101 protein-coding genes and 1 other RNA gene (2 of these 102 cut by a window edge) are annotated in these 114395 nt (G+C 62.8%); 61 read left to right on the forward strand and 41 right to left on the reverse strand.

Translation table 11 applies throughout. From position 1 onward, the window contains the following. A protein-coding gene (locus OHL12_RS16185; RefSeq protein ID WP_263414853.1) for a serine/threonine-protein kinase crosses the window boundary here: on the forward strand, window positions 1-1815 show its 3' portion. Its footprint begins 660 nt before the window's first position; 1815 of the gene's 2475 nt are visible here — the last part of the coding sequence; the start codon falls outside the window, past its left edge; the stop codon is at window positions 1813-1815. A gap of 67 nt (window positions 1816-1882) precedes the next feature. Then, window positions 1883-5794, forward strand: a complete 3912-nt coding sequence (locus tag OHL12_RS16190) for an Ig-like domain-containing protein (protein ID WP_263414854.1) — start codon at window positions 1883-1885, stop codon at window positions 5792-5794. A 348-nt stretch (window positions 5795-6142) separates the two neighbouring features. On the opposite strand, the gene OHL12_RS16195 is transcribed toward OHL12_RS16190, so the two are convergent. The 3 genes from OHL12_RS16195 to OHL12_RS16205 form a co-directional block, all read right to left on the reverse strand. After that, on the reverse strand, window positions 6143-6475 hold the full coding sequence (locus OHL12_RS16195) for a helix-turn-helix domain-containing protein (RefSeq protein WP_263414855.1): 333 nt from the start codon (window positions 6473-6475) through the stop codon (window positions 6143-6145). A gap of 609 nt (window positions 6476-7084) precedes the next feature. Further along, window positions 7085-9679, reverse strand: coding sequence for a transglycosylase domain-containing protein (locus tag OHL12_RS16200; RefSeq protein WP_263414856.1), 2595 nt, complete (start codon window positions 9677-9679; stop codon window positions 7085-7087). A gap of 48 nt (window positions 9680-9727) precedes the next feature. Beyond that, entirely contained in the window at window positions 9728-11620 is a 1893-nt protein-coding gene (locus tag OHL12_RS16205; protein WP_263414857.1) for a proline--tRNA ligase, read from the reverse strand. Between the two features lie 166 nt (window positions 11621-11786). Between OHL12_RS16205 and OHL12_RS16210 the strand changes: the two genes are divergently transcribed. The 3 genes from OHL12_RS16210 (at window position 11787) to OHL12_RS16220 (ending at window position 13374) form a co-directional block, all read left to right on the forward strand. Then, window positions 11787-12413, forward strand: coding sequence for a TlpA family protein disulfide reductase (locus OHL12_RS16210; protein WP_263414858.1), 627 nt, complete (start codon window positions 11787-11789; stop codon window positions 12411-12413). Between the two features lie 8 nt (window positions 12414-12421). Continuing rightward, the gene (locus OHL12_RS16215; protein ID WP_263414859.1) at window positions 12422-12961 is read left to right on the forward strand and encodes a protein-disulfide reductase DsbD N-terminal domain-containing protein; all 540 of its coding nucleotides are present in this window, start codon (window positions 12422-12424) and stop codon (window positions 12959-12961) included. 128 nt (window positions 12962-13089) lie between these two features. Then, complete coding sequence (locus OHL12_RS16220) at window positions 13090-13374, forward strand: hypothetical protein (protein ID WP_263414860.1); 285 nt, start codon at window positions 13090-13092, stop codon at window positions 13372-13374. 48 nt (window positions 13375-13422) lie between these two features. On the opposite strand, the gene gltX is transcribed toward OHL12_RS16220, so the two are convergent. After that, window positions 13423-14982, reverse strand: a complete 1560-nt coding sequence (gltX, locus tag OHL12_RS16225) for a glutamate--tRNA ligase (protein ID WP_263414861.1) — start codon at window positions 14980-14982, stop codon at window positions 13423-13425. 244 nt (window positions 14983-15226) lie between these two features. Here gltX and OHL12_RS16230 point away from each other — a divergent pair, with 244 nt between their 5' ends. Both OHL12_RS16230 and OHL12_RS16235 read left to right on the forward strand, forming a co-directional pair. After that, window positions 15227-17404, forward strand: a complete 2178-nt coding sequence (locus OHL12_RS16230; RefSeq protein ID WP_263414862.1) for a peptidylprolyl isomerase — start codon at window positions 15227-15229, stop codon at window positions 17402-17404. A gap of 56 nt (window positions 17405-17460) precedes the next feature. Further along, window positions 17461-18675, forward strand: coding sequence for a 3'-5' exoribonuclease YhaM family protein (locus OHL12_RS16235; protein ID WP_263414863.1), 1215 nt, complete (start codon window positions 17461-17463; stop codon window positions 18673-18675). Window positions 18676-18684: 9 nt separating this feature from the next. On the opposite strand, the gene holA is transcribed toward OHL12_RS16235, so the two are convergent. Beyond that, window positions 18685-19848 carry a DNA polymerase III subunit delta gene (holA, locus tag OHL12_RS16240; RefSeq protein WP_263414864.1) on the reverse strand — a complete coding sequence of 388 codons (1164 nt, stop codon included), beginning with the start codon at window positions 19846-19848 and terminating at the stop codon, window positions 18685-18687. Between the two features lie 23 nt (window positions 19849-19871). Next, complete coding sequence (gene lptE / locus OHL12_RS16245) at window positions 19872-20399, reverse strand: LPS assembly lipoprotein LptE (protein WP_263414865.1); 528 nt, start codon at window positions 20397-20399, stop codon at window positions 19872-19874. A gap of 82 nt (window positions 20400-20481) precedes the next feature. Between lptE and OHL12_RS16250 the strand changes: the two genes are divergently transcribed. Then, window positions 20482-21207: an ABC transporter ATP-binding protein gene (locus OHL12_RS16250; protein WP_263414866.1), complete on the forward strand. Its 726-nt coding sequence runs from the start codon at window positions 20482-20484 to the stop codon at window positions 21205-21207. 22 nt (window positions 21208-21229) lie between these two features. Here the strand turns inward: OHL12_RS16250 and OHL12_RS16255 are convergent, their stop codons facing one another. Both OHL12_RS16255 and OHL12_RS16260 read right to left on the reverse strand, forming a co-directional pair. Next, the gene (locus tag OHL12_RS16255; protein ID WP_263414867.1) at window positions 21230-22144 is read right to left on the reverse strand and encodes a bestrophin family protein; all 915 of its coding nucleotides are present in this window, start codon (window positions 22142-22144) and stop codon (window positions 21230-21232) included. Next, window positions 22141-22776, reverse strand: a complete 636-nt coding sequence (locus OHL12_RS16260; RefSeq protein WP_263414868.1) for a carbonic anhydrase — start codon at window positions 22774-22776, stop codon at window positions 22141-22143. The genes OHL12_RS16255 and OHL12_RS16260 overlap by 4 nt, the downstream gene beginning before the upstream one ends. Before the next feature lie 243 nt (window positions 22777-23019). Between OHL12_RS16260 and OHL12_RS16265 the strand changes: the two genes are divergently transcribed. The 3 genes from OHL12_RS16265 to OHL12_RS16275 all read left to right on the forward strand — a co-directional run bounded on the left by OHL12_RS16265 (window position 23020) and on the right by OHL12_RS16275 (window position 25607). Further along, window positions 23020-23928 carry a ferritin-like domain-containing protein gene (locus OHL12_RS16265; protein ID WP_263414869.1) on the forward strand — a complete coding sequence of 303 codons (909 nt, stop codon included), beginning with the start codon at window positions 23020-23022 and terminating at the stop codon, window positions 23926-23928. 44 nt (window positions 23929-23972) lie between these two features. After that, window positions 23973-24593: a thioredoxin family protein gene (locus tag OHL12_RS16270; RefSeq protein WP_263414870.1), complete on the forward strand. Its 621-nt coding sequence runs from the start codon at window positions 23973-23975 to the stop codon at window positions 24591-24593. Between the two features lie 201 nt (window positions 24594-24794). Then, complete coding sequence (locus OHL12_RS16275; RefSeq protein WP_263414871.1) at window positions 24795-25607, forward strand: class I SAM-dependent methyltransferase; 813 nt, start codon at window positions 24795-24797, stop codon at window positions 25605-25607. 46 nt (window positions 25608-25653) lie between these two features. Here the strand turns inward: OHL12_RS16275 and OHL12_RS16280 are convergent, their stop codons facing one another. The 4 genes from OHL12_RS16280 to OHL12_RS16295 are packed head-to-tail and all read right to left on the reverse strand — an operon-like array spanning window position 25654 to window position 28581. Continuing rightward, window positions 25654-26511 carry a hypothetical protein gene (locus OHL12_RS16280; RefSeq protein WP_263414872.1) on the reverse strand — a complete coding sequence of 286 codons (858 nt, stop codon included), beginning with the start codon at window positions 26509-26511 and terminating at the stop codon, window positions 25654-25656. Between the two features lie 14 nt (window positions 26512-26525). After that, a complete protein-coding gene (locus OHL12_RS16285) occupies window positions 26526-27350 on the reverse strand; it encodes an SDR family NAD(P)-dependent oxidoreductase (RefSeq protein ID WP_263414873.1) in 825 nt (274 codons plus the stop codon). 56 nt (window positions 27351-27406) lie between these two features. Continuing rightward, on the reverse strand, window positions 27407-27856 hold the full coding sequence (locus tag OHL12_RS16290; protein ID WP_263414874.1) for an MmcQ/YjbR family DNA-binding protein: 450 nt from the start codon (window positions 27854-27856) through the stop codon (window positions 27407-27409). Window positions 27857-27906: 50 nt separating this feature from the next. Then, on the reverse strand, window positions 27907-28581 hold the full coding sequence (locus OHL12_RS16295; protein WP_263414875.1) for a YciE/YciF ferroxidase family protein: 675 nt from the start codon (window positions 28579-28581) through the stop codon (window positions 27907-27909). Between the two features lie 176 nt (window positions 28582-28757). Between OHL12_RS16295 and OHL12_RS16300 the strand changes: the two genes are divergently transcribed. Together OHL12_RS16300 and OHL12_RS16305 are read left to right on the forward strand one after the other, a co-directional pair. Then, window positions 28758-29156: a DoxX family protein gene (locus OHL12_RS16300; RefSeq protein ID WP_263414876.1), complete on the forward strand. Its 399-nt coding sequence runs from the start codon at window positions 28758-28760 to the stop codon at window positions 29154-29156. Window positions 29157-29175: 19 nt separating this feature from the next. Continuing rightward, window positions 29176-29553 carry a hypothetical protein gene (locus tag OHL12_RS16305; RefSeq protein WP_263414877.1) on the forward strand — a complete coding sequence of 126 codons (378 nt, stop codon included), beginning with the start codon at window positions 29176-29178 and terminating at the stop codon, window positions 29551-29553. Window positions 29554-29630: 77 nt separating this feature from the next. Here the strand turns inward: OHL12_RS16305 and rplT are convergent, their stop codons facing one another. The 3 genes from rplT to OHL12_RS16320 form a co-directional block, all read right to left on the reverse strand. Continuing rightward, window positions 29631-30008, reverse strand: coding sequence for a 50S ribosomal protein L20 (gene rplT / locus OHL12_RS16310; RefSeq protein ID WP_263414878.1), 378 nt, complete (start codon window positions 30006-30008; stop codon window positions 29631-29633). Window positions 30009-30236: 228 nt separating this feature from the next. Next, complete coding sequence (rpmI, locus tag OHL12_RS16315; protein WP_263414879.1) at window positions 30237-30434, reverse strand: 50S ribosomal protein L35; 198 nt, start codon at window positions 30432-30434, stop codon at window positions 30237-30239. Window positions 30435-30576: 142 nt separating this feature from the next. Then, window positions 30577-31704 (reverse strand): glycosyltransferase family 87 protein, encoded by a 1128-nt coding sequence (locus OHL12_RS16320; protein WP_263415153.1) that lies wholly within the window; start codon window positions 31702-31704, stop codon window positions 30577-30579. A gap of 394 nt (window positions 31705-32098) precedes the next feature. On the opposite strand from OHL12_RS16320, the gene OHL12_RS16325 reads away from it, so the two are divergent. Beyond that, window positions 32099-33355, forward strand: coding sequence for a glycosyltransferase 87 family protein (locus tag OHL12_RS16325; protein ID WP_263414880.1), 1257 nt, complete (start codon window positions 32099-32101; stop codon window positions 33353-33355). 70 nt (window positions 33356-33425) lie between these two features. Here OHL12_RS16325 and OHL12_RS16330 read toward each other — a convergent pair whose 3' ends face one another. Next, window positions 33426-35327 carry a hypothetical protein gene (locus tag OHL12_RS16330; protein WP_263414881.1) on the reverse strand — a complete coding sequence of 634 codons (1902 nt, stop codon included), beginning with the start codon at window positions 35325-35327 and terminating at the stop codon, window positions 33426-33428. 74 nt (window positions 35328-35401) lie between these two features. On the opposite strand from OHL12_RS16330, the gene OHL12_RS16335 reads away from it, so the two are divergent. After that, entirely contained in the window at window positions 35402-37171 is a 1770-nt protein-coding gene (locus tag OHL12_RS16335; RefSeq protein ID WP_263414882.1) for a hypothetical protein, read from the forward strand. Window positions 37172-37213: 42 nt separating this feature from the next. Here OHL12_RS16335 and OHL12_RS16340 read toward each other — a convergent pair whose 3' ends face one another. The 3 genes from OHL12_RS16340 to ispD all read right to left on the reverse strand — a co-directional run bounded on the left by OHL12_RS16340 (window position 37214) and on the right by ispD (window position 40910). Next, entirely contained in the window at window positions 37214-38746 is a 1533-nt protein-coding gene (locus tag OHL12_RS16340; RefSeq protein ID WP_263414883.1) for a M20/M25/M40 family metallo-hydrolase, read from the reverse strand. 91 nt (window positions 38747-38837) lie between these two features. Next, on the reverse strand, window positions 38838-40190 hold the full coding sequence (locus OHL12_RS16345) for a TCR/Tet family MFS transporter (protein WP_263414884.1): 1353 nt from the start codon (window positions 40188-40190) through the stop codon (window positions 38838-38840). A gap of 6 nt (window positions 40191-40196) precedes the next feature. Then, window positions 40197-40910, reverse strand: coding sequence for a 2-C-methyl-D-erythritol 4-phosphate cytidylyltransferase (ispD, locus tag OHL12_RS16350; protein WP_263414885.1), 714 nt, complete (start codon window positions 40908-40910; stop codon window positions 40197-40199). A gap of 169 nt (window positions 40911-41079) precedes the next feature. On the opposite strand from ispD, the gene ispF reads away from it, so the two are divergent. From ispF to OHL12_RS16385, 7 genes are all read left to right on the forward strand, one after another. After that, on the forward strand, window positions 41080-41688 hold the full coding sequence (gene ispF / locus OHL12_RS16355; protein WP_263415154.1) for a 2-C-methyl-D-erythritol 2,4-cyclodiphosphate synthase: 609 nt from the start codon (window positions 41080-41082) through the stop codon (window positions 41686-41688). A gap of 97 nt (window positions 41689-41785) precedes the next feature. Continuing rightward, window positions 41786-42205 carry a hypothetical protein gene (locus tag OHL12_RS16360; RefSeq protein ID WP_263414886.1) on the forward strand — a complete coding sequence of 140 codons (420 nt, stop codon included), beginning with the start codon at window positions 41786-41788 and terminating at the stop codon, window positions 42203-42205. A 189-nt stretch (window positions 42206-42394) separates the two neighbouring features. After that, window positions 42395-44017, forward strand: coding sequence for a S41 family peptidase (locus tag OHL12_RS16365; RefSeq protein ID WP_263414887.1), 1623 nt, complete (start codon window positions 42395-42397; stop codon window positions 44015-44017). A gap of 99 nt (window positions 44018-44116) precedes the next feature. Beyond that, window positions 44117-45295: a M24 family metallopeptidase gene (locus OHL12_RS16370; protein WP_263414888.1), complete on the forward strand. Its 1179-nt coding sequence runs from the start codon at window positions 44117-44119 to the stop codon at window positions 45293-45295. A gap of 50 nt (window positions 45296-45345) precedes the next feature. Further along, window positions 45346-45756, forward strand: a complete 411-nt coding sequence (locus OHL12_RS16375) for a DUF6677 family protein (protein WP_263414889.1) — start codon at window positions 45346-45348, stop codon at window positions 45754-45756. 2 nt (window positions 45757-45758) lie between these two features. After that, window positions 45759-45929, forward strand: a complete 171-nt coding sequence (locus OHL12_RS16380) for a hypothetical protein (protein WP_263414890.1) — start codon at window positions 45759-45761, stop codon at window positions 45927-45929. A 40-nt stretch (window positions 45930-45969) separates the two neighbouring features. Then, window positions 45970-46692, forward strand: a complete 723-nt coding sequence (locus OHL12_RS16385; RefSeq protein WP_263414891.1) for a DUF899 family protein — start codon at window positions 45970-45972, stop codon at window positions 46690-46692. A gap of 10 nt (window positions 46693-46702) precedes the next feature. Here OHL12_RS16385 and OHL12_RS16390 read toward each other — a convergent pair whose 3' ends face one another. Together OHL12_RS16390 and OHL12_RS16395 are read right to left on the reverse strand one after the other, a co-directional pair. Beyond that, window positions 46703-47686, reverse strand: coding sequence for a GNAT family N-acetyltransferase (locus tag OHL12_RS16390; RefSeq protein WP_263414892.1), 984 nt, complete (start codon window positions 47684-47686; stop codon window positions 46703-46705). An 84-nt stretch (window positions 47687-47770) separates the two neighbouring features. Then, window positions 47771-49561 carry an ArnT family glycosyltransferase gene (locus OHL12_RS16395; RefSeq protein ID WP_263414893.1) on the reverse strand — a complete coding sequence of 597 codons (1791 nt, stop codon included), beginning with the start codon at window positions 49559-49561 and terminating at the stop codon, window positions 47771-47773. 252 nt (window positions 49562-49813) lie between these two features. Between OHL12_RS16395 and OHL12_RS16400 the strand changes: the two genes are divergently transcribed. After that, the gene (locus tag OHL12_RS16400) at window positions 49814-50755 is read left to right on the forward strand and encodes an MBL fold metallo-hydrolase (RefSeq protein WP_263414894.1); all 942 of its coding nucleotides are present in this window, start codon (window positions 49814-49816) and stop codon (window positions 50753-50755) included. 17 nt (window positions 50756-50772) lie between these two features. Here the strand turns inward: OHL12_RS16400 and OHL12_RS16405 are convergent, their stop codons facing one another. From OHL12_RS16405 to OHL12_RS16420, 4 genes are all read right to left on the reverse strand, one after another. Beyond that, window positions 50773-51894, reverse strand: coding sequence for a SurA N-terminal domain-containing protein (locus OHL12_RS16405; protein ID WP_263414895.1), 1122 nt, complete (start codon window positions 51892-51894; stop codon window positions 50773-50775). Between the two features lie 40 nt (window positions 51895-51934). After that, complete coding sequence (locus tag OHL12_RS16410; protein WP_263414896.1) at window positions 51935-52900, reverse strand: DsbA family protein; 966 nt, start codon at window positions 52898-52900, stop codon at window positions 51935-51937. A 105-nt stretch (window positions 52901-53005) separates the two neighbouring features. Beyond that, a complete protein-coding gene (locus OHL12_RS16415) occupies window positions 53006-53848 on the reverse strand; it encodes a polysaccharide deacetylase family protein (protein ID WP_263414897.1) in 843 nt (280 codons plus the stop codon). An 88-nt stretch (window positions 53849-53936) separates the two neighbouring features. Further along, window positions 53937-54404, reverse strand: coding sequence for a YybH family protein (locus tag OHL12_RS16420; protein WP_263414898.1), 468 nt, complete (start codon window positions 54402-54404; stop codon window positions 53937-53939). A gap of 56 nt (window positions 54405-54460) precedes the next feature. Here OHL12_RS16420 and OHL12_RS16425 point away from each other — a divergent pair, with 56 nt between their 5' ends. The 3 genes from OHL12_RS16425 (at window position 54461) to OHL12_RS16435 (ending at window position 58745) form a co-directional block, all read left to right on the forward strand. Beyond that, entirely contained in the window at window positions 54461-56785 is a 2325-nt protein-coding gene (locus tag OHL12_RS16425) for a molybdopterin-containing oxidoreductase family protein (RefSeq protein WP_263414899.1), read from the forward strand. 102 nt (window positions 56786-56887) lie between these two features. Further along, a complete protein-coding gene (gene dps / locus OHL12_RS16430; RefSeq protein ID WP_263414900.1) occupies window positions 56888-57415 on the forward strand; it encodes a DNA starvation/stationary phase protection protein Dps in 528 nt (175 codons plus the stop codon). 124 nt (window positions 57416-57539) lie between these two features. Then, on the forward strand, window positions 57540-58745 hold the full coding sequence (locus tag OHL12_RS16435) for an alpha/beta hydrolase (RefSeq protein ID WP_263414901.1): 1206 nt from the start codon (window positions 57540-57542) through the stop codon (window positions 58743-58745). Between the two features lie 58 nt (window positions 58746-58803). On the opposite strand, the gene OHL12_RS16440 is transcribed toward OHL12_RS16435, so the two are convergent. Then, complete coding sequence (locus tag OHL12_RS16440; RefSeq protein WP_263414902.1) at window positions 58804-59382, reverse strand: PEP-CTERM sorting domain-containing protein; 579 nt, start codon at window positions 59380-59382, stop codon at window positions 58804-58806. 277 nt (window positions 59383-59659) lie between these two features. On the opposite strand from OHL12_RS16440, the gene OHL12_RS16445 reads away from it, so the two are divergent. The 4 genes from OHL12_RS16445 (at window position 59660) to OHL12_RS16460 (ending at window position 64489) form a co-directional block, all read left to right on the forward strand. Then, entirely contained in the window at window positions 59660-60964 is a 1305-nt protein-coding gene (locus OHL12_RS16445; RefSeq protein ID WP_263414903.1) for a serine hydroxymethyltransferase, read from the forward strand. A 112-nt stretch (window positions 60965-61076) separates the two neighbouring features. Then, window positions 61077-62492 carry a mercuric reductase gene (locus OHL12_RS16450; RefSeq protein WP_263414904.1) on the forward strand — a complete coding sequence of 472 codons (1416 nt, stop codon included), beginning with the start codon at window positions 61077-61079 and terminating at the stop codon, window positions 62490-62492. A gap of 408 nt (window positions 62493-62900) precedes the next feature. Beyond that, a complete protein-coding gene (locus OHL12_RS16455) occupies window positions 62901-63884 on the forward strand; it encodes an SPFH domain-containing protein (RefSeq protein ID WP_263414905.1) in 984 nt (327 codons plus the stop codon). 104 nt (window positions 63885-63988) lie between these two features. Beyond that, window positions 63989-64489, forward strand: coding sequence for a DUF4126 domain-containing protein (locus OHL12_RS16460; RefSeq protein ID WP_263414906.1), 501 nt, complete (start codon window positions 63989-63991; stop codon window positions 64487-64489). 4 nt (window positions 64490-64493) lie between these two features. Here the strand turns inward: OHL12_RS16460 and rnpB are convergent. The 4 genes from rnpB to OHL12_RS16480 form a co-directional block, all read right to left on the reverse strand. Next, an RNA gene (gene rnpB, locus OHL12_RS16465) (RNase P RNA component class A) lies at window positions 64494-64904 on the reverse strand. A 26-nt stretch (window positions 64905-64930) separates the two neighbouring features. After that, window positions 64931-65353, reverse strand: a complete 423-nt coding sequence (locus OHL12_RS16470) for an EamA family transporter (RefSeq protein ID WP_263414907.1) — start codon at window positions 65351-65353, stop codon at window positions 64931-64933. A 16-nt stretch (window positions 65354-65369) separates the two neighbouring features. Beyond that, entirely contained in the window at window positions 65370-65627 is a 258-nt protein-coding gene (locus OHL12_RS16475) for a hypothetical protein (protein WP_263414908.1), read from the reverse strand. Between the two features lie 3 nt (window positions 65628-65630). Then, window positions 65631-66668 (reverse strand): MBL fold metallo-hydrolase, encoded by a 1038-nt coding sequence (locus OHL12_RS16480; protein WP_263414909.1) that lies wholly within the window; start codon window positions 66666-66668, stop codon window positions 65631-65633. A gap of 152 nt (window positions 66669-66820) precedes the next feature. Between OHL12_RS16480 and OHL12_RS16485 the strand changes: the two genes are divergently transcribed. The 7 genes from OHL12_RS16485 to OHL12_RS16515 all read left to right on the forward strand — a co-directional run bounded on the left by OHL12_RS16485 (window position 66821) and on the right by OHL12_RS16515 (window position 74795). Then, window positions 66821-68044 carry an ABC transporter permease gene (locus OHL12_RS16485; RefSeq protein WP_263414910.1) on the forward strand — a complete coding sequence of 408 codons (1224 nt, stop codon included), beginning with the start codon at window positions 66821-66823 and terminating at the stop codon, window positions 68042-68044. A 14-nt stretch (window positions 68045-68058) separates the two neighbouring features. After that, window positions 68059-69321, forward strand: coding sequence for an ABC transporter permease (locus tag OHL12_RS16490; RefSeq protein WP_263414911.1), 1263 nt, complete (start codon window positions 68059-68061; stop codon window positions 69319-69321). 84 nt (window positions 69322-69405) lie between these two features. Further along, the gene (locus OHL12_RS16495; protein ID WP_263414912.1) at window positions 69406-70005 is read left to right on the forward strand and encodes a hypothetical protein; all 600 of its coding nucleotides are present in this window, start codon (window positions 69406-69408) and stop codon (window positions 70003-70005) included. A gap of 20 nt (window positions 70006-70025) precedes the next feature. Further along, window positions 70026-70583, forward strand: a complete 558-nt coding sequence (locus OHL12_RS16500) for a thiamine phosphate synthase (protein WP_263414913.1) — start codon at window positions 70026-70028, stop codon at window positions 70581-70583. Between the two features lie 107 nt (window positions 70584-70690). Further along, on the forward strand, window positions 70691-72409 hold the full coding sequence (locus OHL12_RS16505; RefSeq protein WP_263414914.1) for a DUF885 domain-containing protein: 1719 nt from the start codon (window positions 70691-70693) through the stop codon (window positions 72407-72409). A 221-nt stretch (window positions 72410-72630) separates the two neighbouring features. Continuing rightward, window positions 72631-73311 carry an OmpH family outer membrane protein gene (locus OHL12_RS16510; RefSeq protein ID WP_263414915.1) on the forward strand — a complete coding sequence of 227 codons (681 nt, stop codon included), beginning with the start codon at window positions 72631-72633 and terminating at the stop codon, window positions 73309-73311. 362 nt (window positions 73312-73673) lie between these two features. After that, window positions 73674-74795, forward strand: coding sequence for a serine hydrolase domain-containing protein (locus tag OHL12_RS16515; protein ID WP_263414916.1), 1122 nt, complete (start codon window positions 73674-73676; stop codon window positions 74793-74795). 558 nt (window positions 74796-75353) lie between these two features. Here OHL12_RS16515 and OHL12_RS16520 read toward each other — a convergent pair. The 3 genes from OHL12_RS16520 to OHL12_RS16530 all read right to left on the reverse strand — a co-directional run bounded on the left by OHL12_RS16520 (window position 75354) and on the right by OHL12_RS16530 (window position 78112). Then, a complete protein-coding gene (locus OHL12_RS16520; RefSeq protein ID WP_263414917.1) occupies window positions 75354-75764 on the reverse strand; it encodes a hypothetical protein in 411 nt (136 codons plus the stop codon). 407 nt (window positions 75765-76171) lie between these two features. Then, entirely contained in the window at window positions 76172-76834 is a 663-nt protein-coding gene (locus OHL12_RS16525; protein ID WP_263414918.1) for a restriction endonuclease subunit S domain-containing protein, read from the reverse strand. After that, on the reverse strand, window positions 76835-78112 hold the full coding sequence (locus OHL12_RS16530; protein WP_263414919.1) for an HsdM family class I SAM-dependent methyltransferase: 1278 nt from the start codon (window positions 78110-78112) through the stop codon (window positions 76835-76837). It abuts the gene before it with no gap. Window positions 78113-78216: 104 nt separating this feature from the next. Between OHL12_RS16530 and OHL12_RS17440 the strand changes: the two genes are divergently transcribed. Continuing rightward, on the forward strand, window positions 78217-78450 hold the full coding sequence (locus OHL12_RS17440) for a helix-turn-helix domain-containing protein (protein WP_344686811.1): 234 nt from the start codon (window positions 78217-78219) through the stop codon (window positions 78448-78450). A 3-nt stretch (window positions 78451-78453) separates the two neighbouring features. Then, window positions 78454-79320 (forward strand): hypothetical protein, encoded by an 867-nt coding sequence (locus OHL12_RS16535; RefSeq protein ID WP_263414920.1) that lies wholly within the window; start codon window positions 78454-78456, stop codon window positions 79318-79320. A 13-nt stretch (window positions 79321-79333) separates the two neighbouring features. Here the strand turns inward: OHL12_RS16535 and lepA are convergent, their stop codons facing one another. Next, entirely contained in the window at window positions 79334-81145 is a 1812-nt protein-coding gene (gene lepA / locus OHL12_RS16540; protein WP_263414921.1) for a translation elongation factor 4, read from the reverse strand. 160 nt (window positions 81146-81305) lie between these two features. On the opposite strand from lepA, the gene OHL12_RS16545 reads away from it, so the two are divergent. The 3 genes from OHL12_RS16545 (at window position 81306) to OHL12_RS16555 (ending at window position 84526) form a co-directional block, all read left to right on the forward strand. Beyond that, a complete protein-coding gene (locus OHL12_RS16545; protein WP_263414922.1) occupies window positions 81306-82073 on the forward strand; it encodes a hypothetical protein in 768 nt (255 codons plus the stop codon). A gap of 236 nt (window positions 82074-82309) precedes the next feature. Then, window positions 82310-83743, forward strand: a complete 1434-nt coding sequence (locus OHL12_RS16550; RefSeq protein WP_263414923.1) for a hypothetical protein — start codon at window positions 82310-82312, stop codon at window positions 83741-83743. A 51-nt stretch (window positions 83744-83794) separates the two neighbouring features. Further along, window positions 83795-84526 carry a hypothetical protein gene (locus OHL12_RS16555; RefSeq protein WP_263414924.1) on the forward strand — a complete coding sequence of 244 codons (732 nt, stop codon included), beginning with the start codon at window positions 83795-83797 and terminating at the stop codon, window positions 84524-84526. 116 nt (window positions 84527-84642) lie between these two features. On the opposite strand, the gene OHL12_RS16560 is transcribed toward OHL12_RS16555, so the two are convergent. Further along, window positions 84643-85911 (reverse strand): M48 family metalloprotease, encoded by a 1269-nt coding sequence (locus tag OHL12_RS16560; RefSeq protein ID WP_263414925.1) that lies wholly within the window; start codon window positions 85909-85911, stop codon window positions 84643-84645. Window positions 85912-86155: 244 nt separating this feature from the next. Here OHL12_RS16560 and OHL12_RS16565 point away from each other — a divergent pair, with 244 nt between their 5' ends. The 9 genes from OHL12_RS16565 to OHL12_RS16605 all read left to right on the forward strand — a co-directional run bounded on the left by OHL12_RS16565 (window position 86156) and on the right by OHL12_RS16605 (window position 98237). Then, window positions 86156-87100 (forward strand): hypothetical protein, encoded by a 945-nt coding sequence (locus tag OHL12_RS16565; protein ID WP_263414926.1) that lies wholly within the window; start codon window positions 86156-86158, stop codon window positions 87098-87100. After that, window positions 87097-87435 carry a hypothetical protein gene (locus OHL12_RS16570; RefSeq protein ID WP_263414927.1) on the forward strand — a complete coding sequence of 113 codons (339 nt, stop codon included), beginning with the start codon at window positions 87097-87099 and terminating at the stop codon, window positions 87433-87435. Before OHL12_RS16565 ends, OHL12_RS16570 begins: the two co-directional genes overlap by 4 nt. Window positions 87436-87553: 118 nt before the next feature. Then, window positions 87554-87961, forward strand: a complete 408-nt coding sequence (locus OHL12_RS16575) for a hypothetical protein (protein WP_263414928.1) — start codon at window positions 87554-87556, stop codon at window positions 87959-87961. Window positions 87962-88199: 238 nt separating this feature from the next. Continuing rightward, window positions 88200-91061 carry a TonB-dependent receptor gene (locus OHL12_RS16580; RefSeq protein WP_263414929.1) on the forward strand — a complete coding sequence of 954 codons (2862 nt, stop codon included), beginning with the start codon at window positions 88200-88202 and terminating at the stop codon, window positions 91059-91061. 164 nt (window positions 91062-91225) lie between these two features. Beyond that, window positions 91226-91864, forward strand: coding sequence for a hypothetical protein (locus OHL12_RS16585; RefSeq protein WP_263414930.1), 639 nt, complete (start codon window positions 91226-91228; stop codon window positions 91862-91864). Then, window positions 91842-92231 carry a transcriptional regulator gene (locus OHL12_RS16590; protein WP_263414931.1) on the forward strand — a complete coding sequence of 130 codons (390 nt, stop codon included), beginning with the start codon at window positions 91842-91844 and terminating at the stop codon, window positions 92229-92231. Before OHL12_RS16585 ends, OHL12_RS16590 begins: the two co-directional genes overlap by 23 nt. A gap of 91 nt (window positions 92232-92322) precedes the next feature. Then, window positions 92323-93801 (forward strand): cell envelope integrity protein CreD, encoded by a 1479-nt coding sequence (gene creD, locus OHL12_RS16595; RefSeq protein ID WP_263414932.1) that lies wholly within the window; start codon window positions 92323-92325, stop codon window positions 93799-93801. A gap of 659 nt (window positions 93802-94460) precedes the next feature. Next, window positions 94461-96476, forward strand: coding sequence for a lytic transglycosylase domain-containing protein (locus OHL12_RS16600; RefSeq protein WP_263414933.1), 2016 nt, complete (start codon window positions 94461-94463; stop codon window positions 96474-96476). A 384-nt stretch (window positions 96477-96860) separates the two neighbouring features. After that, entirely contained in the window at window positions 96861-98237 is a 1377-nt protein-coding gene (locus OHL12_RS16605; protein WP_263414934.1) for a hypothetical protein, read from the forward strand. Between the two features lie 129 nt (window positions 98238-98366). Here OHL12_RS16605 and OHL12_RS16610 read toward each other — a convergent pair whose 3' ends face one another. Next, window positions 98367-98921 (reverse strand): peroxiredoxin, encoded by a 555-nt coding sequence (locus OHL12_RS16610; protein ID WP_263414935.1) that lies wholly within the window; start codon window positions 98919-98921, stop codon window positions 98367-98369. Between the two features lie 282 nt (window positions 98922-99203). Continuing rightward, complete coding sequence (locus tag OHL12_RS16615; protein ID WP_263415155.1) at window positions 99204-100115, reverse strand: LpxI family protein; 912 nt, start codon at window positions 100113-100115, stop codon at window positions 99204-99206. Window positions 100116-100315: 200 nt separating this feature from the next. On the opposite strand from OHL12_RS16615, the gene OHL12_RS16620 reads away from it, so the two are divergent. From OHL12_RS16620 to OHL12_RS16630, 3 genes are all read left to right on the forward strand, one after another. Beyond that, window positions 100316-100996 carry a hypothetical protein gene (locus OHL12_RS16620; RefSeq protein WP_263414936.1) on the forward strand — a complete coding sequence of 227 codons (681 nt, stop codon included), beginning with the start codon at window positions 100316-100318 and terminating at the stop codon, window positions 100994-100996. Window positions 100997-101092: 96 nt separating this feature from the next. Further along, window positions 101093-101752 (forward strand): hypothetical protein, encoded by a 660-nt coding sequence (locus OHL12_RS16625; RefSeq protein ID WP_263414937.1) that lies wholly within the window; start codon window positions 101093-101095, stop codon window positions 101750-101752. 159 nt (window positions 101753-101911) lie between these two features. Further along, a complete protein-coding gene (locus tag OHL12_RS16630; protein WP_263414938.1) occupies window positions 101912-102454 on the forward strand; it encodes a PEP-CTERM sorting domain-containing protein in 543 nt (180 codons plus the stop codon). A 39-nt stretch (window positions 102455-102493) separates the two neighbouring features. On the opposite strand, the gene lpxA is transcribed toward OHL12_RS16630, so the two are convergent. Together lpxA and fabZ are read right to left on the reverse strand one after the other, a co-directional pair. Beyond that, a complete protein-coding gene (gene lpxA / locus OHL12_RS16635; RefSeq protein WP_263414939.1) occupies window positions 102494-103279 on the reverse strand; it encodes an acyl-ACP--UDP-N-acetylglucosamine O-acyltransferase in 786 nt (261 codons plus the stop codon). 2 nt (window positions 103280-103281) lie between these two features. Beyond that, window positions 103282-103899, reverse strand: coding sequence for a 3-hydroxyacyl-ACP dehydratase FabZ (gene fabZ / locus OHL12_RS16640; RefSeq protein ID WP_344686801.1), 618 nt, complete (start codon window positions 103897-103899; stop codon window positions 103282-103284). A 183-nt stretch (window positions 103900-104082) separates the two neighbouring features. On the opposite strand from fabZ, the gene OHL12_RS16645 reads away from it, so the two are divergent. Continuing rightward, window positions 104083-105147: a hypothetical protein gene (locus OHL12_RS16645; RefSeq protein ID WP_263414940.1), complete on the forward strand. Its 1065-nt coding sequence runs from the start codon at window positions 104083-104085 to the stop codon at window positions 105145-105147. A gap of 55 nt (window positions 105148-105202) precedes the next feature. Here the strand turns inward: OHL12_RS16645 and OHL12_RS16650 are convergent, their stop codons facing one another. Then, complete coding sequence (locus tag OHL12_RS16650) at window positions 105203-106060, reverse strand: rhamnogalacturonan acetylesterase (protein WP_263414941.1); 858 nt, start codon at window positions 106058-106060, stop codon at window positions 105203-105205. A gap of 124 nt (window positions 106061-106184) precedes the next feature. On the opposite strand from OHL12_RS16650, the gene OHL12_RS16655 reads away from it, so the two are divergent. Further along, the gene (locus tag OHL12_RS16655) at window positions 106185-107987 is read left to right on the forward strand and encodes an amidase (RefSeq protein ID WP_263414942.1); all 1803 of its coding nucleotides are present in this window, start codon (window positions 106185-106187) and stop codon (window positions 107985-107987) included. A gap of 151 nt (window positions 107988-108138) precedes the next feature. Continuing rightward, entirely contained in the window at window positions 108139-108870 is a 732-nt protein-coding gene (locus tag OHL12_RS16660) for a hypothetical protein (protein WP_263414943.1), read from the forward strand. 21 nt (window positions 108871-108891) lie between these two features. Here OHL12_RS16660 and OHL12_RS16665 read toward each other — a convergent pair whose 3' ends face one another. Beyond that, window positions 108892-110331, reverse strand: coding sequence for a porin (locus OHL12_RS16665; RefSeq protein WP_263414944.1), 1440 nt, complete (start codon window positions 110329-110331; stop codon window positions 108892-108894). Window positions 110332-110478: 147 nt separating this feature from the next. Between OHL12_RS16665 and OHL12_RS16670 the strand changes: the two genes are divergently transcribed. The 4 genes from OHL12_RS16670 to OHL12_RS17345 all read left to right on the forward strand — a co-directional run. After that, window positions 110479-111612: a glycoside hydrolase family 18 protein gene (locus OHL12_RS16670; RefSeq protein ID WP_263414945.1), complete on the forward strand. Its 1134-nt coding sequence runs from the start codon at window positions 110479-110481 to the stop codon at window positions 111610-111612. 39 nt (window positions 111613-111651) lie between these two features. Continuing rightward, a complete protein-coding gene (gene xth / locus OHL12_RS16675; protein ID WP_263414946.1) occupies window positions 111652-112440 on the forward strand; it encodes an exodeoxyribonuclease III in 789 nt (262 codons plus the stop codon). 62 nt (window positions 112441-112502) lie between these two features. After that, on the forward strand, window positions 112503-113030 hold the full coding sequence (locus tag OHL12_RS16680; protein ID WP_263414947.1) for a DinB family protein: 528 nt from the start codon (window positions 112503-112505) through the stop codon (window positions 113028-113030). Between the two features lie 83 nt (window positions 113031-113113). Further along, window positions 113114-114395, forward strand: the 5' portion of a protein-coding gene (locus tag OHL12_RS17345) for a peptidylprolyl isomerase (RefSeq protein WP_317889831.1). It continues 11 nt past the right edge of the window; 1282 of the gene's 1293 nt are visible here — the first part of the coding sequence; its start codon is at window positions 113114-113116; the stop codon falls past the right edge of the window.

The following is a 114395-nucleotide window of genomic DNA, read 5'->3' on the forward strand; positions in this document are numbered from 1 at the left end:
CTCGTCTCGCGTAGCGGCGAAGCGAAGTTGCTGGACTTTGGCACGAGCAAGCTGGTTGACCCGGACTCCGCGCTCACCACCACCGTGCTTGCTACCCCGGCGTACGCCAGCCCGGAGCAGATGCGCGGCCAGCCGGTCAGCACCGCGTGTGACGTGTATGGCCTCGGTGCCGTGCTCTATGAGTTGTTGTCCGGAGAACGTCCTTGGGGCGCGGCGTCCGGAGTTCTGGTCATGGAGCATGCACTGCGCGAGCAGGAGCCGCCAGCCATCACTGAAACGGTGAGTGAGGACGCGGCGAGCTTGCGGGCCGAAGGCTCGGCGGCAGCACTGCGGCAACGTTTGCGCGGCGATCTGGCAAGTATCGTGGCCAGATGCCTGCGCAGCCGCCCCGGTGACCGGTACGTCTCAGTAGACCGGCTCGCGGACGACTTGCGGCGGTACCTGCAAGGGCGACCGGTTGCGGCCAGGAAACGGACGCTTCGCTACCGTTCCGGAAAGTTTCTGCGCCGCAACTGGAAGCCGGTCGTTTCCGTCGCAGCCGTGCTGCTGGCGTTGGTTACAGCGGCTACGTTTGGGTATGTTCGCCAGCAGCAGGCTCTGCGACAGGGCGAGCGCGCGGAACGCATGCAGAACTTCCTCTACAGCGTCTTGCGCCTGGCGAACACGAACTATACGGGCCGCCCCGCAACTACGATTTCTGAGTTTCTCCAGCTTGGGGTGACGGCTCTGCCGGAGTTCATCCACGATGCCGCCGATCAACGGTCGGCCCGGCTCAGCCTCGGTGAGTCCATGTTCGACAACTCGGATTTCGATCACGCGCTGCCGGTGCTGATAGCCGTTCGAAGCGAAGCAACACAGGCCGGCGACATACCAATGGCTGCAGAAGCCACCGGTTTCGCGGGCATGGTGCAGTCGGAGCTGGGCCACTATGACGAGGCAGCGCGGCTGCTGGACGAAGCCATGCATCTGCAGGATCGCAAGGGCGTAACTGCGGCGCAACGGCTATGGATTGTCAACTTCTATGTCTCCAATCGCTACAACAGCGGCGTACGGCTGGCGTCTGACGCCGCGCTGCTGCAACGAACTCTAGACGAAAGCCGTAAGTCTGCGATCCCGGACCGGGAGCTTTCCTGGGCTCTCGGCAACCTGGCGACCTTGTACTCGCGAACAAACGAGTTGGACCGCGCCAGGCGTGCCATTGAGGAGTCGCTTGCCATCCAACGCCGCCAGCCGTACACCTCGTGCGATCAGTCATTTGGTTTGGATCTGCTGGGTGATCTGGACATGAACCAGGGGAAGGACGAGTCCGCCCTGCGCAACTACCAGGCTGGCTACTCGAGCATCGTGGCCTGCAAAGGGCCGAGCGACCTCGGCAGCCTGGAATTACAGGTTCCGCTGGCGCGCCTCCTGGTCAAAGAGCACCGTGCTGGCGAAGCGATTCAGTTGCTGGAACCGGCGATCCCGGTCTGGCGTAAGTCACTGCCCGGCAACCCTGAAGTTGGCTACACTTTGACCACTCTGGCGCAGGCTCGCATGCAGCAGGGCGATGCGGGGCAGGCGGTCTCGCTGGCGCGCGAGGCACTCGCCGCGCAGTCGGGGAAGATGAAACACAATAGTGCCGCCATGGCACTCACCTACAGCGTGCTGGCGAAAGGTCTGGCCGGGCAAGGTAAGTCGCGCGAAGCTCTGGAGGCCTCGCGCGAGGCGGATACGATTTTCGCGAGCCTCTCGTCGCTGTCCATCATGAGCCGGCAGATCCAGACGGACAATCACGCCTTGCTCGCTCGGCTGTCCGCCCAAACGCCGCATGCGTAGATTTTGCGGTTAGGGGATGACACAACCCGCCGCGATCTGACGCCGTAGGGGACAGAGGTTTCCTCCGATGTCTATTCGATCCACCTTGCGTGGCTTCGCCACCGCATTGCTGCCGCTGTTGGCTGGTAGCTGCGCGCTTGCGCAGATTCGACCGGTCTCTGTCACGCCTTCTTCCAACCCAACGCAGCAGCGCAACGCGGTCAGCGCGTTCGGGCACCTGCCGCTCGGCTTTCAACCCAACCGCGGCCAGTCCGACCCTGCGGTTCAGTTCGTCGCGCGCACGCCCGAGTCCACGGTTTACCTGACCGGTGCCGATGCTGTGCTCGAAACCGCAACCTTCGGCAAGGACGCCCACGGCCAGGCACGGTTGAAAACCGACATGGCTGTGCGCATGCACCTGGTGGGCGGAAATGCGACTCCGTCAGCGAGTACCGGCGATGTGCTGCCCGGCACGGTCAACTACCTGCGCGGCAATGACCACAGCCAATGGCACACCGGCCTGCCGCAGTACAACAGTGTCAGCCTGGCTGAGGTATACCCGGGCGTCGACCTGAAGTACTACGGCCACGGATCGACACTCGAATACGACTTCGTGGTGGCAGCAAATGCAGATCCCACGCAGATTCAACTGCAGTTCCAAGGCACCAAGGCGCATGCAAACCAGGACGGTGGACTTGTGCTGCCCACCGCAAACGGAAGCGAGCTTCGCTTCGACAAGCCAGTCGCCTATCAGCAGATAGACGGTAAGCGCGTGCCCGTTGCCGCGGAGTTCCAGATTGCCGACGGACGTGTCGGCTTCAAGCTCGGCAGCTATGATCACAGCCGCGATCTGGTCATCGATCCCACGCTTGTCTACACCGGAACTCTCGGTACCGGCGTGCAACAGACCAACTTGAGCCAGATCGCTGTGGCCAGCTCGGGCGAGCTTTACATGCTCGGCACCACCAACGACTCCACGTTTCCTGTCACGGCCAACGCCTACCAGGGCACCTGCGGGCCGGCCGCGCCGAACTATGGTCAGTACTGCAGCGGCAGCGGGCAGACGGCGGCATTCGTCGCCAAGTTGAGCGCGGATGGCACCAGTCTGGTCTACGCCACCTACCTCTCCGGCACACAGTCCTACGAGTACGGCGACGCCCTCACGGTGGACTCCGCCGGCGTGGCCTACCTGTTCGGCCGCACCGGGTCAGATACATTCCCGGTGACGCCGGACGCGTTTCAAGCTCATTGCATTGCAGGTGTCCCAAACTTTCCCGGCGGGGTCCAGGCCCAGTGCGACGGCTACTACGCCCGTGGCGGCGGTGCCGGCTACCAGTCGCTGAATACGCCCGCTTACTTCGCCAAGCTCAGCGCCGATGGCAGCCGGCTGCTTTACTCCAGCTATCTTGGCGGCACCACCCCCGTGTATCCGAACTCGATTCAGCTGGATGCAACGGGCAACATTTACCTGTCCGGTCAGGTCAACGTCTTCAGCACCGCCGACCTCACCCCAGGACAACTGCCGACCAGCAACTCCCAGTTTCCCGGCATTACATCCAGCGGATACTTGACCGTAGCCAGCGCGGCAAATGGCCACGGCAACGATCAGGGTATCGGCATCGCGGCGTTCCTCAGTAAATTCTCCAACGACGGTCACACGCTGCTGTACGGCACCTTTTTCGGTGACAACACCACCGGTGCAGACACCTACCCAACGACCATGACGGTCGGCGCCAACGGGGTGGCCTTCCTCGGCGGCTACACCGACGCGACGAATCTGCCAGTCACCGCCGGAGCGATCAAGGCTGCCTGCACCTCGCCCGGCACAAACTATGGCGGCATGTACTGCAACACGATCGACGGCTATGTTGCCGCGATCGACACCACCAAGTCCGGTTCAGCCTCACTGGTTTACTCCACGCGTCTGGGGGGCACCGCCACCTCGCAGGGCAGCAATATTCCCGACCAGCAGGTACTAGGCCTGGTGGCCGACAGCAGCAACAACGTCTACGTGACCGGCTACACGTTCGAGTCCACCTTTCCCGTCGGCACTGGCGGGTTCCAGGCGACCTGCCCCAACAACACTGGAAACATCGATCCCACTGCATCCGGCTACATCGATCGCTGTGATTCGACGTTTGTTGTCAAGCTCAACACCAAAGGAACCCAGATCCTCGCAGGCACATTCCTAGGCGGTCCGCACCTGCGATCGGCAGAGTCCAAGGGCTACCAGGTTCGACTGGACAGCAAGGGCCAGGTTTACGTCTACGGCTACTCCTCGGACGGCGGCGGCGACTTCCCACAGGTCAATCCGCTGCAGGCGTATCACAGCGGCAACAATCTCGCGATCAGCACCTTCACCGCAGACCTGAGCAAGCTGCTCTTCTCTACTCGTTTCACGAATCCGAGTTACCAGGACCACAGCGTCTCGGTCGCGGGCGGCCTCGCTCTCGACGGCGCGGACAACATCTACTTCACCGGCGCTACGACGGACACGATGTTTGCCGCAACAACAGGCACCTATCAGACCGCGGCAACCACCGGAGCAGGGAATCACCCCTTCTTCGTGAAGCTGAGCAAGGTGCTGCAGCCCACCCAAGTGACTGCAAGCGCCACCCCGAACCCGGCAAGCCAAGGTGCGAATGTTACTTATAAGGCGGTGGTCGCCGGACTTTATCAGACCACGCCGGCGCTGACGGGTACCGTGACCTTCCAGTTCACTAACACCACACCCGCGACCAAGATCGGCACCGGAACTGTGGACAGCACGGGCACCGCAACCTTCACGGGCACGGCACCCGCGGCCGGCACCTACACGCTCACCGCAAGCTACGGTGGCGACACCAACTACGACGTCAGCACCTCGTCCGCTGTTACGTTCACCGCAAACAGCACGGCGACCACCAGCACCACCGTGCTCAGTTCAACACCGACCGCGCCGGTAGGGAGCAGCGTTAGCTTCACAGCGGCGGTTACCTCCACGGCCAGCGGGACACCGACGGGAACGGTGACGTTCTACGATGGCAATCCAACTGCGGGCGGAACCCAGCTTGGCACGGGATCGGTAACTGGCGCTCATGCGACGTTCGCGACGAACTCACTTGCGGTCGGTACCCACACCATCTACGCGGTGTATGGAGGCGATACCAACTTCGCCGCATCCACCGGGTCGGTAACACAGGTGATCGTTCAGAAGGTGGCGACGACCACTCAACTTACCTCGTCGGCTGCAACCGCGGCCACTGGCGCGGCGGTTACGTTGACCGCGACTGTCACCGCAGCTACCACGGGCGTCCCCACGGGAACGGTCACCTTCCTGCAGGGCACCACCACGCTCGGAACGGGAACGCTGAACAGCAGCGGCGTCGCGACACTGCAGATCTCCACGCTACCCGTGGGTTCGAACAGCATCGTGGCGAGTTACGGGGGCGATAGCAACTTCCTCGCGTCGAACTCTGCCGCCTACACGCAAACCATCACCGCTGCCACGATCGCCATCTCGGTCAGCCCGACCACGCTGACGGTGACGCACGGCTCCAGCGGCACCGCCACCATCACCGCCACGCCTACGGGCGCGTACTCGGGAGCGCTCTCGTTCAGTTGCGGCACGCTTCCCAGTAACGCTTCCTGCTCTTTCCAACCCGCCACGCTCACGTTCAGCAGTTCGAGCACGGCGCAAACCACCACGCTCACCTTCAGCACGCAGGCGGCAACGCAAGCGCTGCTGCGGCGCGATTCGCTCGGTATGCGACTGACCCAGGTTGTGGCAGCTACGTTGTTCCTGCCACTTGGGCTCGCCGGCTTCGCCTTCCGCCGCCATCGCCTGGGTCTGCTGCTCATGCTGGTAGTGCTTACCACTGCGGTGGCGGGCATCTCCGGCTGTGGTGGCAGCAGTACACCCAGCACTCCAACGACGCCGGTGGGCACCTACACGGTCCCGCTGGTAGTTACGGTGAACGGAACCACCAGTACCACCCCGCTTACGGTGGTGGTGCAGTAACAAGACTGCGGCCGGGAACCCGGCGGCTTGGACGGCGGGCACACCCTCTGGGTGTGCCCGCTTTTCTTGACCCCTGCAAAGGTTGCCGCGCATAGCGACGCCGACCGGAGAGCATGCCTTGGGGGGGGTGGCTACATTTCCCGCATTGTGGCGGCTGAACGGACGCCAGAAAGGCGAAGAGCCCTCAGATCCGAGGGCTCTTCCAAACTCAGTTAGGCGCAAGAAAACCGTGGCAAGCAACAACGTACGGCTAAGGTGAGGAAAGCAACTGTTCGCGAAGTCCGCTCAACACTGTGCAGGAGTTGCTGCGGTTGCGGGCGTCTTTCGGTTTTCGAACAGTTCTATGGTTTACAGGTCGCGCAGCAGGTCGGACAGCGAAACACGCATGCCCAAGGCGATGACTTCCAGCATGGGCAGGGAGATCGACTTGCGGCCGCGCTCCACGTCGCTGATGAAGCTGCGATCGATTCCGAAATCGGTTGCCATGCGCAACTGGGTCATGTTGCGTTCACGGCGCAGTTCACGGAGGCGGTTCCCGAAGCGAGTGCTCACATCCTTCGGCAACGTTCTCTCGGTTGGGGCCGGCCGCATGGCTCCGTAGCTGCCCGAAAGGGTCGCTGGAGGCATATTCGCGGGACGGCTGGTGGGAGCGTAAGACAGTCTGGGAATGGAATACGACATGAAATCTCCTGTGTTCACTCAGCGCGACGGTGTTTTGATTTGTCTAAGTAATTTCCGTCGTTCGCCGATATAGCGTTCAGGTAAAGCTTGTTCCTTCACGGGATGCCGTCTCAATGCTCCGGCTTTCCATGACTAGGAAGATGCTACCTGAAATCAATAGATGCGCGACGGCTATTGACAACAACTGCGTCAAAAAACGCCACATGGTGGCGTTGCTGCACCAAAATTGAGGCGCTGCGGCAGCTAGTGTCCGTTCCGGCCTATTTCGGCACTTGGCAGGAGAACCTGGTCCGAAGAGGCTGCGGCGTTTCCGTGCAGCATCTCCCGGTAGGAGCCAGGAACGCCGCACCCTTTGAACTATGCCGCAGTCGGCGCGAAGCTTTGTCGGAGATAAGCGGCAACATCGGATGCTGCCGACAATTGGGGACCATTCCCGACAGCTTTTCGGTAAAACGAGCTCGGACCTACAGCTCAAAAACATGAGTTGCGTTCACTGATCGCGTGAAACTCCCCTGGGAAGAACAGAGCTACAGCTGCATCCATAACGGACGCAGTTCCGGACCGAACCGGAGCGATCTCCGCACCAGAGGACATGCGATCGAAGGTCGCCTACTGAGGGTCAGGAGGTGCGCTCTGCCGATCCCTGCGATCGTCGCCGCCCCCGCCAAAGAGCTTTTGAAAGAAGTTGCGATGCTTGCGATCCTGCGGCTCGCCGGGAGTGCCATCCGGGAGCGAGTTGGGCGGGTTGGGAGACGGCGCCCCGTCCGGCGCCCGGGTGCCGCCGCCCGCGCCGTCGAAGCTCCCCAGCAAGTCTCCGAGATTGTTTGTATTTCCGCCCATGCGGCTGCAAGTGCTTTGCGGCTGCGTTCCCTCTAAAAAGGCGGCGACGTAGTCGTTGGGGCAGGTTTCGTCTGCTAGCAGGTTGGTGACCTTGTCCAGCTTCACGCTGGTGATGCCGTCTGGTGCCGTGAACGACTGCATATCGCTGTACTGCGGCAGCCGGGCGGCGCGGTTCATGAACTCCGCCCAGATCGGCGCGGCGGCAACTGCACCGGTCAGCTTGATGTCTGTGTAATCGTCGTTGCCCACCCAGACTACGCAAAGCAGGTTGCTGGAGTAGGCGGCGAACCAGGCGTCGTGGCTGGTGCCGGTTTTGCCTGCGGCTGGCGCCTTGAAACCTCTCTGCCGAACGGCTACGCCGTAGCCGAAATCCATGACGCCCTGCAGTAGTGACTGCGTCAGGTAGGCCGCCTTGGGGTCCATCACCTGCGACGCTTCCGGCGTGAAGTCGGCCACAATGTCGGCCTTATCGTTGCGTACGGCCTTGAGCATCCACGGGGTGATGTGGACTCCGCCGTTGGCGAAGACGGTGTACGCGCCCGCCATGTCCAGCGGCGTGGCATCGTACGCGCCCAAGGCAACGGCTGGTGTGCCTTTGGCAGTCACCACACCGCTGGCCCTGCCCAGTGCCGCCACGTTTTCGAAGCCCACCTGCTGGCCCAGCGACACTGTCGCATTGTTCAGCGAGTGCGCCAGCGCATAGATTGCCGTCACCGTGCCGTGGAAGGCGCCCTTGAAATTACGCGGGGTATAGGTCGAGCGGCCGTTGTCGTAAGTGAAGGTGGTGGGCACATCGCTGAGCGGGGTGACGGCGGTAAACATGCCGCCGCCGGTCTGGTTGCCCTCGTCGTCCACGGTAGAGCCGATCTGCTGGCCGCGCACCGTGTCCATCTCGGCGGTGGCATACACAAACGGCTTGAAGATGGAGCCTGTAGGCCGCTTGCTGGTGGCGTGGTTCAACTGGGACTGGCCGTAGTTGCGGCCGCCCACCAGCGCCAGCACCTGGCCGGTGTGCGGGTTCAGCGCAACCAGCGCCACCTGTGGCATGGGGAAGTTCGCCTCGCCATGGTGCAGGCGCCGGACTTCCTCGTCTACCTGCCGCATGCCCACATCGACGGCTTCACTGGCCGCACGCTGCAGGTCGGGATCGAGGGAGGTGTAGATCCGCAGAGTTCCGCTCTGGGTGGTGTCGCCCAGCCGCGAGTTGAGCTGATCGTGCACCAGGTCGACGAAGTAGGGCGCTTCGTTTGCGTCAATGTTCTGTGGCACCAGGTGCAGCGGTTCGGCCTGCGCCGCTTCGGACTGCGCCTCCGTAAGCGCGCCGGTCTCGATCATCGACTTCAGCACCACGTTGCGCCGCTCCAGCATGCGCTCCGGGTGGCGGAAGGGGTTGAAGTAGTTTGGGCGCTGGATGAGCCCGGCCAGCATCGCCGCCTCTGCCACGTTCAGCCGGGTTACGTCTTTGCCGAAATACGCCTGCGCCGCCTCGCCGAAGCCGTTGATCGCAAACGATCCGCGCTGCCCCAGGTTGATCTGGTTGGCGTACATCTCAAAGATCTGCTCTTTGCTGAAGCGCGATTCAAGCTGCAACGTGATCATGATCTCGCGCAGCTTGCGGGTGATGTCCTTCTTGGGAGACAGGAAGAACCCGCGCGCCAACTGCATGGTCAGCGTCGATCCGCCACATTCCTTCTTGCCGCTGACCGCGTCTTCCACGGCGCAGCCGGCCAGCCGGTAGAAGTTAACGCCGCCATGCTCAAAGAAGCGACGGTCCTCGATCGCCGTCACGGCCTGCACCAGCACCTTGGGTATTTGCGAGTAGGTGATGAGGCGGCGCTTGGTGCGGTTTTTGTCTTCGCTCAGGCCTGTGATCAGTTGCGGCTCCAGCTCATAGCTGCGCAACTCTACACCGTTGTCGGCGGTGATCTTGGCGATGCTGGTTCCATCGTCGGTGATGGTGGCGCCGTCAGGCGAGTGAAACGACGCCGGGCCCGGCTTGATGCTGATGCTGCCCGCCAGCAACTGGTAGGTACCCATGCGCTGGTTCACGTTGTAGCCAGCCTTGCGGAGGTCCTGCGCGATCTGTTCTACGGTGAAGTGCTGACCGGGGCGGATCTCGCGCGGCGCGGCGTAGATCTGCGATGTGGACACAAACAGCGGGCCCGCCGCCAGGCGCTCGTCCACAATCTGTTCGTACTGGTGGTAGTAGTAGGCGTAGATCACGCCGCCGATCACGGCGAAGACGAGCGCAACCGCGCCCAGAAAGAGCATGGCCCGCTGCCACAACGGACGGCCCCGCCGCACGCCGCGCATCGATCCCTGGTCGTACCGGCCGCTGTTCCCGAGCCTTACCTTCACTGCCATCCGTTGGGTCCTTGTCTCCGTCGTGCCCGGCGGCGGTACGCGCGGGAGCTAAAGGTTCGACGCAGCCGCCAGCCGCTTGCGCACGGCCGGAACCACATCGTCCACTGCGACATCCAGCGTCTCGCCGCGCAGACGGTCCACCAGCTCCACTTGCCCGTCGGCCAGCTTTTTGCCGATGTTCACGCGGTAGGGCGCCCCGATGAGGTCGGCATCTTTGAACTTCACACCGGCAGAGCCGTCGCGGTCGTCCAGCAGAACGTCGACGCCCGCGGCGTGGAGAGCTGTGGCGATCTTCTCGCCGGCCTCGGCCAGCGCGGTATCGCTTTGCTTGGTGACGGTGACAACAACCGGATACGGTGCGATGGCGGCGGGCAGGGCATAGCTCCATTCGCCGCGATCGTTCTTGCCGAACCTGGCCGCGCTCTGCTCGATCGCGGCGGTCAGGATGCGCTCAATGCCGATGCCGTACGATCCCATGATCGGCGTGGTTTCCTTGCCGTTCCTGTCCAGAACGCGCGCGCCCATGGACTCCGAATATTTGTAGCCCAGCTTGAAGATGTGACCGATCTCGACCGCCTTGCCCAGCCGTAGCGGCAGGCCGGCGACGGGGTCGGGCTCGCCCGCGCTTACGTTGCGAATGTCCGCAGCGACGGTCCACTTGAAGTCGCGCCCGGGCGTCACGTTGCGGAAGTGATAGTCCTGCTTGTTGGCACCGGCGACCAGGTTCTTGCGGCCCTCCAGGGCGGAGTCGAGCACCACGGTTGCTGCGCGCTCGTTCTTGAAGATGCTGGCAACCTCCGCGCTCAACGACTTCGCTTTGCCCAGCGCTGCGGCGTCGTAAAAGCCGCGGTTGACTGCGAAGGCGTCGGCCGGCAGCACGGTAAGGCCGATGGGGCCTAGATAGCCGGCAGGGCCGTCAAAGTAGCGCTGAAGTTCGTCCGCCTGCATCGGGCGCAGATCATCGCAGCGAGCGGCACCGGCCAGTTTCGTCTCGTTCACCTGGTGATCGCCACGCAGGAACGCAATCACCGGTTTTTCCAGCGTGGTGCCGTCCGGGCCGGGTGCCTGGCCCATGTAGGCGACGCACTTGATGTCCTGTGCGGCGGAGATGCCGAAGAACTCCGCCACATCCGCGATGGCTGCTTTGCCGGGCGTGTGGACGAGTTCGGGCAGGCCATCGCCAGTGGGCTCCAGGTCCTGAATGTCGTCGAGCTTGGACGTGGCTTTCTCGATGTTGGCGGCATAGACCACGGTGCCGTTCTCGTCGCGCGCGCTCGCGATCCAGTCCTCACCGGCCTCGGTGTACACCATGAACTCCTGCGACTGCGATCCGCCCATCGCGCCCGAGTCGGCGTCCACTCCCACAAACTCCAGGCCGCAGCGCGTGAAGATGCGGCGGTACGCAGCGTCGTGCAGGTCGTAGCTCTTGTCCAGACCGGCCTGGTCGATGTCGAACGAATACGAATCCTTCATCGTGAACTGGCGCACACGCAACAGACCGCTCTTGGGCCGTGGCTCGTCGCGGAACTTGGTCTGGATCTGGTACCAGATCTGCGGCAGTTGCTTGTAGCTGCGCAGTTCGTTGCGAGCGATGCTGGTCATCACCTCTTCGTGGGTCATGCCCAGGGCCAGGTCCGCGCCCTTGCGATCTTTCAGGCGAAACATGTTGTCGCCCATGCCGGTCCATCGGCCGCTCTCTTCCCACACCTCGCGCGGGTTCAGTGCGGGCAAGTAGAACTCCTGCGCGATCTTGTCCATCTCTTCGCGGACGATGCCGACGATCTTGTTCACCGCGCGCCAGCCAAGCGGCAGATAGCTGTAAATGCCCGCGCCCAACTGTCGGATGTAGCCCGCGCGCAACAGCAGTTGATGGCTGGCGACCTCGGCATCGGCAGGAGCTTCGCGCAGGGTGGGGATGAACAGGGTGGACCAGCGTTGCATAAGTTGGGCGTTCCTCGGCGTTTGTTCTGCTCATTTTACGGGTCCGCACACGTCGAACCGCCAGCGAAGTCATCCCAGAGGCTGATCCGCCCGAGGAGACGGCATCGTAATCTGTCGATGCAGCATCTGCTCACGCAGGGCTGGTTGGAAGAGGTACAGGACAGAGATGCGGAACGCGCTGGTAGGTGGATTGATCGTGGTCGTGGTTGCGCTGCTGGTAGTGTCTGGCATTCGCAGCAACCAGAGGCGCAAAGCCGAAGAGGCCAAGCAGCCGCAGATTCAGGCGATGCAGGTGGACAAGCCGGGAGCGACCGCCTCCATCAGCGAGGCCGCATCGCAGTTCGGTTCCGCACCCGATCTTCGCGGCAAGCCCGCACCTGTATTCACCTTGACCAGCATGGACGGCAAGCGGGTGAGCCTGAACGACCTGAAGGGCAAGCCCGTGCTTCTGAACTTCTGGGCGACATGGTGCGCCCCATGCAAGGTGGAAATGCCCTGGTTCGAGGAGTTTAATAAAAAATATGCCGGGCAGGGTCTGCAGGTGGTCGGCGTCGATGAAGACGACGAGGTGAAACCCGACAAGCTGAAGAGCGAAGTGGCCGACACGGTGAAGCGCCTGAACGTGTCGTACTCGATCCTGCTGAGCGATCACAAGATCGGCGATGCATACGGCGGCTTAGACATGCTGCCGGCGACGTTCTACATCGACAAGAATGGCGTGGTTCGTGCGGAAGCGATCGGCTTGGCCAGCAAGGACGAAGCCGAAGCCAACGTCCAGAAGATCCTGCAGTAGGAGTGACGATGCAAGCTGTTTCCACACGGACCCGCATCACCTACGCTGTTTGCTTTGCACTCGTGCTGGTCGTGGCGTTTGCCGCGCTTTTCTTTGTGGCCCGGCGAGTAGGCGCGCAGGCGATCGACCTCGGTCAATCCACCAGGCCCGCCGCGAAAGGCCACGTGCAGTTCGCCGCGGAGCCGCAGACGATTGCAGCAAACAAGCCGGCGACCGTCCTGCTGCACTTCCACGTGGATCCCGGTTTCCACATCAACTCGCACACGCCGAAGAGCGAAATGCTAATCCCGACCAAGATCGCCATCGGCGAAGGCGACGGGATCAAGGTGCAGACGGTTGATTTTCCGGCAGGCCAGCCGTACAGCTTCAGCTTCGAACCGCAGACCAAGCTGGATGTTTACACCAACGAGGTGGTGCTCACTGCTCACGTCGTCGCGCAACCGGGCCAGCGTAGCCTCATCGGCGTTCTGCGTTACCAGGCCTGCGACCAGGCCGCGTGCTACCCGCCCAAGACGCTGCCAGTGGAGCAGCCATTCACCGCGCGCTAGCCGTGCGATCCGGCGCAAGGCGTGCTCGCCGCTGGCCCGCCCTCGTCGCCCTGCTTGCCTCGGGTGCAGCTTTGTTTGGTAGCTTTCTGCCGATCAGCAAGCGTTCGCTTCTCCACTCTTCCGGGCCCTTGCATCCGCTGGTTCACCTGATCGTGTTCGGGGGCATCGCCCTGCTGGCGGCTTGGGGGACCGACTCACCCAATGTGCGCGCCGGCCTGTGTGCGGCGATCGCCGCGCTGGGATGCGTGACGGAGCTGGTGGAATGGCGGCTCTATGCCAATCCGCTGGAATACACGGACATGGTGGTGGATGCAATTGGCGCAGTCGTGGGTACGAGCGTGGGAGCTGTGACTGCGCCGCTGCTGGATGCCGCACGGCATCGCAGAGGTCTGCGGGAGACGGGTCAAGACTGAAGGGCTCACGCTGACGTGAGCCCTTGTTCACCTCGCGTGATTGCTGCGTTACTTGCCGCGGCCGGCTAGAGCCAGCGCTTTCTTCTGGGCGTCGAGGAAGCGGCGCATGCGGTCGAGTGAGCGTGCCTTGCCCAGTACGATCAGCGACTCCAACAGCGGCGGCGACGCGGTCTTGCCGGTGATGATCGCGCGCAAGAGCATGAAGGCTTCCTTGACGCTCCACTGCTTGTCCGTCAGCAGCGTGCGCATGGCTGCGTCAATTGCAGTGGTCTCCCACGCAGCGGCTTCGAGCACCGTCAACAGGTCGCCAGCGAAAGCAAGCGTTTCTTCCAACGTGCGCTTCTTCGGAACGAAGACGTCGGGCGAGGGCTGCACGTCGTCCTTGAAAAAGAAGTCGGCCATGTCGCCGAACTGAGCTAGCGTCTCCATGCGCGTCTGCACCAGCGGTGCGATCTCGCGCAGGTAGCTGTCGCTGAAGATCGTCTGGCGCAGCGCATCGAAGAACGCGTCCGGGTTCATAGCGCGCAGGTACTCGCCGTTCATCCACTTCAGCTTGGTCAGGTCAAATACTGGTCCGCCGAGCGAAATGCGATGGAAGTCGTAGCGCTCCAGCATGTCCTCGAGCGAGAAGACGTCGGCCAGCTTGGTATCAAGGCCCTTGCTGACGATCTCCTGCTCGGTCGGCTGCGCCATGCCGCCGCCCATCAGGCCCAGGAAGTTCAGCAGCGCCTGCGGCAGGTACCCAGCCTGGCGGTAGTAGATGAGCGAGACGGGATTTTTGCGTTTCGAGATTTTCGACTTGTCGACGTTGCGAAGCAGCGGCATATGCCAGAAACGCGGCAGGTCCCATCCAAACGCCTGGTACAGCAGCACGTGCTTCGGCGTGGAACTGATCCACTCTTCGGCGCGGATCACGTCGGTGATGCCCATCAGGTGGTCGTCGACAACGTTCGCCAGGTGGTAAGTCGGGTAGCCGTCGGACTTCAGCAGCACCTGGTCGTCCACGTTCACGTGATCGAAGGTGATGTCGCCACGCAGTTCGTCGCGGAAGGTGGTGCTGGCGGTTCCTGCCGGCTTGTCGCCGTCGGGCACGCGCAGGCGAACCGTGTAGGGCTTGCCCTCGGCCACGGCGGCCTCGGCCTGCTGGGGCGTGTAGTTGCGCGACGGCCCGTTGTACTTGGGCGGTAGCTTGGCCGCCATTTGCTGCTTGCGTTCGGCTTCCAGTTCTTCCGGCGTTTCAAACGCGCGATAGGCGTGGCCGCTGGCGATGAGCTTGTCGCAGTACTCGCGGTAGATTTCGGTGCGCTCGCTCTGGCGGTAAGGGCCGTAGGGGCCGCCGACATCCGGGCCCTCGTCCCAGGTGAGGCCGACCCAGCGCAGCGCGTCAAAGATCATCTGCTCGCTGGTGGCGACGAAGCGGGTACGGTCGGTGTCCTCGATGCGCAGAACGAACGCGCCGCCGCGCTGCTTGGCGAAGAGGTAGTTCAGCAGCCCGATGTAGGCAGTGCCCACGTGCGGGTCGCCGGTGGGTGACGGTGCGATGCGCACGCGCACCGTGCCGGCCTGTTTTGGGTTGCGGGAGGGAAGTGCAAACTGCTCGGAAATCATTCAGGTTCAAGGGTAGCAGCGGCTCCGCGGGAGGTGAACAGCGGCCGTACCGGTCTGAAGAGTCGGAAGCTGGCGCAAACCGGACCTTGAACGTGTCAAGCCGGCCGGCAGGGATGAAAGCGGAGCGTCGCCTGACCGCCGCACCCGCGAACGCATAGAATATGCACAGCGCCTACCGCCTTGCCGCCGGGTTCGTCCAACCGGGGAAGCGCCGCTGCGCTGCAGCTTCTGAATGCAGGTACGCATGACCCGTTTTTCCTTTTTCTCGCGTGCATTGGTCCTGGCCGGTGTAGGTTCGGGGCTGGCGCTCGCGGCCGTAACCGTTTCCGCCCAGCAGGCGCCGCAAACCATGCCCACGCCGCGGTATCAGACGCCGGGCATCGCCGCTCCGGCCGGTCCGGTTCCCGCGCCCGTATTCCCGACCACCCCTGCCATCACGCCCAACGGCGAAGTGGCCGAAGAGGTGATCGCACGCGTAAACGACCAGATCATCTCCCGTTCGGACTTGATGCGTGGCGAAGACCTGCTGCAGCAGGAGATTGCGCAGGGCGGCGCGCAGGCCGGGGATGCCGCCGATCGGCAGCGCAACCTGTTGCGCGACCTGATCGACCAGCAGCTGCTGATCAGCAAGGCCAAGGAACTGAACATCAATCCAGATGCCGAACTGACGCGCCGGCTGGATGAGATCCGCAAGCAGAACAATCTGCCCACGATGGAAGCCCTGGAACAGGCGGCACGTCGCCAGGGCGTCAGCTATGAGGACTTCAAGTCCAACATTCGCAACCAGATCATGACGCAGAGCGTGGTCCGGGATGAGGTGGGCCGCAACATCCACATGACCCATGCGGATGAGGAACGGTTCTACGAGGCGCACAAGGCCGAATTCGCGATGCCCGAGCAGGTGAAGCTCTCGGAGATCCTGGTTCCGGTAAGCGCCACGGCGACCGACGCGGAGATCGAGCAGGCGAAGACCAAGGCCGATGCGATCTATAACAAGTTGAAGGGTGGAGCGGACTTCGCCGCGACCGCGAAGGCTGAATCCGGAGGCCCCACGGCAGCGCAGGGCGGCGACCTGGGCGTGTTCAAGCGCGGCCAGCTTGCCAAGGTGCTGGAGGATCGCACCTTTGCGCAGCAGACGGGCGAGTTCACGGACCCGATCCGCACCCGCCAGGGCTTTGTGATCCTGAAGACGGTGGACCACGTGCAGGCGGGAACACCTTCGCTGGACAAGATCGAATCGGACGTACAGAACGCGATGTACCAGGACCAGATCCAGCCAGCGCTGCGCGCCTACCTGACCAAGCTGCGCGAGGACAGCTATGTGGACGTGCGGCCCGGGTTTGTCGACTCCGGCGCAAGCCCGAAGCAGACCAAGCCTGTGTTCACGGCGTACACCGCTCCCGTTCCGAAGAAGAAGACGGAAAACAAGCGTCGTCTGATCGCCGCTCGCGATCGTGCCCGGCTGCAGGACGCGGGCCTGACCGCCAAGGGGAACACCGTGCAGCCGCTGGCCAACGTCCAGCTAGACAAGCACGGCAAGCCCAAGAAGGTGAAGCGCGAAAAGGTGCGTTTCGGCCAGGCTCCGCGTGAGGCTTTGCCGGACGAGATTAGTGATGCCGCCACCACGACGACGACTGGAACGCGCGAGCCGAGCGCGTCCGGCCAGGATGCGCTGGGAATGCCCGGCACCAACCCGGCCGTAGCCGCAACCGGCGTGAACGCAGGCGCCTTCGGCAGCGGCAGCGGCGCCGGTACGGCCGCAGCATCCGGCAGCGGCAACGGTGCTCCGGGCACTGCGCTCGCTCCCGTTTCGACCAACAACACGGTCAACGTGGCAAGCGAGAGCGATCCGCTGACCCCGCTTGCGCCCGCGCGCAAGAAGACGCGCTTTTCCGACCGCGAACCCGAGGTCAAGGAAAAGAAAAAGGAAGTCAAGGTCGATAAGACCATCGCCCGTGTCACCGCGAAGCCGGACCCTGCAACGACGGCTGAGAAGCAGGACGCCGCCCAGCAGCAAACTGCGCTCGGTTTAGCTGGTGACACGAGCAAGAAGAAAAAGAAGCGGCAGAAGGGCGAGGACAAGCAGCGGCTGCAGCAGACTACTCCGGAGAAGAAGCCTGATCTGGTCGATAACGGCTTGCCGGATCGGCTGCACCAGCAGAATGGACCGCAGCAGACTACGGGAACGCCATCGGCTTCGTCCGCGACGGGGAACCTGCCGGCCGAGAACAGCAAGGAAGAGGACAAGCAGCGTCGCGGGCGTCAGCCTGTGACGGACCCTGCGAAGGATGCTTCGCCGCTGCCCACCGACGCACAGCCGCCCGCCGGGACCACGCTGCCGGCCGGTACGCCCACGCAGAACGGGACGACCACTCCTGGTCCAGGCACGCTGACTCCTAACCCGACCGCGCCTCCGCAGTAGGCATCACTTACCGCAGCAAAGCATAGCCGCTCCCATGGAGCGGCTATGCTTTTGCTATGAAGGACTTCTTCATTCACGACGCCGCGCGGCATGAGAACGCGGTCATCACCTCATACTTCCTGCTCGCTTCGCTCTCTGCCCGGGAGAAGAAAGGTGGCGGCCAGTACCTGGCGCTGACGCTAGCGGATCGCACCGGCAGCTTCGACGCGCGCATGTGGGAAGACTTCGCAGAGGTGCTGGATAACTGCAGCGCGGGCTGCTATGTGAAGGTGCAGGGCAGGGTGGAGCGGTACAACGGACGCTTCCAACTGAGCCTGCAACGGATGCGGAACGCGGCCGAAAGCGAAGTGGATGCGGGCGACTTCCAGCCCACCTCGCAGTATGACGTGGATGTGCTGTGGGAGGAGTTGACCGGCTATGTGGACGCTTTCGCGAACCCGTATTTGCAAGCCCTCGTCCGAGCATTCCTGAATGACCCAGAACTTGGCCCCGCATTTCGCGAGGCACCTGCAGCCAAGATGCTGCATCATGCATGGCTCGGCGGCCTCCTGGAGCACGTGGTGTTCCTGGTGCGGCTGTGTCTGCGTGTTGCGCCGCAGTACCCCGACGAGGTTGATCCCGACCTGCTGGTGACCGCGGCCATTCTGCACGACATGGGCAAGGTGCGGGAGCTGGCGTGGAAGCGCTCGTTCACCTACACCACGGAAGGTCAATTACTGGGGCACATCACCATCGGCATCGGCCTGGTTCGGGATAAGGCTGCCGCGATCCCGGGCTTCCCCGACCGGCTTCGTGTGCTGGTGGAGCACCTGATCCTGTCGCATCACGGCCGTTTCGAGTTCGGATCGCCCAAGCTGCCCATGACTCCCGAGGCTGTCGTCTTCAGCGCGCTAGATGACCTCGAAGCGAAGATGCAAAATATGCGAGCGGAGTTCGCGAAGGCGGTGGAGGCCGGGCGCGCCGCTGACGAGGTCACCGACTACTCGCGGTCTATGGAGCGCGCCCTGCTGAACTCGCGCGCCTACCTGGCGGGCGATCCAGCCGCGCGTACCGCGCCGGCTGTGGAGCCGGAGCTCGAAGCTGCGCAGGAGGGCCAGGTTCAGCCGATCGAGGAAGAGCCTGCGCCCTGTGCTGAGGAAGGTGCTGCGCCGCCGCTGGACGAGTTGCCGACACCGGTGCACGAGGGCACAGCCGTTGCGGACAGTACAACGGAGGACCCGCTGCAGGCCGCGACCTCCGAGGAACTGATTACGTTGTTCGGAGCTCGCTAGCGGGGTAGGTCAGGCGTGCGCCGCCAGCTCCTGCTGAACCGCTTTGCCTGGCGACGCCAGATCGAGCACCAGCCGTTCCAGCACGAGCGACTTGTCCACGGGGCTGGACCGAATCTCCTGGTCGGCCCGGGCGATCAGGCGAAGCGCTCCGGACAGATCTCCCCGTGACTTGTAGCGGCGAGCCTGTGCAATCAGGTCGTCGGCCGCAAAGGGCGGCATGCGGAATCCGGGCCAGAGCACGCTCCACATCGAGCGGCTGTCGCGCACATTGTTCTCCTGTAGCACGAGCATCTGGCGGAACGTGCGGGCCAGCATGTACAGGTGGCCGATGGCGGAATCCTCGCCGCCGTCGCTGGCGTTCAGCAGACCGCGCAGCAGCAGAAGAGCCTGCGGCCGGTCGCGGCGGCTGATCGCATCCGTCAGCTCATAGAGCGAGCGCTGCTTGGCCGCGAGGACCATCGTCTCGACGTCAGACAAGGTGATCGTGTTCGGCTTCGCGGTGACGCTTGTTTCGGCGCGGGCAGGCTGGCTTACATAGAGGATCAGCTTCTCCAGCTCCTGCGCTACGGTCATCATCTGACCCGCGAGTGCGTCCACCAGTTCGCGTGCGGCGTCCGGCTCGATGGCAACGCTTCGTTCCTGCGCGGTCTGCTGGACCCACTCCATGGCGTCGGGCTCAGCTACGGCCTGCAGCTCGACAATGCCGCAATGGTCCCCAAGCGTCTCGCGGATGCGGTCGTATCGGTCTTTGTCTTCGCGGTCTAACCGGCGCAGGTCAGCGGGCAGGCTCAGGTGGTCCGCGACGAAGATCAGCAGGGCCTGAGGGTTGGGTGCGCGGAAGTAGCGATCGAGCGCGGCAAACTCGTCCTTCTTGACGCCGCGGCCGTACAGCGTCTTCAGGCCGCGAACGAACAGGACCTGGAAAGGAGCCATGAGCGATGGTGTCTGCGCCAGGTCCAGCGCGTCGAAGATCGTCGTCTCGCTGCCCAGCTCAAGGTCATGCAGGCAGAAGTCCCGCAGATCGGGCGGCACGAGCTTTTCCAAAACACCCGCGCGAGCGCGCTGATACAGAAACGGCTCCTGACCGAGCAGAACGTAGCCGGGCCGCATTGCGGGCGTGCCCAGCTCCGCCAGGAAACGATCGACAGCGGCGAAGGAGCGAAGCGGAGGCATACGGCGAGTTTACTTGGCTCAGGTTAGAAGGAATTCAGCAGATCACTCACCGCAGCCTGCGCAAAATCCCGTGCCAACCGGCGCACTGCCGGGCTATCTTCCTGAATGAAGGCGCTCAGGTCCTGCGTGGACTGGAACTGCTCCCGGAACAGGAACTTGTCGTTGCTATAGAGAACGTGGCCGTCGCCGCCGACCAGGGTCATCTGCGCCTGCACCGTGACCAGGTAGGACGAGGTGGCGCCGCTCGCTGCGTCATAGGTCAGCGGAGCGATGTTTTCGCTCAGGATCGTGCCTTTCAGCACTGCGTCGCTCTTGTCCGCGTCCGATGTGTTCACGATGCGGTAGCGCGTGCGCGTGTTCAGCTCGTGGATCACGGCCTCCGTGAACACGACTTCCGTCCGGTACTGCTGGGCACGTGTCGCAAAGACCGGCACGGCCAGTGTTCGCACGTTTCCAGGAATGTGATTCGCGTTGCCAGCAGCGTGGTACCCGCACCCGGCCAGTAGCAGCAGAAAGACACCGGGAACCGCAGCGAACGCACGCAACCTCATGCAAGTATCATCGCAGACCGGTCGCCACCGCCCCTTTCGGCCGCGCCGGCCCCAGCACAGCCGCGATACACTAGGCAGGCCCATGCCGCCCATCATCGTCGCCGAAAACCTGAGCAAAACCTACCGCACCGGCAAGGTGGAAACGCAAGCCCTGCGCAGCGCCACGTTCCAGGTGGACCGCGGTGAGTTCATCGCGATCGTGGGCCCGTCCGGCTCAGGCAAGAGCACGTTGTTTTATCTCCTGGGTGGCCTCACCAGCGCCAGCAGCGGCAAGGTGTTGATCGATGGTGTCGACTTCGCCAGCCTGACGGATGCGGAGCGCACTCGCCAGAGAGGCGAGAAGATCGGCTTTGTCTTTCAGCGCTTCAATCTGCTACCCACGCTCACCGCGCGCGGCAACATCGAATTGGCGCACGAGATTGCGGGCACGCGAAAGCCGCTGGACGAATCGCTGCTGCAGCACTTGAGCGAGTTGCTGCGGATTGACGGCCGGCTGAACAAGCGCCCGAACGAGTTGAGCGGTGGCGAGCAGCAGCGCGTTGCGATCGCGCGAGCGCTGATCAGTCAGCCGGCGATCATCCTTGCGGACGAGCCGACCGGCAACCTGGACACGGACAACAGCGATGCTGTGTTGGAGATGCTGCGCCGCGCGTCCAAAGAAACCGGCCAGACGGTCTTGATGATCACGCACAACCCGGAAGCAGCCGCTATCGCCGACCGCATCCTCTACGTGCGCGATGGTCAGCTAAGCACCACACCGCCGCCGCCGCGGGTTTCGCGGCTGGCAGCGATGAAGCAGACCGTCTAGCGAACGCGCCTTTCCGGCGCGCTTACCAGAGCACTCCCGCAACCGGTTGGATCGGCTCAGGCAGGTGCCGTTCGCCGATCGCCTGGCGCAGGTTGATCTCCATCCCCCGTGACATGTTCGACAGCGGGATGTCGTAGATGGTGTTGTCGAACGGGCTCTCCAGATCGCGCCCGATTTTATCGAGTGCGAGAAAGATGAAGCCCACCAGCGTGGATCCAAGCGGTGTGAACCAGCCCATGTTTTGCACCAGTGCCAAAGGCAGCAGCAGGCAAAAGATCTGCACAAACAGTTGCGGATAGAACGTGTACTGCTTGGGCATGGGCGTGTTCTTGATGCGCTCTGATGCGCCCTGCGCGTCTGCGAAGTCGTTCAGCGTTGCGTCCAGTGCCGACCATTGCAAGCTGTCCACCCAGTCGCGCTCCAGTGCAATCCGCAGCAGATCGCCCTGCCGAATCTGGATGGCAAACGGGATATTTTTCTGCTTCGCCAGATCCACCAGCACATCTTCCGGCAACAGACCGTGCAACTCGTCCAATGGGGGCAAGCCACGCAGGTGCTGACGCAGGGCGTTTGTAAACGCAATCTGGTGATAGATCAGGTCGCGCTGCATCATGCGAGCAGCTTCCTCTTCGCCGTCCTTTTGCCACCGGATATTGGTCACCACCTGGCGCCCATACGACCGCGTGTTGTTGACGATGGCGCCCCAGATGGTGCGTGCTTCCCACCAGCGGGCGTAAGCACTGTTGTTGCGGAAGCTGACGATGATGCCGATCGCCGAGCCAAGCAGGGCGACAGGAATGTGCGGCAGGGCAATCCATTCCTTGTGCGCGACCTTGTAGATCAGCACAACGGCGACGTCGTACAAGAACAACAACAACAGTGGCTGGCCGACATACGCGATGAGTCGCCGGATATCCGGCCCCTTGGGAACGATCACGCGGCCGTCGCTCCCTTGCCTTGCAGAGTGGCTTCGAACTTGCCGGACTGCGAGGTGTGCACGCGCACGTCGCCGGTGGCGATGTCGTATACCCAACCCGAAAGCTCCAGCGTGCCTTCCGCCAATCCTTTCTTGACCGCGGGATGCGTCTGCAGGTGCTCCAGCTGCAGCAGCACATTCTTTTCAGTCAACGCTGGCAATTCCGGGTTGCTGTCTCCAGCAGAGGCACCATTTGCAAGCCAGTTCGTCACTGCGGGCAGGCCGTCCGGCTTGCCACCAGCTTTTAGCGCCTTCATGGCTCCGCAGTCACTGTGACCGCAAACCACCACATGCTTCACCTTGAGTGCAGTAATTGCGTACTCCACCACCGCTGCAATCCCATCGCCGCTGGTGCCATACTCCGGCACAATATTGCCTACGTTGCGCGCGACGAAGATCTCACCTGGCTTGCTCCCCGTGACCGTTTCGATGTCGATGCGGGAATCCGAGCAGGTGATCACCAGCGAGTGGGGTGTCTGCGGGTGTGTCGCAGCGTATTCATACTCGGAGCTGTGCTGCGGGTACACCTCTGTTTGAAAGCGACGGATTCCATCTTTCAAGCGATCAAGGCTGTTTTGTTCCGTGTTGCTCATCTTTCGATCCTCACTTCCCAAGGTAGACGGGCGAGATCGAAAATGGCACTAGGACACTGAAACTTTTCTGCGCCGGTTTCCGTCTGTGCGCCGCGGGTTGCCCAGAGCGTGTGCCGGAGGCGACCAAACAACATCTGCCACAACTTTGTTCTCTAAAGAAGAACGCGTTGTTGTGTTTGGAAGCACGAGGGCCCGCTGTCGTCCGCGGCGTCGCCTCTCTTCCGCAGCGGCGGAGGAGTGTGCATGCCGGAAGATGTATCTGTGAACGAGACCGCGATGAAACAACCGCGCTGGAGCCGCCGGAGTTTTCTGGCCGGCACGGGTGTAGGCGTCGCCAGTGCCCTCGCCTCCGGGGCTGCGGTCATGGGCTGCGGGTCTACGGCACCATACGTCGACGCCGCTGGGCAAAGCGATGCAAACATCCTGAATTTTGCGCTCAATCTGGAGTACCTGGAAGCCACCTTCTACAGCTATCTGGTCACCGGGAAAGACATCGATGGCGGCCAAACCGGAGGCGGCCCGACTCCGCAGAATCCTCCGCCACAGATCACGTTTCCGAATCAGCAAACGGCGGACCTGTTTGCGGAGATCGCGTTTGACGAATTCTCGCATGTGCAGGCGTTACGCAGCGTGTTGAACTCGCTCGCCATTCAGCGGCCTTTGATCAACTTTGCTGCGCTGGCCGCCGTCTCGCAGAGCAACTACCTGCAGATCGCGCGTCTGTTTGAAGATGTGGGCGTCACAGCCTACGCCGGGGCCGCGGGCGCGCTGACTTCCGTCAACGTTACTGCCGCGTCGCAGATCCTGGCGGTGGAAGGCTTCCATGCGGGAGCGCTGCGCCTGCTCGCCATTCAACAGAACCTGCCGTATCCGTCCACGCTCGCCGGTTATGTGCCTGCGGACGGCTACGACATCATCCCTGCAGACCCGGGCACAGTTGCTCTCGCCTCCGCGGGACCGACGGCGGCCAAAGGTGGCTTCTTCGCCACGCAGGCGCAGGGCACGCAGGGCCAGACCAACACCTACAACGGCTTCGCCTTCCAGCGCAGCACGTCGCAGGTGCTTGCGATCCTGTACGGCTCCGCGACCACCGGCACTGCCAAAGGTGGGTTCTTCCCCAACGGGGTCAACGGCGCCATTACCACCGTGTAGCGAATGCGCGGTTAGAGTCGGCAACAGGAGCACGCAGGAACTCGATGGCACGCACAGAATCGAATCAGGAACTGCCGCTGGGGGCGGATTGCCCGGCATTTGAACTGGTCAACGTGATCGACGAGCGCGCTGTCGGCCGTGATGACGTGTTCGGCGGCGTCGATGACGCAGACGGTCGCAAAGGTCTGCTGGTGGCATTCGTGTGCGTTCATTGCCCGTTCGTGAAGCACATGGAGCAGGCCTTTGCCGCGCTTGCCGCGGAGTACGCGGATCGCATCGCGTTCGTAGCGATCTCCTCCAACGATGTTGACGAGTACCCAGAGGACGCTCCCGAGCACATGCGAGAACAGGCCGCGCGGCTTGGCTGGAAGTTCCCCTATCTAGTCGACGAGTCACAGGAAACGGCAAAGGTCTTTCACGCCGCCTGCACACCGGATCTTTACCTGTTCGACCGCGAGTTCAATCTGGTCTACCACGGCCAGTTCGACGAAACGCGGCCGTACCGCCAGAGCGACGCAGCCGCCGGCGTGGTGAAGGACGAACGCATCCACCAGGCCGCACACGGCGGCGACTTGCGCCGCGCTCTCGGAGCCCTGCTTGCCGGCGAACCTCCACTCCAGGACCAGCGCCCCGGGCTCGGCTGCAACATCAAGTGGCGCGACTAGAACACCTCTGATCTGCGATATGCGGCCCTATCGCTAAGTCCCGTTTCCTTTCGCGGACACCCGTTCTGAGTTGGTGACCGCAGGTCCTGGCGACGTGGCCCACAGGCGAACGCCACTCGACATTGCGGCGTTGGACGACGAGCCTCCTTTGAGCGGAGTGATATACAGGCCCGGTCTGGCGATCCAGCAGAAAGGGACTCCGTGAATCCGAACAAGGCATTGTGGGAGAAAGGCGACTTCACCGCCATTGCCGCGACCATGCGCGAGGCGGGTGAGAGCTTCGTAGGTACATTGGGCGTTGTGCCCGGCATGAAAGTCCTTGACCTGGGATGCGGAGATGGCACGACAGCCGTCCCGCTTGCGCACTTGGGTGCGGACGTCACGGGCATAGACATCGCCAGCAATCTGGTGGCCGCAGGCAATCGGCGGGCTGCCGACCTCGGCCTCCGAAACCTGAGTTTTCAGGAGGGCGATGCCTGCCACCTGGACGGTGTCGCGGACCACACGTTTGATCTATCGTTGTCTGTCTTTGGCGCCATGTTTGCGCCGAAGCCGGTGGATGTAGCCAAAGAGCTGGTGCGCGTCACCAAGCCGGGCGGACGCATCGTGATGGGAAACTGGATACCAAATGACCCGACCTTTGTCGCGCAAGTGCTCAAGATCAGTTCGGCATTCACACCGCCGCCGCCCGAAGGCTTCATCAGCCCGATGACCTGGGGCGTCGAGGCGAACGTTGTCGATCGCTTTGAGCAGGCCGGAGTAGCGAGGGCGGCGATCTCGATGCAGAAGAACACCTTCGTCTTTCGCTCCTGGCAGATGAGCCCTGCAGAACTGGTCCAGGTGTTCCGGAAGTTCTACGGTCCTACGATGAACGCTTTTGAAGCAGCGGAAAAGAATGGCAGGACGGAGGAGTTGAACGATCAGCTAGTCGCCCTGGCCGAAGCGCAGAACGTGAAAGCAGGGGGCGGAACGGAGATTCAAGCGACCTTCTTGCAGGTCACAGTGCAGGTCTAGGCTTGCCGTACCGGGCTCGGGATGCACTTGGATCCCCCGAAGCTGACTACTTGTGCTTGCCAATCCGGGTGTTGTCGAACAGCGCCGGGTCGACCGGTTCGAACTGAATCTTGGTCACAAAACGCTGACTGACCATGTCGCCGTTCATGTAGCGCGTAGTCGCGTAGGGCACAGGCGTTCCGCTTTCCGAGTGCCAGTCACTGTACTCTTCGCTGTCCTCGTCGAAGTCTTTGTACTTGGGATTGCGGACCTTGAAGGTGCGGCGGATCGGCAAGTGCGTTTCTGCCTCGATGTCAATCGTGACGCTCTCGTTCTGCGCGTTGATGATCGTGACCGTGTCGGCTTCGCGACGGGAGACGAGGTTGCGGCCGCTGTACACAACCAGCGCGTTGGGATCATTGACCCACGTGGTAACCAGGGCATCCAGGTTGTACTGTTGGCGCCGGAAGTATGCGTCGCGGTCCTCTTTCGGCAGGTCCTTGCGGCCCTTGTAGGTCAGCTCGTAGCCCTCGGTCGGTGTCCAGATCTGCACGATGTCGCGCTTCTTGGTCAGCTCGACGCGGTCCTCAAATCCGGAGCCGGCAAGAGGGTGGTGGTACAGCACAAACTCGGTGGAGCCTGTGGGATTGTTCTTGAAGAACGTGGAAGTGCGGCCTTCCATGCGGTAGTCCTGCCGCTGCATGCGCTTCTGGTCGCCCAGCGCGGCTTTCATCTGCTGCAGCACGCGTCGGCCTGCCTCATCGCCCGCGGTCGGGTTTGAGGACGGCTGCGTCACCACGATGCGCTCTTCCGGCTTTTGCGACGGTGCGGGCGCGTCACGCACCTGGCTTATAGCCGCAGTGCAGGCAGAGGCACCAAGCAGAATTATCGCGCCCAGGCGCGCAAGCACAACCAGTCTCATCATCCGATTCCTATGGCCTAGCCGACCAGAACGGCGCCGCCATTCACGTTGAAGATCTCGCCCTGCACAAAGCCGGCCCAAGGCGTGCACAGGAACAGAATGGGACCGGCGATCTCATCGGGCGTGCCCACCCTGCCCAGCGGGATGGTGCTGCCTATCTTCTTGGACGCAAGCGGGTCGGCCAGGGTCTCGGCACTCATGTCGGTGTGGACCCAGCCTGGCGCGACGCAGTTGACCGCGATGCCCTGCGCCGCCAACTCGGTCGACAGACCTTTGGTCATGCTGATTAGCGCGCCCTTGCTTGCTGCATAGTCGGTGTGAAATGCTTCTCCGCGCTGGCCAGCGGTGGAGCTGACCAGCACTATCTTTCCCCGGGTGCCCTCAGCGTGCACGGGCTGCCGCTGCATCTGGGCCACACCGGCGCGCAACAGGCCAAACACACTATCCAGGTTGGTGCCCAGCGTCTCGCGCCACTGCTCGTCGGCCATGCTGCCGATGGGCGCATCGTGCGAGGGCCAGATGCCGTGATTAATCACCAGGCAGTCCAGCCGGCCCAGCGCCGCAACGCTCGCGGCGATCAGCGCCTCGCCGTCCGCGGGCGTAAGCAGATCCTGCTGAATCGCGTGGCAAACGCCGGCGCCCCCGCACTCGGTGGCCAGCGTTTCTGCCTGCTGTGCCGCTGCGCGATAGCTGAACGCCACGCGAGCGCCTGCGCGTCGAAACAACCGCAATGTGGCGGCACCAATGCCGCGCGAGCCGCCTGTGATCAGCGCACACTTGTCTTGAAGCGAAAGCTCTACGCCAGCTCCGATATTTCCTGTCCCGGGCTCAATCTGTGCCATGCCTTCATGGTACGGTGCGGCTGCACACGGCTTGCAAGATCGGTCGCAGGAAGGGCCTACCGCTTCCGGCCGGTCGGAAGCGCGGCTCGGCTTTCGCGCACCAGGGCTCTATATTCTTTCGTCGGAAGTTCGTACACGCGCTGCACCCGGGCGGGCATGCGGCTACCCACGTATTCGTAGGCGGCGCGCAGTTCCAGCAGCAATTGTGAAAGCGGCAAAGCCTGCCAGGAGTCGCAGGCCACCCAGTGCGCGCGGGCCAGGTAGGGTGCTGGGCGTATGCCGTCGATCTCAAGCAGGTGTGATGCGCGTTGCGGGCCCGCGGCGAAGGCCAGCACCGGACGCTCCACGGCATCCAGATCGATGAGTGCGAACATCTTGCCGCCGACCGCCTTGTCCATCGTCCAGAAGACGAGATTGCTGCCCCACTGCATGGTCTCGGCCACGCGTGGCAGCTCCAGCAGAGCAGCACGCACCGTGTCCAGCAGGTGAGCGGAAGCGTTGGCCATGGTGGGCCAGTATAGCTTCCGCTCACCTCGCGGTCACAGCCGCTCGGGCGTTACTTCTTGCTGCTCTTGGCTGCAGACTTCTTCGCGGGCGTCTTGCGACCGCTGGACTTGGCGGGCTTCTCTTCCTCTTCTTCGTCCTCTTCGTCTTCCTCGTCTTCGGAATCGTCCTCATCCTCCGAGTCGTCCTCAGCTTCGGAGTCGTCCTCTTCCTCGTCGTCCTCCTCTTCTTCGGCATCTCCAGAGATGGCTTCGTGGTTCACGTCACGCGCTACGCCGGTCAGCCTTTCGTCGGTTTGCTTCTCTTCGTCCAGGGTCTGCTGCAATAGCTGTTGGATTTCGTCCTGCTCCATCGCTTCCGCAAAGGCGATTGCGGTGCCGTACGAGGCGATCTCGTAATGCTCCATCTTCTGCAGAGCACCAATGATGGCGGCGTCGAGCACAGGTCCCTGCTCGATCTCGTCCAGAAGTTCTCCCGCCTCTTCGATCAGGCCCTTCATGGCCTCGCAGGTCTTGCTGCCGGACTTCTTGCCCAGCGTTTCGAAGACCTGATCCAACCGCTCGACCTGCGCCTTGGTCTGCTCCAGGTGCTGCTCCACAGCTTCGCGCAGATCGTCGGACGTAATCTTCTTCGTGACCCGCGGGTATGCGCGGATCGACTGCTTCTCGGCGGAATAGATGTCTTTCAACTCATTCAGAAAAAGTTCTTCGGCGGTTTGAATCGGCATGGTGATTTGCTCTCCATGCCGTTAGAAGCCGCCTTGCTGCGCAGTTGGGAGCTTTGTCTTGATCTGTCGGTAGGGGAGCGCACAATGTCGCACCGGATAGATCACCCCGCCCTCGAACGAATTGACCGCTGCCCACGCTACACTTGGCACACCGCTGCGGCGGAAGAGGTGCTTCCATGAAGTACGCCGTCCTGATTGCCCGAATCCTGCTTGGTCTCGCCTTTGTCGCGGCGGGCGTCATGAACATCCTGCACCTGAAACAGAAACCAATGCCGGGCGACGGCGGTCTGTTTCTGAGCATCCTGAGCACCCACGGCTACATGACGGTTGTGGCACTGGTGATGCTGGTCGGCGGCCTGCTGCTACTGGTGGGGCGCTTCGTGCCGCTGGGCCTCACCCTGCTCGGCCCGGTTATCGTGAACATCCTGCTGTTCCATATCTTCTTTGCGCCTTCCGGGCTGGTGGAAGCGGCTGTGATTCTTGCACTCGATATCTTTCTAGTCGTTGTTTACCGGCGCGCGTTCCTCGGCATCTTTGCCGCCGGACCTGAAGTGCTGGGTAGCCCGAAGCTGTAACGAGGGACTGACTGCGGCTATGGATGAGGCGCTGATTCCGACCGAGGCAAAGGCGCGCAAGGCTGTGATGGGCGGCATCCTGCTGCTGGGCCTGGGCGCAGTTATGACGTACTTCTTCGCGGTGCGGCCGCTGCAGGAACTGGTGGCCACCAATCACGCGACGTACTACTTGAAAGGTGTCTTGATCGGGCCACTGTGCTTGTACATGGGCGCGCTCGCCCTTACGGGTAAATTCGGCGATGGCGAGATCCGCAAGCTGAATGCGAAAGGTAAGCCGACGTTTACGCGGAAGGGCTGGTTCGCGGTGGGCGGAGCCATCGTGGTCATCGCGCTGACGCTGGTGGCCTGGTATGGCTACCTGCACGCGTTGGGGTTCCGCGAAACGAACGGCATCTAACCCCGCCTAGCCCTGGTGCGCAGTGGAAACAGAAAGCCCGGCCGGAGCCGGGCTTTCTTGCAACAGAGGAGTCGCGCTTAGGCGGCAGCAGTCTTTGCCGCGCCGTTGGCCGACTTTGCCTGGGTCGCCAGAGCAGCGAAGCCGGCGGCGTCATGAACGGCAATGTCTGCAAGGATCTTGCGATCCAGGCCGACGCCAGCCTTCTTCAGGCCGCTGATGAAGGTCGAGTAGCTCATGCCGTTCAGGCGAGCAGCGGCGCCGATGCGGACGATCCACAGCGAGCGGAACTGGCGCTTCTTCTGCTTGCGGCCGATGTAGGCAAACTTCAGGCCGCGCTCAACGGCTTCCTGCGCTGCCTGGTAGAGCTTGGATTTTGTGAGGAAGTATCCAGAAGCGCGCTTCAGGATCTTTTTGCGGCGGTCATTCCGCTTTGTGCCACGTTTTACGCGAGGCATAGTGTTCTCCTTTATCCCGGCCGGTTTGGCGCGGGCTGCGTAGTTCATACCGCGGCTGGAGGCAGGAGGACCGGCTCAGGAGCCGTTCCAGGACCTCTTCACACGCGTTCACTCTTCCAATCTCATGTCGGTCGGTATGACCGAGGGTCCAACTACGCGTTTCCGGACCGTTGCAGCGGGCTTGCGCTCAACTGCGGCTGGATGGAAGTTCGTTCAAACGCCTGAAAATCAGGCGTACGGGATCATCCGGCTGACCTTGGCGTGATCGCCGTCAGAGACGTAGGCGTTGGCGGTCAACTTCCGCTTCACCTTGGTGCTCTTGGAGGTCAGGATGTGACGCTTCTTCGTCTGGCCGCGCTTGATCTTGCCGGTCGCGGTCTTCGTGAAGCGCTTGGACGCACCCGAGTGGGTCTTCAGCTTCGGCATTGTCTTTTCCTGTGTGGTGCTTGCTCGCGCCGTCTCCGCAGACACGGCGCAGCATCGCCCCGTTTGGGGCAACCTGATGAGTATACCGTACCTGCTCCGGATTGTGTCCCTCTTTGCTCGCGAGCCGCTCACGGCAGAGCTTTCAGGCTCCAAGCCCCTCTGAAGCAGCTCGGAAGTGCGCCGCAGACGTGCTTTCCTCGCGAAAAGGGATAAGGAACAACAGCAGCAGCAGCGCCAAGAGGCTGACGCATTTGACCTGCCCTTCGATCGTCGACCCGAACGCGAAAAAGCAGTTCACCACGCCGAGGGGGACTCCAAGGCAGACGCCAAGCGCAACGGTCCTTCCACGGGACAGTGCTGACAGCCCGTGCTCCTGCAGGTGACAAGCGAGCAGGGCAAGCACGGTGTACACGTGCAGCAGGGTGTATTCGAACGAGATCGGCGGTACGAGGATGGTAAGAAGAACCAATATCCCGATCTGATTGATCTGGGGCATCCGGATGATCTTGCCGAAGTAGAGCGCCAGGCATCCCAGCGCAGCGCTCAGCATGTAGGCGCGGTACAGCCGCGGCCCAGGCCCCCTGTGCAGCAGCGCCCTGTTTACAAGTTTGATCGTTCCGAAAATGGAGTGGTCCCATCCCCACGCCGGTTGGAAGCCGCGGATGTAGTCATTCCCAAGACTGCTGAAGCTGTTCGCCGTTCCATGCCACGAGAGTATCAGCGAACCAGTCTCTCCCCAGAGTCCTGCGAGCGTTGCCAGCCCCGCGACCCCAAGCGCGAGGGCGATGTGGGCCCACTTCTTTCGGGAAAACAACAGGGCTAACAACATCACGGGGTAAAGCTTGAGCGCGATTGCCAAACCCAAGAGCACGCTGCACGCGATCAGCCAGTTCTTGCGCAAGCAGTAGATCGCAGACGCCACGATCGCGAAGATCACAATCTCGGTATTCAGCCGGTTGTACTCAAACGCAAGTGGCGCCGAAAACAAGGCCAGGACTGCTGCAGAGATGAGCGCGGTACGGAGTTTCAGCCCACGGGCACGCATGGCAAAGGCGAAGCCCACAGTTGCAACCAGGGCCACGATGGTGATGAAGGCCTGGAACAGCCAGTCGGGATGTTGTCCGGGCAGAAAGCACCGTAGCAGCAGGGCATTGGCTGGCGGGTAAGCGAAGCCGCCAGCTTCTGTGAAGAAACCCGGCCGATGCCAATGCTGAAAGTTCAGCCAGAAATACCAAAGATCAAGATGGCGGTCGGAGTGGCCGTCGGCCATCAGCACGAAGTAGTAGGGGCGTACTGACGGCCCACGCAACCCTGCGAGACGCGATCCCAGCGCGACCAGCCAGGAGAGCAGCGTTTCGCCCACGTTGACGAGCAGAGCAATCCAAAGAACCTGGGTGAGTCGACCATCGTAGGGCAAGGTGCGATCTCTCGACCCCACGCCTGGCTGCACTGATTGCATGCCGAGAGTTTACCAAGCACCTCTCCATGAAATTGCCAGCTTGGCCATCTCTCTATGCGAGCATGGAGGCTATGGTCGGTTCACGCTTCGCGAGCAGACGATTTCTCATATGTCGCGCCTTGGCCAGCACCCGCGCAACGAGCCCCGTTGAGGGTGAGCGTTATGGATACAACGACGTCGCATCCGCAATGGCGTGGAACCCGGCATGGTGACTGGGTCGCGCAAGTTGTCGCTGAGCCGGCTTCTCGTCTTCTATATGGCCGCACTCGGGGTCCTAGCCGTCATTGGCTGGATGCCCAAGGTTCTTCCCTACAGCGTGGCCAGCCCCATGCTGCCCCCGAACGTCCGCCTCACCGATCTGCTGTATTACAAGGCAAAGATCGATCACATGAGCGGGCCCGTGATGGGCGGCCCTGGCCCAACGTTCAACTATCCCGCGCCTGCTGCTTACGTGTTTGCGTTCTTCCTTCGAAGCGCAACTCCGGTGAAGAAGTTCTATGCCTGTGCAGGCCTTGCGATGCTTCTGTTTGTCGCAGCGGCGTGGCACATTTTGCAGAGTAGTCGGGACCGCAGCAAATGGATCGCAGCCGCTTTCTTCGGGACGATCGCTGTCAGCACGCCGTTCTACTTTGCTCTGGATCGCGGAAATCTCGAGTGGGTGAGCTGGATCTTTGTCGTGCTTGCGCTCTCTTGTTTTCTGTCGCGGCGGTATCTCGCCACGGCACTGCTGCTGGGGCTGGCAGTATGTATGAAACCGTTTCCGATTCTTTTCTTTCTGCTGTTACTGCACCGCAAACGCTATCGAGAGACGCTGGTCGGGCTGGCTGTAGCGGGTGGGATCACGGCATTCTGTATCGACCGCCTCGGGCCGTCTTTCCTCGCTTCGTACCGAGGGCTGAGCAAGGGATTCGCCACTTACTTCAGCAGCTACGTGACCGCGCTGCATCCCCGGTTGGAGTCTCGCTTCGATCATGCTTTGATGGGGCTGCTCCGGAAGGCGATGAGCATCCACTTTATTGTGGGCGACGACCCTATGTCCCTGAGCGGTCCGGCTGTCCCACTCTGGGCTCGGCTTGATCTCTGGTATTACTTCTTCGTCTTGGTCGCGCTCGCCACCGTGCTTTTCATCGCGGTCTGGTACCGCAGACGGCCCGTCACGAACACGATTCTTGCGATCAGCGTGGCCTGTTCTGTTCTGCCGTTTGCGTCAGCGGAATACACGTTGCTGAATCTGTTCTTCCCGCTGCTGCTGGTGCTCATCGCGTTGCAGCAACAAGGTTCCAGGGTAGACCTGTGGCAGGCAGCGACGCTGGGTCTGCTCGGGCTCGCTCTGCTTCCGCTGGGGCCGGAGCTGAGAAGCTATGTCGGAGCAGCGAAATGCTGCATCCTGATTGCGCTGTTCATCTGTTCCATCAAGTCACGCTTCGTAATCAGCGAATTCGATCGCTATGCACAGGCGTAAGTCTGTGGGTATCCAGATGGGCGAGAGTCACCGGATAGCTGCCTTCCGCTGACTAACTGACCTCTCGACTCTAAAGGTCGGGGCGGCATACGCCGCCTTTCGGGTCGAACCTGGAACGCAAACCGTTCTCTGCGTCTGGAACGCGCAAGGTTTCGATGAGTACCCACTCGGACATGCGGGAACATGTGTGCTGCCGCAATGTCCATTCCCCGGATTCGATCTTGTGGACGACCAGGTCCTTCAACTCGCGGTGCGCCATGGGTTTGCCCTGGTGGTAGGTGATCTCGTGGCCGGTAACGGCGACAGGATCGTATTCGTACGCGATCCAGTGTGGAGGCGCGGTCTGCAACTGGCCGATGAGGGTGTGAATCGTGGCAGCGCTGGAGGTGTCGTACCAGGTCTGCACATACCCTCGCCACGGCGCAATGCCGCAGAAATAGTTGGCGTAGGGAAACGGCATGGAGAGCAGATCGTGCGGCGCGGGCCCGGTGTTGACGCGGGCACAGAGCTCCGACATCAGGGCGAGCTGCTGCGACTCGATGTACATGGGGCCAAGCTGCGGATGGTGGTACCAGACCCGGTCGCGGTAGACCGGCCCGTCATCGTACGTCCACCAGAAATAGGGATTCCGTAGTTTCCCGGCCGCGATGATGGAGCCCACCAGCACAAGGTTCGCCAGCACTGGGATCACGAGCGCCTGTGCCTGTGTCACCGTGACCAGCAGCGGCAGCAGGAACACCAGCATGGAAAGTGAAAGATAGGGGTCCGGCAAAGCGTTGGACGCCGTGAGCGCGCCGCCCAGCAAATGCCATAGTGGCAGCAGCAACAGGGCAAAGGTAGGCCGTGGCAGAGCCGGCCGGCCGCGAAGCAGCCAGAGCACGCACCAGACCACGACACCTACCGCCGCCACTAGCCCGACAAACACGGTCACGCGTACTACCAGCTCCAGCGGCGTTTGCACCTGGGTGTGGTAAACCAGCGGAGCACAAAGGGCCAGCAGAACCGCGGCCCACACCGCCGCATAGGTTAGCCAAGCGACGCCGCTGCGGTACCGCCGCTGCACCTCGCGCGTCGCGACAAACAGGCCGGCCACAATCGCGAACGCAACGGGCGTCTTCCACGACAGGCTATTCAGCAGCAGGTGATACGGCAGAAGCACCGGTGTGTACAGAATGTTGCCAGTGCCGCCTTTGATCTGGCTTGCGGCGCGAATGGAATACTGCCACCAATCCGCCGGTGTTTCGCGAGCCAGCAGCAGCACTGCGCCCCACGCGACCACCACGCCCGCGACAACAGAGCTAAGTGCCGCAATGGCCCTCCTGGGATAGAGCAGCAGAAGGGCAAGGCTGACGCCCACACCAAGTGCTGCGCCGTCGTTCAGCCGGGTCATGGCCGCCAGACCCGCGCCGACACCCATAAAGAAGCTGAAGCGCGCAACCGTAGTGGATGTTCGCGGACGCGAGCCGAGCAGCAGAAGAAGCAATAGGCTCGTCAGGGTGAAAACATCGGACGTGACGTGATAATCGTCGAAGCGGTACGTACTGGGCTGCAGGATCAGCAGAAAGGCAATCGTGGTGAGCAGAGCGCGCTGCCACGCGGCAAAAGGCAGACAACGGCCGAGGCGCACCAGCACAAACGTCAGCGCAAGGAGCTGGACCAGCGGAAAGACCTTGGACGCGAGCCAACTAACGCCGAAGACGCTCTGGAAGGCCGCCGTGCACAGCACATAGAGCGGCTGCAATGCCAGGTGCAAATCGCGATATAGCCGCACGCCGTGCCGCAGGTCCACCGCATACCAGAACCACATGCCATCCCCGATGGGATGGATGTTCAGGATGAGAGTGACACCCAGCAGAACGCAGGCTGCTGCAGCCAGCCACTCCCAAATAGAGTGCGCAGCCGGTTCCAGACTCCACCGCGCAGGCGAGGTGCCAGGGCTCCTCACGATCGGTTGTTCCTGCTGGATGGGCATAGGTCCGGAATAGATTCGAGTTTACTTGACTGCTGCTGCGGGGCGGCGCAGCTGCGCGCGGATATGCTGGGGGCATGCGGGGTGACATCGGCCGTTGCGCCGTCTTTCTGTTGTGTGTTGGTGCCGTGCTCGGTGTGCCGTACCTCTTTCCGCCGCACAGTGGCATCTCGGTTTCGACGATGGCAGGGTTCAGCAATCGCGCGGCAGAGGTGCTGCTGCTCGTGCTGGGCCTTGGCTTTGCGCTGTGGACACGCGGCTGGGGATTGCGGCTGCAAGAGGCCACTGGCGAAGTTCGCGGCCGCTCGTGGTGGATCGTGCCTGCGGTCGCAGTGTGTCTTGCAATCGCGGCCAGCCTGTATCTCTGGTATTGGGCCAGCAACATGGGGCCCTACGACGAGGCGATCTACTTCTTAGACCGCTTCAGCAATCAGATCGCGGGCGGTCGCGTCTATCGCGACTTCCTGTTCGACTACGGTCCGCTGATGTACTGGCCGTCCTGGTGGCTGGCCAAGCTGCTGCGCATTCCGGTGGGGCATGCGTATTACCTGTTCTGCCTGCTGGAGTGGGCCGCCGGTGTGCTCCTGCTGTGGCGCGTGATCTCTGCGTTGCGCGCGCGAGCGGTAGACCGCGCGATCGTCTTCACGGCTTTGACGCTGGCGTGGTTCGCGTCCATCACCGATCAGGGCGCGCAGTACACGCCACTGCGATTTGTGCTTGCCAGCGCGTGCGCGCTTTGGGTGCACCGGCTGTGGGAGCTTCGCGCGGAGCCGGTGAAGACGGCGCGGTCCATGGTCCCGGCGATGGTCGCGGCTGCCGGGTCATTCGCCGGCTTGCTGCTGTACTCGCCGGAGCAGGGGATTGGCTTTGCCGTGGCGACAGTGTTGTTTTTCATGGTCTCGGTGCGGCGCTCTTACGTGGCACTGCCGCTGGTCGCGTTCCTCGTCTGGTGCGGTGCGGTGTTCGCCGTGGCGGCGCGTATGGGATGGATGGGTGTCCTGTTCACCTTTGCCGGTGGATCGTTCAACCTGCCGCTGCTGCCCGGGTATGAAACGGTCTTTTTGGTTGCCATGCTGGTCGCTGCGGCGTGCGTGGTCGTGTGTGCGTTCTATGAAGGGGAATCCACGCGGCCGGAGCTGTACCTGATCGCGCTGGCGCTGGCGGCAGTGCCGGCGGCGTTTGGCCGGGCAGACCCCGGGCACATCTTCATCAACTCCCTACCGGCCCTTTTGGTGGTCACGCTGGCGTTGTTGCGCTTGCCGCGTCGACGCATGCCGGTTGTGGTGGCCTGGGGAGTATACGTGTGCCTGGCCGCGCTCAGTCACACGCGGCAGCAGGTGAACGTGCTGATGCACTCCGCTCCCAGGCTGGAGAAGATGCCATCTGCAGCGGAACTACCGCCGGCCGGGGTGGGCCTGCGCGCGCCAATCCGTTACTTCTCCTACCTGGACGGGCAGTTCGGCCCCAAGGTGATCACCGGGCGCTACTACAGCTTCGACCTTGCATTTCCGGGCCTGGCGGAAGAAAAGATCGCGGAGCTGCAGCAGCATCCTCGCGACCTGATCGTGGTGCCGGTGGAGTACCGGTCGGCCTGCGAGGGTCTGTCGCCCGAGACGCTACAGCGCAGCTTGCGCGGAGATGTTTCGAACCTGTTTGTGCCCAGGGTGCGACCGGTGCCAAACGTCAAACAGCCGCTGTGTGACTACATCTCGAGCCACTATGTTGGTAGCCCCTATCGCGTACCGCGGGAAGAGTACCGCGTGATGCAGCCGCGTGCGTTTCGCGTGAGCCCTCTGACGGGCAGCGCCGCTGCATGGTTGCAGCAAAGCGCGCCGCAGCCGATGTGACGTCTGCGGCGCGCTGCCCTGATCAACGCAGCGGCTGTGCGGCTAGTCCATGTCCGGGATCTTCGCACCGACCAACTGTCCATCCATGTCCGCGAGCACAAAGGTCGTCACCGCAAGCAGGCCGATGTCTTTGCGGAAATCGGCAAGGTTGACCTTGTCGAGCGTGTCGGCCTCGGTGTGGTGCCAGTCGAAGTAATGCTCCGCAACGGTGATGGGCGCCAGCGAAGGCACGCCGAGCGCAACGATCGGACCGATGTCGGATCCGCCGCCGGCCGGGAAGACCTTGTCCGCGCCGATGGGCTGCAGCAACGCTGCGATCTGCTGCACCGTGTTGAAGGCCTGCTTCTGCTCAGGTGTGAGCGCGTCCATGTTGAACGGGGGCGGCCCCTGGCGCATCATCTGCTGCATGCTGGGCGCGCGGCGGCCGGGTGTGCGCGCGATCACGGTGTAGCCGATGCCCAAAGGAGCTTCGGCACCGTCGTCCATTTCCATGGCCGCCACCTGGTCCTTGATGTTCTTCGCGACCGAATCGCGGTACGCGCGTCCACCGGCACCGCCATTCTCTTCATTCACCCAGAACGCGAGGCGCAGGGTGCGCTTTGGCTTCAGACCGAGGTCGTGGATGAGTTTCACCGCAGCGTAGGCGGCCATGATGCCCGAGCCGTCATCCTGCGCGCCCTGTCCCACGTCCCACGAATCGATGTGGCCACCGAGTACGACGACCTCGTTCGGCTTCTCGGAGCCGCGGATTTCGCCGACCACGTTGCCGCTCTGCACGTCAGCTTCCTGGTGCGCGTCCATCTGCAGGTGAACGGAGACGGTGCCGTCTTTGGCGAGGCGCTCGATCAGCAGCGCGTCTTCCGGTGAGATGGCCGCCGCGGGAATCTTGGGCTGCTTTTCGTCGTAGCGCAGCGTGCCCGTGTGCGGCGTCTGCTCCACCAGCCCGGTCGCGGAGCGAACGAGCATGGCTACCGCGCCCTTGGCTGCCGCGCGCGACGCCCCGGTGGTGCGATACAGCGAGCCGACGCCATAGCCGTGCCAGCCGGGGTTGTAGACAACGATCTTGCCCTTGATGCTGTCGGGCGGCAGAGCGTCCAGCTCGTCGAAAGTATGCACAAAAATGACCGGCGCGGTGATGCCTTGCGCGGGGGTTCCGACGCTCATGCCCAGGCCCAACATGTGCAGCTTGCGCGGCATGCCGTGCAGATCGGGTGAGAGGATCTCCGCAGACTCATGCCCGCGCACCCAGTGCGGCACCATGGCGGGCTGCACGGTCACGTTTTCCAGGCCGGCCTTTCGCATCAGCTCTGCACCCCACTGCACGGCGGTGTTCAACTGCGGCGTGCCGCTGTTGCGATTGCCAATATGGTCGCAAAGATAGGTAAGCGCGGTATAGCCGTCGTTGTCGGCCGCGGCGGCAGCGAGAATCTTGCTGGCGTCGGCCTGGTACTTTGCCGTGATTGGTCCGGAGACTGCGGGCTGTGCGCTGCCTTCACGCTGCGCGCTCGCCGGCAGGGCGAGCACCGCGGCGGTCGCGACAGACAATAGAGACAACAGGACCTTGGGCGATGGCATGAGAGCGCTCTCCTCGTGTGGGTGCTGGGATGTGGTTTGTTCTGTTATACGGCGTTTGAGTGGGAAAAGCCGCGCAAGAACAGTGGGCCGCTTACGCCTGCTTCGGTTCTCTGCCAGTCACGATGCCCAGCAGAACGCTGAGCAGCATGAAGCCGGCAGCCGTGTAGTAAGGCAGGCCGGGCATGTGGAAGCCGCTGCCGTTTGAGATCGCACGGGCGAAGATCCAGGTGAAGAGGCTGGGGCCGGCGATGCCCGCGATGCCGCGCAGGCTGTTGATCGCGCCTTGCAATTGCCCCTGTTCATTCGGCCCGATGGCGCGGCTCATAATGCTTTGCGTGGCAGGCCAGGCAATCGACGTCAGGTTCAGCAGGGGCATGCCAGCCACGAACTGCAGACCGGTATGTGCGGCGCCGAAGATGATGTAGCCCAGGCCCCCGCCCGCCAGCCCGTACACCGTGGCACGCTGATCGCCAAGCCTCTGGCTGGCCCGGCGCACCAGGAAGAATCCGTACAGGATCGTCAGCCCGCCTAGCACCGCCAGCGAGTTGCCGATCTGGTGAACCGACCAGTGATAGCGGTACTCCACGTACACCACGTACACGTTGAGCAGCGAGTTCTGCGCCAGGTAGCCCAGCAGCAAAACACCGGACAGAGCCAGCAGGTTCCGAGAGCGGGACAGCAGCCGAATAGAGCCGATGGGGTTGGCGCGCTTCCACGAGAACGGACTGCGGTACTGCATCGCGAGCGACTCCGGCAGCACAAACAGGCCATACACAAAGTTCAGCAGCGACAGCGCCGCCGAAACCCAGAATGGCAGACGCGGCGAGATGGAACCAAGCCATCCCCCAAGCGCCGGACCCACGATGAAGCCGAACCCGAACGCCGCCTGCAACATGCCGAAGGCCGCGGCTCGTTTCTCGCGCGGTGTCACATCGCTCATGTACGCCTGGGCGGTCGGCACGCTGCTTGCAGTAATGCCCGCAAGCACTCGCCCGATCAGCAGAAAGCGTAGCGACGGCGCAAGCGCCATCAGGATGTAATCCAGACCGAGGCCGAAGTTCGACAGGAGAACGACCGGCCTGCGCCCGTACCGATCGGAGAGCGATCCGAGCACGGGTGAGAAGACGTACTGCATCAGCGCGAAGACGGTTCCGAACAGGCCGATCGTCTCTGCGGTGCGCGCCGCCGAGCCGCCCACAAAGCCGCTAATCAGGTCCGGCAGCACGGGCGCGATCATGCCCAGCGCCAGCATGTCCAGCGTGACCGTGAGAAAGATGAACGTGACAGCCGCACGTCGGGCTGGCTGCACGTGGACGGGCGATGGCGCGTCGTCGCTGGCCGGGAAATCCGTGGGGTCTCCGACCCCACGCGACGAGGTGTCGTCCTCCGCGCGATGCGATGGTGGGTTCGCCCCTGCGGCGAGATCGTCCTGGAGATCGCTCATCGCGACTCAGGCTGCCGTGGCGCGCCCGCGCAGATAGAACTCCGCCAGCTCAAGGTCGCCGGGCTGCGTGATCTTGAAGTTGGCAGCGGAGCCCGGAACCACGGCGACCGTCAGGCCGGCGCGTTCCAGCAGGCTGGACTCATCGGTTCCCTGGAATCCGTCTGCCTCGGCCTCGGCAAAGGCGCGCTGCAGGTCGGCAAAGCGGGCACCCTGCGGCGTTTGCGCCTGCACGATGCGTTCGCGCGGCACGGTCGCGGTGATGATGGCGCCGTTCGCGGTGCGCTCCACCTGCTTGATGGTGTCCACGGCAGGCAGACCGACGATGGCAGCGCCCTGTTTGACGATGGCGTCAATGGTGCGGTCGATCGTGCCGGGATCGATCAGGGGGCGAACCGCGTCGTGTACCAGAACAACGTCGTCGGGTTCCGCAGTGATGCTGTGCAGCGCGTTTGACACGGAGTCTTGCCGGTGTTCGCCGCCGGTGGTGATGCGGACCCGGTCAGCCAGTCCGTGCTCGCTCAGCAGGGCCTGCACCTGGTCCTGTTCGCTGGAGCGTAGGGCCAGGGTGATGGTGCTGACCCGCTCCACGGATGCGAACGCCTGCACGCTACGCAACAGAACTGGTACGCCGCCGAGGGAAAGAAACTGCTTTGCCGAAACACCCGGGACGGCCATGCGTGTGCCCAGGCCTGCAGCCGGAAGAATAACGTGCACCTTCATAGACCAATGAGTTTAGACCGTTTCGCCGGTGCGCGGCGTCGTTGCGCCGGTTCAGGGCCCGTACCGGCCCAGGCTCCGCTATTCTGAAGACCGACCGCTTCTGCGACAAGCGGAACCGCGCCGGCTTGCCGGTGATCTGGTTATCGGTGAGGGTGCAACATTGGCAGGATTGCGGATCGGGTACGGCTTTGATTCACACGCGTTCAAACCGGGCGTACCGCTAATCCTGGGCGGCCTGCCCGTGCCACACACAGAAGGCCTGGCCGGACACTCCGACGGCGACGTCCTTCTGCACGCGATTACGGATGCCCTGTTGGGCGCAGTGTCGGCCGGCGACATCGGCACCTTCTTTCCACCCACCGACGACCGCTGGAAGGGCGCAGACTCCGCTCTGTTTGTGCGTACCGCCCTGGAAGAGATCGCGACCGCGGGCTATCGCATCGTGAACCTCGATTCGGTACTCATCCTGCACCGTCCCAAGATCGTGCCGATCGCGGGCGAGATCCGCGCCAGCGTTGCCGATATCCTCGGCATTCCGTCCCGAAACGTAGGCATTAAGGCCAAGACGCCGGAAGGCCTGAACCAGGACGGCGTGGCGGTCGCGCATGTAACCGTTCTGCTGGAAGAGATCGGTGAACCGGAGCCGCTGAAAACCATGACAGCCGAGATAGAAGATCCGGCCGAACTGGAGGTGGTGGTGCGATCCCTCGTGGATGAACCGCACGACATGCGCCGCCTGGGCCGCAAGCCTCCTTTCGACACGGACGATCTGACGTAGCCGTCGCAAATATTCCAGCAGCCGTTGCAACTCCGGCCCGCGCTTGCGCGTACATTCGTGGTACGCGCGGCAGGGATCGCGCGATGAGGAGCTCAGCGTGGACGCTCAGAATCCGGATCCGACCCAGGTAGCGCACATCATGGCGGCAGTCATGCCGATCATGGGATTGTTCTTCCTTCTGTTCCAGGCGCTCATTATTGTGCCGCTCTGGGTTGCTTTCAAGAAGGCGGGACTGGCTCCGGCGCTGTCATTGATTTCGCTTGTTCCACTTGGCCTGTTTGTCGTGCTCTTCATTCTTGCGTTCTCCACGTGGAAGGTGACACCGGCCCCGCAGTACACCGGAACCTACCCGGGGCAGATTCCGCCTCCGGCTTACCCACCTGTGTACCCGCAGGGTGGCTCCGTGCCGCCCTCCGCAACGAGCTTCAGCGCTCCCGGGGCATACACTCCCCAGCCGCCCGCTGCGCCGCCCTCGGCGTATCCGCCGCCGCCAACCGACCCGCAGAACCGGTATTAGCCCAGATCAACCGCGCTACGAAGCGCAGCGCGAACGGCGGTGATCGGCCCCACCGGGCTGACAGGTGGCGCCCAGGCGGGGCGGGTCCGCTACCGCAGCGGTGCTATACTCCGTCTACTTCTCAGCACCGCCGCCCGCCTGCCAGGCGCGGCCCCGGCGCATCGACCGCAGTTTTGAAGGACTTGCCTGATGCCCTCACGAACCCGCCGCGCCGCCCTGTCACTTACCGTCTTTTTGGCCACCTGCGCGGTTGGAGGCCAGTTCCTGAATGGCCGAGTCAACGCCCAGACCGCAAGTGACGAGAGCAGCCTCCGCGACAACCTGCACCAGTTCACGGACGTGTATTCCGTAGTCGAGCAGAACTACGCCGAGCCGCTCAACGGCGAAACGGTGGACAAGGTCATCTACGACGGCGCCATTCCTGGCATGCTGCACGTTCTGGACCCGCATTCCAACTTCTACGATCCAAAGGCTTACGCGCAGATGCGCGAGGACCAGCGCGGCCACTACTACGGCGTGGGCATGCACATCCAGTCGCAGCCCGACAAGGCTGGCGTAATACACACCATGGTCGCGGATACCTTCGAGAACTCGCCCGCGCACAAAGCCGGCATCCGTCCCGGCGACATCATCGTCAGCATCAACGGCGCCTCGATGGAAGGCAAGGATTCGCTTGCCATCTCCAATATTCTGAAGGGACCCAAGGGTACCCACGCCAGCATCGCCGTGCAGCGCGAGGGCCATGATCAGCCGATCGTTTTTGATGTGGTTCGCGACGACATCCCGCGTCCGTCGGTCGACCTGGCGTACTTCATCAAGCCCGGCATCGGCTACATCCACGTGACGCAGTTCATGGAGACCACCTCGAAAGAGGTGCAGGACGCGTTGACGAAGTTCGGCCCTGACCTGAACGGCCTCTTGATCGATCTGCGCGGCAACCCCGGCGGTCTGCTGACCGAGGCGGTTGGCATGAGTGACAAGTTCCTAAAGAAGGGCGACATCGTTGTCTCGCAGAAGGGACGAGCCTTCCCGGACCAGGTCTACCGTGCCAGCCACGGCGAGCAGGACGACCGTCACTTCCCGATTGTGGTGCTGGTGAATCGCAACACCGCTTCGGCGGCTGAGATCGTGAGCGGCGCCCTGCAGGACCACGACCGTGCCCTGATCGTCGGCGAAACCACCTTTGGCAAAGGCCTGGTGCAGACTGTTTTCCAGATTGCCGACAACACCGGCCTGGCGCTAACGACGTACCACTACTACACGCCGTCCGGACGCTTGATTCAGCGCGACTACAACGGAGTTTCGCTGTACGACTACTACTACGTGCGTGCCGATGCCAAGCCGGCCGACAAGACCAATACCGAGGTCAAGCTGACCGAAGCCGGTCGCACGGTTTATGGCGGCGGCGGCATCACGCCGGACGAGAAGATCGAGCAGCCGCGCTCCAACCCCTTTGAGTTGAACCTGCTGCAGCACACGGCGTTCTTCAACTTCACCAAGCACTACCTGGCACATCGGGACATTCCGCAGAACTTTGTAGTCGATGACGCCGTTCTGAACGACTTCAAGGCATACCTGAAGTCCGAAAAGATCGACTACACCGATGCTGACTTCAACACCAACCTGGACTGGATCAAATCCAACATCAAGGGCAGCCTCTTCATCTCGCAGTTCGGCACCAATGAAGGCCTGCACGCCATGATGGACTCCGACCCGCAGGTCGCCAAGGCACTCACCTACATGCCGGAGGCGCAGGCGCTGGAGCAGAACGCGCTGAAGAAACAGCAACAGCAGCAGGCCTCGCTGCGGTAGGCGAGCGCGGTTCGCTTTGAAAGGGGCACAGCGAAAGCTGTGCCCTTTGTCCGTTCTGGTGACGGCCGACCTCCCGAGCCGCCGTCTACACTGAAGGCCATGAATCTCGACGCCATCCAGAGCGCTCTGCGCGACGCCAGCCTCGACGGGTGGCTCTTCTATGACCACCACGGCCGCGACCGGCTCAGCTATCGCATCCTGGGCCTGCCGGCCAACGCCCATGTGACGCGCCGCTGGTGGTACTTCGTTCCGGCGCAGGGCACGCCGCGCAAGCTGGTGCATCGCATCGAATCCGGCCGGCTGGACACCCTGCCCGGCGACAAGACCAGCTACTCAACCTGGCAGGAGATGGAGGCAGGCGTGCAAGCCATGCTGCAGGGTGCGACGCGCATTGCGATGCAGTACTCGCCGCGCAACGCGGTCATGTACATCGGCCTGCTCGACGCCGGAACCCACGAGATGCTCACGAGCTTGGGTAAGCAGATCGTCAGCTCTGCCGACCTGGTCAGCCGCTTTGAGGCGGTGCTGACGCCGCAGCAGATCGCCTCGCACTACCGGGCGCAGCAAGCCATCGACGCGATCCTCGAAGAGGGTTGGCAGGAGATCGGTCGTCGCGTCCGCGCCGGCTCGCCCGAGGCGGACGAGGTCAGCATGGTCCAGTTCCTGCAGGCACGCATAGCCGAAGCCGGCCTGGTCACGGAGCATGGCCCCAACGTTTCCGTCGGGCCCAACGCCGCGGACTCGCACTACGAGCCCACGCCGGCATCGTCCCGCCGCATCGAGCGCGGCTCGTTTGTGCTGATCGACATCTGGGGTAAGGTCGCGGACGACCCCTCGGCCGTCTGGTACGACATCACCTGGTGCGGCGTGGTCGACCGCGAGCCGACCCCGCGCGAAACCGAGATCTTCGAAGCAGTCCGCGACGCGCGGGACGCGGCGATTGCTCTGGTTCAGCAGCGGTTCGCCGCAGGCGAGCCGATCGCGGGCTGGGAAGCCGACCGCGCCGCGCGCGCAGTCATACAACAGCGCGGTTTTGGCGAATGGTTCACTCACCGCACCGGCCACAACATCGGCACAGAGCTGCACGGCGCCGGCGCGCATCTGGACGACTTCGAGTCGCACGACGAACGCCGCATCCTGCCGGACACCTGCTTCTCCGTGGAGCCCGGCATCTACCTGCCCGGCGAGTTCGGCGTTCGCCTGGAAGTCGACATGATCCCGTCTGCGGGTGAGGCTCGGGTGACCGGCCGTGTGCAGCGGGAACTCGTGCGCATTTAGCTGCGGGCGAACTCTTCACAGCCGAGCGGCGCTGGTAGACTCAATTCGGAATGGCAACCAAGGCAGTCATCGTTCCGGTCAAGCGGACCGGGCTCTCTCCGGACCTCGTGCTTCTGGCCGGCTGGCTCGTCCCCGGCCTGGGTCACGTGATGATCCGCAAGGGAATCCGCGGTCTGCTGCTGTTTGTTTCCATCGTCGCCATGTTCGCGATTGGCCTCCTGATGCACGGCAAGGTGTACACGCCGAGCACGGGCGACCCGCTGGACATCCTTGGCTTTGTCGGCGACGCCGGCGCCATCGGCCTATGGGCGGTGGCTAAGCTGGGCGACCTGGGCGCAACGCAGCTCAGCGATGCGTTCTCCGACTACGGGTCCAAGTTCATCGTGGTCGCGGGCCTGTTGAACGTGATGGCCGCAGTGGACGCGCAATCCATCGCCAACGGCAGAAAGCTGGACCGCTAACCATGTCGCACTTCACCGCGCTCCTGCTTTACGCCTTCTTTGCGTCGATCGTCTTCGGTATCACCCAGCGGTCCACGCCGCGCTCCATGGTGCGCTTCGGCGCGCTGTGCTTCGGCGGCTTTCTGGCCGCCGCCATCGTCGTGAGCTGGGGCATGTACTTCATCAAGCATTAGGGGCTATGCTTCTTGCGCCACCGCAAGGAGATCGTTTCGCGTGCCTGATCCTGTCCTCGCTCCCGCCGCTGACCTCGCGCAAAAGAACACAGCGCACCTTCCTAACGAAAGCCCGGAGTACCGGGCCGCCCGTCAGCGCCTGCTAGTTGCGGAGATTGAGCTGCGCCGCAAGATTGAAGAAGTCGCCGCGCTGCGACGTGCTCTGCCGGCCGGCGGCCAGGTTCCGCAGAACTACACGTTCGAAGGGTCGGATGGGCCCGTCACGCTCGAACAGCTTTTCGGCGAGAAGGACACGCTCATCCTGTACAGCTACATGTTCGGCCCGCAGCGCGAGGCGCCGTGTCCCATGTGCACCTCCACCCTGGCGACGTGGCAGACTAAGGCGCAGGACCTGCAGCAGCGCGTCGCGTTCGCCGTGATCGCGCGCTCGCCCTACCCGCGGCTGGCGGATTGGAAGCGTCAGAGAGGCTGGGCGAATGTTCCGCTGTACTCCGACCCATCCGGCGAGTACACCCGCGCTTACGTCAGCGCGGAGGATGGCGACGTCCCAGCGCTGAATGTGTTCACCCGGCGCGATGGTGTCGTGCGCCATTTCTGGGCCGCCGAGATGAACTTCGATATGGCGGATCCCGGCCAGGATCCACGCGGCCATGCCGACATCGACCCACTATGGACGTGGCTGGACCTGACGCCTGAAGGCCGCGGTGGCACTTGGTATCCGAGCCTGACGTATGCGGAGTCCGCAAGCTCCTGCTGCCACTAGCGCGAGCCTGCTACTTCCACCAGACAGCCGCGTGAAAGCGGTGCCGCGGCGTAAAGCCAAGGTCACGGTACAGATGCATGGCGCTCGTGTTTGCCTCGGTTACGGTCAGCGTCACGGTGCGCTGCCCGGCACGCGCCAGCTCGGTTGCAGCGTGGCGCATCATCATCCGGCCCAGGCCGCGGCCACGGCGTCGCGGAGCAAGGCACAACTGCGGAATGTGAGTGGTGTTGGACTCCACGCGCGTGGTCAGCAGCAGGCCGTCCAGTTCTCCTGAGCGTTCATCCACCAGCACCCAGGTGTGCTCCGGCGTAAAGGTGCCGCAGCCCGGGAAGCGGACGATGTTGTGCAGGAATCGCATGCACCCCTGCACGGTGCGGTACTGGTCGTTGATCTCCGTGTCACCGTGGCCCACGTAGGCGCGGTGAATCAGGTCTGCCGCGGGCTGGTACATGGGAGCGGTCCACCGCCGCAGGCGCAGGCTGCCCAGCTCCGGCGTTGGTTCCTCGTCTGATCGCACCAGGCTGCCGCTAGGAATCAGTTCGCGCTGGTCCGGGAGCGCGGCCTGCATGAAGAGGCGGGGATAGCTGCGAAATCCAGCCTCGGTAAAGCCGGGTTGCAGATCCTCGGGGGTGACCAGCAGTTGCGATTCCACGCGTTCCACGCCGGGCGTGTGCTGCAGCATGGGCAACAGGTGGCGCAGCAGGCCGCGCTGCAGCTCCAGGCGGCGCGGGCCGTAGGCGAACAGGTCGCCGACCACTGCCTTCTGCGACTCAAACACGGCAAAGGTGTAGCCATGCACCTGTCCCGTGCGCCGCTCGATCGCGACGAACCCTGGCAGAATGCGCTGGTCCAGGTAGCCCATCAGAAGCTCAATGGAGCCCGAGTAGTCCCACAGAAGGTCCCGGCGCCAGACCGCACTCTCTTCTGTCAGCAGGGTGCGCAGGTCGCGCCCCGGGTGCAGGCGCAGGTCTCGGATGTCGTATGCGTCGAGCACTCTCGGTTTGAGGGTAGCGGGTTTCCCGCCCGGGGAAGGCCAGGGGAATCACATAGGGAACCGTTGTATCCCGGAACTGCGCGCCTACCTGCGTGCCGCAACCCGGTACACCGCCAGGCCCTGCCATTCGTTGATCAGCAGCGGTTCATAGGTGCGGCCGGGCAGCAGCTTGGGCAACGCCTGCAGGTCGTCATCGCGCAGGACCAGAATGTGCTCCTCGTTCGGAATGCCCGTGATGACCCACTGCTTCTCCGTCACCGACGGCTGCGGAATGTAATGCCGCAGCGGCTGCTGCCGGTAAAAGCAAAGCCCGTAATCCATGTCGCGCCGGATGCGGTGCGACACCAGGATGTCCACGCCCGGAGCGCGCCGAGCAATCTCCTGCGCCATGGGCCGGGCGGAGTAGTTCGCATCCAGCAGCCAGCCATTCGTATGCAGGAGCCAGAACAGCATGGCGACCACCGGAATCAGCGTGACGCTGCGCAGGTATCGAAGGCCAAACCGTCGCACCGTAAAGACGATATTCCCCGCGAACAATGCCGCGATCAGCGCCGTGACAGTGATGGTCTTGGCAGGCGGTACCAGCTTCTGGAAGATCATGTACTGCGGCGACAGCATCAGCACAAACGCCATCGCACCCGCGGCTATGCCGTGCAGCACCAGCGTCGGCATGGAGAGGGGCCGTTTCCGAGCGCGAAACAGGTAGTCACCCGTAAGGATGGTGATCGGTGGAATGGCAGGCAGGATATAGCCCGGTAGCTTGGACCCCGAGAACGAAAAGAAGATCACCGGGAAGATCGCCCAAAGCACCAGGAATTCCGGGAAGGCATCCCCGGTGCGCTGGTGACCCAGGTAGCGCCCGGGCAGGTAGCGCACGCGCCACTCCGCGCGCGCGGTCTGGAATGCGTCCCACAGCGCCCGCAGCGAGACAACCGTCCATGGCATCAGCGCCACCATCAACACCAGCACATAGAAGAAGGGGTTCTGGTGGTGCTGGTAGCGGTTGCTGGCGAACCGTTCCAGGTTCTGCTCAAACAGGAAGAAATGCCAGAAGTTCGGGTTCCGGAGCTGCACCGCGATGTACCACGGCAGCACCAGCAGGAGGAACAGGAGCATGCCCGGCCACCAGAACATGCGCCGCAGCACCTGCCACTCGCGCCTCAGGCCGACAAAGAGCACAATGATGCAGCCGCCCAGGAAGATGGCGACGGGCCCCTTCGCCAGCACGGCCAGCGCGCCGAAAAAGTACAGGTCAAACAGCCAGAACTTCTTGCCCGTCTCGTACCAGGCGTACCAGCCCAGCATGCCGATGGCGAAGGGCGCCGCCAGTTGCATGTCCGTGGAGGCGCCGCGCGCGAACGCCACGATTGCAACGGCCGACGCCGTGATTAGCGCCGCGTCCAGGTGCCCGCCCGGACGGAATCGCCGCATGTGCAGGAAGATCAGGAACACCATGGCAAAGGCGCCGGTGGCGCTGGGTAGCCGCGCGACCCAGTCGTGCACGCCGAACTCCTTGAAGAAGCTCATAGTGCGCCAGTAATACAGCGCTGGCTTCTCCAGCCAGGGATGGCCGTACAGGATGGGTGTGACGAAGCCCGCCTCCAGGCACTTCGCGCTGGCCCTCAGGTCCTCAATGCGAAGCGAATGGGGGAAGACGCGGGCATGCACGGCGTGGCAGCCCGCAGAGTGCGCCTGCAGCATCTCTGCCGCAATCTGCGCGTAGCGCGGCTCGTCGGCGCCCACCAGGCCCATCTCTGCCCGCGAGATCTGCAGGCGCCCCACGCGCACCGGCACCAGCCCGTAAAACAGCAGCAGCGCCGTAAGCGAGCACAGAACCAGCAGCTCCCGTGTGGCAGTGGTTCCAGCGTGGTACACAATACGGCTGAAAAGACCGGGCCTGCCTGCCGGCTGTGCTGCGGGTTCGACTTGGGGCGGAAGACTCAATGCGTTAAGACGTAACGGTGCCCGGACCGGCTTTTGCCCGGAACCGGTTTGAGGCTATCAGATTGTCTTTCACTTGCTGAGAAAGCACGCCCTGGTTACCTCCCATCTGCTGCGACCGCGCTTTGCTCCCCGGCGACCCATTTCTGCGTGAGACGAACCTCCCGCAGACTCATCCAAACAGATGTGAACGTTCGTCCTCATCCCACCGTTCTTCGCAAGCTGCGCCAGCTCTATCGCGTGACCCGCGAGAGTTACCGCCAGCCGCTTGTCGGCGAGCCGCAACTGCCGGTCCTGGTCGAGCACGAGGAGCTCGGCATCACGTTCATCGGCCACTCCTCATTCCTGATCCAAATTGGTGGGCGCAACCTGCTGGTCGATCCGGTGTTTGCGCGAGCCCTGATCCTGTTGCGCCGGCAGCGCCGGCCCGGTCTTCGCGTGCGCGACCTGCCTCCGATCGACGCGGTGTTGCTCTCGCACGCCCACATGGATCACCTGCACCTGCGCTCGCTTCGGCAGGTAGTGCGCCACACGGTGCGCATCACGGGCTTCGCGCCAGAGGCGATCGTGCCCAGCGGGGTCGGTGACCTTGTGGAGAAGCTCGGGTTCCGCATGGTGTCAGAGCTGGAATGGTGGCAGGAGACCGACTTGCGCGCGTCCGACGGCACCAGTACGGGCGTCTCCGTGACCATGACCCCGGCCAAGCACTGGGGAGCGCGCCTGTTCAAGGACACGCACCGGCTTTTCGGAGGCTACGTGATCCGCAATGGCCGCCATTCGATCTACCACTCGGGCGACACGGCGTACTTTCGCGGATTCCGGGAGATCGGCGACCGGCTCTCGCCGCAGATCGCTCTCTTACCCATCGGAGCGTACTTTCCAGACAGTTACCGCGCCGTGCACACCAGCCCCGAAGAAGCGCTGCAGGCATTCATCGACCTGCGCTCAGCCCACACCATGATCCCCATGCACTTCGGGACGTTCCCACTAGGCCGTGAGCCGATTGAGGAGCCGCCCGTGCGCCTGGCGGAGGCGGCCCGACGTTCCGGTCTCAGCGGCCGGGTGCGCATCCTTGCGGAAGGCGAAACGCTCCGCGTTGCGGCGACGGACCGCAGCTTCGCTCGGTGACGAGCTACCCGCGCCAGCTACTTCGCGCCGCTGTTAAAGATTTGCTCGGCGAAGTAGTTTTCGACCTTGGCCTGGTCGCGCACCATTTCCAGGTATGCGTTCTTCAGCAACTGTGACCGGCTGCTGCGCAACTGGTCGCGAATGCTCTGCTGCACCACCGGGTTGGTCAGGTCGCGCTGGCCGGCGGACTCGCGCGCCAGCAGCTTCAGGATCACGTAGCCGATGACCTGCTTGTTCGGACCGTACACCGGCAGAATGTCGGTGGTCTCACCCGCCTTGAGCTTGCTGATGGCCGCAAAGGTCTGCGGGTCCGAGCGGAGTTGCGACTCTGACGGGAAGCCCATGTCGCCGCCATTCGAGGCGGTCTGCGGGTTCTCGGAGTAGTTCGCCGCAAGCGTTCCGAAGTCTTCTCCAGCGTCGATGCGGTTCTTGATGGTTTGAATCTTCTTCCTGGCGTCGGCGTCGTTGGTGGCCTTGCTGCCCTGCAGGTTGGCCTGTCCGCCCTGGGCGGTGGTGGGGTCCAGCGGACCGCTCGTCACGATGATCTGCGCCAGGTGGTAGCGGTTCTCAATCAGGTTGTAGTCCGCCTTGTGCGTGTTGAAGTAGTTCGTGACCTCGGCGTCGGTCACATTGATCTTGCTTTCAATCTCTTTGTTGAACAGCTTGGTCGACGTGACAGACCGGCGTACGTTGCGGCGGAACTCATCCAGCGTCTGGTTCGACTGCTTCAGGTACTCGTTGAAGTCCTGGTCGGTGTAGTGCGATTTGAACTCGTTGATCTTCGCATCCACCTCGTCGTTGGTCGCGGTCAGGTTCATCTTGGCCGCGCGCTGCTCTACGATCTCCTGATCGATCAGGCCGCGTACCATCTCCAGCTTTTCGCTGGTGGCCTGCTCCGGGCTTTCGGGAGTGGGGTCCTGCTTGCTTTTCTGCTGGGCGTCAAAAAGCCGGTCCAGGTCGGCCCGCGGTATGGCATGGCCATTTACGCTGGCCACCACATCGTCGCCGTGCGTTTTCTTGCAGCCCACCGCAGTGAGAGCGGCGCACGAGATCGCAAGCGCCAGACTGGCGTTGCGGACCGTGCGAACGAGGTGTGCGTCGATCTTGAGCATCACGGGGCTAATGGTATCGCGGAGCACTGATTGCTGCAGGGGAAGCGATCCGGGCCAACTCTTCCGACTACTTCGTTGGCTGCGGAGATCTTGCCGCGGGCGCGGCGGCTGCCGGCGCAGTCGGAGCAGGAGCTGGAGCATTCAGGTCGGGCAGCGGCACCGCCGGCGGAGGCGTGACACCCTGCGCCAGCAGGGCGTCGTCCACCGCGCGATACACAAACTCGATCGGTGCCGCGCCGTTGATCGTCTGCCCGTTGATGTAGAGGGCCGGAACTCCATTGATGTTCAGCGATTCACCTTCGCGCAGGCCAGCCGTGACGGGGCTCTCGTCCTGCTTGGCGATGCACGCCTGAAGCTTCTTCGTGTCTACCTTGTTGGCGTCACCGGTGTCTGTGGCCACCTTGTCCAACTGGATCTTGGCTGCCGTCAGGCTATGCTCCTGCCCGCCGATGTCCGGCGCGTGGGCGTGCATGTAATCCACATAGGTCCAGTACGCGGGCGTGCTCTGCTCGCCCAGGCAGTCCGCATCCACCGCAGCGTGGATGGCCCACGGGTGCTGCGACAGAGGAAAGTCCTTGTACACGATGCGCACCTGGTCGCCATAGCGCTGCAGAATGGCCGGAAACATCGCGGAGTGCATCCGGGCGCAGAACGGGCATTCCAGGTCGTCGAACACCACGATGCGTACCGGCGCCTTCTCGCTGCCGCCGCGCGCCGGGCGTCCCGCATCGCTGACCAGGTCCTTCGGGTCCTTGGTCAGGTCAAACGTGGTCAACTGCGCCAACGTCTTGCCGTCTTTGCTCATCAGCAGGCTCAGTGGCTTGCCCGGTTTGCCGTACTCGCCCACGGTGATGGTCACATCGTTGTAATTCGGCAACGTCGCGTCCGGGTGCATGTCCGTCACTAGCACCTGGTAGTTGAAGGGAATGTTGGCGCGGGTGCGGATGGTGACCTCGATACGACGGGCCAGTTCCGGCGACAGGCCGGCGACCACGGGCCGCTGCGCACGGCAGCCGGCAAGAGATCCGAACAAAACGAAAAACGATGCAGATGCTGCCTTGGGCAGCCGGCGGAAACGCTTCAGCACAGTACTTGGATTATCGCAGCAGGCAAAGGTGAGCGCCTGCCGGGGCGGCGCTTACCGGGCCGCTGAGGAACTGCCCGCCATTGCGTCTTCGCGCCGCCGAACGCCGTGCCGGCGCCGCGAGCTACCACGCGACCGGCCCGAACTCCGGCGCCGTACGCCCGCCTGCATCAGTTCATGCACTGTGCCAACCCGCAGGCCGCGAGCGCGCCACACGGGCAGCACAGCTTCCAGGGCAGCCAGCATCTCGCTCAGGTTCACTTCCTTGCGAATGTCGCGACCATCATGCAGGCACACAATGCCGCCCGGTTCGGTGTTGTGAATCAGGTGTTCTGCAATGCGGTGCCGGTCCCACTCCCAATCGTGCCCGATGACGGACCAGGTCACGCCCTGCACACCCAGCTTGCGTTGCGCTCCGCGAAGCCCGAACCACCGCAAGCCATAGGGCGCGCGAAAGTACCTGGGCCACACACCGGTGTGGTGATGAATGCAGGTTTGCGCCCGGCGCATCTCCTCGACCATGTCGCTTTCTGAGAACAGGTTCACGTCCCAGCTCAGGCGCGGCGACAGACGGGCGTGGCCGTGCGTGTGGTTGCCGAGTTCGTGCCCGGCCTCCACGATCGCGCGAGCAATGTGTGGCAGCCGCTTTACGTTCTTGCCACAGACGAAGAAGGTGGCGCGGATGCGGTACTTCGCCAGCAGTTCCAGCAACGCCGGGGTTTCCTCGCTGGGTCCATCGTCGAAGGTCAGTGCGATCTGCCGGTAGCCGTTTGGCACCCGGGAGACGGAAGGCGCCAGTAGTTGCGAGGAAGGGGAGCGCATTCCGCGAAGCACGGCCAAACCCGCACCGGTCAGTGTTGCAGCGCCAAGCACGGCTGGAACCACGCTGGAGATCATGGGTTCAGCATCGCAACGGCACCGACTGGTTGCGTCGGCTTACGACGGCCAACGGGTAAAACGACGGTGACAGCCGACCGCGCCCCGGCTAACTTGTGTGATCCAGGATGATTTTCCAGCCCGACGCAGTATGTTCCAGCACCAGCGAGAAGACCCCGTCCGCTGTACCGCCCGACTTGCGCGGACGGTCCAGATGGAAGCGACCCGTGACCAGCGCGTAGTTGTCATCCAGCACGCGCGGCTGCAGATCGCTGAAGCTGAGCGTTCCCATGCTGTCCTTGTTGGGGTAGGTGGAGTGATAACGCTGGGCCAGGTTGTCGCTGCCGTGCTGCACCGTCTCGCCGACAAAGATGGTCTCCGGCGACTGCTTGTAGCCGGACAGAAAACCGGCCATGTCGCCGTTGTTCCAGGCGCGCTCCTGTGCGGTAAGTACTTTGACCACGTCCAGTTCGGCCTGCGGAAGCACACCCATCGCCGATCCGTTCTGCGCACGGGCTGACGCAAACGGTACCAGCAGGGCAGTCGCCAAGAGCAGGGAAGAGCAGAACCGCATCATGAGCAAACTCCTTCAAGGGGCTGAACGGTGGGCGCGACGGTAGCTAAAATCATGCCATGAACGTTCCGGCGGCAGTGAGCAGCGGTTTGGCCCCGGTTTCACCCGAGTACAAGGCCGACGACAACGGCGCGAGTGGCTCCGCGACGGCGAGCGGCTTCCGGCTGCACCATGCCACCTGTTCCCTCGACTGCCCGGACAGTTGCCGGGTCATCGCGACCGAGGACCTTGCCACGGGCCGCCTCGTCAAGCTGCAGGGCGATCCTGCCCACCCGGTGACGCGTGGCTTTCTGTGCGGCAAGGTTGCGCGTTACCTCGACCATGTCTACGCTCCCGATCGCCTGCTCTACCCCATGCGTCGCCGCGCCGGAGTTCCCAAAGGTCCGCTGCAGCACGGCCGCGAAGCCGAGAGCTTCGAGCGCATCTCCTGGGACGAGGCGCTGAGCGCTATCTGCGGACGGCTGCAAAGTGTGAGCGACGATCACGGCCCGGAAAGCATTCTGCCCTACAGCTATGCGGGCACTATCGGCCAGCTCGGCTACGGCTCCATGGACCGCCGTTTCTTCCACCGCCTTGGCGCTTCACAGCTCGACCGTACTATTTGCGCTACAGCGGGCGCGGCCGCGCTGACGGACGTCTACGGTACCCGCCTCGGTATGGAGCCGCAGAGCTTTGCGAAGGCGAAGCTGATCATAGCGTGGGGCGCCAACGTCCATGGCAACAACATCCACCTGTGGCCGTTCATTGAACAGGCCCGGCGCGACGGCGCCAGGCTGGTCGTCATTGACCCCTACCAGACGCGCACCGCCAAGCTGGCCGACGAACACCTGCGCATCCGTCCGGGGACTGACGTCCTGCTGGCCATGTCGATCATGCGTGTGATCGTCGACGAATCGCTGTACGACAGCGCTTACGTGGAGAGTTGCACGCACGGCTTTGCGGAACTCCGCGAGCGCCTGCGCGCACCCGCGTACGCTCCGGAAGCCGCGGCTGCGGTCACCGGCATTGCTGCCGGCCAGATCGTCGCCCTAGCGCGCGAGTACGCGACCGCGAAGCCCGCCGCAATCCGCGTGAACTACGGCGTGCAGCGGTCGGAGACTGGCGGTACTGCTATGCGCGCTATCTGCATGTTGCCGTTGCTCACAGGAGCGTGGCAGCACCCCGGCGGCGGTCTCCTGCTGTCCACCTCCGGCGCGTTCGGCTTCAACTCCGCACGGTTGCACATGCCGGAGCTGATGCAGGCTTCGCCCCTTCGCCGCGCTGCACGCACCGTCAACATGAGCCAGCTTGGCCACGCTCTGACCCAGCTCGGGTCAGAGCCGGCACACGATCCGCCGGTTCACGCCCTGTTTGTCTACAACAGCAATCCGGCCGCGGTTGCGCCCAACCAGAACGCGGTGTTGCGCGGCATGCAGCGACCGGACCTGTTCACGGTCGTCCACGACAGCTTCTTCACCGACACGGCCGATTACGCGGACATCCTTCTGCCCGCGCCAACCTGGCTGGAACAGACGGACCTGCAGGGTGCCTACGGACACCTTCATGTGCAGATCTCGCCCGCGGCCATCGCGCCGCTGGGCGAAGCGCGCCCCAACACCTGGGTGTTCGCGCAACTCGCTCAGCGCATGGGCTTCCCGGAGCCATGCTTCCGCGACACGGACCGTGACCTGATGGCGCAGGCGCTGGATTCGGGCCACCCCTGGTTTCAGGGGATCACGGTCGAATCGCTCGAGGCCGCGTCCGGCGCGAGTTCCACCGGTGTAACGCGCGCCCGCGGCAACGGCTTTCTTGCGCTGGACGTTCCCCGCGATGCTGCAGGCAACTTCCTGCCGTTTGCGGACGCATCGTGGTTCCGAACACCCAGCGGTCGCGGCGAGTTCGCCTCGGAGTCGTTGCGCGCCCGTGGCGAAGACCCGCTGCCCGCTTACTACCCGGGCGAGGAAGGGTTTGCGGCGACCAGTCCTGAGTACCCGTTGCAACTGTTGCCGCGCAAAGGCGACAACTGGATGAACTCCACCTTTGCGAATCATCCGCGCCACCGCGCAATGCAGGGTGAAGTTGCCGAAGGTCTGGAGATGCACCCCGCCGATGCAGCCGCACGCGGCCTCCACGGCGGTGACGAAGCGGAGGTGCGCAGTGCGCGCGGTTCACTTCGCCTGCGCGTTTACCTGAGCGATCGCGTTCCGCCGGGCGTGGTGGCCTGCACCCTGGGATGGAACAAGCTGTCGCCTCAGGGAGAGGGTGTGAACCGGTTGACTAGCGAGCGCGTCACCGATTTGGGTGGGGGAGCGACCTTCTATAGCACCCTTGTGCAGGTGGAGCGCGTTCCGGTCCAGGCCTCTGCTACTGACGGGTTGCCTACGCTGGCGTTTGCCGCCGATTAGCGTCCTCCGCGGAGCCGAGCCAAACCTTTGCGGTGCGCTGCATCCAAACGAGGGACGGGACAGACGAACCATTCGCTCCCGCACGGTTTGGAAAGGAACACAATGGCAAAGGCAGAAGCAAAGGCACAGCCGAAGAGCAGGATGTACAAGAATCGCGTCGCACTGGCAGACGACGTCAAGCAGAAGGTTGTGGACGTGATGAACGTCACGCTGGGTGCCGCCCTGGACATGTACTCCCAGGCAAAGTACGCCCACTGGAACGTGAAGGGCATCAACTTCTACCAGCTTCACCTGGTGTTTGACGCCACGGCGAAGGTCATCTTTAAGCAGATCGATCCGATCGCCGAGCGCATCACGCAACTGGGTGGCGTGGCCGCCGGCACGGTTCGGCAGTCTGCAGAGGGTTCGCCCATTCCGCCCTACAAGACCTCGGCAGTGGCTGGCCTGGAACACTTGAACGCGCTCGCCGATGCTCTGGGCACCTACTGCAAGGAGCTGCGCGAGGCCTCCGACAAGATTGACGAGATTGGTGACGGCCCGACCTCGGACTTCTACAACCAGCTCATCGTGGACGCGGAAGAAGAGCTGTACTTCCTGGAGTCGCACCTGGAAGCCGGCGACGTTCAGTAAGCAAGCGAATATCGAGCAAGCCAACGGTCCGGAGCCTCTCCGGGCCGTTGCTCGTTTTCGGCGCAAGTCTCTTCCGGACTACCTCTCCGCGATGAGGACACGCTGACTCTCGTATCCTTATCTCATGCTGTTCAAGTGGTACGCGGACTGGATGATCCGCTGGGAAACCGCGCTGACCACGCGGGATACGAACCGGATTGTGCGTCCGCTGGAGTGGGGCTTCGACTGGCTGGCCGATTTCAGCCCGCTGGCCGCGGAGTGGGCCGCGAAGCCGGATGGCAGCTACACCGCTGCGGAGGCCACGCGCGCCATGGCTGCCGTCAACGACGACATCGTCGCGCGAGCGAGCGACTTCTATGGCTACGCCGAGCCTACGGACTTCCGGCTGGAAGAGCGCTTCCCCGAGCTCTACCCGACCAACGTGCGCCCGGAAACGCTGGAGCAGGACCGCTGGTTTCGCGAGCAGGCGGAGCAGGGCAAGCTGCCCCGAGCACAGTTCCTGCGGTTTACCTCGCCGGTGCGCTCCAAATACCCCGAAAACGACATCGTCAACGCCCGCTGGTACCCGGAGCCGAAGCACGCGAACAGCAGCCGGCCGCGGCAGGCCATTATCGTCATGCCGCAGTGGAATGCCGATGCATTCAGTCACAACGCGCTCTGCGACATCTTCAACAAATTCGGGATCGCAGCACTACGCCTGTCCAAGCCCTACCACGACATCCGTCGGCCGGCTGAGCTGGAGCGCAGCGACTATGCGGTCAGCAGCAACGTGGGCCGCACCATAGCGGCCGCGCGCCAGGCCGTGGTCGATGTTCGCAGTTGCATCGACTGGCTCGAGTCGCAGGGATACGAGCAGTTTGGTGTGCTTGGCACAAGCCTGGGCAGTTGCTATTCGTTCCTCGCCGCCGCGTTCGACCCGCGCATTCAGGTCTGCGCCTTCAATCACGCCAGCACCTGGTTCGGCGACGTGGTCTGGACGGGCCAAAGCACCCGCCACGTGCGCGAATCTTTCGAAAGCAACGGCATCACTCAGGACGACGTGCGCTCCATCTTTGCCGGCATCAGCCCCATGGCGGTGATGGACCGTTTTGCCGCGGAACGCACCCGGCGCACGCTCATCATCCACGCCATCTGGGATCTGACTTTTCTGCGGCAGTTTTCGCTGGACGCCATTCGCAACCTGCGCGAGCGACGGGTCAACCTGACCAGCCGCGTGCTGCCGTGCGGCCACTACACCACCGGCGAAACGCCGTACAAATACCTGGATGGCTGGTATATGGGCCAGTTTGTGTGGAGCGCGTACCGCCAGATGCGGTTGCAGCAGGGCTAGCCTATACGCAGCACAAAGCCCACTTTGCAGTGGGCTTTTGTGTGGGACTTTACAGCAATCAAGCGGCTAGCATGCGGCGACGAATCGCACCTACAGCACTCAGCACGCCCGTTCCAAGCAGCGCCAGGCTCGAGGGTTCCGGAGTCGCCGCTGTGGACACGCTCACATCGTCGAGGCCCAGGTAGGCCGGGTCGTTGCGGCCGTTGAACGTCACCGTGTCGCTGCCCGTTCCGATGAAGTTGAACGAGTACGACTGGTAGTCGTGCGCCGGATCGTTCTGGATATCTGAGACCACAACCGAGTCGATCAGTGTCTGAAACTCATTCGGCGTCTCGCCGTCGCTGGCGTAGAAGTAGCTCAATGTGTATAGCTGGCCGGCAACGTCGCTGAACGTCTGGCTGATACCGGCGAGACTTCCGACCGATCCGAACACGGCGGCGTAGTTTCCGCTGTTCACTCCAACTTGCGTCGAGCCGGGGTCGGATACAAAGGTGTAGGAGCCAGTCGGGCCTGACCAGCCGGTAAAGTCGCCAGTTTCAAAGCCGCCGTTGACGATCAAGTTGTCTGCGAGTGCAGGAGAGGACGCAGCCATGGCAAGACCAGCCATGACCAACACAGAAGGCAGAGAGAAACGCATAAAAGAAGTACTCCAGAGTTGTTATGTGTGAACTGGCTCAAACCTACTTTGTCGTCTTTAGAAGACACAATAGGATGTAGCCATAAGGCGACAAATTGTTTCGCCGCATTCCCCGCTCTAGAGTCGCGCAGCCGCTCGTGCGCCATTTGCTCTGAGGGCAGAAACACACGTTGGCACAGCGCCCCTTGCCCTTGTTCAGCGAAAGCCGGACTGCATACGAGGCCCGGAGCGGGTGAACGAATGCTCAAGCGGCAGCGCTGAATGAGAGAATGGCGGCATGGCTATCGACTTGAACGCGTCGCTTGCAACTGTTGACCCGGAGATCGCCGAGCAGATCTCTCTGGAAGCCCACCGTCAGCATGACGGGCTGGAGATGATCGCCAGCGAAAATTTTGTTTCGCGTGCCGTGCTGGAAGCCGCCGGCACCGTGTTCACCAACAAGTACGCCGAAGGCTACCCGGGCAAGCGCTACTACGGTGGATGCGAGTACGCCGATGTGGTCGAAAACATCGCTCGCGACCGAGCAAAGAAGATCTTCGGGGCTGAGCACGCCAACGTGCAGCCGCATTCAGGATCCCAGGCCAACGCCGCCGCCTACATGGCGCTGATCAATCCTGGCGACACCGTGCTGGGCCTCGACCTGGCGCATGGCGGCCATCTAACGCACGGCCACAAGCTGAACTTCAGCGGCAAGCTCTACCGCATCGTCGGCTACCAGGTACGGCAGGACACCGAGACGCTCGACTATGACGCGCTGGAAGACCTGGCGAAGCGCGAAAAGCCCAGGGTGATCGTGGGCGGCGGCAGCGCCTACCCACGCTTCTGGGATTTCGAACGCATGCGGCAGATTGCCGACGCTGTTGGTGCCTACCTGTTCGTGGATATGGCTCACTTCGCCGGCCTCGTCGCCGGCGGCGTGCACCCCTCGCCCGTGCCGCACGCGCACATGGTGACCACCACCACTCACAAGACCCTGCGTGGGCCGCGCAGTGGCCTCGCGCTCTGCAAGCAGGAGTTCGCCGCGGCGCTCGACCGGTCGGTCTTCCCCGGCCAGCAGGGCGGGCCGCTGATGCACGTCATCGCAGCCAAGGCCGTTGCCTTCCGCGAGGCGCTGCAACCGGAGTTTGCCACCTACGCGGCGCAGATTGTTGCAAACGCACGCGCGCTGGCCGAGGCGCTGCAAGGCGAGGGCTACCGCGTCATCTCCGGGGGCACCGACACCCACCTTCTGCTCATCGACACCTTTCAGAAGGGCATCCTCGGCTCTGAGGCGGAGGCGGCGCTCGGAGCGTCCGGGATCACGGTCAACAAGAATGCGATCCCATTTGACCCGAACCCGCCGTTGAAGCCCAGCGGCGTCCGGTTCGGCACGCCGGCGCTCACCACGCGCGGCATGCGCGAGGGCGAAATGCGCCAGATTGCAAAGTGGATTGCGGCCGCTCTGGAGCACCGCAACGACTCGGGCAAACTGCAGCAGATCCGTGGCGAAGTCACCGAGCTGGCCGACAGTTTCCCGCTGTACGGCTGGCTGCGCGAAGGCGTGGCCGAGCGGCATCCTGAACTCGAAGCAGAGCTGGTTTAGGCGAGCAACCGGGGCGGGCGTTGTAGACGCTCCGCGTTCAACTCAAGCGGCTGCTGCGCGCGGTGCTACTGTCGCGGCTGTAGCCTGATCGGTCAGGTTTGGGGCGCAGCACATGGCAGACGAGCAGTTTGACGCAGTGGTGATCGGCACGGGGCAGAGTGGGAATCCGCTAGCCCGCGCTATGGCGAGTCATGGATGGCGCGTGGCTGCGGTGGAGCGCCGGTACGTGGGCGGCACTTGCGTCAACGATGGCTGCTCGCCCTCCAAGACGATCGATGCCAGTGCCAAGGTCGCCTACCTGGCGCGCCGTGGAGCAGACTTCGGCGTGAAGACCGGTCCCATTTCGGTGGACATGCACAAAGTCTGGGAGCGTAAGCAGAAGGTCGTTCTAGGCTCGCGCGATGGCAACGCAACCAGCCTTGCGAAGGTCAGCACGTTGCTGATGGGCGAGGCCAGCTTTGCGCAGGATCAGCCTGGCAACGGCCAGTTCGCCTTGGACGTGACGATGAACGAAGGTGGCGGAACGCGTCGCCTGGTCACGCCCCGTGTCTTCCTGAACACAGGTGAGCGCCCGCATCCGCCCAAGCTGGAAGGTCTCGACTCCGTTCAGTACCTCGACAGCACCAGCATCATGGAACTGCAGGAAGTGCCCGAGCACCTGGTCATCCTGGGCGCGGGTTACATCGCGCTGGAGTTCGCGCAGATGTTTGTGCGCTTCGGTGCAAAGGTCACGGTACTCGAGCGCGGTGAGAAGATCGCGCAGCACGAGGATGACGACGTCGCGGCCTGCCTGCGCGGCATCCTTGAGGCGGATGGGATTCGCATTCTTACCTGCGCCAGTGTCGATCGCGTTACGGGCGGCCCGGGTGCGATCACGCTGACCGTGACCACCGACGACGGCGAACAGGACGTCACCGGATCGCACCTGCTGGTCGCCACGGGTCGCACGCCCAATGTGGAAGCGCTGCACCTGGAGCGTGTTGGCGTTCACCAGGGAGACAAGAGCGGCCACATCCAGGTGAATGAGCGGCTTGAGACGAACGTGCCGGGCATCTGGGCGATGGGAGACGTGAAGGGCGGCCCTGCTTTCACCCACATCAGCTACGACGACTTCCGCGTCATCCGCACCAACGTGCTGGAGGGCGGTGACGCCTCTATCGCCGGCCGCATGACGAACTACACCATGTTCACCGACCCGGAACTGGGTCGCATTGGCTTGTCTGAGAAGGACGCGGCTGAGCAGGGCCGAAAGGTTCGCGTCGCCTCCATTCCGGCCACCAAGATTGCCCGTCTCGACGAAATGGACCAGTCTTCCGGCCTGCTCAAGGCGATCGTGGACGCGGAGAGCGGCAAGATCCTGGGCGGCGTTGCCCTGGTGGAGTCGGGCGGCGAGATGGCAGCACAGCTTCAACTCGCGATCATGGGCGACTTGCCGTATACAGCGCTGCGCGACGCGGTCTTTGCCCACCCCACACGCGCTGAAGCCTGGAATAACCTATTTACCAGCTTTCAGGACGGCCAGCCTTGATCGGCTGACGCTGATGATACTGAGAAGACGCAGCTTGAATCAGGCTTCTAAGTGTCATCGGAAGGCAGAGATTAAGTGCTGGGGAAACTACCTCAACATACTCCATTGTACGCCGTTGTAGCCGCTTGTCCATTGCACTTTGGATGAATGGAATAAGTGAAGCGGTAAAGATATTCTAAGTATGTTGTAAGGCCTGAGTAAGTGACTAGGCCGGGCGACGTGCAATGCAGTACCAAAAACTTCTTTTGACGCTTCTGATTGCCGTCCTTGGTTACAAGTTGATGGCGATCGCGTTACCCCTGATGAACAAGCCAAGCGACAGAGCCCTCTACGGGGGCGAAGCCCTGCTTGTCCTCTCGCTGGTAGTCACCGTTACAGCACTAAGGCTCTTATGGAGAAAGAGCTAACATGAGCATCTTTGGTGAGGTCCTCTCTTCCGGACGCAATAACAACGACGAAACAAACAAGCTGATCCTGCGCATCGCAAAGCTTGCAGCCCTGGCGCTTGTATTGGTGATCGCGACGTCCATCTTCTTCAATCACATCTTTTCGATCACCCGGGTAGGAGCGGGTCACGTCGGTATCGAAATCGTTCTAAGCGGATCGCAGCGCGGCGCTTCGGAGATCCCGATCCGTACCGGCTGGGTCTTCTACTCACCCATTCGTTCGGAGATCATCGAGTTCCCGACCTATGTGCAAACCGTGAAGTGGACGCGGAGTGTGAACGAGGGCAGCCCGGTCGATGAGGAGATGAGCTTCAACTCGAAAGAGGGTATGGAAATCGATGCGGATGTAAGCCTGAGTTACTCGATTGCGCCGTCTCGCGTTCCTGACTTCTATGTGAAATATCGCGTGAGCGATCTAACTCAGTTCACGCACGGTATTCTCCGCGATGTAGTTCGGAACTCGCTCAACCAGGTAGCCTCCACCTATACCGTGGAACAGATCTATGGCGAGCAGAAGACAGAGTTCCTGGAACGCACCGAGCGCCTGATCCAGCAGCAGCTCGATTCGGTCGGTGTGCAATTGCAGCAGTTCGGGCTTATTGGGGCTCCGCGCGTGCCGCAGGTAATCGCCAACGCGATCACGGCCAAGGCGCAGGCCATCCAGGATGCCGAGCGGGCTCGCAACGAACTGGCGCAGACCCAGGCGGAGGCAGCCAAGCAGATCGCGCAGGCCGAAGGCGAGGCGAAGAGCAGCGTGACGCGCGCGCAGGGCGAGGCCGAGGCGAACCGCATCCGCCAGACAAGCATTACGCCGCAGCTGCTGGAACTGCGCCGTCTGGAGAACCAGCGCGCGCTGATCGACCGGTGGAACGGCCAGTTGCCCAGCGTGGAAACGGCCGGCAACAACGGCATGATGCTGCAACTGCCCACGCCGGCATCGCGCTAACCGCCGCGTAGATCACAGAAGAACGGGGAGCAAATCTGCTCCCCGTTCTTCTTTCGTCACTCAATTGCATCCGGTACGCGGCAAGCTAACATCCAAGCACCTGTATGGGTTACGTCCTCGTCCTTCTGCTTGGCATTCTTACCGGTCTCCGAACCATGACTCCCATCGCCGTCGTGTGCTGGTTCGCCTATCTGCCGGCTGCCATCCCAGGCGATCGTGTCCTCATGCTGACCGGGTGGCGCTCCTTCACCTCGTACGTAGTCTCGCCCATCCTCTTCACCGTGCTTGCGCTCGGTGAGTACATTGGCGACAAGCTGCCGAACACGCCGAGCCGGACCTCGTCCGTCGGCCTGATCGGCCGCATTCTCTTCGGTGTCTTTGTTGGCGTGCTGATCGCGCCGCGCGTTGGCGGCCACCACTATTTGAAGGGGTTTACCGGCGGCATTGGCGCAGTGCTGGGAACGTACGGCGGATGGTGGGTGCGTACTCGTCTAGCCGCACGGGTCGGCAAGGATTGGCCGATCGCCAATCTGGAAGACTGGTTCACTATTTTCGCCAGCATCATGATCCTGAACGTGATCACGCACTCCGACTTTTTCCGCTAAGAACTGAGCAGGCGGGCCTGTAAGCCGGATTTTGTCAAAGAACGGTCATTCCTCTAGGCGCCGCATTGCTGCGGACACTCATCAGCGACCTACCCGCGAGTTTGGCGCACCGGGCCGATGCGCATCATCGCTCTGCCAGAAGCAGGGCGAATCTTCCCGCCTATTTGGTCTTGCTCCGTGTGGGGTTTACCATGCCGCCTGCATTACTGCCGGCGCGGTGCGCTCTTACCGCACCCTTTCACCCTTACCTGCTGCGCTTGCGCGCGGCGGGCGGTTTGCTTTCTGTTGCACTGGCCGTCGATGCGCCTTGACGCGCACCTCCCGGGCGTTACCCGGCACACTGCCCCGCGGAGTCCGGACTTTCCTCCCCCATGCGCCGCAAGCGGCACACAGCAGCGACCGTTCAGCCCGCCTGCTCAGGGGTAAGTATACCGGGCGCAGCTATCGCGCCAACGTCAAGACGATAGCGCCAAGTGTCAGCATTCCTCCACCCACAAAGGTCATCAGCGAAGGACGCTCGCCCAGCACAGGCCAAGCCAGCACCAGAACGAACACTACGCTCAGCTTGTCCAGCGGCGCGACCTTCGAAGCCGGCCCAAGTGCGAGCGCGCGGAAGTAGCAGAGCCAGGAAAGCGCCGTCGCCACGCCCGACGCTCCCAGGAACAGCATCGTTCGCCGGTCCAGTGTGGAGAGTTCCCGCGTTCCGCCGAAACCAACTGCAATGGCCCAGGCAAACAGCACCACCACGGTGGTTCGCACGGCCGTCGCCAGGTTCGGATCAACGTGGGCCACGCCCAGCTTTGCCAGCAGCGCGGTCATCGCCGCAAAGAAGGCCGACAGAAGTGCCCATCCCACCCAGGTCATGCCGCGCTGCTCCGTTTCAGTAGTTACCGCGAAAGCCGGCTTCGCGCAGTTGCAGACGCGTGACGGTCGCCTGGATGCCGTCCAGCGGAAAGGTCGTCCACGTGCCGATGCCGGCGCGCTCCACGGCCTTGAGCGCCTCGCCTTCGCTGCGCACCCGCATGCGGTGTACGTGCTCCATGCTGAACTGCTGCTGGCCGCCGGCCGCGGGTTCCGCGTCCAGGAACAGTCCCGAGCCAAGCCGCCGGAAATGGAAGTGAACCAGGGTCGTCTCCATCGCCTACCCGCGCGCCACCGTGGCAGCTGCTGTACTGCCGGCCTCTTTCACTGCATGTGTTGCCGACCTCTCCGCAGCGGCAGACATGTACCGCCGCCACCACAGCGAGTTCGCGGGTTCGCCGCGGAACTCCGTTGGAACTCCCGGCTCTGGAAGGAACACCGGCATCGATGCGGCACCCGCGATCTCGGTGAACCGCTCCGGCGGTTGATACCAGGCGTGGAACGCCAGGTTGAACAGGCCCCAGTGGATCGGCATGACCACTCGCGCCTGCAGCTCCTGGGCCGCGCGCAGGGCATTGTCCGGGCCCAGGTGGATCTCGTGCCATTGCTGATCGAAGGCGCCAATCTCGAGCATGACCAGGTCGAACGGCCCGAAGGTCTCGCCGATCTCGCGAAAACCCTCCCACCAGCCCGAATCGGCGCCGTGGTACACATGGTGCTTCGCGGTTCGCAATGAGAACGACGACCAGAGCGTGCCAAACCTCTTCAGGCCTCGTCCACTGAAGTGCCGCGCCGGCAGCGCCGTGAGCTCCAGCGGAGTGTCGCTCTCTGACGGAACGGTGAACCGGTCCATCCAGTTCATGGGGTGGATGCGCCCTTCGCCCACGCCCCACCGCTTCAGGTGGGTTTCCACACCCAGGGAACAAACGTACAGCGGTTTGCGTTTGTCGAAATAGCGCAACGCGTCGGCATCCAGGTGGTCGTAGTGATCGTGTGTCAGCAGCACCGCATCCACATGCGGCAACTCGTCCATCGTCAGCGGGGCAGGGAAGAACCGCTTGGGCCCGGCCCACTGCACCATGCTGGCGCGCTGACTGAATACGGGGTCGATCAGCAGCGTCGTTCCGTCTATCTCCACCAGCAGCGACGAGTGACCCAGCCATGTGACGCGCAGGCCCGAAGCCGGTTGCCGCTGAAACAGCGAGAGGTCGGTGCGGAAGGGGCCAAGCTGCTGTTTAGGAATGCGCTCTTCTTTGCCGAAGAGCATCCGGGCGAAGAGTCCGGGCATTTTGCTGGCGGGCAGCATCTCGGTCCGCACTGGGTTTTGGAACTTACCATCCCGGCATTCCGCCGGCTTCAACCATGACATTGCATCGTGCCCCGTAAAGGATCTCTGCGAACAAGGATGCCGAAGAAAGGCTGAACGATGCGACAGGGTTCCGGGGTAGTCTCACACCATAGAGGAAAATCATGGGTTGGCAGGAAGGTTTGAAGCTGGCGATGCAGTCGCTGTGGGCGAATAAGCTGCGCACGCTGCTTACGCTGCTGGGCGTGGTCATCGGCGTGGCCGCCGTGATCGCCGTGGTCACCCTGGTGAACGGCGCAAACGCCTACGTGGCGACGAAGGTGAATACCTACGGCGCCGACGTGATGACCGTTTCCAAGGAGCCTGGCTTCAACTCCGACTACAACCTGCACCTGCAGTACCTGAAGCGCAAAAACATCGACCTGGACCAGTACCGCTACCTGAGCACCGAGTGCCACAACTGCGACGGCCTGGGCGCGCAGCAGACGACCCGCGGCAAGGTGGTCGTCGGCAAACAGTCGAGCACAGACACTGTCATCCGCGGTAACACCTGGATGCTGCCGACCCTGCAGAACCAGACCATTGTGGAAGGCCGCGGTTTCACGCCCGCCGATGACGATCACGCCTCGCACGTCGCCCTGATCGGCTCCGACATCCAGGAAAACCTGCTCGGTGGCGAAGACCCCATCGGCAAGGAAATCCGCGTCGATGGCACCACCTATACGGTGATCGGGTTGGGCGAGAAGCAGGGCAAATCGCTGGGCCAGAGCCAGGACAACTGGGTCACCGTTCCGCTGAGCACCTACCAGAAGACCTATGGCACCGCGAAGACGGTCACGATCTACGTAAAGGCAGGCGGCGGCAAGAACGGCCTGGAGCGCACGGAAGACGAGGTGCGCCTGCTGATGCGCGCCGCCCGCCACGACCGGCCGGGCCAGGAAGACAGCTTCACCATCGAGACCAGCGACACCTTTATCGCGCTCTGGAAGAACATCAGCTCTGGCTTTGAAGCTGTGGCTGTTGCCATCGCTGCCATCTCGCTCGTCGTCGGCGGCATCGTGATCATGAACATCATGCTGGTGAGCGTGACGGAGCGCACGCGCGAGATCGGTGTGCGCAAAGCTCTGGGCGCGCGTCGGCGCGATGTGTTGATGCAGTTCCTGATGGAGTCCGCCGCCATGGCGCTGGTCGGCGGCATCATTGGGGTGATTGGCGGCGCTGCCGTGGCGCAGGGCGTGACGGTGCTGCTCGGATTCCCATCGTCCTTCGCCGTGTGGAGCGCGATCGCGGGCATGCTGGTCGCCGTGAGCGTCGGTATCTTCTTTGGCGTGTACCCCGCCCGCAAAGCCGCCATGCTCGATCCCATCGAAGCTCTCCGCGCCGACTGACACGAGGTTCCTCTATGAACTTGAAATCCACACTCACGCAACTCCGCGAACCGGTCACCATGGCTCTGGACCAGCTACGCAGCAACAAGCTGCGTAGCGGCCTCACGATCCTCGGCATTGTCATCGGCGTGACCACCGTCATCGCCATCTCGTCTGTGATCAACGGCCTGAACAAGAGCGTCAGCGACATGGTGTCGTCCATGGGCACTAACGTGATATGGATCTTTCGCTTTCCGGTGATCGGCGTGCGCCCGACCACGGAGATGCTGACTCGCAAACAACTGACGTACGACGATGCCATGGCACTGAAGGCGCTGCCGCATGTCGTCGGGGTGGTGCCCTCGCTGCGGTACCAGAACTTCGACTGGGGCAGCGGCAACGTTGTGGCAAAGTACGGCAAGAACAAGAGCGAAAACGTCTCGCTGGAGGGCACCACGGCCGACAACCCGGAGGTGTACGACCTGACACTCACCCAAGGCCGCTATTTTTCGCAGCGTGAAGAGGACCACGCCGACAACGTGGTCGTGCTCGGTCACGACACTGCCGAAGATCTCTTTGGACAGGAAAATGCGATCGGCAAAGAGATCAATGCGAACGGCTCCTTCTACACCGTCATTGGTGTTCAGGACAAGGTGAAATCAGCCTTCGGCGGCGGTGGTCGCAACGCAGAAGACAACATCCTCCACATGCCCATCAGCACCTTCAAGAAGGTGCACCCGGAAGTGCTCGATTACTGGATTTCCGCAAAGTTCGACGATCAGAAGAACAAGGGCATCGTCGAAGACGAGATTCGCGAGATGCTGCGTCGGCGTCGCCACGTGAAGAACGATGCCGACGACAACTTCGCCATCTTCGGCGCAGACTCGATCACGCGCCTGTGGAGCCAGATCACCGGCTCGCTCTTTCTGCTCATGTTCGGCCTCAGCGCGGTCGGTCTGCTGGTCGGCGGGGTCGGTGTGATGAACATCATGCTCGTCTCTGTGACGGAGCGAACGCGTGAGATCGGCGTGCGCAAAGCCATCGGTGCCAATCGCCGCACGATCCTGCTGCAGTTCACGCTGGAGGCGATGACGCTGTGCGCGCTTGGTGGGCTGGTTGGCGTCTTGGTGGGCTCAGGCATCGGCCTTCTGCTGGGCCTGGTGCTGTCCTCCTCAGTGTCGCTGATGTGGGTAGTGCTGGCCTTTCTCATCTCGTGCAGCATCGGGCTGTTGTTTGGCATTTACCCGGCCTTCAAGGCGGCCAGCCTGAACCCGATTGAGGCACTGCGCTACGAGTAGATCGTTCGCAGAACCTCCTACTCGCTGCGAAGGGAACACCGCGACGAGTCCTGTCGTACTCTATCGCGTACAGAGAGATTGCCGATGCTACCGTTGCTCAAGAAAATCCACGCCGCCTGCCTCTTGTCCGCCGTGCTCGTCACGGCCGGATGCCACGTCTCCTCCAAGGGCAGCGACGGTAGGGAGGATGTCGACATCCGTACGCCTCTTGGCGGGCTCGCGGTAAAGACCGATCCATCGGCGGTGCTCGGCAAGATCGGCCTGCCCGCCTACCCCGGTGCAGTCCAGGTGAAAGAGAAAGGTTCCGACAAGGACTCGGCCGACGTGAACATGTCGTTCGGCTCCTTTCACCTGCGCGTGCTTGCGCTCGGCTTCCAAACAGGAGATGACCGCGCGAAGGTCGAAGCGTTCTATCGCAAAGCGCTGCACCAGTACAGCGACGTGATTGCGTGCCAAGGTGAATCTCCGATTGGCGAGCCGGCACGGACCGGGCTTGGCCTTACCTGCAAAGGTGACCGGCACTTCCACGGCAATATCCATTACGGCGACAGCGCGGGCAACATCAACGACGAGTTCACGCTCAAGGCCGGGTCGCCTTCGCGTCAGCACATCGTCGCCATGCAGGACAAGCAGGATGGCACACACTTCACGCTGATCGCGCTCGACCTGCCGGACGACCACTAGCGCGGCTCGCGTTTCCCAGCATGCTCCGCTACGCAATCTCCGACCGCATGCTCTATCCCGGCGATGAGCGCGCACGCCAACTCCGCGTTGTTCAGCAGGCCGCCGCGCTGGCGTTGGAAGGTGTCGACTACTTTCAGCTTCGAGAGAAAGATCTGGACGAAGCCTCGCTGCTTCAACTGACCGTGAAGGTGCGCGACGCCGTTCAGTCAAGCGGAGCGCGCATGCAGGTAGTCCTCAACGGTCCACAGCACCTGGCCGTGCAGGCCGGCGTGGCGTGGCATCGGTCATCAACCCATTCCTTCGATCAAGCCTGCTGCAGTGTCTCCGTCCACACGCTGGATGACGTGGAACAGCAACGCGCGCACGCATCGCTCCTCCTGTTTGCTCCCGTTTTCGGCAAGACTGTCGGGCCCGATCTCGTCCACACCGGCGTGGGGCTCGAGCGTCTTCGCGGAGCGGTCGAGCGTGCCGCCGGAACTCCTGTGCTCGCCTTGGGCGGTGTCACGCCGCAGAACGCTCCGCTCTGCCTGGCGGCAGGAGCATCCGGCATCGCGGGCATTCGCCTGTTCCTTCGCTGACCGATCCGGCCCGCGCCTTGCCCGTGACGTGGTCTGTTACCCTGACCCACATCATGCGCATCTCCCGTTGGACTTTCGCGGCCTCGTTGCCGCTTGCTTTCGTTGCTGTGGCCGCATTCGCACAGACCACGCCTGTCGCCGATCGCGTTGCTGCGCAGAACAAGCTGTTTGACGAGTACTACGAAACCGGTCTGCGCGAGTCTCCGGAGCGTGCCACTGCGGTCGGCGACTACCGTTTCAACGACAAGCTGGACGACGTCTCTCTCGCTGCGATTACGCGCCGTCACGAAACGGCCCATGGCTATCTTGTCCGGCTGCGCATGATCGACCCTGCCGGCATGCCTGAGCAGGACCTGCTCTCGCACCAGCTGCTTGAGCGTGCTCTCCAGAACGGCGACGAGTCCTTCCAACTGAAGGATTACGAGATGCCGGTGAATCAGCAGAACGGCATCCACACGGAGCTCGCCGACTTGCCGCTCTCCATGCCGTTCGACTCGGTGAAGCATTACGAGGACTACATCGCGCGGCTTCACGCCATACCGGTTGCGCTGCAGCAGACGACGGAGGTACTGCGCGCGGGCGAACGCGACAACCTGATGCCGGTGCAGTTCCTGATCGCCAAACTGCCGGGACAGTGCGATGGCATCATCGCCCAGAACCCGTTTGCGATTCCGCTAAGGAAGTTCCCCGCGTCCTTCTCCGAAGCCGACAAGCAGCGCCTGACGACCGCCATCAACACCGCGGTCCAGCAGGACGTGTTCCCGGCCTATCGCACCTTCGCCACATTCCTGCGTACGGAATACCTGCCCAAGGGTCGCACGACCCTCTCGGTCGAAAGCCTGCCAGACGGCAAGCATCGCTATGAGGTCGCGGTGCGCCGCATGACCACTACCAAGTACACGCCAGAGCAGATTCATGAGATCGGCCTGCGCGAAGTGGCTCGAATCACCGCATTGCAGACCACCATTGCGAAGCAGCAGGGCTACCCCGATCTCGCCAGCTTCCGCGCTGCCCTGGCGAAAGACCCGCGTTGGATCCCCACCTCGCAGGAACAGATTGTCGACGACTTCCGCAAGTACATCGCGCAGATGCAGCCGAAGCTGCCGCAGCTCTTCAACTTGTTGCCGAAGTCGCCCGTCACCGTGGAGCCGATTCCGGAGTTCCAGGCTGCCGCCGCAACGCATTATCAAACCGGGACTCCCGACGGCAAGCGACCGGGTCGCGTTTCAGTTGCCGTGAGTGACTATGCACATCGCACGCTTGTGCTGGATGAAGCCGTCGCGTATCACGAGGGTATTCCGGGTCACCACATGCAGTTGTCGGTGCAGCAGCAGCTTACCGGTTTGCCCAAGTTCCGCCAGCACGGCGGAGGCGGGTCTACGGCGTTTGTCGAGGGATGGGCGCTCTACGCCGAGGAGTTGGGCAAAGAGGTGGGCTTCTACCAGAACCCGGTAAGCGACTACGGCCGCCTGAACTCCGAGCTGTTCCGCGCCGTTCGTCTGGTGGTCGACACCGGTATCCACCACTATGGCTGGTCCCGCGACCAGGTGATCCGCTACATGACGGACAACGACGTGAATGGACCGCTGGCGCAGACGGAGACAGATCGCTACATCGCGTGGCCCGGCCAGGCGCTGGCGTACAAGATGGGCCAGCTCAAAATCCGCGAACTGCGCGAAGAGGCACGCACGCAGCTTGGCGATCGTTTCGACATTCGAAGCTTCCACGACGAGGTGCTCAACGGTGGCGCCATGCCGCTGGATCTATTGCAGGAGCGCGTCGAGCATTGGATCGGAAGCCAACGCCCGGTGCTTGCGTCTAAGTAGTGGCCACCATCGCTCTGCCCTGATGGTTCACTGGTCCTTCCACCCGCACCGACGTTGACCCTGTTTCCGCAGGGGTCGTATACTTCGGCTAGATTTTGCCGTGAATGCGTGCGCCTGCACAGGTACAGCATTCATGAAACCCAGGCGAGCAGGACGCAGTACCCACGCTGCGCGGCGCCAATCCGATCCAGACACGGATCGCCAAGGAGCTTCACATCCGCATGAACCGTATTGCCACCGTGGCGACGTTCGCCGTCGCACTTGCTTCAGTTGGCTCTTCTCCCGCTCTCTTCGCGCAGGCTTCCCCCACACCTGCCGCCGCAGCGCCGGCCGCGGCTCCCAAGCCTGAAGCCATTCCGGCCAAGATCGCGCTCATCAGCTTTGAGCAGGCCGTGTTCGCCACCAACGAAGGTCAGAAGGCCATCAACGACCTGGCTACCAAGTACCAGCCGCAGAAGACGAAGATTGATGCTGAAGCCAAGGAAGTGGACAGCCTGAAGCAGCAGCTGCAGAGCCAGCCCAACCTGAGCGACGCCGAAAAGGCGAACCGCGTCCGCACCATCGACACCAAGGAAAAGCAGCTGCAGCGCGACGGCGAAGACGCAAGCGCCGCCTACCAGCAGGAACTGCAGGAGATCTACGGTCGCATCGCCCAGAAGGTGAACGGCACGCTCCAGACCTACGCTTCGCAGAACGGCTTCACCCTGACCCTTGACGTGAGCGGCCAGCAGAGCAACATTCTGCAGGCTGACACGCGCACGGACATCACTCGCGCCGTGATCGATGCGTACAACGCGTCGTCGGGCGTTCCCGCGCAGCCGGCCGCCTCGGCACCCGCCGGTCCAGCTCCCCGTACGGCTGCACCTCGCACTGCTCCGCGGACGACAACACCGCGCCAGTAACGAGCAGCGATTAGTTCTACCTCAATCAAGAGCACGGCTGTCCTCAGCCGTGCTCTTTTTGCCTGTGGAAAGATTTGTGGAAGTCCGAGCCGGACTTGGTTGAAAGAGCTCAACTCCGCGTCTAAATCGCACCATGAACGCCACGTAAATATACGTAAGATGATCGTAATGAACAACTTATGTTTTATCGTGGACAGATGTTCGGCGATGTGATGATCCTCACCCAGCCCGCTTCGAATATGAAGTTTTGCACAGAACGCACATCCCGTCCTCAAGGAGATGCGCAGTTTGTGAGGCGGGCAGCGCCTGTTCGTGCTTGCGGCTGTGCTCTGCTTCTGGCGTCCTCGCTGATGTGTGCCTGCATGGGCCAGCGTCCTGGACAGACCCAACCTGCAGTCCAAGGTGCCGGTGAGAGTGTCACCCAGAGACTTGCGAAAGATCTGACCTGGACGCCGGAGCAGCGCGAAACCCGCTTCGCCCACATGGATCAGGTCTTTCCGACGAACCCGGTTCATCACGGCTCTACGTTAGCGCTTACGCAAGGTGCTCCTCTGCAAGTGCATCTCGCCAGCGGCGAAACTGTTCGGGAGTTGATGCAGCGCGACCGTTTCTCCGGGATTCTTGTGCTGCAACGCGGCAAGATTCGCTTCGAAGAGTATGGGATCGGCGCGACCGCGCAAACGAGATGGACGTCGTTTTCCGTTTCAAAATCAGTGACGTCGACGCTTGTTGGTTACGCCCTGCGCGACAAGTTCATCCGCAGCGCAGACGATGACGTTACGAAGTACATTCCGGAGCTTGTTGGGTCGAGTTACGACGGCGTCTCGGTTCGGCAGCTTGCGGAAATGACCAGCGGCGTGCGTTGGGTTGAGGATTACACCGCGCCGGACAGTGACAACGTGAAGCTGTACGAGTCGGCGGCGGTGCCGGGGCGCGATCAGGTTGTGGAATATATGCGCAAGCTGCCGCCGGAGACCGCGCCGGGGACGAAGTTTGTTTATAAGACCGGCGAGACGGATTTGCTCGGCGTGCTGGTGCAGCGGGCGGTTGGGAGTTCGCTGAGTGCTTATTTGCAGCGGACACTTTGGCGCGAGATGCGTGCGGAGTCGGACGCGTTTTGGATTGCGGACGGCGGGCGGGAGTTTGGCGGCTCGGGTTTGAGTGCAACGCTGCGGGATTTCGGTCGGTTCGGTGAGTTCGTTCGGACGCATCGGGCGGCTGGCGGCTGGCTGGCGGCGGCGACTCGCGGCGAGGTGGACAACGGGCGGTACGGTTTGGGGTGGTGGACGTTTCCTGATGGTTCGTTTGCGGCGCTTGGGATCTTTGGGCAGTCGATTCTCGTGGATCCGCGGCGCGAGTTGGTTGTGGTGACGCTGGGCGCCTGGCCGGCGGCTTCGAGTGCGGCGCTGGTGGCGGATCGGGCGGCGCTTTGGGAGGCGGTGCGGCGGGCGGTGGATGAGCCCCCTCCCGGGTTGAATCGCTAAGTTCTTCTTTTCAGGTGAGTTGTAGTTAGGTGGTAGGGCTAAGTTCTTCTGTCGCAGGAACTTAGGCGTAAGTTCCTGCGGCAGAATAGTTTGCGGGCTGTTTGGACGCATTACCAAGTGCGTGGGCTGCCGCGCCAGGGCGCGCGATAGCCGGACCAGCGCTCGCAGTGTCCGGCGGGGTACTGGTGGACGTAACGGGGGCGCGGCGGAGCGGGAGGACGGGTTGCGTCCGCGACCCACTCGGTGTGGCTCGTCTGCCGGGCGGATCGGTTCCAGAAAGCTTCTGTGAGGAAGCGGGCGTTGGGATCGTGCGGATTTGGAGTTGTCATGGCTGGCCTTTCGGAGGCAAACGATAAGGGCTTCCTGGCGCACGGGTGTGCGCAGGAAGCCCTATCTCTATTTTAAGGAGTTGGGGGAAATAGGGTGCCAACTCTATTTCCTTGCCGACGTGGGACTTAGGGTTGTTTGGGGCTTGACAAGCTTTCCGGGTAATCCGTTGGCCAGCCGCTGAGGTTGGTGCGCGCGCGGGGTGGGGCGGTCGCGTCCTGCGGGATGCCTTCACCGCGCGTTTCCAGGGTGCGGCAGATCCCGAAGGCGCCTACTATCGAGCCCGCTTGCCGAGATCGTAGCTGAAGTGGAGTTGGCCCCAGTCATGTTCGTGATTTGTGTTTCGGTGCGGGGGCACTGGTCACAACGGATCATGAGGTTGTTTGAGGTGTTCCAGCGGACGGCGATCTGGTCGACTAATTGGCCGTCGTACTCGAGAGCGATGAACTGGCCGAGATGAATGCCGTGCCAATGGTGCTCGACGACGACGCTGGAGCCGTTGCCGTGCTCATCGTTCAGGAAGATGTATGCGCGGTAGCGGTGGTCCGGAGAGTCGATGGCGTCCGACGGGCGTTGTTGGGAGAGCATGCGACCGCCGGCGTAGATGCCGTCCATCGTGGTGCCGCCGAGGGCGGCGAGCACGAGGATGGGAGTGGTCCAGCGCAGGGTGCGGCGGACGATCTACTGCGCGGTGGTCGGGGCTGGAGGCATTTCGAGCAGGGTAGCGAGCCGGTTTGCTGGTTGCAAGATCAGGCCAGCCGCGGGCGGTGGTGGACGCACGGGGTGTGGGGTTGCGTGCTGCGGGAGGTTGGGGCCGCGCGTTTTCAGGGGCGGAGGGTGGATGGTGTGGCCGGGTTCCTGCTCTTGCGGGAGCGGGTCGCGCTTTGCGTGGTGGTTCTCCCCTTCGCTTCGCGAAGGTGGGGCAGGTGCGTTCCCGTGCTGGTGGGCGCGGGTTTGGCAGGAGCGAGGGTGTGGGTTGTCCTGGGTTGGAGGCTTGGGGCTGGCTCGCGCATTTCCAAGCGGGCTCATGAAGCTGCATGCCAAGACTCTCAGCGTCCAAGAATACCCTTGATTAGATCGGCTAGAACTAGCATCTGCCGTTCTCCGGCCCGCCTCTTTTCGATGGAACTCTCTACCTTTTGTGCAAGTGCGGCCCGCTGCTCGTAGACGGCTCGCGGAACGACAAGATCGCGAAGCACCTTTTCTTGGAAGCGAGGGTGATGACCCCCTTCTTGCGATGCCGCAAGCACGGCTTGAACGACTCCTGAGAGCAGAAAGGGGACGAGATAAGCTATCGAGTCTTTACTTTTCGGCCGCAGAACAAAGAATTCTGTACTGACGCACGGGTGTATGTCTTCAGCTTCGACCCCCTCATCTATCCAAGCAATTTGTTTTAGATAAGAGCGCAAGCGTGAAATGATCAAGTCGCCCGGTTGAATCAACTTCTTGGCGCTTCCTGGTTTCTCTTGAAGAACGCTGCTATCGTCGATCTTCAAAAAGCCATCTGCGGCATGACCAGTATCAAAGACGCGCCAGCCCTTAATTGAGGTGCCTTTCGGGATAAGCTCTCTTGGGAAGTCAACGATATCAAATAGTCTCACTCCATCGTCATCTTTTAATCTCGTATCTTCTTTTCTTGGATCGTATCTCTCTGGTGCTAGTACAAAGCCGTTGTCTAGTTCGGTGAGCCGCCTCACTCCAAAGTGTGCCATCTAGTTCTCCTGCTCAGAGAGTTTGATAGTTCGAACGATCTGTTCGAAGTCATGATCTACAGAAATCCAGACCGAGTCATTCTTGGTTACTCCTTCACGCATAATGAACTCGCCACGGCCATCCTTACCCGCTCGATCTGAAATAGCAAAGGTGATACGTTCAGGTTTCAAGTCGCGCTGGACAGTATCGCGCTTTACGCCGTACAGAATACTTGTCTTTTGGTGCGTGTGAGGGAGGAACGTCGATCTTCCGAGGCTCACAACAGCTTTCACCGCGAAGCGCTCCAGGAGCCATCTCCGTAGCGTGACGTAAGAGGCACCTGCAAACTTGTTATGAGGAAGAACGATCGCCATTCGTCCACCGGGCTTTAGAAGCTCGATGCATCGTTCGGTGAAGAGCACATCGCGCTCGATCTTCGTCTCGCCTCTCCCCAAAGTATAGTCATGCAGCAACGCTGCTTCCTTGATCTCACCAGCGAAGGGAGGGTTCGCGAGGATGACGTCGAAACCCCCATTTTCGCGAACTCGCTTCCACCTACCGGTCGCATCCTCGATTGTGAGAACGTCATCGTGTGATGTACTCCTCGCGAACAGACTAGGCGTGTGTGATCGCAGAAGGCTGTTGAGTTCAAGAAATCTGCTGGCTTGAATACCTGAAAAAGTAGACAGAGCTTTGGCAACGCGGATTGCGCGACCGTCGAAATCAAAGCCCCAAAACAGAGGAGTTGTAGACTGTTCGCCCGCTTTAACTTCGCCTGTATGCTTTGCGGCATGCATTAGAAATGCTCCGGAGCCGCAGGCTGGATCGCAGATCAGTTCACCTGGCTTTGGATCCACTAAACGGACACAGAACTCGACAACATGCCGAGGCGTAAAGAACTGGCCCTTGGAGCCCTTAGATGCTTTCGCAATCATGTGCTCGAAAGCCGCATCTAGGACGTCATAATCGGTCCCGCAGATCGTCTGGCGCCCGAGAAGAGCCGAGCAGATTGCGAGGTGATCGTCACGCAGACGAAAGAAGCGTTCATTGACGAGAGTTGGCCACCTGCGGTCAGCCAACGCAAGCAGTCGATTTGCCCGCCTGAGCACTTCTTCCGGATGGCAAGCAGCGTCAAAGGGTGATGCTTCTGCTCGGTCTGTTTCTGAGATGAACTTTACAAGCAGCAGTTTAAAAAGTTCTTCAAACGCGTTTTCACCGGAATTCGCAAGGATGAGCTCCTCTAGCCTGAGAAGAAGACTAGCCCAATCGGAACATGTTTCGTTGTGACGCTTCGCCATGGCTTCATAGTCACGGGTTCCCGAGGAGCTGTCAAGACGAACGTCACCATAAGAAAAAGTATTCCGATTTGGGTTATTAAAGCCTGACACAGCATCGTCAATGTGTGGAACTGAAGTCCCAAGAACTGGAACTCGCCGTACGTCTCAAGCAGGCACGGCTGAAGGCTGGGTTAACTCAAAATCAGCTTGCACGTAGGATGGGCCGTCCTCAGTCCTTTATCTCTAAGACAGAGACGGCAGAGCGCAGTCCTGCCTTCTTAGAGGTGGTTGTACTCGCAGACCTATTGGGTATCAGCATTGGTGATTTAATTCCGCGAACACTACGGAAAGAGGACTAGTCCTTGTTGATGGTCAACGAACAACAGCTCTCAGCGTTGGAGGAGCGGCTTGCTCCTCTGAAGGGCGTACAATTCGATGTTCTTAAACTTCCGCGAGAAGTACTAAAAGGTTTCGAGCCTTCGCAGATCGGATCTATAGCTGGTGCACTAATGGACGCGTGCATCCCGCAGCTGGAGAAGATTGTTTCTGGTGAAGACAAGGATAAGGTCGCAGGACTAGGGCTGACGAAGGGCGCAGGAATTCTCAAAGACCGAGAGGCGTATCCTGATTACCAGCACGATTCTGGTATGCGTGTCGAACTGAAACTCCTTTATGTGAATCCAAAGGACGTCGAGATGAAAGTTCCGTCTACTCCACGGGAGCCTTCCGCAAGATTGTCACAGAAGGTGACAGTCAAGAACGTTCAGGCTGATAAAGATGTTCTGCTAGTAGTCGCCTATCAACTGCAACCCGATAAAGTCGATGGGGACCTGTTCGTTCCGACGATCATCGACTTCAGTGTCCTGCCAGTTCAGGCCTGCATCGAAGCTAGAGATCAGCGGCTCACAGATGCGGGTGGCAGATGGTTTGGTGATTACCAAACACCTGCGATCCTTAGCAGGCGCGGCAAGGCAAAGGTTCGAGCTGAACAGCCTACTAATAAAGAAGCATACGGACGCAAAGAATCCGAAGGGCGCGACTACAACGAAGATACAAACTTCGGGAAGCTTGCTCGAATTCCATATAAGAAGCTACAAGAGTTCATCGCAAAGCATGGACTGCAAGCAGTTCCGCAAACAGTTGCCTCGGAAGGTAATCCCACAAGCACTCTCGAAGAAGAGATATTGGAGGCCGTGTCGGCGGCTGATGACTTAGCGGCGAAATCGTAAATATGCCTTAGCGTTACTCGCCGACTTTGAGGACGGCTAGGAAGGCTTCCTGGGGGATGTCTACTTTGCCGATGCGTTTCATGCGCTTTTTGCCCTCTTTTTGTTTGTCGAGGAGTTTGCGTTTGCGGGAGATGTCGCCGCCGTAGCACTTGGCGAGGACGTCTTTTTTGATGGCGGAGACGGTTTCGCGGGCGACAATTTTGCTGCCGATGGCGGCCTGGATGGCGACCTCGAACATTTGGCGGGGGATGAGCTCTTTCATTTTGTGGACGAGGGCTTTGCCGCGTTCGTAGGCGAAGTCGCGGTGGACGATGACGGAGAGGGCGTCGACGGGTTCGCCGGAGACGAGGATGTCCATCTTGACCATGGGCGAGGTCCACATGCCGGAGAGGTGGTAGTCGAGGCTCGCATATCCACGCGAGACGGACTTGAGGCGGTCATAGAAGTCGAGGACGATCTCATTGAGCGGGAGCTCGTAGGTGATCATGACGCGGGAGCCGGAGACGTACTCGAAGTTCTTCTGCTTGCCGCGCTTGTCTTCGACGAGTTTGAGGATGCCGCCGACGTACTCCTCGTTGGTGAGGATTTTGGCGGTGATCACGGGCTCTTCGATGAAGTCGATGGTGGTGGGGTCGGGCCAGCGGGAGGGGTTTTCGACCTCGACGATGTTGGATTCGGAGCGCGGGCCGGTGAGGTGGATTTTGTAGCGGACGCCGGGTGCGGTGGTGATGAGGTCGAGGCCGAACTCGCGCTCAAGGCGCTCCTGGATGATTTCCATGTGGAGGAGGCCGAGGAAGCCGCAGCGGAAGCCGAAGCCGAGGGCGACGGAGGATTCGGGCTCGAAGGAGAAGCTGGCGTCGTTGAGCTTGAGTTTGCCAAGGGCTTCGCGGAGCGCGCCGTGCTCGTGGGATTCGACGGTGTAGAGGCCGGCGAAGACCATGGACTTGATGTCTTCGAAGCCGGGGAGCGGTTCGGCGGCGGGGTTCGAGGGGTCGGTGATGGTGTCGCCGACCTTGGTGTCGGCCACGTCTTTGATGGTGGCGACGAAGAAGCCGACCTCGCCGGCGGAGAGGGTGGAGATTTCGACGGGCTTGGGGGTGAGGACGCCCATGGATTCGACGTCGAAGGTGCGGCCATTCGACATGAGGCGGATGCGCTGGCCGGTGCGGAGCGTGCCGTTGATGACGCGGGCGAGGACAATGACGCCTTTGTAGGGGTCGAACCAGCTGTCGAAGATGAGGGCCTGGAGTGGGGCGTCGGCTTTGCCCTCGGGCGGCGGGATGAGGTGGACGACGGCTTCGAGGATGGCTTCGACGTTGAGGCCGGTTTTGGCGGAGACGGCGATGGCGTCGTCGGCGGGGAGGCCGACGGTGTTTTCGATCATCTCCTTGGTGCGCGGGATGTCGGCGCTGGGGAGATCGATTTTGTTGATGACGGGGATGATTTCGAGGCCGTTGGAGATGGCGAGGTAGGCGTTCGCGAGGGTCTGGGCCTCGACGCCCTGGGAGGCGTCGACGACGAGGAGGGCGCCTTCGCAGGAGGCGAGGGAGCGCGAGACCTCGTAGGAGAAGTCGACGTGGCCGGGGGTGTCGATGAGATTGAGCTGGTAGGTGTTGCCGTCCTTGGCTTGGTACATCATGCGGACGGAGTGGGCCTTGATGGTGATGCCGCGCTCGCGCTCGAGGTCCATGGCGTCGAGGACCTGGGCCTGCATTTCGCGCTGGGTGAGCGAGCCGGTGATCTCCAGGAGGCGATCGGAGAGGGTCGACTTGCCGTGGTCGATGTGCGCGATGATCGCGAAGTTGCGGATGAATTTGGGGTCCATGCTGTCGCTCTTAGTTTAGCGGGTCGGGAATGCGCGCCGTTCGGCGGGCGTGGTGTGGTGTTACGGAACTTCGGTCTTTGACAACGCGGTAAGACATTTGCGTTGACACGCGTAGAGGCTGGGCCTAGAACGCTGCTACGCATGTGGACGGAGGTGTCCTGTGGCACGAAAAAAAGCAGACACACTGGGCGGATTGAGCACGGAGGAAGCGCGCAAACTCCCTGTTGTCATTGCAAACGATGACGGCGGGGATGGTGGGGATTTTGACGGCGGCGATGGCGGAGACTTTGATGGCGGGGATGGTGGGGACTTAGACGGCGGCGATACTGACACCGACACGGATACCGTCACCGACACCGATACCGACACGGTGACTGATACCGATACCGATACTACGACCGATACAGACACGGACACAGGTGAGTCGTCCGGTTCCGGGTCGCAGTCGGGATCGCAGTCGGGATCGCAGTCGGGGTCGAAATCAGGATCGCAGTCGGGGTCGCAGTCAGGGTCTGGCTCGGGCACGGGTAAGGGCGGCAGCGGCAGTGGTGGCTCGGGCAAGGGTGGCGGCTCCGGCAAAGGTGGCGGTTCTGGCAAAGGTGGCAGCGGCAGCGGCGGCTCTGGTACAGGCGGCTCCGGCAAGGGCGGAGGATCAGGAAGCGGCGGGAGTACCGGAGGCGGCTCAACCGGCGGCAGCGGAAGCACGGGTTCAGGTGGCGGCAACCAAGGCGACGGTGGCGCCAACGGCGGCACGGGTCAAAGCGGTGGAGTGGCTGCGGGTGGCGGCTCCGGAGTGCAGGGCGTTATGGGCGTTTCTCCGTGTGGCTGCTGCGGTGAGTCGACTGCCGCAATCACCGCAATGGTGTCGATGGTGTCGCAGGTTGCTCTTACCGCGATTACCGCGATCGCGAAAACCGGCAATTCGTGAAGCGCCGAAAGGACGCGCGAAGCTGGCGGTTCGCGCGTCCTCCTACGCTTTCGTCGGGTAGGCGAGCAGGAATGCATGCGCTGATAAGGCCAAGCGCTCTACCTGCTCTCGCGTGGGAAGTGGTGCGGCAGACCAGATGGAGTAGGCGCCATCGGTTCCGGTTTTTCTCAGGCACAATTACCCGCGCCGACAAGTTCACGTGTCGAAGATGTCCACGAGGGATTCAGTCAACCGCGATGCTCATGTTGAAGCAGATGCTGGACATGACGGACGAAGACCTACGAATCCGCCTGCTGCACTTTGTTCGCGCGTCTGGGGTGAAGTTTCAGTCGCGCCGTGCGGTGGAACGAATGGGCTGGGCAGGCGCACCGCAGCCGTCGGTGGCCAAGTTCTATTGCGTGAAACAGGGGCAAACCGTACTGAGCCGTGAACCGATGCTTTGGGACATGAGGGCGCCGCTGTTCGAGGATGAGGCGCTGTGTTGTTGCTCCATTCTGCTGTGGCGAAGGGCCTGCAAGTACGACCCGCAATGGGTTGGCGGACCGGAGACGTCGTCGCTGCCGATCACGGCGGGCATTCTTGCGGTAAACCGCGCGGCTGGAGTGCGACCGCTGTACGGGTTCTATCTACGCAAGCAACGCAAACCGGACGGACTTCGGCGTCTGCTTGAGGGGGCAGCGCCACCGCGAGGTTCGCGCGTGCTGCTGGTGGATGACATTCTGAACCGCGGAATCTCGAAGCAGAAGGTTCTTCGCTACTGCGAAGCGAACGGCCTGACTCCGGCAGCACTGCTGGTGCTGTTGGATACCGAAGGCCAGGGGCGGCGCCGGATGCTGCCTGTTTGCCCTGTCGAGTCGCTGCTGAATCGGCGCGAGGTGATGAACGGTCGCAGTGCCTTACAAGAAAGCGCTGTCGAGTCTGTAGGGCAGGGACCTGCTGTGCGGGGTTCAGGAAGGCGGGAGGCCATGGCAAGGCAGGAAGACGTGGCAGTGATGCGCCGCGAGGATGTTGAACTGGTCCGGCTTGCGCGCGACACCGTAGCATTTGCCGCACTGTCGCACGGCGCCAAGATCCCTACGTTGCGGGAAGACGGCCGAGGCAGTTCGGGGTACCTGCCATTTCTGGGAAGGTACCTGGAAGAGCGGAGACCCGTTTTCGTTCGCATATCAAAGCGTGAGTACCGAGAGGGCCGCTACTGGAACCGGAACCGGGGGTGCCAGGCGGCGGGTCTGTTCCGCTCGGAGTACAGCACTGTAGCTGAGATGACGATGGAAAGCGCGGCGGCAAGCGCGACGCGTGCGCGGCGCATTGGGCCCGGGCGAGGGCCGTTTCACAAGCCGGTCTGGCCGGAGGAACTGGGTAGCCTGAGTGTCTTTCTGTATGTCGTGGAGGCGTTTGTTCCGACAATGGCCAAGTCCGCGGTCGACTTGATGGCCGAGGGGCACGATGTGCAACGTTGGGGACTGGTGGCGGAGTTCCAGGGCAGGCGTGGCGTAGTGTGCGGAGGACTGAACACGGTGACGGACATTCCCCGGCAGGTGGAGGTCGCGCTGTGGAAGATGCGCGCTCCGGGAGAGCAAGAGCCAGTCAGCGTGGAGGATGTGACATTCACGCGCATGCGTGGACGTTGGCTGTGGGACCCATGCCGGCCGAAGGATGAGTACTTTTAGGGGCGAGTGGCTAGGGCGCTCTGGAAGTTCACGGGGCGCTGGGAGTGCGACATGGATGTTGCCTGGATGGTCGGCAATTGCAGCAGGAACGACGATTGGGAGCTGCGGATGTCGATGCGTTCCTTTTACCGAAACTACAGGGGGCGAGGACGCGCGTGGATCATCGGGTGCCCGCCGGCCTGGATCGACAGGAGCCGCGTCCGTTGCATTCTGTGGCCGGATCCATACCAGGCGTGCAAAGACGCGAACCTGATTCAGAAGGCATTGCGCCTGGTAATGGAGCCAGAGCTCTCCGATCCCTTCATCCTGTGTTGTGACGACTACCTTGTCTTGCGCCCGACTGCGCCGGCGGAGTTCGAACTGTGGCACTGTGGGGCCATAGAGGACGACGCATGCGCGGACGCAACACGTTGGCAACTACGACTGACTGAAACGGGCCGTCGCTTGAGGAAGCAGAAGTTTCCGACCTGGAACTTTGATGGCCATATTCCTTACCCCATGTACAAGAGCTGGGTACGCGAGGTGCTACGGTTCGACTTTGGCGCGGACCCGGGGATGTGTACATTTTCGGCGATTCTGAATTGCAGCGGACGGGAAGGAAAGGATCTGAGATCGGAGCCGGTGCGGGCGTGGATCGGAGAAGAGGATCTTTCGCCGGCACGGATCATTGAGCTTCTAGAGACGCACCGATTTGCTTGCCTCAGCAATAAGGCTGCCGCGTGCTCGAATGTTGTCGCTGCCATTGAGGAGAAATTTGGGGCGCAAGCGCCGTGGGAGCGGTAGCAAGCGGAGACTGGGATCGTGCGGGTTCGGTGAACCTGGGGAGTAGGCTAAGAGGGGCAGCGCACGTGCCGATCGCCTGCTAGTGTGAGTCGTCGCGGGCTCGTCACTCAAGGTTTTTAGTTCGAGGGGTCGGATGGACGGTGGGCTGCGGCGAGGGTCTGGTAGAGGGCCTGGGTGATGTAGGGCATTTGCGTTTCCGCGAGGCCTCTGGATTTCTTGTCGGCGAGCCGCCACCAGGCGGTGGGCGCCTGTGCGATGTCGAAGCCAGCGTCGTGCATGTAAGCGAGGCTGGTGCGGGCGACCTGCTGCAGGCGATGGTGTTCGGCGATGCTGGCGCTCTTTGCAGTGACCATGGAGGTTGCAAAACCCAGCCCCGGCACGAGGAAGCCTGCGGCGTTGCCGACCAAGTTGACGGCGGACCGGCCGTAGTTGCCGGGAATTGCTCGCAGAGCCTGCTTTTCGAGGACTTCCGCAATGGCCCCGGCGAGGACCGCTGCAAGCTGGGAGTCGTCGGTGAGTGTTTCGGGAAACGACTCGGGGATCTGGATGACGCCGCTTGGCTCAGAGAGTGTGAAGTGGAGTTTGGGATCGTCAACGAGCTGGAAGCGGAAATCGATCTTGGTCGGGTCAGAGTCGGGCAGGTTGCGCTGGTACGCCGGGATAAGCTTCCGGCCAATTGCGGTAATCCGGTCCTGAGCGGCCTGATTGTGAGAGGCAGGGATGTGCTTGCCCTTCGGGCCCAGGAAGAGGCGGCTGGCGCTACTCTGTCGATCCTCTTCTTTGACGGCGGAAGGGTCGAAATCTGTTTTGGTGCGGAGCTTGCCTTCGTAGGAGCCGATGAGGTTAGGCGAGAAGAGCAAAGACGCCGCGGTGACGGTGCCATCCGGATGGAGTGTGCCGGTGTAGCGGACCCAGGTGTTGGTGGAAACGCGATCGATGGTCAGATTACTGCCTTGAGCGAACGTGAGCTTAGTCGTCGGAACGATGGTGAGCGGAAGACCGTCTGCCCTCACGGTGCCGGAGGAAGCAGTGGGTGGGGCGATCACTTTGTCGATGAGGGCGAACCCTTCTACCGCGATGTCCGTGATCTCATCGTGCTCTACTTCGGTCGCGTGAATGACGCCCGCTTTCTTATCCTTCTGACCGAAGACGGAAACGCTCTCTCCGAGGATGCGCATGGGGCAGAGGTGATTGCCGACTGCTTCGCCTTTGCGTTCGACTCGCTCCTTCGTGGTGACGGGATCGCAGAGGACACTGGCGGCATTGACCTGGTATTCCGCAGCTCCGGGTTTTGTGACGAAGCCACTGATGACTGGGCCGGCTTGTGCCGAGAGCAAAGGTGTAAGTAGGGCAACAAGCGCCGGAACTGTGGATCGAGCACGCATGATGCGCAGTGTATGAAGCAGGGCAGCAAGACACAATGCCCAATCTGGTGAGCCGCACGAGCAGACTGCTGTTCATACCGACACAGGGTTGCAGGAGACAACGGTGGCGAGTGGGAGAGACGGCACGGGCGCCGGCGCCGCAGGTCCACCGATTGGGCGAGTGGATGCAGGCGAAGGTTGTGCTTGACGAGGGAAGGAGTGCTGCCTAGGCTGCTGTTCACGTGGCGAGCTGCGCGGAGGATGCATGAAGCGGTTGGGGGCTTGGGATCGCAGGCGGAGGGCGCTGGTCTTCTTGCCGATGCTGCTGTTGCTCTGCCTGCAGGGCTGCCGGACGCAGGAAGATGCCGTGGCGGCGGCGGAGCAGATGGCCGTGACGTCGCAGGCGATGCGGGGGTATTACGCGGCGCTGGAGAGATTGACGGAGAAGACGGTGGAGGTGCGGAGGGCGCAGAGGATGCTGCTGCATGGGCCGCCGGACCCCGCGAGTGACGAGCGGCTGGCGGTGCGTCGCGCGGAGTTGATCAAGCGCGAAGCGCTGGCGCGGGATGTGACGAGACTGGCGCAGTTGTTTGGAGAGATCGCCAACTCGGATGCTGCGAGCGAGGCGGCGAAGTCGGCGGAACAGTTGCGGCAAGATGCGGTAGGACTGCAGCTAATCGCGGACAACACCGAGGTGCAGAAAGGTTTGCAGGTGGCGGTGACGTCCCTGGTGAACGGATTGCGGGCGCGCGATGAGCGCAAGGCGGCGCGATCGCTGCAGCCGGTGCTGGTGGCGTTGTGCAGCTTTTTCGATTCGGAGAAGGCGGCGTACGAGGCGGTAACGACGGATTTCTACACGGGTGCGGCGGCGAATGCGGTGGCGTTGATTGAGGCGGACCAGGTTTCGGTTGCGGGAGAGTACCGCAGCTCGTTGCAGCCGTTTGGTTTGGAGCCGGAGATCACAACGCCGGCGCTGAAGATGGCAGGGCGCGAGGACCTGGAGGCGCAGGTGAATCGCAGGCTGGCCCGGCTGACCCAGGGAAGTGTGGACGCAACGGAGGCCATGAGCGAGGCGCTGCGCCGGGTGGCGGCTCGCGTGGATACGGTGGCGAAGGGCGGGCCGATGCGGGTACGGATTCCGCCGCTGCAGGTGGATACGGTAAAGGCCTGGGTTGCGGAGCTGCAGACGTTGTCGGGGGCGAGTCTATGAGCACAACGGGGAGTGCCGCGATCGGTGCGGTGCAGGCGATGTATACCGCGGCAACGCAGCACCTGAGCATGATGCTTGCGGCTTGCCACGATGACACGGAGCGTAACTCGGTGTGGGAGCAGTACTACGCCCTGAGACAGAACTTCGATGACTGCGTGAATCGGAAGTTCCAGGAGGACGATGCCGCGCTGCAGCAATTTGAGGCGAGTGCGGCAGTGAGCACGAGGCAGTTGCAGCAGATTGAAACGCAGCTGGGCGACATTGTGAAGGTGCTGAATACGCTGACACAAGCAGTTGGCGTGGGCGTGAAGATTGCGGCAAAGGTGCTGGGGTAGAACGAGCGTTTGTGGCGGTTGGGTAGGGCGAGGCGCGATCGTTTGCGAAACGCTAGTTGCACGGTAGTCGAAGCGCCTGCGTGGTGGCGGGACGAGTGTTGTGTTGGAATAGGAGTGCTTGCGCAAGATTCTCGCGATCGTGTTGCTGCTGGTGTTCGGGTTGCCGAGCGCGTTGCCGTTGCTGGCGGCGGGGCAGGACGATGCGGGGTTGCCGGCTTGCTGCCGGCGGGCGGGGAAGCACCACTGTGCGATGTCTGCCGAAGACGCGGCCAAGGTGTTGGCCGGTGCGGCGGATGGGGACGCAAAGCGTGGTGTGAAGCAGATGCGTGCGGCGGGTGAGGCTTGCCCCTACCGGTGCGCGATGCTGACGCAGACGCATGTGCAGCAGGACCTGGGGACGGCGGCTTCGCTGCGGTGGTATGCGGGGATTGTGTCGCATCCGGCGGTGCAGGCGCAGACGGAGTCGCGGTGGCGCGTGGCGCGGGAGCGGTCGCGCGGGAAACGTGGGCCTCCGAGAAGCAGCTAGTCAGCGAGTCAGCGGGTTGGCCGGTCAGCTAGTCCGCGGGTTTGGCAAGTCAGCGAGTCGGCAAGTCAGCGGGTTAGTTCGTCAGCTAAGTTGTTGTGCGTTGCGTTCTGCGGTCGGACGGTGGTCCAGTTCGAGTGCACGGGCGGCTGATAGGAACTTTTAGCCTCAGCGGGCATTTGCGGTGACTCTCTTCCTAATGTGAGTTCTGCGCGCGGTGGTTTGCCGCGAGGATTTCTGTATGCAAGGCAAGGTTTGGGGTGGGCTGCGCGGAGCGGCGGTGCCGGTGTGTTTGGCTCTGTGCTGCTGTGGTGTTGCGTTCGCGCAGCAGGCGGTGACGGCTGCGTCGGTTACGGGCGAGGTGGTGGATCCGGCGGGGGCTCGGGTGGCGGGTGCGGCGGTGACCGCCCTGCAGGACGAGACGGGCGTGGTGACTCGTGTGGAGGCGGATGGCGCGGGCCGGTTCCGCATGCCGTACCTGCCGCCGGGGCGGTACCTGTTGCGCGCGGAGATGACTGCGCGGGGTGGTGCCGGGATGGCGGCGGCGGAGCAGCGGGTGACGCTGGCGGTGGGAGCGTCGGTGGGTGTGACGCTGCGGATGGGCGGCGTGGAGACCGCGTCGACCGTGGCGGTGCAAGCGGATGCGGTGACGCTGGAGACGAACCGGTCGCAGCAGAGCGAGGTGGTTGCGCGGCGGGAGTTTGAGGCGATCCCTTTTCAGGGCCGCAACTACCTGGATGCGACGCTGCTGACGCCGGGTGTGAGTTCGACTAATACGGCGAGTACGCAGACGTTTGCCGAGACGGCGAGCGTGGTGGGGCAGGGATACAGCGTGAACAGCCAGCGCAACTTCAGCAACAGCGTGCTGGTGGATGGGTTGAGCGCGAACGACGATGCGAGCGGCCTGGCCGGCAACCTGTACAGCCAGGATGCGGTGCAGGAAGTGCAGGTGGTGACGAGCGGTGGGCAAGCCGAGTTTGGCCGCGCTCTGGGCGGGTATGTGAACGTGCTGACGCGGTCGGGCGGCGATGCCTGGCATGGAACTGCGTTCGGTCTCTTGAGGAACCGTGTGTTGAACGCGGCGAACGCGTTGAGCCGGTCGACGCTGCCGCTGACGCAGGTTCAGGCGGGTGCGAGTATTGGCGGACCGGTGCAGCGTGGGCGCACGTTTGTGTTTGGCAACTATGAAGGGCGGCGGCTGAACACGGCGGGCGTGCTGACCATTGCGGGGGCGAACGCGGCGGCGATCAATGCGCGGCTGAATGCCGTGGGGTATGCCGGGCCGCGACTGGCCGTGGCGAGTGGTGGGAGCACGTTGTATCCGACGACGGTGCATACCGATGTGGCGCTGGTGCGGGTGGACCGGGCGTTGCGGAACGATGGACGGCTGAGTGCGCGGTGGAATACGTATTCGCTGCGCGGGGCGAATGTGCGTGGAGCTGGCGGGATTGCGGATGTGAGCTACGGTACGGCGCTGACGGATGACAACCAGACGGCGGCGGTGAGCGCAGAGATTCCGCTGGGTGCGCGCACGTGGAGCGAGACGCGCGCGCAGTATGTGCATGATGTGCTGAACGCGCCGCCGAACGTGGAGAGCCCGGCGGTGGTGGTTAGTGGTGTGGCGAACTTTGGGCGCTACAGCTTTTCACCGATCGGGCGCGCGGATGACATGGGCGAGCTGGTGCAGAACTTCGTGCTGGAGCGTGGAGCGCATGCGTTTAAGGCTGGTGCGGATCTGCTGGTGCATGAGGATACGATTACGTTTCCGCAGGCGATCCGCGGGTCGTACACGTTTGCCTCGCTGGCGGCGTTTCAGAGCGGGCAGTACAACGTGGGCGGGTACACGCAGAGCTTTGGCAACGGCGTGATTACGCAAGGCAATCCGAATTTGGGCGTGTATGCGCAGGATGAGTGGAGGGCGGCGCGGAAGCTGACGCTGAACCTCGGCGTGCGGTGGGACCTGCAGTGGATTGAGACGATCCGCACGGATACGAATAATGTTTCGCCGCGAGTGGGGCTGGCATGGTCGCCGCGCGAGGGCACGGTCGTGCGGGCGAGTGGCGGCATTTTTTACGACCGTATCCCGTTGCGGGCGTCGGCGAATGCGCTACTGTTTTCGCGGAACACGACGGACCCGGCGCAGTCGCGGCTGCTGAGCTATACCTATTCACCGACTACGCCAGGAGCGCCGGTGTTTCCGAGCGTGGCGAGTGCTCCGCCGGCGAATGCGGTGATCAACTACACGCTGATGAACCGAGGGCTGGCGCTGCCGTATTCGACGCAGGCGAGCGCGGGCGTGGAGCAGGTGCTGCCGGCGGGGCTGGTGCTGGGAGTGAGCTACCAGCATGTGCGCGGCGTGCATTTGCTGGGGCAATACAACACGAACATTCGGCCGGATGGGACGCGGCCAGACCCGACGCGCGGGAACATCAAGCCGTATGACACGCGGTGGAACTCGGGCTTTGACGGGCTGGAGGTGAGCCTGCGCGGTGCGGGTAAGTTCATGCAAGGACGCGTGTCGTATGTGTGGTCGAAGGCGCTGGATAACGTGAGCGAGTTCTTCTTTAGCGCGCCGGTGAACAACTTCGATTTCAGCGTGGATCGCGGGCGCAGCGACGATGACCAGAGGCACAGGCTAACGGCGAACGCGAGCGTTCATACGAACATGGCGCGCCGGGATTGGCTGGGTGGATGGGAGCTGGGCGGGATTCTGCAGTACACGTCGCGGTTGCCGTTCACGCTGGTCACAGGTGCGAATACGCTGCAGCAGACGGCGGCGCGGCCTTGCGTGGCGGCGTTTTATGGGACGCAGGCGTGTGCGTTTGCGCTGAAGGGGGCGGTGCTGCCGCGGAACACGGGCGTTGGATTCGACTATGTTCGGGTGGATGCGCGGCTGTCGCGAACGGTGAGCTGGGGCGAGCGGCAGAGCCTGAACTTTGCGATCCAAAGCTTCAACCTGGGCAATCACCGGAACGACATGGTGCCGAACACGACGTTTGGGACGGGGCGGGTTGACCGGCCGTCGACGAACCCGCAGTTTGGGGCGGCGACGGCGGTGGACGATGCGCGGAACCTGGAGGTTGGGGTGCGGTACCGGTTCTAGAGGGCGTGGAGGCAAGTCTGCGGAAGAGAGCGGTGGCCTTGCGGTCACCGCTTTTCCTTTGCCGGTTCCGGCCTTTTTGCTGTTGCGTCCGCTCACTTTGCAATGTAAAGTGATTTCCATTGGCGCTTTGCAATGCAAAGTGAAGTCAAGTCGGGGTGAGACGGATGGGTGAGTTGCACCGGGCGTTGGGAGATATTCAGAGCATTCGCCGGCAGGTGGCGGGCGCGACGGAGTTTCGAGGGTACGGCCCGGCGGCGCTGGCGGGAACGGCGGTGCTGGCGGTGGTGGGAGCGCTGTTGCAGGCGTTGCTGGTGCCAGAGCCGATGGCAGATCCGAGAGGCTACTTCGCCGTTTGGGTTGGGACTGCGGCGTGCTCGGTGGTGCTGGCGGGCGTGACGATGTGGACGCGGAGCCGGAGGCTGCACTCGGGGCTGAGCGACGTGATGATCGGGATGGCGGTGCAGCAGTTTGCGCCGGTGCTGGTCGCGGGATCGCTGGTGACGCTGGTGCTGGCGCGGTGCGCCGCGGCGCAACTGTGGATGATGCCGGGGTTGTGGATGGTGCTGTTCAGCTTGGGCATTTTTGCGTCGTGCCGGTTTTTGCCGAAGCTGATTGCGACGGCGGGAGCGTGGTATCTGCTGACGGGGCTGTTGTCGCTGGGGCTGGGTGACGCGAGGGCGCTGTCGCCGTGGACGATGGGCTTCGCGTTCTTTGCGGGGCAGATGTGGATCGCGGGCGTGTTGTGGACGGCGGGCAAGGTACTGGACGAGGAGGATGGAGATGGCTTTGAAGAAGCGGAGTGAGCAGGAGGCGCGGACCGGCGAGGACGGGCGGTTCGCGTATGAGGGGTTGGATCGCGTGATCCACGAGCGGGCCCGTTTGGGTGTGCTGACGGCGCTGGTGACGAATCGCAAGGGTCTGACATGGAACGAGCTGAAGACGATGTGTTCGTTGACGGACGGCAACCTGAGCCGGCACCTCGGGATTCTGGAAGGGGACGGGCTGGTGGTGCAGGAGAAGGGTGAGAGCGGGAACCGTCCGCAGACCGTGGTTAAGGTGACGCCGGAGGGGAAGAAGCGGTATGTGAGCTACCTGAAGACGCTGGAGCAGGTGGTGAAGGATGCGGCGGCGGAGGCGACCGGGCGGAAGCTGGGCTTCGCGCGCGGTTAGGGAAACAGGGACGAGGCGGCGCGATGGTGCCGCCTCTTTTCGGGGCATTCACTTTGCAATGCAAAGTGAGTGGAGGGCAGGAGGAGGGTGGATGGGAAGTCCAGTATGGGGTGGACAGGGCTCGATGCCAGGGCCGCAAGGAGCTGCGGGCATGCCAGGCGGCTCGTTCGGAGTTGGGCCTCGCTTGGATGCGATTTCGCGGGGGCTGAAGTTCCTGGTGGTGTGCGGCCTGGCGTTGCTCATGAGCTTGATGGCGCTGTTTGTGGCGTGGCTGACGGAGGATCGCAGTACGCGAGCAGCGAGTGTGCGGCAGGAACTGAGCGCGGAGGCGGGTGGCCCGCAGATGTTCCTGGGACCTGTGGTACTGGTGCCGTACACGGAGCCGAATGCCGACCCGAAACAGCCGGCGCGGGAAAGTGTGTTCGTGTTTGCACCCTCCGTGGGCAAGGCAGACGTGGTGGTGCAGGCGGAAGAGCGTCGGCGGTCTTTGTATCGAGTGCCTGTGATTCGGAGCGAAGTGACGTTGGAGAGCGATTTCCAGCCGGAGGACCTGCGGGCTGTGCTGCCCGCACATGCAACGGCAGACTGGTCGCGAGCAGCGATTGCGATCGGCGTTAGCAATGCAAGGGCGGCACTCAGCGATGGTGTGCTGGAGACAAAAGATGGGCCGGCGCGACTGGGCCCGATCGAACTGCAGCATGTCCTGGCGATCGACGCGCCCGCAGAGAACGCGCGAGGGCTGGTGGGTGGCAATGCGCGCGCGTTAACGGTGCTGGGCGTGAACGCCGCGCACCTGCAGAGCAGCGGAGCGTTTCAGGTGAAGGCGCGGTTGAACTTCAGCGGTGCGGAGCGGGTGACGTTGCTGGCGTATGGGCGAACGACCGCAGTCACGATGCAGGGGAACTGGGCCGACCCGGGCTTCACGGGACCGGTGCTGCCGCAGGAGCGCAGTGTGACGAAGCGTGGTTTTGCGGCGAGATGGTCTGTGCCGTCCATGGCGCGCACCCTGGGCGGTGTGGTGGACGTGACAGCGATGGGAACACTGGGCGAGACCGCGATGACGACGGAGCTGGTGGAGGTAGCGGATGCCTACCAGTCGGTGGAGCGGGCGCTGAAGTATGCGCCGTTGTTCCTGGCTCTTGTGTTTCTTTCCTACTTCCTGTTTGAGGTGACGGCGGGGCGCCCGGTGCATGTGGCGCAATACGTTCTGGTGGGCGTTGCGCAACTGGTGTTTTATTTGCTGCTGCTGTCGTTCGCAGAGAGGATCGGGTTCGATCTGGGATTTCTGTTGGGCGGAGTGGCGACGGTGCTGCTGCTCGGACTGAACGCCGGATGGGTGTTCCGCAGCGAGCGGGAGAGATGGCGGGCGCTGGTCATCTTTAGCGCGCTGTACGCGATGATCTATGGCCTGTTGCGTATGGAGGACAACGCCCTGCTGCTGGGAGCGCTGGGGAGCTTTGCGGCGATCGCGGCGGCGATGTTCTGGACACGCGGGCTGGACTGGTATGGCGGCGAGAGCGCCCGTGCAACGCAGGGCAGTCACTCTGCCGATATGCAGACCGGAGCGTAGCTATGGCACGAGGCAAGCTGACGAGGCTGGAGCTGCTGCTGGAAGTACCCAAGCCTATGAGGAGAGAACAAGAGTGCGAAGTGCGGGACGATGTTGACCTTCCAGAAAAGGCCAAATCTGCAGGGCGGGAGGGGGCGGGAGCGACGGAAGACTCGTGGGGAGCGAGACGTCTCGTCGCCGAGCAGGAGGGAATGGTGCTGAGCTGGAAGGCGGGGTGCGCGGAGGGGAGATCTGCGCGGGGGGATGATGTGGGTCTTTAGGGGCCGGTCTGCGGTTGTGGCGCGGGCCGGGCTGGTTGCGAGAAGGCCGAGCTAGGTTCCGAGGAAGCGGGCTAGGAGTTGGATTCGAGCGATGCGCAGCGCGTGGCGACCAGCGACGGGCTGAGGATCATAAGGACGAAGGCGAGGCCGGCGAGGAGTTCATGCATGGGGGAGTTGCTCTCTTTCATCGCGGGCGAACCGTTCGGTCCCGCTTGCAGGATCAGAATCGGGCATTGCGGCGAGGCTTTCCATTGCACGAGGGCGTGGTGGGATTGGCCAATCCGGGGACAACGCATGACCCGTTTGGGGAAGTACCTTTGGCGCGTAGGGGGCAGGTGGGCAGGCCGGGCGGTGTGGTTGGCAAGGGAGTCTCGCTAGAATGGAGGGGTGTGGAATCGCATGGGCCGTCGGGCCGTTTCTGCCTCCCGTTGCTTTCTGGCAGTGCCGCTGCTGGGAGTGGTGTGTTTGACCGGATGTCCGGACGCGAACACCGCCGCAACGAACAGCAAGCCAGGGCCACAGGCGACCGCGCCGGCGCTGCCGAACACAGCGGGTGCGAGCGCGGCGAACGCGAGTGCGGGCGGACCGCAGACCAGTGAGGCGCAGCAGCGCAAGGTGCAGGCGCTGATGCAGCAGGTGGACAGCCACTACAACAGCGGTGTGCAGAATTATCGGGCAGGGCGGCTGGACGCAGCGCGGCTGGACTTTGATTTTGCCGTGGACCTGATGCTCACGAGCGGCATCGACATCAAGGCCGACCAGACGCTGAACGATGAGTTTGAGCGGACAGTGAACGCGGTGAACGCGCTGGAGATGGACGCGCTGAAGCAGGGGAACGGCTTCAGTCCTCCCGAAGAAGAGACGCCGCTAGAGAGTGTGGCGGACCTGACCTTTCCGCCGGACCCGGCGCTGGTGGCGCGGCTGAGCAGCGAGCTGAATACGACGTCGGACCTGCCGCTGGTGATCAACGACCAGGTTGCAGGCTACATCAACGCGTTTGCGAACTCGAGGTCGTTTACGGCGCACATGCGCGCGTCGCTGAAGAGGGCTGCGCCGTATCGGCAGATGATTCAGCAGGTGCTGAAGGAAGAGGGTGTGCCGCAGGATCTGCTGTACCTGGCGGTGGCGGAATCGGGCTTCCAGTTGCAGGTGGTGAACGCGAAGAGCGGTGCGGGCGGCATGTGGCAGTTCATGCCGTTCCAGGGTGCGTACGGTCTGCAGCGCAACGGCTACTTCGATGAGCGGTTCGATCCGGTGAAGAGTTCGCGGGCGTATGCGCGGTACATCAAGTCGCTCTACAACCAGTTTGGCGACTGGTATCTGGCGATGGCGGGGTACGACTGGGGTCCGGGCAACATTCAGAAGGCCGTGATGCGGACGGGCTATGCGGACTACTGGCAGCTGTTGCGGCGCAATGCGCTGCCGCGGGAGACGGCGGATTACGTTCCGAAGATCCTGGCGGCGGTCATTATGGCAAAGAATCCGGCGAAGTACGGCCTGGAAGACGTGATGGCGGAGAAGCCGCTGGAAGAAGATACCGTGCCGGTGGACTACGCGATGGACCTGCGACTGGCGGCGGATGTGACGGATTCGACGCTGGCGATGATTGTGCAGTTGAACCCCGCGCTGCTGCGTTTGAGCACGCCGGCAGGCATTCACTATGACCTGCGCCTGCCGAAGGGAACGGCGGACGAGTTCACCAAACGGATTGCGGCGATTCCACTGGACAAGCGAGCCACGTGGCGCTTCCACGAGATGCGGGCGGGCGAGACGCTGGACCAGGTGGCGCAACTGTTTAAGGTGACGACGCACGATATTCGCGTGGCGAATGACCTGGCAGATACGGACCCGGTGGACGAGGGCGATGAACTGGTGATCCCGGTGTACTCGGCGACGGCGCCTTCGACACGGCCGCTGGAGTACACGGTGCAGCGGGGCGACACGCTGGTGACGATTGCGGACCGGTTTAACGTGACGGCCGAAGAGCTGCAGCGTTGGAACCAGTTGGCGGCGAGCGATGTGGCTCCGGGAGCGACGCTGTATGTGAGCGAGCCGGTGCGACTGGCTCCGGCGGCGCGGTCGCATGTGAGCGTGCGGCGCGGTCGCGTCGGACGTGGCGCATACGGACGTGGAGCATACGGACGTGGACGGGCGGGCGCAGCGCGAGCCTATGCGGGTGGCCGGTATGCCAGTGCACGCGGTGGACGAGCGAGCGGCGGCGGACGAGCGAGCGGCGGCGGACGAGCGAGCGGCGGCGGACGAGCGGTGCGTGGGTACGCGGCGCCGTCGTCCGGACGTGCACGCAGCGGAGCGGCTTCAAGAGGCGCTGCACGTGGTGGGCGGACGAGCGCTGTTGCGAGAGGTGGATCGTCATCGCGCAGTGGAGCGGCTGCCGGTCACAAGCGTCGGCGATAGTCGAGGACAGAAGAAAACGCCGCGTGAGACAGGATCGGTCTCACGCGGCGTTTGCTCTTTGAGTTGCGATTGAATGCAGTTTGAAGATGCGTTTTCGGTGCGATGCTCTTGTGCGCTTCCCTAGCCGGGAAAATTCTTCGGAGCCAGCAAAGTTGTGCTTGCCATTGCACAATGCGCGGTGCACCATAGTGCTGTGTTGCAACAGGGTCGATGAATCGTTGTGCAGTGCGATGTGACGCACGGTGAGCGATTGCAAATCGTATCTGCTGAAAACACACAGAGGGATGAGCCGAGCGACGGAGGCTTCGCTGTTTCCCGTTGCACGTGCCGGTCGCATTGTCGTTTTGTTGCATCCTATGGGGCATCGCAAGCAGGAGGGTTCCAATGCTGTACGAGGATGAAAACCTGAAGCTGTACGCCGCTCCACAGGATGAGGACGAGGACTACGACGAAGAAGAAGACGAGGACACGGACGACGAAGAAGAGGATGAGGACGACGACGACGATCTAGACGACGAGGATGATCTCGACGACGAGGACGACGACGAGGACGAAGAGGTCTCGACATCCGACGATGAGGATGACGACGACCTGGATGATGAGGACGAAGACGACGACACCCTGGACGACGAGGAAGACGACCTGGATGACGACGATGAAGACGATGACGATGTAGACGCGAAGGGCGCGTCGAAGCTGGATGGAACCGGCAACGATTCCATGCTGCATGGCGAGCATCATGCGGAGCAGGCGACGCTGTATGCGTCGCCGTCTTCGCAGGTGGACCCGTACACGCCGCCGGATACGGAGTCGAGTGAGCCGGAGCAGAACCCCGCTGAGGTTGAACTGACGGATGCGGCGGCGTTCAGCGAATCGCAGGGCGGTGAGGACGACGAGGACTCTGAGGCGGAAGCTGCCGCCTCAGACGACGTGGACACCGACGATGACGATACTGAGTCGGGCGATGTGGAAGAGGGTTTGGAAGAGGCGGTCGCGTTTGCGGGCGCGATCGAAGTAGAGGGCGAGCCGAGCGGGGATGCGGCGTCTGCCGAGGATGAGACCGAAGAGGTTCCGGCGGAGTACAACGCGAACGCGGCGGGACGTCCGGCAACGGCCAAGACGAGCGCAAGGGTGACGCCGAAGAAGGCGGTTGCGGCGAAGAGCCAGGCAGCGCCAGCGAAGAAGACGGCGGCCAAGAGCCCGGCGAAAGCTGCAGCGAAGAAAGCGCCAGCGAAGAAGGTCGCGGCGAAGAAAGTTCCAGCGAAGAAGTCAGTGCCTGCCAAGAAGGTTGCAGCGAAAGCTCCCGCAAAGGCGGCCAAGAAGAGTTCCGCAGTGAAGTCGCCTGCGAAGAAGGTTGCACCCAGCAAGACCGCTCAGAAGAGTTCGGCGAAGGCAACGTCGCGGAACGGAGCGAAGGGTGCGAAGAAGTCTGCCACAACGAAGCCGGTAACGGCAGCTCGCGGTAGCAGCAAGGCAGCCGGCAGCAAGGCAGCCAAATCCACACAACGAGGTACTACGTTGGCAACCAAGAAGGCAACATCCGCCAAGAAGACCGTAGCCAAGAAGGCCACGACGACCAAGACCCCTGCGAAGAAGACCGCAACCAAGGCAGCCGCGAAGAAGACGGCGACCAAAGGCACGGCGAGCAAGACCGCAGCGAAGAGCGCATCCAAGACCTCCGCCAAGAAGACCTCGGCGAAGAAGGCTACGACGACCAAGACAGCGGCGAAGAAGACCACCGCGAAGAAGGCGTCGAAGTAGGTCGGCTGTAGCACCGTTTCAAAGGCAACACGGATGCGAGAGCGTCCGGAGTGATTCAGGCAAGTGAAAAGGCCCGGTCCCTGGAACCGGGCCTTTTCACGTCTGTGGTGTGGATATTGCTGTAAGGAGCTATGCCTTCTGGGCGGACTGGATGGCGGCGAGGACTTCTTCGCTGTGGTTCTGCACCTTCACGTCAGGCCAGACCTTGACCACTTTGCCAGCGGGCGAGATGAGATAGGTGACGCGGGCGGCGAAGTGCATGGGGCCCATGGATTTGACCGGCACGTGGTATTCGTCGACGACTTTGTGGTCGGGATCGGCGAGCAGCTTGAAAGTGAGGTTTTCCTTGGTGCAGAAGGCCTTGTGCGAGTCGGCGGTGTCGAGCGAGACGCCGAGGATGGCGGCGTGCAGGGCGTCGAACTTGGCCTGGTCGCGCTGGAAGTTGTGAGCTTCCAGGGTGCAGCCGCTGGTCATGTCCTTGGGGTAGAAGTACAGGACCACCCACTTGCCTTTGTAGTCGGCCAGGGAGACCTGCTTGTCTTCCTGCGAGGGCAGGGTGAAGCCGGGGGCGGAGGCGCCGGGTTCGAGCAGACCGTCCGAGGCGGCGGCCATGGCGTATCGCGCTGTGAAAAGGCAGGCGATCAAGGCGAGAGCGAGCGTGGACCAGAGCGCGATGCGTTGCATGCGAGTAGTAGAACAGCGGCGTAGCGAGTCGGCAAGTCAACGATGCCGCAATTCACCGGGGTATTGGATAGGCAGCAGCCGGTAAGCGCGTCAGCGATTCGTTTCGAGACAGATATGGCCCTCATTGCCAACGGCTTCATGCCGATGACGCTGAAATGGTGAGTCTGATGTTGACACTGATCGCAGTGCTGTTGGCGATCCTCATCGGGGCGGGATACATTCTGCCGCGTGCTCGAGAGGAGCGGGGCGCGTTCGACTGAGCCCGGGAGCGAGTGAGGCTGCCTAGTCGAGGGCTACGATGGCGATGCCGGCGGCGTCGGCGGCGGCGCAGACGGCGGGCTCGTCGAAGATGAGGGTGCGGCCGGCTTCGAGGGCGAGGCAGGTGGCGGCCGCGCGCTGCATGGTCTGGACGGTGGCGAGGCCGATGACGGGGACGTCGAAGCGCATGTCCTGGTTGGGCTTGGCGACTTTGACGACGGTGAGCGAGCGCTGGAGGGCGCTGCCGCCGGCGGAGCCGGTATCGGTGGCGGTGTCGTCGGCATCGAGCGTGCGCATGAGGTCGCCGGCGCGGAGGATGGCGGCGTCGGTTCCTTCCATGGCTTCGACCGCGACGCAGGCGCCGGCCGCGACGACGACGGTCTGGCCGAGGTCGAAGGCGGCGATGCCCTTTGCGACGGTGCGGCCGTAGGCGATGTCCTGCTCCTCCTGTGGCGAGGGAGCGCGCGCGGTGAGGACGCCGGGTTTGGCGAGCAGAGGCTCGAGGTAGCTGGTAGAGCTGATGAGCTGGATGCCTTCGTCGCCGAGAACCTTGGCGACGGCGCCGAGCAGCATGTCGGTGGAGCGGGTGCGAAGGCTGAGGAGAAGCTTGGCGAGGCGCCAGTCGGGGCGGATGCTGGAGAAGATCTGCTTGTGCTTGACCTGGCCGGCCATGACGGCGCGGGTAACGCCCTCTTGCTGGAAGGTTTCGATGAGGCGGGAGAGTTCGCCGAGGGAGAGCCAGTGGACGCGGATCTGCGGGTCGCGGGCGGCGCGGTCGTTGATCTCGGGGTCGGTTTCTTCGCGGATGGCGGCGACAACGACGGTGAGGCCGTGGGCGCGGGCGGCGTCGAGGAGAAGGAAGGGGAAACGGCCGTTGCCGGCGATGAGGCCGAGGGTGTTCTGAGGGAGGTGCGGAGCGGGTGCTGGGTTCGGCATGGGGTGCTGAGAGTTAGGGTACTGCGTCCGCTCGGTTGCTCTGCTGATGTTGGTGGGTGGTTTGTGGTGGTTGGATTCGCGGAGTAGGGCTGTGGAGATCGTGGAGTTGTTGCCATTAGGCGACATTCAGGGATGGGTGCCCTGTCCTAAACTGAGGCATCCACAAAAGCGGTATTGATTACGTTCGCAGGAATTCAGCCATGTTCGTTAGGCTTCGCAAGACGTTGTTGTTTGCAGCGTGCAGTTTGGGACTCTTGGGTGCGCCGATGTTTGCGGCTGCGCCGACGAATAGCACGGACATGATCAATGCATACCGCGGCAATGAGCAGTTCCAGCGAGTGGCGGACGCTTCGTTTCGCGCGTTTGAGGCTGGCCTGTCCACGCACTGCACGCAGGTGAGCGAACGGTGGACCGAGGCGACGTTTGTGTACGCGGGCGCGCCGGAGCGCGATGCGGACGGCAAGCTGGTGCGTGTGGCGTGGGAAGAGCGCGTGCCGGGTGTGGCGTGCGGACGTTCGCGGTTGTACCGCGTTCGCGTGTCGATCGAGGGTGGCAAGGGTTCCGTGAAAGGGATGCTGCCGGGCGATGGCCTGTCGTCGCCCGATTTGCCGGAGGCTCAGGACGCGGTGAAGGCGGCGGTGCGATCGACACTGCAGGCTCACGCGACGTGCCAGATCGATGTGGTGGATACGCGGCTGCGGGCGAGTGGCGTGGTGGATGGCCGCGAGCCATGGAGCGAGATGTGGACGGTGACCGCGTGCGGACGGCAGATGCAGGTGCCGGTGCAGTTCACACCGCAGGCTTCGAAGGGCACGGACATTGATATTGAGCCGTCGAAGATTACGTTCGCCAACACGGTGACGATGGCCAAGCTGAACTAGGCAGGCGCGCCGTTCAGCGGCAGTGCCGTTCGACGAATCGCAGCAAACCCGGGTTATTCAAGCGATTTCTGGCGCAGGTTACGCATCTACACGCGCATGAGAGTTGCTGGTGTGTTTGTGCTGGCGTGTTGCGCGGCCGGCTTGCAGGGGGCTGCTGCGCTGGCGCAGACCCAAACTGCCGATCCAGTTGCGGTGGTGATCCAGAAGAATCGTGTTTTGCCGGGATTTCGGCAGGCGTTGCAGCGGAACTTCGTGAACTACGAAGCAGGGCTGAGCACGCAGTGCAAGCAGGTGGACCTGGATTGGTCCGCGTCGAGCGCTCGCGTGTTGCGGCATGGAATGATGCTGCCGAGCGGTCAGGCGGATGGCGTGCAATGGGAAGAAAAGGTGCCGGGCAAAGCCTGCGGAGAGGCGCGGGAATATCGTGCACTGATCGTTCTGCGCAACGGTGAGGGCGGGATACAGCCGCTGCTGCCAGGGGATGGCTGGGCCGGACCGCTGCTGGAGCACGACACGATGCTGCAGGTGAATGCGGCGGCCGCGGTCTATACGCACGACCACTGCCCGGTGGATGTGGTGCACACGCACCTGGCGAGCGGGACGCCGAGTGAGGACCCGAAGGCAAGCTGGACCGAGACGTGGACGGTTCACTCGTGCGGCAAGCACTTTGATGTGCCGATTACGTTTACCCCGGACAGCACTGGGGAGGGCACCAGCATGTCAGTGAACGCCAGCAAGATTGTGTCGGTGCCGTAGTAGGCGTTCTTTCGCAGTACTTGAGTTCCAAGGCTCGGGAGACGCAGATCGGTTTTGCTGTTCTGGGCGGCGACGGCTATCTACAGCAGGTTCCGTTTACGGTCGGAATTTCCGAAGCGCAAAAAGCCCTACGCTGGCGGTGCTCCCAGGAGAGTGCTCATGCGTCGCGTGCTTTTGCTGCCATTGCTGTTTCTGCTGCTTGGCTGCGGCCGGGCGTATGCGGATACGACTTACAACGTTTACGGGACGCTGGAAGACGGCGTGGGCACGTTCCAAGGAACGCTGGTGTACCTGCCGCAGTACCAGGACGTGGGCCGGGTGACAGGAACGATCACCGACGGAAGTTATTCGTTCACGATCCCGAGTTATCTGGGTGAGAACCTGGATTACAGCGGCATCTTCCATATCGATGTGTTCTCGGTCGGGCTGGCGTATGACCTGTACCTGGAGATCCCGGACAGTGTGCTGCAGTCAGGCGCTGGTGGAGCGTTCTGTGCGTTGAGTACGATGTGCGCTGGAACGGCGCCCAGCTACTTCCAGGACTATGACCTGACCGGAAATGCGCTCTTTGCACGGGAGAGGTTCCAGACGCTGACGCTGTCGCCTCAGGCAACACCGGAGCCGGACAGCCTGTTGCTGCTGGGCACTGGAGTTGTCGGCATGGCGGCGGGCCTGTGGCGGCGAGTTCGCGCGAGGATCTGACGGCAGCGCAGATTTGAGAGGTGCAATTCCTGCGCGGTGCTACTTGATGACGCCGCGCTCGGATTTGGCAATGAAGTTCGCTAGGTAGGCGACGCGGGGGCCAAACTCGCCGGAGTCGATGCGCTGCTGGATGGCGGCGAGGGCGTCGGTTGTGTTGAGCTTGCTGGCCTGGAGCAGGCGGTAGGCGGCGCGAAGCTGCTTGATCTCTTCGGGGGTGAAGCCGCGGCGTTCGAGGCCGACCTTGTTGATGCCGAAGGCGCGGTTTTCGCGGCGGACGCTGGTGAGCGAGTAGGGCAACACGTCCTGCGTGATGGTGGTGCCACCGCCCAGGTACGCGTAGGCGCCGACCGTGCAGTACTGGTGAATGGGCGCGTTGGCGCTGAGGACGGCGAAGTCCTCCACGGTGACGTGGCCGGCGAGCGTGGCGCCGTTGGGCAGGATGCAGCCGTTGCCGATGTGCGAGTCGTGGCCGATGTGGACGTAGGCCATGATGAGACAGTCGGAGCCGACGGTGGTCTCGCCGCCGCCGCCGACGGTCCCGCGACTGATGGTGACGGATTCGCGGATGGTGTTGCGATGGCCGATGGTGAGCTTTGTCGGCTCGTTGTTGTACTTCAGGTCCTGCGGGCTGATGCCGAGCGAGGTGAAGGGGAAGATCCGGTTGTCGTCGCCGAGGGTGAGATGGCCGTCGAGCACGACGTGGCTGACGAGTTCGCAGCGTTCGCCGAGCACGACGTTGGGACCGATGGTGCAGAAGGGGCCGACGGTGCAGGAGTCTGGGATAACGGCGCCCGGCGCGACGATGCTGGACGGATGGATGGGCATGGCTAGACGGCGGCCTCGGTGTCTGCTTCTGAAACGGCAAGCGGATCCGGGCGGCAGGCTTCGCCGGTCGCGGGCGCAAGGGAGGCCGACGAAGCGATGGCGCTGCTTGCAGCCGAGCTCTGGGCAACTGGAGCAGTGCTGCTGGGGGTTGATGCTGCTGTGTTGCCGGGACGTGGGACGAGCTGGCACATGACGGTGGCTTCGCAGGCGAGCTTGCCGTCGACCTTGGCGGTGCCCTTCATCTTGACGGCAGTGGAGCGCCAGTTGAGGACGGAGACTTCGATGATGAGCTGGTCGCCGGGGGTGACGGGCTTGCGGAACTTGGCGCCGTCGATGCCGGTGAAGACCATGAGCTTGCCGTCGCGATCGGGGATCTCGTTGAGCAGGAGCGCGCCGCCGGCCTGAGCGATCGCCTCAATGATGAGCACGCCGGGCATGAGCGGGTAGTCCGGGAAATGACCGGTGAACTGCGGCTCGTTGGCGGTGACGTTTTTGAGGCAGACGATGCGTTGGCGCGGCTCGACTTCCAGAACGCGGTCGATGAGCAGGAACGGGTAGCGGTGCGGCAAAAGCCGCATGATCTGCTGGATGTCGATGGAGGTCGGGCTTGGGTCTGGCATGACTAGCCAAGTATAGAGGCGCAACGGCGAAGTTGGATGCGGCGCGGGAACGGGGAATGCGGGTGGGAGGTGGCGGGGAGTGCAGCAGCGCCGTACCACGACATCGCAATCTTCGACACAACTCTTGTGGCGAAATGACGTCTGAATTCGTAAGTCACAGGATCACGTTGTTACGACGGACTTATGCGCTTCTTGCTTTCACAACGCGTGGAACGGCGGTGGTTTGCTGCGAATGCGGTGCGGCGTGACCGTGCCGGCCAAGCGCGCCGCCCTGGCTTGCTGAGCCTGCTGGTGTTGGCGATGTTTGTGCTGGGCGCGGGACGGTGCTGGGCTTCGGCGGCGTTGCTGATGGAAGAGCCGTTCGGAGAGTTTGGAGCGTTCAATCCGACGGGGCATGCGGCGGTGTACCTGGATCGCGTGTGCGCCGACACGCCGACGCACCTGCGGATGTGTGGGCCGGGCGAGCATGGCGTGGTGATCAGCCGGTACCACAAGGTGCATGGCGACGACTGGCTGGCGATGCCGCTGATTCCGTATCTGTACGCGGTGGACCGGATGCAGGACGTGCCGACAGCAATGACGGAGCCGCTGGAAGTGGAGTTGCGCGAGAAGTACTGGCGCGAACATCTGCAGGAGCTGGCGCCGGCGGAGGAGGATGGGTCAGCGCCGGGCGGGGAGTGGATCCAGTTGGTTGGGTCGTCGTATGACCGCAAGATTCACGGCTTTGAAGTGGAGACGACGACGGAGCAGGATGAGCGGCTGGTAGCGCTGTTCAACGACCGCCGCAACGTCTCCCACTTCAACCTGTTCTTTCACAACTGCGCGGATTTTTCGCGTGTGGTGCTGAACACGTACTTTCCGGGCGCGGTCCATCGGAGCTTTGTGGCGGACGTGGGGATGATGACGCCGAAGCAGGCCGCGAAGTCGCTGATGAAGTATTCGGCGAAGCATCCGGAGTTGAAGCTGACGACGTTTGTGATCGAGCAGGTACCGGGATCGCTGCCGCGCAGCCATAACGTGGATGGCGTGGAAGAGTCGCTGGTGCGCAGCAAGAAGTACATTGTGCCGATGGTGGTGCTGACGCCGCACATCGCGATGGTTGCGGCGGCGGGCTACCTGACCGGCGGGCGCATGAAGCTGCCCAAAGATGCGCCGGTGTTTGAGATCAGTGACGAAGTGACGTCGCCGGCGGTCGCGGTGACGCGGGCGGATACGGCGGTTGTGGCACTCGCTGCTGCGGGGAATTAGGCGCGGCGTTTTGCCTGCCGGAAGGCTTGGCAGTGTGCGCGTGTAGAGATCGACACTATTCGGGTTTCAGGTAGCTAGCGATCGGCAGGTGCGCGTTGCGGATGGCGGTGGCTACGTCGTGCGCGATGAGGGTTGCGCCTTCGGCACTGGAGTGAGTGTGGTCCTTCGGGAAAAGCGGGGCGGTTGCGTCAGGGCCTAGCGCCTGCAGGCGGTCGGCTTCGATGGTGGAGAGGTCGACGACGGGGATGTGCTCCTGTGCGGCGACCTGGTCGATCGGGGCGGTGTAGCCCATGTCGCGCTCGATGTGAGGCTTGCCGTCGGGGCCGGGTGTCCAGATGTTGCGGACGGTGAGCGTGAGCAGGATGGGGTGAACGCCTTTGGCCTTGGCCTGATCGATCATCTGGCGCAGGTACCAGCCGAAGGTGTGTACGGTTTCGGTCTGGCCGGCGAGCGGGCCTGCGGTTTGCGGCACGTCTTTCGTTTCGTCGCCGATGCCTTTGAGGGTGCCGCGCGGCTTGGCTCCGCCGAGGTCGCCTCCATCGTTGTGGCCCATTTGCAGAAGCAGGGTGTCGCCCGGCTTTATTTCGGCGAGGACCTTTTGCCACCAGCCCTCGTTGATGTAGGTGCGGGAGGAGCGGCCGGCGCGGGCGCGATTGGCTACGTTGATGCGGGCGGTGTCGACGAGCGGGGCGAAGTGATCGCCCCAGCCGAGGTCGGCGCCGTTGCGCGCGGTGGAGTCGCCGACGATGAAGAGCGTGGGCAGCGCAGGGTTGAGCGGCGGGTCCTTGGGCAGGTTGGATTGGGTGGGAGTTTCGGGCGGCGTGACGTTGGGCGCGGCGGGTGTCTGCGTTTGCGCGTAGCAGGTGAGCGTGAATGCGAGAGGCAGGGCGAGCAGCAGGCGCGGAGCGATCACGCGGTGAGGGTAGCAGGTCTGTTTCACATTGGACAATGTTTCCGAATGCGCTGAGGGGGGTTAGGGCGGAGCGTTCGAGCCTTGCGCATTCGTTTGAGGGCAAGTTCGTGCTTCAATCTGGAGCATGCCTTCTTTCTTGCGTTGGATGGGCAGCGGAGTTGCCGCTGCGCTGGCGGTTTCGTGTTGCATGAGCGCGCAGGTGCCTGCCGTGACGAGCTCGCCGGTGACGGTGCCGATGCCGGATGCGTTTCCGATTCGCTTGCGGACCGATGTGCCGCGGATGGATGCGAAGCTGCGGGCGAAGATGGATCGCGACCTGATGGAAGTGGATGTGCCGCGCTTGCAGGCGATGTACGCGAAGCGGCGCTACACGGTGGAGCAGGTGACGCGGTGGTACCTGGACCGGATTGCGCGCTACAACGGCGTGTATCGCAGCGTGCAGACGGTGGACGTGGAAGGTGCTCTGCAACGGGCTCGTGCAGAGGATGCGGAGCGGGGCGGCGCGCATGGAGCGCTGTGGGGCGTGCCGATCGTGATCAAGGCCAACACCGCCGTGCACGGCTTGCCGGATACGGATGGATGGGCGGGGTTCGCGATTCCGGGGCATGAGTTTGTAGCGGGCAAGGATGCGACGGTGGTGGCGAAGCTGCGGGCTGCCGGCGCGGTGATCCTCGGCATTACGAACATGCCGGACTTCGCGGCGAGCGATACGAACCGGTCGACGGTGTTTGGCCGGACGGGGAATGCGTATGACGTGCGGTTCTCGCCGGGCGGGTCGAGCGGCGGAACGGTGACGGCGGTGACCGAGAATGAGGCGATGCTGGGCACGGGCACGGACACAGGTAACAGCATTCGCATGGTGGCGGGGACGAGCAGCGTGGTGGGTGTGTTTCCGACGCGCGGGCTGGTGTCGATTGCGGGCATTGCGCCGCTGGATTGGTTGCTGGACAACACTGGGCCGATTGCGCGGAACGTGACGGACGCGGCGATTGCGTTGGGCGTGATGGCGGGCGAGGACGCGCAGGACTTCAAGACGGAGGGAAGCGCGGCGAAGGCGCAGCCCGGGCCGTATACGCAGTACCTGAAGGCGGATGCGCTGAAGGGCAAGCGGTTCGGTGTGCCGGCAATCATCTTTGACCCGAAGGGGACGCCGCTGCAGCCGGAGACGAAGGCGATGCTGATGGTCACGATCGACCTGTTGCGCAAGGCCGGTGCCGAGGTGGTGATCGACAAGGATCTGCTGCCGGCATCGTTTCTGGATGCGCAGAAGAAGGTGGAGACGGGGCCGTACCGGCGCGATGGAGCGATGCAGTGGTTGGGCAACTATGGGCCGGCGGAGTACAAGGATGATTCCCAGTACAAGGCCGCGACGGGACACAGGCTGCCGCCGGTGTTCACGGGCGTGAGCGGATCGCTGGATGACCTGGTCGATGCGGCGAGCGGGGATGCCCCACCGCCGCCGCCAACGTCGACGGACGGCGCGCGACGTGGAGCGGACCGGTACCGCAACCTGCCACCGCAGGTTGTGCTGAAGGACGATCCAAACGCGCAGGCAAAGTACTTTGGGCCGCGCGAGGCGATGCTGCAGCAGTACATGGAAGCGCTGGACCGGTTTCGCCTGGATGGGTTGATCTATCCCACGGCGCAGATGCCTCCGCCGGACGAGACGATGCCGCAGGATGGAAGGCTGTCGGGCGGGCCACACTCGAAGACAGGCTGGGTGAACAACATTGGCGTGCCGGCGATTGCGATGCCGGCAGGGTATTACCCGACGGGGATCCCGTTTGGGCTGGAGATCAGCGCGCGGCCGTGGCGGGATGGCGATCTGCTGGGATGGGCGTATGCGTTTGAGCAGGCGACGAAGCTGCGGAAGCCGCCTGTGCTCGTCGAGAGTGGGTTGACGACGGCAGGGCCGTACAAGCAGTAAGGTCGCGGGGCGTCACTCAGAGGTGGGTTGAGCGAGGCCGGAACGTCTGGATGGCTTCTGGCCGCGCCCGTGCGATTTCGCTTGCAGGGGGAACTCTCCGTGGGCAGAATGTTGCCGTTCCCATAAGTTCAGTGACTGTAGGAGCCGTACGATGGCGACTGCTGTATTGATTCCTGCGAAGACCCGGCCTGGCGTGGTCTATCCGCACGCGCAGTGGTACTTTCTGCTGGCGATTGTGATTACGTGGGTGGGCTTTGCGCGAAGCTACTTCGCGGTGATTCGCACCGAGCCGTTGCTGCACCACATCCACGGAGCGCTGATGGGTGGATGGATTGCGCTGCTGATCGTGCAGCCGATTCTGTACCAGCGCGGGAAGTTCCGGCTGCATCGCACGCTGGGGCGATGGGGCGCGTTTGTGCTGATTCCGGCGATGATCGTCGTTGGCTGTCTGATGGTGCGCAGGATGCTGCGCGGGCACGAACTGCCGCCGTTCATCGCGGTCTATCTGGCGTTTCTAGATGTAGCTTCGTTGATTGAACTGCCGCTGTATGTGGGCATGGCGATTGCGACGGGGAAACGTGTGCAGGAGCATGCGCGCTGGATCAGTTGCACGGTGGTGACACTGCTGCCGCCGGCCTTGGCACGCGCTTTGCCAATCATGCCCGTATTCCGGCACAACTTTGTGCTGAATGTGAATCTGACGATGGCGTTGATGTGCGTGGTCTACCTGGTGCTGATGGTGGACGACCGGCGCAAGGCCGGGCGGATCTACTCGCCGTATCCCGTTGCGCTGGCGCTGACAGCCGTCCCGACGGTGTGTGCAAACCTCGCCGGGCAGTGGGGATGGTGGCACTGGATGACTGACGCGATCCGGCAGTCGTGACGGCCGGCTGAGCGCACGACGCTAGAAGTGATAGGTGAGGTCGCCGGCGACGACGAACTGGGTCTTCTTGGTGCCGAGATCGTATGCGGCCAGGTTGTACGAATGCTCGAGGCGAAGTTCGGGACGGAAGAGGACGGTCGAGCCGATCCACTGACCGAAGCTGACGAGGTGTTCGGAGTACTTGGTCGTGTAGCCGGTGCGCTGGCCCTTGATGTCGTCAAGGAACTCGTTGCGGATGGAGAGATAGCGAGTGTGGCTGAACTCGTGTTCGACGTAGTTGACGACGGCGACTTCGGGAGCGAAACAGGTGCGTTCGTTGGCGGAGCAGAATGCGCCGTTGGCACCGGTCTCTGGGGTGATGGGATTGCTGACGTTGCCGGCGATGTTGGGCACTTGCCGCTCGTACATGTACCAGGTCTCAGTGTCGGTGTGCCATTTGGCATTGATGCGGTGATACCAGGTTTCGTAGTAGCCCTGGACGTTGTTGTAGGCGTACTTGCCGTCGTTGACGCTGTTGGCGCAGGTGTAGAGCGCGTCGCCGCCTTTGCTCCAGGTGTAGTCGACGCAGGCGGTGAGGGTTGGCTTGGCATCGGGCGTCCACAGGGCGACGTCGTTGCCGCCGGACAGGCCTGCCTGCACGAGCCAGTGGTCCGAAAGCTTGACGGAGGCGACGATACCGGTCTGCGTATAGGGATCGATGGTGTAGAGCAGCGAGTGCGAATAGGTGTAGTTGTTGGGTGCTAGTTGCGCTTCGATGTCGGGCAGCGAGATGTAGCGGCCGATGCGGACGTTCATGCCTTCGGCGACTTTGGGGAAGTAGATGTCGACGTAGGCCATGACGGCGTCGTACCCGTTCTGGCGATTGAACTTGAGGAGCTGCTGGCTGAAGATGCCTTTTGCCGTGGTGTAGCGGTAGTCCTGTCCGTAGAGCTGGGCAAAGCGGAAGCCCCAGTCGATGTGGTCGGTCTGAACGGTGTCGGGCAAGCGTTCGATGTAAAGCACCTGCTGGTCGGCAGTGAGCCGGTTTGGATTGACGTAATAGGCAGCGGGCGCGTTGGCGCCGTCGCCCTTGTTGGAGGTGCTGACGTTGAAGCCGCCGTTGAGCCAACCGTAGATCTTGATGCGGGAGCGGTTGTGGTTGATGGCTTCCATCAGCGGGTACGTTTGCGTGTCGGGCGCGCCGAGCGTTGGAGTGCCGCCGACGGAGTAGTCGGAGGACGGGAAGGGTGGCGAATCGAGCGGGCCGTCAAAGCCTCGGCGCGCGGGTGCGGGTGCGGGTGCGTCAGCGCTGGCGGGAGTGGGATGCCAGTCGGACCAGTAGGCGTCCGCGAGGCGCTGGATGAAGTTGCGGTTCGCCGGTGCGACCGGCTGGGGCTGATTGCTGTCAGCGGTCTGCTGTGCTCCCAGATTGAGGGAGCACGCGAAGAGCGCGGTCAGAAGACTGGTCGCGAGGCGTTGCATGGTGCGAGTCTAGGCAGCAGGGCGTAAGGAAGGCATAAGGATGCCGAAAAGGATGCGTCAGGGAACGCTGCGTATCGTGGCCTGGTGAGGAAAGAGGCTCCGCGCGCTTGATGCAGGTGGAGATGCGGAAGAGTAGTGTTGGTGCACATGCGAGGCGTTCTGTTCCTGTTGGCACTTGTTTCGTGGCCCGCTGCCATGCTGGCGCAGACCCCGACGACGCGGCCGAGATACGAAGTGGTTGGATACGTCTTCAGCCGTGGGCACCTGCTGGATGGGAGCCGCATTGCAGCGACAAAGATGACCCGGATCAACGACGCGTTCTTTCGGCTGAAGGACGGCAGGATCGCAGCGCCCGGAGAGATGGACGCGAAGAACCTGGCGACGTTGCTGAACCTTCGCAAGCAGAACCCGCAGTTGCAGGTGTTGATTTCAGTCGGTGGCGGCGGGGCCGGGTCTGCAGGATTTTCGGAACTGGCGCTCTCCGCGGAGGGACGGCGCCGTTTCGTGGATTCTGCTGTCGAGATGGTGGAGCGGTACGGGTTGGACGGCGTGGATGTGGATTGGGAGTATCCGGGATATACGCACGTGAAGGGCATGACGGTGCGGCCCGAGGATGGTGCGAACTACACGCTGCTGCTGAAGGAACTGCGGCAGAGGTTCGACGGGATGGAGCAGCGATTGGGACGGCCGCTGGTGACATCGTCGGCTACTGGGGCGACGCAGATATGGCTGGATCATACGGATATGCGGGCGGCGTCGCAGTGGCTGAGCGCGGTGAACCTGATGTGCTACGACTGGTACAACGAGACGGAAAAGAACACGGGGCACGACTCTCCGCTGCGCACGAGTGCGGCCGATCCCAAGCAGATTTCGATTGACGATGCGGTCCGCAAGAACCTGGCGGCTGGTGTGCCCGCACGCAAGATTGTAGTGGGCGTGCCGTTTTATGGACGGCGCTGGGAGGGCGTGGATCCGGCGAACCATGGGTTGTGGCAGCCGATCCATGGCGCAGGCTCCGCGGTCGAGTTCTGGCAGGTTGCGCCGCTGGTGAACCAGCAAGGATTTGTGCGGTATTGGGATGGCACCGCGGCTGCGCCCTATCTGTACAACGCGACGACGCACACGTTCATTACGTACAACGATGCAGAAGCGGACATGGTACGTACCGCTTATGTGAAGCAGCTTGGTTTGGGCGGCATCATGTTCTGGCAGTACACCGGCGATCCGGGCAATGTGCTGTTGGACGCGATCGATGCTGGCTTTGGGATGGGTGGGCGGTAGGGTGGTGCCTGTGCGGCGGTGGTGTGGTTCAATCGCGCTATGAAGATTGCGAGTTGGAATGTGAACTCGATCAAGGCGCGGATGCCGATTCTGCGCGGTTGGCTGGAGACGGTGCAGCCGGATGTGGTGCTGCTGCAGGAGTTGAAGGGGCTTGAGTTTCCGGCGGAGGAGTTGCGGGCGCTGGGCTATCACTCTGCGGCTGTGACGCAGAAGAGCTACAACGGCGTGGCCGTGCTGAGCAAGCAGCCGCTGGAGGTGGTGAGCACGACGCTGGCCGGCGATGACGAGGACAGTCATGCGCGGTTTCTGGAGGTGCTGATCGAGGATGCGCTGGGCGCGGGCAGCGGACCGCTGCGGGTGGTGTGTTTGTATGTGCCGAACGGGAACCCGGTGGGTACCGAGAAGTTTGAGTACAAGCTGCGGTGGACCGACCGGCTGATTGAGCAGATGCGGCTGTGGCTGGCGGAGACGACGCCTACGGTGATCGGCGGGGACATGAACGTGATCCCGACGGACATGGATTGCCATAAGCCGGCGAGTTGGGCGAAGGACGCGCTGTTTCAGCCGGAGGTGAAGGCGCGGTATGCGCAGATGCTGGGGATGGGTTGGATGGATGCGTTCCGCACGCTGCACCCGGACCAGGGCGGGCTGTTCACGTACTGGGATTACTTTCGCAACGCGTTTGAGACGAATCGCGGGATTCGCATCGATCACTTTTTGTTGTCGCCGGCGCTGCATGGACGGCTGGTGGGGTGCGAGATCGATAGGGCTCCGCGGATGATGGAGAAGCCGAGCGATCACACGCCGATCGTGATGGAGTTGGGGTAGGCAGTCGGAAATAGGGAGTAGGCATCAGGCAATAGGGAGTAGGGGGCTATTCGATGGAGGGGATGATGAAGGTGCGCGGAGTTGTGGCGGTGGTGATGTTTGGCTGTGGTGTGGCAATGGCGCAGGCGCCCGCGGGGACGGGTGATCCGGCGGCGGAGGTGCGTGGGGCGTATGAGCGGCTGAAGCCGAACGTGATCAAGGCGGCGGAGAAGATGCCGGCGGATCTGTATGGGTATAAGCCGACGCCCGACATCCGCACCTTTGCGCGGGTGGTGAACCACGTGACGGAGGCGCAGTTCCACACGTGCACGACGCTGAACGGAAGCGCGTTCGATCCGAAGAGTGTGCCGGGCGATGAGGCGGGCAAGGATGCAGTGCTGGCAGGGCTGAAGGCGAGCTTTGCGGAGTGCGACAAGGCTTACGGTGCGCTGACCGCGGAGAACGTGACGGAGAAGCTGAAGGCGGGGCAGGGTGTGCGGTCGCGCATTGGGATGGCTTGGGGCAATGTGTCGCACGACAACGAGCAGTACGCGGAGCTGTCGACGTATCTGCGGTTGAAGAACCTGGCGCCTCCGACCAGCGAGAAGTAGCGGGTCAGCGGGTCAGCGGGTCAGCGGGTCAGCGGGTCAGCGGGTCAGCGAGATTCGGTATACATGGAGGCATGGTTGCCTCCATGTTTCGTTGTGCGGTGTTGGTCTGTGGTGTGGGTTTGTTGAGCGCTGGTGCCGTGGCGCAGGGAGGGCGCGTGCATGCTGCGCGGAGCAAGCCTGCGGCGGGGTCATCGGCAGGTTCTGCTGGACGGTCCACCGGGCCTGAAGCGACGGGGCCGACGGTGGTGTTCGACACGAACCGCGGGCGCATGACGTGCCGGCTGTATTCGAAGGAGAAGCCGGCGACGGTGGCGCTGTTTACGGGGTTGGCCACGGGCAGCATTCCGTGGATGGATGCGACCAATACGACGGTCAACGGCAAGCCCATGTACGACGCAACGGTCATGTATGGCATTGCGACGGGCGCGGCCGGTGGGCGGCGCATCAATGTGGTGCCGGGCGCGGGCGCGCCGGGTGTGGCGTCGCTGGAGCCGGAGAAGTCGGCGACGCTGAAGTTTGACCGGCCGGGACGGCTGGCAATGCGCGTGACGGCTGGGCAACTGGATGGGCGGTCATTTTACGTGCTCGACCACGCGGAGGAGCGGACGCCGGAGATTGAGGCGGGGATTTTCGGGCAGTGCGATGAGGCGTCGGTGAAGGTGGTGGACGCGATCTCGCACGAGTTGCTGAGCGTGGACAATCATTCGGCAACGCCTGTGGTGTTGAACAAGGTGGCGGTGGTTGCGGAGGGTGGTGCCTTGCCCGCGGTTGCGGCGGATGTGCCGCTGGCGCAGGTGGATGGTGTGGAGCTGGTGACCAAGCCGCTGGAGCCGATCGCGTCGCCGGAGCCAACCGGGCCCACCGTACACGTTGCGACGACGGCGGGGCCGATCACGTGCCGGCTGTTCACGCAGACGCCGATTGCTACGGAAAACTTTGTGGGGCTGGCGACGGGAGCGAAGCCGTTCACGGACCCGAAGACGAAGCAGGTGGTGAAGGGCAAACACTTCTACGACGGGCTGACGTTTGGGCGAGTGGTTCCGGATTTCATGGTGCAGAACGCCGACCTGCCGGACGACCCGAGTGGCGGTGAAGAGATCGGGTTCCACTTTGGCAATGAGATCGTGCCAGGGCTGACGTTTGACCGTCCGGGGCGGCTAGCTTACGCGAACGGCGGGCCGGACACGAACGAGAGCGAGTTCTTCATCACGGAGCACCCGATCCGGCGGCTGGACGGGAACTACACGATCTTTGGGCAGTGCGACGAGGCGTCGGTGAAGGTGGTGGAGGGAATCGCGCGGGTGCCGAGGAATGCGGACGACCACGCGCTGAAGCCGGTGCGGATCGTGAAGGTGACGGTAGAAG

The organism is Terriglobus aquaticus (genome assembly GCF_025685415.1).
In the GTDB taxonomy this organism is placed as follows: Bacteria; Acidobacteriota; Terriglobia; order Terriglobales; family Acidobacteriaceae; genus Terriglobus; species Terriglobus aquaticus.

Bases quoted from the DNA above. Each gene is read 5' to 3' on its own strand.
- OHL12_RS16190 (WP_263414854.1), top strand. From the start codon at position 1,883: ATGTCTATTCGATCCACCTTGCGTGGCTTCGCCACCGCATTGCTGCCG.
- OHL12_RS16195 (WP_263414855.1), bottom strand. From the start codon at position 6,475: ATGTCGTATTCCATTCCCAGACTGTCTTACGCTCCCACCAGCCGTCCC.
- OHL12_RS16200 (WP_263414856.1), bottom strand. From the start codon at position 9,679: ATGGCAGTGAAGGTAAGGCTCGGGAACAGCGGCCGGTACGACCAGGGA.
- OHL12_RS16205 (WP_263414857.1), bottom strand. From the start codon at position 11,620: ATGCAACGCTGGTCCACCCTGTTCATCCCCACCCTGCGCGAAGCTCCT.
- OHL12_RS16210 (WP_263414858.1), top strand. From the start codon at position 11,787: ATGCGGAACGCGCTGGTAGGTGGATTGATCGTGGTCGTGGTTGCGCTG.
- OHL12_RS16215 (WP_263414859.1), top strand. From the start codon at position 12,422: ATGCAAGCTGTTTCCACACGGACCCGCATCACCTACGCTGTTTGCTTT.
- gltX (WP_263414861.1), bottom strand. From the start codon at position 14,982: ATGATTTCCGAGCAGTTTGCACTTCCCTCCCGCAACCCAAAACAGGCC.
- OHL12_RS16230 (WP_263414862.1), top strand. From the start codon at position 15,227: ATGACCCGTTTTTCCTTTTTCTCGCGTGCATTGGTCCTGGCCGGTGTA.
- OHL12_RS16235 (WP_263414863.1), top strand. From the start codon at position 17,461: ATGAAGGACTTCTTCATTCACGACGCCGCGCGGCATGAGAACGCGGTC.
- holA (WP_263414864.1), bottom strand. From the start codon at position 19,848: ATGCCTCCGCTTCGCTCCTTCGCCGCTGTCGATCGTTTCCTGGCGGAG.
- lptE (WP_263414865.1), bottom strand. From the start codon at position 20,399: ATGAGGTTGCGTGCGTTCGCTGCGGTTCCCGGTGTCTTTCTGCTGCTA.
- OHL12_RS16250 (WP_263414866.1), top strand. From the start codon at position 20,482: ATGCCGCCCATCATCGTCGCCGAAAACCTGAGCAAAACCTACCGCACC.
- OHL12_RS16260 (WP_263414868.1), bottom strand. From the start codon at position 22,776: ATGAGCAACACGGAACAAAACAGCCTTGATCGCTTGAAAGATGGAATC.
- OHL12_RS16265 (WP_263414869.1), top strand. From the start codon at position 23,020: ATGCCGGAAGATGTATCTGTGAACGAGACCGCGATGAAACAACCGCGC.
- OHL12_RS16270 (WP_263414870.1), top strand. From the start codon at position 23,973: ATGGCACGCACAGAATCGAATCAGGAACTGCCGCTGGGGGCGGATTGC.
- OHL12_RS16280 (WP_263414872.1), bottom strand. From the start codon at position 26,511: ATGATGAGACTGGTTGTGCTTGCGCGCCTGGGCGCGATAATTCTGCTT.
- OHL12_RS16285 (WP_263414873.1), bottom strand. From the start codon at position 27,350: ATGGCACAGATTGAGCCCGGGACAGGAAATATCGGAGCTGGCGTAGAG.
- OHL12_RS16290 (WP_263414874.1), bottom strand. From the start codon at position 27,856: ATGGCCAACGCTTCCGCTCACCTGCTGGACACGGTGCGTGCTGCTCTG.
- OHL12_RS16295 (WP_263414875.1), bottom strand. From the start codon at position 28,581: ATGCCGATTCAAACCGCCGAAGAACTTTTTCTGAATGAGTTGAAAGAC.
- OHL12_RS16300 (WP_263414876.1), top strand. From the start codon at position 28,758: ATGAAGTACGCCGTCCTGATTGCCCGAATCCTGCTTGGTCTCGCCTTT.
- OHL12_RS16305 (WP_263414877.1), top strand. From the start codon at position 29,176: ATGGATGAGGCGCTGATTCCGACCGAGGCAAAGGCGCGCAAGGCTGTG.
- rplT (WP_263414878.1), bottom strand. From the start codon at position 30,008: ATGCCTCGCGTAAAACGTGGCACAAAGCGGAATGACCGCCGCAAAAAG.
- rpmI (WP_263414879.1), bottom strand. From the start codon at position 30,434: ATGCCGAAGCTGAAGACCCACTCGGGTGCGTCCAAGCGCTTCACGAAG.
- OHL12_RS16320 (WP_263415153.1), bottom strand. From the start codon at position 31,704: ATGGCCGACGGCCACTCCGACCGCCATCTTGATCTTTGGTATTTCTGG.
- OHL12_RS16325 (WP_263414880.1), top strand. From the start codon at position 32,099: ATGGTGACTGGGTCGCGCAAGTTGTCGCTGAGCCGGCTTCTCGTCTTC.
- OHL12_RS16330 (WP_263414881.1), bottom strand. From the start codon at position 35,327: ATGCCCATCCAGCAGGAACAACCGATCGTGAGGAGCCCTGGCACCTCG.
- OHL12_RS16335 (WP_263414882.1), top strand. From the start codon at position 35,402: ATGCGGGGTGACATCGGCCGTTGCGCCGTCTTTCTGTTGTGTGTTGGT.
- OHL12_RS16340 (WP_263414883.1), bottom strand. From the start codon at position 38,746: ATGCCATCGCCCAAGGTCCTGTTGTCTCTATTGTCTGTCGCGACCGCC.
- OHL12_RS16345 (WP_263414884.1), bottom strand. From the start codon at position 40,190: ATGAGCGATCTCCAGGACGATCTCGCCGCAGGGGCGAACCCACCATCG.
- ispD (WP_263414885.1), bottom strand. From the start codon at position 40,910: ATGAAGGTGCACGTTATTCTTCCGGCTGCAGGCCTGGGCACACGCATG.
- OHL12_RS16365 (WP_263414887.1), top strand. From the start codon at position 42,395: ATGCCCTCACGAACCCGCCGCGCCGCCCTGTCACTTACCGTCTTTTTG.
- OHL12_RS16370 (WP_263414888.1), top strand. From the start codon at position 44,117: ATGAATCTCGACGCCATCCAGAGCGCTCTGCGCGACGCCAGCCTCGAC.
- OHL12_RS16375 (WP_263414889.1), top strand. From the start codon at position 45,346: ATGGCAACCAAGGCAGTCATCGTTCCGGTCAAGCGGACCGGGCTCTCT.
- OHL12_RS16380 (WP_263414890.1), top strand. From the start codon at position 45,759: ATGTCGCACTTCACCGCGCTCCTGCTTTACGCCTTCTTTGCGTCGATC.
- OHL12_RS16415 (WP_263414897.1), bottom strand. From the start codon at position 53,848: ATGATCTCCAGCGTGGTTCCAGCCGTGCTTGGCGCTGCAACACTGACC.
- OHL12_RS16420 (WP_263414898.1), bottom strand. From the start codon at position 54,404: ATGATGCGGTTCTGCTCTTCCCTGCTCTTGGCGACTGCCCTGCTGGTA.
- OHL12_RS16425 (WP_263414899.1), top strand. From the start codon at position 54,461: ATGAACGTTCCGGCGGCAGTGAGCAGCGGTTTGGCCCCGGTTTCACCC.
- dps (WP_263414900.1), top strand. From the start codon at position 56,888: ATGGCAAAGGCAGAAGCAAAGGCACAGCCGAAGAGCAGGATGTACAAG.
- OHL12_RS16435 (WP_263414901.1), top strand. From the start codon at position 57,540: ATGCTGTTCAAGTGGTACGCGGACTGGATGATCCGCTGGGAAACCGCG.
- OHL12_RS16440 (WP_263414902.1), bottom strand. From the start codon at position 59,382: ATGCGTTTCTCTCTGCCTTCTGTGTTGGTCATGGCTGGTCTTGCCATG.
- OHL12_RS16445 (WP_263414903.1), top strand. From the start codon at position 59,660: ATGGCTATCGACTTGAACGCGTCGCTTGCAACTGTTGACCCGGAGATC.
- OHL12_RS16450 (WP_263414904.1), top strand. From the start codon at position 61,077: ATGGCAGACGAGCAGTTTGACGCAGTGGTGATCGGCACGGGGCAGAGT.
- OHL12_RS16455 (WP_263414905.1), top strand. From the start codon at position 62,901: ATGAGCATCTTTGGTGAGGTCCTCTCTTCCGGACGCAATAACAACGAC.
- OHL12_RS16460 (WP_263414906.1), top strand. From the start codon at position 63,989: ATGGGTTACGTCCTCGTCCTTCTGCTTGGCATTCTTACCGGTCTCCGA.
- OHL12_RS16470 (WP_263414907.1), bottom strand. From the start codon at position 65,353: ATGACCTGGGTGGGATGGGCACTTCTGTCGGCCTTCTTTGCGGCGATG.
- OHL12_RS16475 (WP_263414908.1), bottom strand. From the start codon at position 65,627: ATGGAGACGACCCTGGTTCACTTCCATTTCCGGCGGCTTGGCTCGGGA.
- OHL12_RS16485 (WP_263414910.1), top strand. From the start codon at position 66,821: ATGGGTTGGCAGGAAGGTTTGAAGCTGGCGATGCAGTCGCTGTGGGCG.
- OHL12_RS16490 (WP_263414911.1), top strand. From the start codon at position 68,059: ATGAACTTGAAATCCACACTCACGCAACTCCGCGAACCGGTCACCATG.
- OHL12_RS16495 (WP_263414912.1), top strand. From the start codon at position 69,406: ATGCTACCGTTGCTCAAGAAAATCCACGCCGCCTGCCTCTTGTCCGCC.
- OHL12_RS16500 (WP_263414913.1), top strand. From the start codon at position 70,026: ATGCTCCGCTACGCAATCTCCGACCGCATGCTCTATCCCGGCGATGAG.
- OHL12_RS16510 (WP_263414915.1), top strand. From the start codon at position 72,631: ATGAACCGTATTGCCACCGTGGCGACGTTCGCCGTCGCACTTGCTTCA.
- OHL12_RS16515 (WP_263414916.1), top strand. From the start codon at position 73,674: ATGGGCCAGCGTCCTGGACAGACCCAACCTGCAGTCCAAGGTGCCGGT.
- OHL12_RS16525 (WP_263414918.1), bottom strand. From the start codon at position 76,834: ATGGCACACTTTGGAGTGAGGCGGCTCACCGAACTAGACAACGGCTTT.
- OHL12_RS16530 (WP_263414919.1), bottom strand. From the start codon at position 78,112: ATGGCGAAGCGTCACAACGAAACATGTTCCGATTGGGCTAGTCTTCTT.
- lepA (WP_263414921.1), bottom strand. From the start codon at position 81,145: ATGGACCCCAAATTCATCCGCAACTTCGCGATCATCGCGCACATCGAC.
- OHL12_RS16550 (WP_263414923.1), top strand. From the start codon at position 82,310: ATGCTCATGTTGAAGCAGATGCTGGACATGACGGACGAAGACCTACGA.
- OHL12_RS16555 (WP_263414924.1), top strand. From the start codon at position 83,795: ATGGATGTTGCCTGGATGGTCGGCAATTGCAGCAGGAACGACGATTGG.
- OHL12_RS16560 (WP_263414925.1), bottom strand. From the start codon at position 85,911: ATGCGTGCTCGATCCACAGTTCCGGCGCTTGTTGCCCTACTTACACCT.
- OHL12_RS16565 (WP_263414926.1), top strand. From the start codon at position 86,156: ATGAAGCGGTTGGGGGCTTGGGATCGCAGGCGGAGGGCGCTGGTCTTC.
- OHL12_RS16570 (WP_263414927.1), top strand. From the start codon at position 87,097: ATGAGCACAACGGGGAGTGCCGCGATCGGTGCGGTGCAGGCGATGTAT.
- OHL12_RS16580 (WP_263414929.1), top strand. From the start codon at position 88,200: ATGCAAGGCAAGGTTTGGGGTGGGCTGCGCGGAGCGGCGGTGCCGGTG.
- OHL12_RS16585 (WP_263414930.1), top strand. From the start codon at position 91,226: ATGGGTGAGTTGCACCGGGCGTTGGGAGATATTCAGAGCATTCGCCGG.
- OHL12_RS16590 (WP_263414931.1), top strand. From the start codon at position 91,842: ATGGCTTTGAAGAAGCGGAGTGAGCAGGAGGCGCGGACCGGCGAGGAC.
- creD (WP_263414932.1), top strand. From the start codon at position 92,323: ATGGGAAGTCCAGTATGGGGTGGACAGGGCTCGATGCCAGGGCCGCAA.
- OHL12_RS16600 (WP_263414933.1), top strand. From the start codon at position 94,461: ATGGGCCGTCGGGCCGTTTCTGCCTCCCGTTGCTTTCTGGCAGTGCCG.
- OHL12_RS16605 (WP_263414934.1), top strand. From the start codon at position 96,861: ATGCTGTACGAGGATGAAAACCTGAAGCTGTACGCCGCTCCACAGGAT.
- OHL12_RS16610 (WP_263414935.1), bottom strand. From the start codon at position 98,921: ATGCAACGCATCGCGCTCTGGTCCACGCTCGCTCTCGCCTTGATCGCC.
- OHL12_RS16615 (WP_263415155.1), bottom strand. From the start codon at position 100,115: ATGCCGAACCCAGCACCCGCTCCGCACCTCCCTCAGAACACCCTCGGC.
- OHL12_RS16620 (WP_263414936.1), top strand. From the start codon at position 100,316: ATGTTCGTTAGGCTTCGCAAGACGTTGTTGTTTGCAGCGTGCAGTTTG.
- OHL12_RS16625 (WP_263414937.1), top strand. From the start codon at position 101,093: ATGAGAGTTGCTGGTGTGTTTGTGCTGGCGTGTTGCGCGGCCGGCTTG.
- OHL12_RS16630 (WP_263414938.1), top strand. From the start codon at position 101,912: ATGCGTCGCGTGCTTTTGCTGCCATTGCTGTTTCTGCTGCTTGGCTGC.
- lpxA (WP_263414939.1), bottom strand. From the start codon at position 103,279: ATGCCCATCCATCCGTCCAGCATCGTCGCGCCGGGCGCCGTTATCCCA.
- fabZ (WP_344686801.1), bottom strand. From the start codon at position 103,899: ATGCCAGACCCAAGCCCGACCTCCATCGACATCCAGCAGATCATGCGG.
- OHL12_RS16645 (WP_263414940.1), top strand. From the start codon at position 104,083: ATGCGCTTCTTGCTTTCACAACGCGTGGAACGGCGGTGGTTTGCTGCG.
- OHL12_RS16655 (WP_263414942.1), top strand. From the start codon at position 106,185: ATGCCTTCTTTCTTGCGTTGGATGGGCAGCGGAGTTGCCGCTGCGCTG.
- OHL12_RS16660 (WP_263414943.1), top strand. From the start codon at position 108,139: ATGGCGACTGCTGTATTGATTCCTGCGAAGACCCGGCCTGGCGTGGTC.
- OHL12_RS16665 (WP_263414944.1), bottom strand. From the start codon at position 110,331: ATGCAACGCCTCGCGACCAGTCTTCTGACCGCGCTCTTCGCGTGCTCC.
- OHL12_RS16670 (WP_263414945.1), top strand. From the start codon at position 110,479: ATGCGAGGCGTTCTGTTCCTGTTGGCACTTGTTTCGTGGCCCGCTGCC.
- xth (WP_263414946.1), top strand. From the start codon at position 111,652: ATGAAGATTGCGAGTTGGAATGTGAACTCGATCAAGGCGCGGATGCCG.
- OHL12_RS16680 (WP_263414947.1), top strand. From the start codon at position 112,503: ATGATGAAGGTGCGCGGAGTTGTGGCGGTGGTGATGTTTGGCTGTGGT.